Here is a 112,534-nt window from a genome sequence, read left to right as displayed (position 1 = left end):
CCGAGGTCATCTTCCTGCGCAGCGAACCCCTCGACACCGTCAACCCACTGCTCGACGAGTGGCCGACCGATTCGGTATTCCATTCGCTGCTGGTGCATTTCGACGACGAGGTGCCGATCCAAGTGGAGGACCGCTACGTCAACCCCGCGGCCGCACCCGGGTACCTCGACCAGAATTTCGCCGAGATCACCCCGAACCGCTACCTCAGCGAGGTGGCCCCGCTGGTACGCGGCGAACATGTCGTCGAGGCGGTGCAGGGCAGCCAGGAGGACTGCCGACTACTGCGCATCCGCCGCACCGAACCCTGCCTCCAGATCCGCCGCCGAACCTGGGCCGCCAGCGCGCTGGTCAGCGTGGCCCGCCTAGTCCACCCCGGCTCCCGCAGTCGCCTCGAAGGCGCATTCGGAGCTTGATCCGGCTGGGCGAGAACGGCTTCCGCGCATTGATTGGCCCGCGACGTACGTGCCCGCGCACCATTCCATGCGCGGTGTCAGGAAGTGGGCCGAGCGGAGGCTATGCGGTGCGCGGAGGGTGCGCGGCAATGCGGTCAGGTGCCGAAGTGGAGGGCGTGCGTCACGATCGCATCGAGACGCGCGTGATGCGCACCCTTCCAATAGGTTCGGCCGCAGGCGATGCACTGCGCGAACGCGTCGTAGGTGCGTGCGGTCTCGTTCGGGAGTTGTCCACGCAGGGTGTGCTTATCGGTCACGCGCAGGGGGCCGTTGCAGGCCGTGCAGCGGGTCCATGGCGCGAGGGGCGGTGCGAAACGCGATAGCACGTCGTCGAGTTGTTCGACCGGGCGGTGACTGTAAATGTATGCGCCAGCGAAGATTTCGCGTCGACGCAGCAGTCCGCGGTCACGGGAGAGCAGGATGCGATGTTCGGTCGCCGAGCGGGTGGCGAGCGCGGCATCGCCGATATCCGGATTCTCGTAGGCGGTGTCGACGCCGAGCAGCCGCAGCCGCCGCGCCAGGGTGCCGAGGTGGATATCCAGCAGGAAGCGCAGCGGTTCGTCGAATCGCTGCGGACGCACCACGGCGCGCACCGAGACCGCCTCGCCGTCGGTGGGCAGATGCGCCGGGCTCATCGACCGACCGTCGACCAGCAGCTCGCCCACCTCGGTGAGCGGCACGCCGAGCGATTCCACGACATGTCCGAGCGTCGACACGCTGTCGATCCGCACGGCCGAGCGACCGTCCCGCTGTGCGGCCGCGACGAACAGCCGCAATTCGGGCGCGAAATCTATCGTGATCTGCGCGGTGCCCACTCGGCCAGCATGCCAGGGCATGCGGTCCGGCGACCACCCGGTTTTACAATGCCCAGGGCTGGGCGCGGCGTCGGACCGGCGGTTCCGCGTTGGCCATGGCCTCGAGGTCCTCGAGGAATTTGTCGATGCTGTCGGCGGCCACGTGGGTGGCGCCGATCTCATAGCGCACCTTTTCCTCGGTGCTGTCCATGACCGTGGTGATCAGCTCATCCTTCAGATCGCGGATGAGCTGGGTGCGCATCTGGGCGATCTGGTCGCGGCCCTGGCTGCGGACCCGGGCGACCTCGGCGTCGGCGAATTCGCGCATCTTGGCGATGATGCGTTCGGCGTCGGCGCGCGCGTCCTCGCGGATGTGCTCGAGTTCGGCCTGGGCGTCGGTGACCGCGTTGTCGTAGGCCCGTTTGGCCTCGACCAGGCGGTCGGCCGCCTGCTGGTTCTCCTCGAGCTGTTTCTGAATATTGTTCTGTGCCTTGGCCATCAGCCGTCCCACCGGCGGTGCCACCCATTTGACGATGACGAAGATGATGACCGCGAAACCGAAGAGCTGGCTGAAGAAGATCGGCCAGTCGAAGGTGATGTGGAAGATGCCCGAGTCCTCGGACTCGGCCGCGTGGATGGCCCCTTCGGCAAGGATGCCGCTGTTGAGGTTCATTGGCTACGCTCGCTCTGACTGATGGCCGGCGCTGGAGCCGGCGTGCCGATCCTTGATGCCGAGCACGCGATCGGCCAATGTCTCGGCGAGCGGTTCGACAGCCTCACGCAACTCGGCGGCCACTTGGTCCGCCTTGGCCCGCAGTTCGGTCGCGGATTCCGCGACGATCCTGTCGGCCTCGTCCTGCGCCTCACTTCGCAACTGCTCGAGGATAATTCGGCCCTCGTGCCTCGCCTGGTTCCTGATCTCGACCGCTTCACTGCGCGCCTGCGCGACGGCCGCCTGATATTTCGCTTCGGCGTCGGCGAACAAGGCTTTGGCTTCCTTGTTGTCGACCGCGGTCTCGGCGACTCTCGCCTCGCGTTCCGCCAATACCTTGCGTATCGGCGGAACGACGAACAGCCACATGACCCCGAGCACGATCAGGAAGATCAACAGCTCGGCGAAGAATGTGCCGTTGGGAATCAGGAAGTTTCCCTCGGCCACAACATCCGTTCGCGGAGTCATACTGAATTACTTACCTGGAGTAGCGAATACGAAAAGCGCCATGAACGCTAGATTGATGAAGTACGCCGCCTCGACCAGACCGACGGTCAGGAAGAAGTTACCGCGGAGGCGACCCTCGGCTTCCGGCTGACGGGCAACGCCGTTGATCAACGCGGCGCCGGCGAGTCCGTCACCGATACCCGCGCCGATGGCGCCACCGCCCATAATGATGCCGCCGCCGATGAGCGCGCCCTGGACGATAGCCGCCGTTGTTGCGTCTGCCATTTTTCACTTCCTGTTCTTTACTGTGCTCGATCGGCGGCGCCGATCTGTCGTTGTTTAGAGCGACCCGAAAGCAGTCGCCGGGGCTAGTGTTCGTGCTCCAGCGACATCGACTGACTGAAGTAGAGGACGGTCAACAGCGAGAAGATGAATGCCTGGATGGCTCCGACGAAAAGATCGAAGAGTTTCCAGATGGCATTCGGCCCCCAGCTGATCCAGAACGGGAACAGTGCGATCACCGAGACCATCACGCCGCCCGCGAACATGTTGCCGAACAATCGCAGCGACAGCGAGAGCGGTTTGGCGACTTCCTCGATGACATTGATGAAAACCATCGGGCCCCATCCGGTGTGGCCCTTCAGCAACTGCTTGGCATGCCCACCGGGGCCACGCCGGTACACACCCGCACCCTGATACATGATGAAAACGAACAGGGCCAGCGCGTAGACGAAATTGACGTCCGACGCGGGCGGTGCGATCAATTCACCGTGTCCGTACTGGACCGGCAGCACCGACAACCAGTTCGACAACAGGATGTAGATGAACAGCGTGACGGCCAATGGCAGCGCGAACGGCGCGACCTTCATGCCGATAGCGCTTTCCACCTGGTTGCGCATCTGGACCGTGACGGTCTCGAAGAACAACTGCACGCCGTTGGGTACGCCCGAGGTCAGCTTCGCCCGCAGGTAGAACGCGAGGCCGAGCACGATCGCCGCCGCGATGGCGGTCGAGATGATCGTGTCGACATTGAAGTCCATACCCCACAGATGCGCGACCGCATGTTCGCCGACCTTGATTTTCGGCTCTTCGGCGGGCGCTTCCTGGGCGAGCACCGGAAGCGCCGACTGGGCGATGAAGGCGAGTTGATTCGTCATGATTGCTGGCGAAGCTCCTTCACTTCAGGCAAGACGGTGACCAACACCAGAATCACTTGAAAGGCGGCCAGACCGAAGAAGATTCCGATGCCGTGCGGCCTTGCCAGGAAACCCACTGCGAGCGAACCGCCGGTTATTGCGATCAGTCGGGTTGCCGAGGAGAGGTACAAGCCCTGTTTCCTCGGTTTCTCGGCGTCGGCGACACGGTTGACCGTCAAGCGGGTCAGTTGCGCATTAAGCCAACCGAGCCCGAGTCCGATGCAGATGAACAGACCGAGCAGCAGTCGGTCGAGCGGACCGGTAGCTGCCAGGACGAGCACGCCGACGCCGATAGCAAAGACAGTCGCACGGCGCATTCGGAGTGCGTTGACATCCACTGCGACACCGCCTTCGCCGGTCATCCCACCTCGTAGTGGGGTCTTAATTGATCGATAGCATACACATTAACAACCCTTTTGGAAGGCAACGTTTTTGATCTTTCTCGGGCGAGATTTCGGACGATGTCCATTGGGCGACAGTGTCACACGGGGGCCGACAAGATCAATCAGCGCTCTCGGACGTGTCGAGTTGAATCGGACAAAACGGTCACCGTTCCGACGTCCGCTATTGTCCGGTTTATTCGACCAGTGTGCATGATTTCGGTCATGTCTTTGTAAAGGAATTACAAAGAGGCTACCGATATCCCGAGCTGGAGTCGGTGCGCGGCATCGAATCGCGCGTTCGCCGCGATATCGTGATGCCGCAGCTGAACGGCAACTATTGATAGCTGGCGCGCTGCCGCTCCTGGCGTCGGTTCGGGTGTCATTCGGCGCTGCCGACCCAGGTGCTGAGTGCTTCGGTCAAACCTGCGGCGGTGGTTTCGCCGGTGGCCCATGCGACGTAGCCGTCGGGGCGCAGCAGGACCGCGGCGGGGGCTTGGATCGCCCCGTAACCGGGGATGGGCCAATGCTCGGCGTGGCCGACGGCGCTGATGATTTCGATCCGGTCGTGCCATTCCGGGACCGCCGGAACGTCGTTTCCGTTGAGTACCAACAGGACCGGGCGGCCCGCGCGCAGCAGTTCGTGGACCCGAGTTTCGCCGTCCGCGGTAGTGAGGTCGGCGTCCGGGACCCGGCGGCCGATGAGCGGGTGCTCGCCCTTGATGTCGTAGCGGATATCGAGGGCGGTGATCATCAGGCCGAGACGGTGGCGCACCTGGTCCATATCGATCAGATCGCTCATCATCTCGCGCAGCGCGTCGGTATGCGGGCCTGGACGTCCGAGGGCGGTCTGGGCGCGGGTGTTGTGCAGAACGCGGGCGGCGATGGGGTGGCGCTCGGACTCATAGGTGTCGAGTAGTTCGTCGGATGCGTTGCCGCGCAAGGTGGCGGCGAGCTTCCAGCCGAGATTCACCGCGTCCTGCAGTCCCAGGTTCTGGCCCTGTCCGCCCGCGGGATAGTGGATGTGCGCGGCGTCCCCGGCCAGGAAGACCCGGCCCACGCGGTAGCGGTCGGCCTGGCGGGCGGCATCGCCGTAGTGCGAGATCCAGCGCGGGCTGTGCATGCCGAAGTCGGTGCCCGCGATCTCGGTGAAGTTGGTGCGGAAGTCCTCGAAGCTCAGTTCGGCGCCACGGTCCAGGACGATGTCGTGGCGCTGCACGAGCAGTCGGTACCAGCCGGGCTCGAATTGGACTGCCGAGAAATCGCCCGCACCGGCGCGGTGTCCGAAGAAGGGCTGTGCGGGTGGATCGGCCAGTTCGACATCGGCGAGCATGCCCGTCACGGTCGCGTCGGTGCCGACGTAGTCGATGCCCGCCAGCTTGCGCACCGCGCTGCGGCCACCGTCGCAGCCGACCAGGTAGGCGGCGCGAATCCGGCGTGAATTCGAACCGCCGATTTCCACCTCGACGCCCGCCGCGTCTTGACCGAAGCCGACCACGGGCGAGCTCCACTGCACTGCCGCACCGAGTTCGGTTACGTGCCGGTCGAGTTCGCGTTCGATCACCGACTGCAGGACGGCGAGAGTGAAGGGGTGGCGGGTATCGAAGTCGCTGAAATCCAGCGGCAAGCCGCCGAAGTGCCCGGCCTGCATGACGCGGCCGAGCGGGAGCAACTCGTCCAGCAGACCGCGCTGATCGAGGATTTCCATGGTGCGAGCGTGGATGCCACCCGCCCGCGATTCGCCGGTGCGCGCCGGAAGTCCGTCGACGAGCGCGACATCCACACCTGCCAGGCGCAGTTCGTAGGCCAGCATCAACCCGGTCGGTCCGGCCCCGGCGATCACCACATCGGTCGTTTCCATGTCGGTCTCCTTAACAACGTTAAGCGATTTAACGTTGTTAAGGAGACCAGAACATTGTTAAGCTGTCAAGCGTCGGACAGCAGGAGGTGACAGTGAAGATCGATGCGACGGTGATCGCCGAGGCGGCGTTGGGTTTGCTCGACGAGGTCGGTCTCGACGGACTCACCATGCGGAAGGTGGCCGCGGCCCTGGACGTGCAGGCGCCCGCGCTCTATTGGCATATCAAGAACAAGCGCGAACTGCTCGATGCGATGGCCCGGCGGGTATTCGTCTCCGCTGTCGACGGGATCGAGGCGCCGCGGCAGGGCGAGAACTGGCAGGACTGGGTGGTGGCGGTGGCCGGGCGGTTGCGCCGGTCGATGCTGCGCTATCGGGACGGTGCGAAGGTGCTGGCCGGTACCTTTGTCAGCGATGAAGCCATGTGGCGCACCATGGAATTGACCTTGCGCACGCTCGAGGACGCGGGTTTCGCGCGGGTCGATGCCGAGCGAGTGTTCCCGCTCCTGCTGCACTACACGATCGGGTTCGTTATAGAGGAACAGGCGCAATCCGGCGCGGAGTACGCCGATGGCAATCCCTACGCTCCCGAGCGGATGGCGCAGACCGTCGATGCCGAGCGCTATCCGCGGACCGCTCGGATGGTGGCCGATCTGTTCGACGCCGATACCGATGTGGAATACGAGCGCGGGGTGCGGGTCATCCTGGCCGGAATCCGTGCCACCGTCTCCTCGTAATCACTCAGCGGCCGAAGCCCGCCAAGCCGTCGGCAAGGGTGCTGATATCCAGTGCGTCGAGCACCTTTTGCCGGACGTCCGGACATTCGGTGGTGGTGATCCGATCGACGATGGCGCGGTCCTTCAGGACGGTGTCGTTGAGGCCGCCGTTGCGGGCCGCCCAATCGTGCACCGTGCCGTTGAAGCCGAGCTTGCCGAGCTGCGCGCCCTCGGTGCGCCAACGGTCGACCTCCGGTTTCAGCATGTCGCACAGCTGCTTTGCCGCCGTCGGGGTGATCTCGTCCGGATTGGGCACCTGTGCGGTACTGCCAGGGGACGAGAAGGTGATGGTGATGTCGGGATGGGAGGTCGGCGTGGCTGGCACCGGGTCGAGGGGGCCGTTGCTGGCGCAGCCGACGAGCAGGCCCGCCGCCACGATCGCCGCGGCCAGGGCGGCGATGGATCCGATCGAGGGCATCGGTACTCCTTATTATTCTTTTGTTTCCGGCTTCAGCTCGTAGACGACGTAGGCGGTGCGCACCACCGGTTGGGCCACATTGCGCACCCGTATGCCGCCCGGCGTGGTGCCGCGTTCGATACCCGCATGCGCGTGCCCGTGGATCGCGAGGTCGGCGCGCTGGTCATCGATGGTTTCGCCGAGCAGGTAGGACCCGAGGAACGGGTAGATCTCGCGAGGTTCCCCGTGCAGGGTGTCGCTGATGGGGGAGTAATGGGTCAGCGCGATGGTGATATCGGTGTGCAGGCCCGCCAGCGCCTCGCGCAGCATCTCCGCGAGGTCGACGGAGTGCGCGGCGAATTCGCGCATCACGCGCTCGCCGAAGACGCTCGCGCATTTACCCGCGAAGCCACCGCCGAAGCCCTTCGTGCCCGCAATGCCGAGGGTATGTCCATCGACCGCGAATTTCGTCGCGGTGCCCTCCAATACGGTGATGCCGTGATCGGTGAGTTCGGCCGTGATCTCGTGCTGTGCGTCGCTGTGATGGTCGTGGTTACCGAGCACCGCGACGACCGGGACACCGAGATCGGCGAATTCCCTTGCCACGACGCGGCCTTCCGCGACAGTGCCGTGCCGGGTGAGGTCACCGGCCAGCAGCAGCACATCGGCGCGGTCGGACAGTTCCGCCAGTGCCGGGCGAAGTTCGCCGCCCGACTCGGCGCCGAGATGGACGTCACCGATTGCCGCGATCCGCATGTGCCGCCCTCCTTTCCGGTCTCAGTCCGCCAGCGCCTCGGCGGCCCCCGGCGCGCATGGCGGCGTGACGTGCACGTCGTTGTGGATGCGGGCGCGCGGAAGCTGTTCGCGCACCACCTTTTCCATCTGTAGCTTGCGTTCGATACTGCTCACCTCGCCGCCGAGGACGACGACATCGCCGCGGATCGTCACCTGCACACCGAGTTCGGCGGTGCGCGGATCCTCGGCCAGCGCCCGGCGCAGATGCGCGACCAGATATTGCGGTCGTTCCATTCACACCACCCGTTTCGGCTCGATTACTCCGAGATCGTCCAGTAGTCCCAGGAAGGCCCGGGCATACGGCGAAACATCGGTCTCCTTGCGCACCCGATCCCAATCCACCTGTTCGCGCAGATCGCGTGCGATCGTCAGCAGCGGGCTGAGGTCCAGTCGGTGCGCGTCGAAGACCAGTAATTTGTCGATCATCAGATCGCTCGCGCTGATCACCGGCGCCATCGTCGGTCCGATGCGCATCATGTCGGCGCGATCGAGTAGTTCGTCGGTGACGGCCCGGTTGTTCGGCCGGTAGATCAGGTCGATGAGGACGCCGCCGTCATAGACCTTGGTCAGCCAGTCCTCGGGCGGATCGGCGACCCGCAATCCGCCGCGGGCCAGCGCGCTGCGGGCGACTGACAGGTCGGCGGGTTTGATGAAGATGTCGACATCGTGCTCCGACGCGGGCCCGCCGCGTGCGTACACCGCGCAACCACCCGCGACCGCGAAGCGGATATCGGCATCCACCAGCGTATTCACCGCGCGGGTCAGCGCGTGCAGCAGTTGGTCGATGGTCGGGACCATATGTGCGCCATACCCGCGCTTCGGTCGGCTAATCGCTGCCGCGGCGGTGGAGTCGGGGTTTGCCGGCTATACCGCCGACCATCAGGCGCTCGACACCGCGCGGCTCTCCCGAAACGTTGCCCGAATCGCTCCGCAGCGGTTAATGCCTACGTAAACCGCTGGCCAACGTCTCCAGCCCGCGGCTCAACCATGCCTGCGTACTGCGCCGGTGCGCACGATCATCGAACTCGCCGTGCGCACCGAAGTCGTGTCCACCGGACCGGTCGACCGGCTCCCAGAGATTGTCGGCCCGAGTATCGGCGTCGGCGTCGGTCTGCTGCGAGTCGTAGCCGGTGCGGGCGAGATATCGGTCGAGCAGGCTGGGTGCGAGCCGTTGTGCGAGCAGGGTGCCCATGGTGCTCGCGCCGACCCAATACTCCTTGCGCTCAGGATGTTTCGCGGCGAAGGCGATCGAGCGGGCGATGATCTCGGGCTGGTAGATCGGCGGCACCGGCTGTGGCCGCTTCGGCAGTCGTGACAGCACCCAGGAGAATTGCGGCGTATTCACCGCCGGCGCCTGCACCAGTGTGATGTGCACATTGCTGCCCTCGTGCATCAGCTCGACCCGCACCGATTCGGTGAACCCGTTGATCGCGTGTTTGGCCGCGCAATACGCCGACTGCAGCGGAATGGAGCGGGCGCCGAGCGCCGAGCCGACCTGCACGACAGCGCCCCGATCGCGGGCCCGCATGCGCGACAGCGCGGCCATGGTGCCGTGCACGGTGCCGAGATAGGTGACTTCGGTGACCCGCCGGAACTCCGCGGCCGCGATCTGCTCGAACGGGGCGAATACCGAGGTGAAGGCCGAGTTCACCCAGACATCGATCGGCCCGAGCACCTCCTCGGCCCGCGTCGCCGCGGCCTCGACCGCCGGATAATCCGCGACATCGACCGGAATCGTCAGCGGCTCACCACCCGCGGCGCGCACATCATCGGCCGCGGCCGCGAGTCCGGCATCGCCGCGGGCGAGCAGCGCGACTTTGCAACCGCTCGAAGCGAATTCGCGCGCGGCCGCGCGGCCGATGCCGGCACTCGCCCCGGTGATCACGACTACTCGGGGTTCGAAACTCATCACAACTCCTTACTCGTGGTCGTCGCCGAATCGGGGGAGCAGGACCGAGGATTCGAACAGCATCGCGTGCACGAAGGCCTGCGGCATATTGCCGCGCAGCTGCCGCTGCCGGACATCGAATTCCTCGGCGAACAATCCGGGCGTACCGCAGGCCGCGCGATTGCGCTCGAAGTAGCGTGCCGCCGAAACCCGGTGTCCCAGTTGGGCCGCGGCGATCGCCATGATGAATCCGCAGAACAAAAATGCGCCCTCGTTCGTCTCCAGCGGCCGCTCGTCGTGGCGATAGCGATAAACGTAGTAATCCGTGCACAATTCGCGCTCGACCGCCCGATAGGTGGCCAGGCTGCGCGGATCGTCGGCGGGTACGCCGCCACGAATCGCGGGTAGTAGCAGGGCCGCGTCGACACCCGCCGCATCCGGTGCCTGCTGCCACGCGCCGCTGGGATGCACGCTGGTGCGGGCGGTTTCGGCCATGATGGTATCGGCCAGCGCGGTGCAGAACACCGGGTCGGCACCGGTCTGGGCAATCGCGGCGACCGCGCGCAGGCCGCTGACGCAGGCCAGCCGCGAATGCGTCCAGTGCCGGTTCTCGATCTCCCAGATGCCCGCATCCGGTCGACGCCAGCGTTCGGCAACCGCGGCAATCGCCACTGAAATCGCCTTGCGGCTGTCCTCGGTGAGCCGGTCGTGCCGCGCGCCCGCGGCGAACAGCAGCAGCGCCTCGCCGAATACGTCGAGCTGGGACTGGTCGCGCACCCGATTTCCGACCACGGTACGACCGCCCGGATAGCCGGGTAGGTCCAGATTGCTCGGCTCCGGGATGGGTTGCCCGGTGACCGTGCACGCGGGCAGCACCTCCGGCCCATCGGCGAGCAGTCGTTCGGACACGAACTGTAACGCATTGTCCAACAACGGATGTGGGCCCTCGGCCGCCACGGCCTGACCGGCGAAACATTGGTCGCGGATCCACACGTAGCGGTAGTCGTAGTTCTCGCCGAGGTCCGCGCGTTCGGGCAGGCTCGTGGTGGCAGCGGCGACCATGCCGTTGGTGGAACTGGTCATACCGCGCATGACCGCGTAGGCCTGAGCGGTGTCTCGGGACGCGGCGCAGGGGCCCAGTTTCGGCACCCCACGCTGCCAAGCGGATTCGGTCCGCGCCCATGCCGTATGCGGATCGGGCGGTTCGTCGGGCAGTGCGATATCGGACAATTCGAGGACGAGATCATGAATCTCGCCTTGCCGCAGCGTGATCCGATCAGTCCAGCCGCGCTCATCGCGGACCGATGCGGACGCGCCACCCGTCCAGCGCAGTGCGAGGTCACCGACTCGCGCGCGCCAAACCCCGTCATCGGTGCGGTGTAGGTCTCGTGCCTTCGCTTCACCGAATTGCCCCGCGGGCCGTAGCACCACGTCGACCTCGGCATCGCCGTGCACCGCGACGATCCGGCGCAGCACCACGACCCGATGCGGGTCACCGGGAAAGGCCAGCGCCTCCCGGCATTCGACCACCGACGAGCCGACCAGCCAGTGCGAATTCCAGATCAACGTGCCCGTCTGGTAGTACCCGCCCCACACGAAGCGTCCGGACGGCGTCACCGAATACGCGCCGTCCCCGCCGACCAGCCCGGCGAAAACCGCGTCGCTGTGCCAGCGCGGTGCGCACATCCAGGCGAAGTCACCGTGTGGACCGACCAGCACACCGCGCTCGCCGTCCGCGAGGAATGCGTATTCGCGCAGTACATGCGGCCGGGTGATATTTTCGGCCGTCACATCGGTCGTATACCACCGCAGACCGTTCGCAACCTTTTCAAGTCCGCGACGAATCCGGCGTAGGCCTCGTCACGATCGGGAGCGCGCAGCACCGACGACGGATGCACGGTCGCGATCACCGCGTAATCCGGCATCGTCACCACTTCCCCGCGCCGCTCGGAGACCCTGAACGAGGGACCGAGCACGGCCTTCGCGGCGATGGCACCGAGACAGACCACCAGTTGCGGTCCGATGACCCGCAACTCGGCGTCGAGCCAGGCCGAACAGGCGACGATTTCGGTGCGTCCGGGTTGTTTGTGGATGCGGCGCTTACCGCGCTCCTCGAATTTGAAATGCTTGACCGCGTTGGTCACATAGATCCGGTCGCGGTCGATTCCGACCTCGGCGATCGCACGGTCGAGCAGCCGCCCGGCGGGGCCGACGAACGGGTGTCCCCGCACGTCCTCCTGGTCGCCGGGCTGCTCACCGATCATGACCACGTCGGCGTCTTCCGGGCCTTCCCCGAAAACCGTCTGGGTGGCGTGCCGATAGAGATCGCAACCGTGGCAGCCGCACGAGGCCTGCCGCAACTCGGCCAGGTTCGCGTGCGGCGGCACGAATTCCGCGGCGCCCGGCACGGCCATATCGGCCTCAGTCCTTGCCGAGCGCTCGCGCGAGCTGCCGCTTGTTCATCTTCGAGCGGCCCTTGATATTGCGCTGTCTGGCCTCGTTGTACAGCTGGTCGCGGGTCGGGCCCTTCGGACCGCTGCGGCCAGAGCGCTGCCCGCCGCGCTGCTGTGGCGACTTGTCCTTGACCGAGGAACGGCTGGCGGTCTTCGACTGCCCGGATTGGGCGCGATTCTTGTTGACCGTCCGCGCGGCGATTTCCTTCGCCCGCTTCTGGCTCTCGCCCCGGTCCTCTGCCGAGTCCTTGATGTGCTCGTACTGCCGTTCCTGTTTATTGCTCCATTCCTTTGGCATCTCACACCTCCTGCTCGCCGAGTACCCCGGCTGGCAGCGCGAAACCAGGACCGAAGCGTGGGCTCGATCGGGGCGAGATCAGCGTCGATATGCTGGCCGGGTGAAGGTGGTTCCTGGCACGTTGGTGACCGTCGCCGATGATCTGGACGCGGTGACGACGGTCGGGCACGAGGACGATCCGGCCGATGCCGGGTTGACGAACGCGGATGTCGCGGCGCTGTGGGCATCGGTGCAGGCGTGGTACCGGATGGGGACGACGCCCGCGATTCAGACCTGTCTGCGGCGCAATGGGAAGATCGTGCTGAACCGGGCGATCGGGCACGGCTGGGGGAATGCGCCGAAAGACGGTCCGGATGCGGAGCGGGTGCTCGCGACGCCGGAGACGCTGTTCTGCGGGTTCTCCACCGCCAAGGGCGTGGCCGCGACGCTGATGTTCATGCTGATCGAACAGGGTGCGTTCGCGTTGAATGATCCGGTGTGCGAATACATTCCGGAGTTCACCGCGCACGGCAAGGATGCCATCACCATCGGCGATGTGCTGTCGCATTCGGCGGGTGTGCCGTTCATAACGCCGCCCTACAAGGGCGTCGACTTGGTGCTCGACGAGGAGTTGGCCGTGCAGGGCTTGGCCGATCTGGTGCCGAGCTGGCGGCCGGGTCGATTCCGCGTCTATCACGCATTGACCAGTGGCTTGATCCAGCGGCTGCTGGTACGGCGGGCCACCGGGAAGCGGATGCGCGAACATCTCGCCGAACAGGTGCTCGAACCATTGGGCTTCCGCTGGAACAACTTCGGGGTCCGTCCCGAGGATGTCGACAAGGTCGTGCCCAGTGTGAAGACCGGCCCGCCGCCGTCCCGGATGTCGATACTTTTGGCGCGCAAGGCCCTCGGCGGCCGGATGGACGGTGCGACCGCCCGATCCGCGAATCGGGATTTCCTGACCGCCGAACTGCCGTCGGGCAATATCGTCACCACGGCCTATGAACTGTCTCGTTTCTACGAAATCCTCACCCGCGGTGGTGAACTCGACGGCGTCCGGATCATCGAGTCCGATACCCTCCGCGAAGCGATCCGCCCCGCACCCCGGATGCCCGGCCTGGCCGGACGCGTGAGCCGCGCGGGCTTCGAACTCGGCGCTCGTCGCTCGAAGTTCGGGCGAAATACCCAGTCGCATTTCGGCCGTAGCGGCCTGACGACCCAATACGGCTGGGCCGACCCCACCCGCGGACTCTCCGGGGCGATCCTCACCAGCGGCAAGGCCACCACCGACACCGAACGCCCCTGGGCCCTGGTCGCCCAGATCTCCAACACCATCAGCCAACTCCCGCCCGCCGATCGGCTGTTCGACACCGACTGATTCACACGCGGCGCAGCGCCTCGGCGAGGACTTGTGCCGCGTGCCGAGGTCCGGCTTGTGGATCCAGGTGTTCGATTTGGGTTCGGCAGCTGAATCCGTCTGCCAGGACGAGTGTTTCGGGGTCTCGTTTGCGAATGGCCGGCATCAGTTTGTCCTCGGCGCAGGCCACCGAGACGTCGTAGTGGCCGCGTTCGAAGCCGAAGTTGCCGGCCAGACCGCAGCATCCGGCATCAAGTACCTCGACGTCGAGTCCGGTTGCGGTCAACAGCCTTTGGTCGGCCTCGTACTGCAGGATCGCGTGCTGGTGGCAGTGCGGCTGGACCATGGCGTGCGCGTCGATGCGCGGTGGTTCCCAGTCGTCGGCCTTTTCGGTGAGGATTTCGCCGAGGGTGCGGACCTGATTCGCCAGTCGGTGGGCATCTTCGTCGCCGGGAAGCAGTTCGGGCAGATCGGCGCGGAAGACGGCGGCGCAGCTGGGTTCGAGCACGACGATGGGGGTGCTCGAGCGCAGCTGGGGTTCGAGCTGGCGCAGGGTGCGACGGAGTACTCGTTTGGCGGTGGGAAGTTGGCCGGTGGAAATCCAGGTCAGTCCGCAACAGACTGTGCGCCTTGGTATTTCGATCTCGAATCCGGCGGCCTCCAGTACGGTCACCGCGGCTTCGGCTATTTCGGGGGCGAAGTTGTTGGTGAAGGTATCGGGCCACAGCAGCACTCGGCCGCGATGGCCGCGCTCGTCCGGTGCGCGGCGGGCGAACTTCTCGGTGAAGCGCTCGCGGGCGAAGCGCGGCAGTTCGCGGCGCGGGTCGACGCCACCCAGACGTTTGAGCAGCCCACCCGGGCCCCTGCTCTGCGCCAGTGCATTGGCCGGTGCGGATACGGCGGTGGCGAACCGGGCCCACAGCGGGATCCAGCCCATCGAGTAGTGCGCCATCGGCCGGACACGGTGTTCGTAGTGGTGGGACAGGAATTCGACCTTGTAGGTGGCCATATCGACATCGACCGGACAGTCGCTGCGGCAGCCCTTGCAGGCCAGGCACAGATCGAGGGCATCGCGCACCTCGGTGGAGCGCCAGCCATCGGTGATCACCTCACCCTGGAGCATTTCGAACAGGAGGCGGGCGCGACCGCGGGGGGAGTGTTCCTCCTCCCTGGTCGCCCGGTAGCTCGGGCACATCACACCGCCCTCGTGGCCGCGGCACTTGCCGACGCCGACACAGCGCGCGGCGGCCACGCTGAACCGGTGGTCGTCCTCCGGGAAAGTGAAGTGGGTCACCGGATTCCACGGTCGATAGTCCGCACCTTGGCGCAGGTCCTTATCCAGTGGACGGGGGTGTACCACCTTGCCGGGATTCATCCGATTGCGCGGATCGAACAGATGCTTGACCGCGCCGAATGCCTCGACGACCCGATCGCCGAACATGATCGGCAGCAGTTCGCCGCGTGACTGTCCGTCGCCGTGTTCACCGGACAGCGATCCGCCGTACCGCACTACCAGCTGTGCGCTCTGCTCGGCGAATCCGCGGTACTTCGCAATGCCTTCCGCGCTACGGAGATCGAACGGTATGCGGGTGTGTACGCAGCCGTGGCCGAAGTGGCCGTAGAGCGAGGACGACTGGTAATCGAAATCGCCGAGCAGACTTTCGAAGTCGCGCAGATAGTCGCCGAGCCGGTCGGGCGGCACCGCGGCATCCTCCCAACCCTCATGGGTTTCCGGACTGTCGGGTGGGAACGCGGTGGCACCAAGGCCCGCTTCCCTGGCCGTCCAGATCTCCGCCTCGCGCGCGGGGTCATCGATCATCGTCGAGGTCGCACCGGTTTTCGTGGTGACTTCCTCGACCATCGCCCGCGCCCTGCGGTCGGCTTCGTCCTGGTCGGCTCCCTCGAATTGTGCCATCAGCCAACCTTTTCCGTCAGGCAGCTGTGCGATGGCGGCCCCGGCCAGATGTTCGAGATGCTCCAGTTGGACCAGTCGGTGGTCCACGCCTTCCAGGGCGGTCGGACTGTGCTGCAAGACCATCGGCACCGCATCGGCGGCATCGTAGATATCGGGGTAACCGAGTACGGTCAGCGCCACCGCTTTCGGGCGCTGCACGAGTTCGATTTCGGCGCGCAATACCGTCACCAGCGTGGACTCACTGCCGACGAGCAGTTTCGCGAGATCGAAGCCGTGCTCCGGCAGTAGCGAATCGAGGTTGTAGCCCGACACCCGGCGCGGAATATCGGGATAGTGCGCGCGGATATCCGGCGCGTACTCATCGCGGATCCGCCGCAGGCCGTCCAACAGTTCGGGAAACTCATCCGGGGAGTCCGCGCCGACCCAACCGCGCAACCCGTCGTAGGTCAGGATTTCCAGCCGCCGCACCGAATCGACCATCTTTCCGTACGCCTGCGCTGTCGATCCGCAGGAGTTGTTGCCGATCATCCCGCCGATCGTGCAGCTGACATGTGTCGCGGGTTTCGGGCCGACCATCAGGTCGAAGCGCGCCAACTGCGCGTTGAGCGGGTCCAGCGCGATGCCCGGCTCCACGATCGCGGTGCGGGCCGCCGTATCGACCGAGATCAGCCGATCGCAGTACTTGCTCCAGTCGAGCACCACGGCGGCATTGCAGCATTGACCGGCCAGACTGGTGCCGCCGCCGCGCGAGAGCACCGGCATATCGTGCTCGCGGCACACCGCGATGGCGGCGGCCGCATCCTCGGGTGTGCGCGGCAGCACGACGCCGAGTGGCACCGCGCGGTAGTTCGAGGCATCAGTGGAGTACGTGGCCCTGGATCCGGGATCGAAGCGCACTTCCCCGGAAACCTGCTCGGTGAGTTCGGCCGCGAGTCGCGTCAGCGGGAGATCAATCATTCGGCACCCCTCCTGTCTCGGCACAGAGCGGCTACCCACTCCGGGGCCCGGCACACCCGCTGATTGCCTGCCCATTCGCTGGGTATCACCGGTCTGACCAACCCGGATACCGAACAGGAGTCCTCATGAAACAACAGGTTGGTGACTACGTCCTGCAACGACTACGGGAGTGGGGCGTCAACCAAGTCTTCGGATACCCCGGCGACGGCATCAACGGTCTGGTCGCCGCTTTCGGGCGCGCGGATAACAAACCACAATTCGTGCAGGCCAGGCACGAGGAAATGGCGGCCTTCCAAGCCACCGGTTTCGCCAAATTCAGCGGTACGGTCGGCGTCTGCACGGCCACCTCGGGGCCGGGGGCGATCCATCTGCTCAATGGTCTCTACGACGCCAAACTCGACCATGTCCCGGTCGTCGCGATCGTCGGTCAGACCGCGCGCAGCGCCATGGGCGGCAGCTATCAGCAAGAAGTCGATCTGCAGAGCCTGTTCAAGGATGTCGCCAGCGACTATCTGGTCGAGGTCAATGTGTCGAGTCAGTTGCCCAATGCGCTGGACCGGGCGTTCCGCACAGCGATGACTCGGCGTGCGCCCACCGCGGTGATCATTCCGGCCGATCTGCAGGAAGAGCCATACGAGCCACCGGAGCACGAGTTCAAGCAGGTGCCATCCAGCCCACCACATGCGTTGACCGCGACGGTGATCGCGCCGTACCCCGAGATCGAACGCGCCGCCGAGATCATCGACGCCGGATCCAAGGTCGCGGTGCTCGTCGGTCAGGGCGCCCGCTCGGCCGCGCGTGAGGTGGTCGAACTCGCCGAACTCACCGGTGCGGGCGTGGCCAAGGCGCTGCTCGGCAAGGATGTGCTGCCCGATGATCTGCCCTTCGTCACCGGGCCGATCGGATTGCTCGGCAGCAGGCCCAGCTTTGAAATGATGCGCGACTGCGACACCCTGGTCATCGTCGGGTCGAATTTCCCCTACACCCAGTTCATGCCGGAGTTCGGTCAGGCGCGCGCGGTGCAGATCGATATCGACGGCACCATGATCGGCATGCGCTATCCGACCGAGGTGAATTTGGTCGGTGATGCGAAAGCCACACTGGCCGAACTCATTCCGCTGCTGCGCCGCAAGGAGGATCGATCCTGGCGGGAAAAGATCGAGCAGAATGTGGCCCGCTGGTGGGAGACGGTCGAGCGGCAGGCGATGTTGCAGGCCAAGCCGGTCAACCCGATGCGCGTGGTTTGGGAACTGTCCCAACAGCTTCCGGAGAACGCGATCGTCACCGCGGACTCCGGCTCGTCCACCAACTGGTACGCCCGCTGCCTGCGCTTCCGCATCGGTACCCGCGGCTCACTGTCGGGCACCCTGGCGACCATGGGACCCGGTGTGCCCTATGCCATCGGCGCGAAGTTCGCGCATCCGGAGCGACCGGCGATCGCGCTGGTCGGTGACGGCGCCATGCAGATGAACGGGATGGCCGAACTGCTCACCATCGCACGCTATTACCGGCAGTGGAGTGATCCGCGGCTGGTCATCTGCGTCTTCCACAATAACGATCTGAACCAGGTCACCTGGGAGTTGCGCGCCATGGGCGGCGCGCCGAAATTCGAAGAGTCGCAGATACTTCCGGAGACCTCCTACGCGGATCTCGCGCGCTGTATGGGTCTGCCGTCGGTCGCGATCGACGATCCGGACCAGCTCGCCGACGCATGGAAACTGGCGCTGAGCGCGGATCGTCCGGTACTGATCGATGTGCGCTGTGATCCCGAGGTGCCGCCGATTCCGCCGCATGCGACCTATGAGCAGATGAAGGACACCGCGGAGGCGGTGATGCGCGGCGATCCGGATGGCTGGCATCTGATGTGGCAGGGCGTCAAGTCCAAGGTCCAGGAATTCGTGCCGCATCGGAATTCGTCGTCATGACCCTGCCAGCGACCGAGGACGTCGTCGATCCGGCGGGTTCGGTGCGGCTCGCCGAAGCGGTCGCGCCGACTCGGCCGCATCCGAAGACCAGCGAATCCGCGGTGGCGAATCTGTCGGCCGGACCGCCGCTGGCGATCTTCGACCAGGCGCGTGATGCGGTGCGGTACCGGCGTCGGGAAGACGGCGGATGAGGGCCCGCGTCGCGGCCGTGGCGGAAGTCCTCGGCTGGTGGGCGGTGCTGGTGTTGCTGTGGCTGGCGACGCTGACCACGTTCGGTCTCCAAGAGTTGGCCGCGGCCGCCGTCCTCGCCTTACCCGTTGCTTGGGCAGGGCGGGTGGGACGGCTTGCGGTGCAAGGCAATTGGCGGATGCCGGATAAGGTTCCGCGGCTATTGGCCGCGCTGCCCGGCGCGATCGTGCGCGACAGTTGGGCCGCCCTGTCGTCCGCCGCGCGTGGCAGGCCGGTCGGGCGGTTCGAGGCGGACGAACTCGACGCGGAAACCGATGCGCTGCGGCGAGCGGGCCGGGCGGCATTGATCACCGGCGTGCTCTCGGCTACGCCCGGCTCGGTGGTCATCGATGCCGATAACGACGACCTGCTGATGCATGTACTCGCGACATCCGCGACCCGACTGCGGCGGATGTTCGGGGGCTGATCGAAATGTCCACCGCGCCTTGGCTGCTCGCATCGGGTGTGCTGCTGGTCGGTGGGATCGGGCCCGCGCTGCTGCTGTCCGGTCGGGGGACGGCGGCGCATCGGCTCGTCGGGCTGCAACTGGTCGGCTCGCTGTTGATCCTCGTCTTGATATCGCTGAGTCTGGGACTCGGCAGGCCGGACTATCTGATCGTGCCGCTGGTGCTCGTCCTGCTGTCCTTCGCGGGCACGCTGGTTTTCACGCGCCTGCTGGGGGTCCGTGATGACTAGTTTCTTCGTCGACGCACTGCTCGCGATCGGCACCCTTGCCGCGGTGGCGGCATCGGTGGCCGCGCTCCGGCCGCGTTCGGTCTATGCGCGACTGCACTATTCGTCGGTTATCAGCTCGGTCGCCGGTCCGATCATCGCGCTCGCGGTGCTGATCGCGCAGGGGCCGGGACTGACCACGGCGATCGTCGCGGTGACCCTCCTACTGCTGGCGCTCACCGCTCCGGTGCTGAGCGCCGCTATCGGCAGGCTCAATGCCCGCACCGACGGCAGGATCGAGGCTCCGCAATGAGCGCCCTGATCGTGATCACGCTCGGGCTGGTCGCGGTGGCCGGCACGGTCGTCGTATTCACCACCGAGCCGCAGCGGCAGGCGGTGTCACTGGCGGTATTCGGTGCGCTGCTGGCACCCGCATTCCTCGTGCTCAGCGCGCCGGATGTGGCGTTGTCGCAGGTCGCGGTGGGGACCGCGGTGGTGCCGCTGATGGTATTGCTCGCTGTGCGTGCCGTGGAGCGGAGGCGACGATCGTGAGGCACGGTGCGCGACTGGTGATCTTCCTCGTCGGCGGGGCCGGACTTGTCGTATTGCTCGGGCTCGCGCTGTTCCGGATGCCAGGATTCGGCGGCACCGACCATCCGTATCGGGACGCGGCAGTCCAGGCGTCGCTGGAGCAGCACAGTCCGAATGCGGTTTCCTCGGTCAATTTCGATCAACGTGGCCTCGATACCTTCGGCGAGGAGGCCATTCTGGTGGCCGCGGTGCTCGGCGCGGCGACGCTATTGCGTCCGGAAGGGCAACGGACGCACCGGCAGTCCGAGGATGTCGGCCGTATCGTGCAGGCGACCCGGTTCTTGGGGTATGCCCTGTTGCCGGTGACCCTGATGATCGGCGCGGATGTGGTCGTGCACGGACATCTCACGCCGGGTGGCGGCTTCCAGGGTGGTGTGGTGCTGGCCACCGGTCTGCATCTGCTGTATGTGGCTGGCAATTATCGCGCGCTGCGGCGGGTGCGTCCGCTGGTCTGGTACGAGTTCGGCGAGGCCGCGGGCATGGGCACGGTGGTGGCGCTCGGACTGGCCGGAATCCTCAGTGGTGCTGGATATCTGGCGAATATTCTGCCGCTCGGGCAATTCGGCCGCCTGCTGTCGGCCGGTACGCTGCCGCTGTTCAGCGTGGCGGTCGGTCTAGCGGTCGGCAGTGGTGTCGTCGTACTGCTCGCGCAGTTCCTCGACGAGTATCTGACTACGGAGAGGCGGGCGTCGCGATGACGGTATTTCCCTATGTGATCGCCGGATGGCTCTTGCTGATCGGCATTTTCGGCGTGGTACGCAGCAGACATCTGGTGCACACCGTGGTGTGCGTATCCATCGGACAATCGGGAACCTACGTCCTGCTATTGGCCGTCGGCTACCAAAAGGGCGCGTCCGCACCGATTTTCGGCTCCGCCAATCCACCCGGCTCGCCCGCGGTGGACCCGGTGGTACAGGCCATGACATTGACCGACATTGTGGTCTCCGCGACGGTGACGGCGTTGCTGCTGGCGCTGGTCGTGCAGATCGCCAAGCGGCACGGCACCGTCGTGCCCGACGAACTGCACGCGCTGCGTGGCTGATGGTCCCCTTCGATCAGGCACTCCCGGCACTCCTGATCGCGCTGCCGGTCGCCGGTTCCTGTGTGCTGCTCGCCTTCGGTCGGATATTGCCCAGGTTGCTGATCGATGTGATCGGCACGGGTACCGCACTCGCCGGGACGATCCTGGCGGGATGGCTGCTGTACGCGACCGGCGCGGGCACGGTGGTGTCCTGGTCCGGTGGGTGGGAGCCGCGACCGGGGTCGACCGTCGGGATTGTGCTGGTCGCCGATCGGCTCGGTGCCGCAATGGCTTTGCTGATCGCATTGCTCACCACGACCGCGCTCCTGTTCGGCTGGCGGTACTTCGACAATCTGCATGCGCACTATCCGGCGCTGGTCCTGCTCTTCGCCACCGGTATGACCGGGTTCGCGTTGACCGGTGACATTTTCGACATGTTCGTCTTCTTCGAACTGATGGGCGTCGCGGCCTACGCGTTGACCGGACTGAAGATCGAGGAACCCGAATCCGTGCAGGCCGGACTGAATTTCGGGGTGATCAATTCGCTCGGCGCGTATCTCTGCCTGTTCGGAATCGGACTGCTGTATGCGCGGACCGGGCAACTCGGCCTGGCGCAGTTGGGAATTGCGGTCGAAGCACGGTCGGGTGATGCTGTTGTTTTGGCCGCGTTCGTGCTGATCGCCACCGGATGGCTGGTCAAGGCGGCGGCGGTGCCGTTCCATTTCTGGCTGGCCGATGCGCATGCCGTCGCACCGTCGCCGGTCTGTGTGCTGTTCTCCGGTGTGATGGCGCCGCTGGGTGTGTATGGGCTGGCGCGGGTGTATTGGACGGTGTTCGATACCGTGCTTCCCGCTCCGGGCGTGCGCCGAATGTTGTTGGTGTTGGGCATCTTTACCGCCGTACTCGGTGCGGTGATGTGTGTGCTGCAGCGGCATATCAAACGGCTGCTCGCATATTCGACGATCGCGCACATCGGTTTGTTCCTGCTCGGTCTCGCCGCTTTGTCACCGCTCGGTGTGGCCGCATCGGCGCTGTATCTCGGTGGTCATGCCGCGGTGAAGGGGGCGCTGTTCCTGCTGACCGGTGTGCTGCTGTCGCGGTATCGCAGTGTGGACGAGTTCAGTTTGCACGGCCGGGCACGTGGTCAACGGAGCATCGGTGTGCTGTTCGTACTTTCGGCGTTGATATTGGCGGGGTTGCCGCCGTTCGGTGCGGGTCTCGGCAAGGCCCTGCTCGAGGAATCCGACGCCTCGATTCTCCTTGTGACACTGGTGATCGTCGTATCGGCGTTGACCGGTGGGGCGGCGTTGCGTGCGGGGCTGCGGGTGTGTTTCGGTGTGGGCGAGGTGCCCGAGCGCAAGCTCGATCCCGAGGAGACCACCGGGGAACACGAGATCCCCGATGTCGCCGCGCCGCGCGACAGGACGCCGATCACGATGATGGCGGCGGTGCTTGCTTTATTGCTCGTCGCGCTATTACTCGGTCTGCCAACCGGACTCACGAGAGCTATCGGCCCCGCTGCCGCGACGTTCGTCGATCCCGAGGCTTACCGGGCAGCGGCGCTGCTCGGCAATACGACAGGCCACCCCGATGCGGCGCCGCGTATCGAATGGACCGGAGCAGGCTTGGCGTTCGGTCTGTTGTCGACCGTCCTGGCCGTGCTCATGGCAGTTGCCACGCTGCACTTCGAGACGTTGCGTACACGCGGACGGCCGCCGATCCGACCGATTACCGCGGCCGAGACCGCATTACACCGACTGCACAGCGGACATGTCGGTGACTACGCCGCTTGGCTGGTTTTCGGCGCGGCAGTCGTTGCCGGACTGGTTGCCACCGGCTGGTTGTATTGAGGCACGTGGTCAGCTTTCTCGAGCGCCGGGCAGTAGGCGCGGGAGGACGGTTGAGCCCGCGGTCGCCGCGGCGGCGGAGGTCGTGGCGATGGTCCAGCCGACGGGACCCAGTGGGGTGCAACCGAAATAGGCCGACAGTCCCGGAACCATGACCACCGCGCCGAGCACAACGCCGCTGGCCGCGGTGGTCACCCAGACCAGGGGACTGCGGTGGCCGGAGAGGAGTGTCTGTCCGAGTTGGGTGCCGATGAGGGCGACCAGTCCGATGGTGGCCGCGCGGCGCTGGGTTCCGGTGTAACGGCCGATCGTCCACGCCGTGCACGCACCCGCCGCGGTGGCTATGCCGCGCACCGCGATCGTGCGGGTGAGGTCGGGACCCAGGCTGGCAGGCGGAATTTCGGCCAATTGTCGCGCCCGCCGCTCGGTGCCGTGCTCCACATCGCGCGGGTCCGGGCTGTCGCGATCCGGTGAAAGGGCGAGGGCCAGTGCGGGAAACATATCGGTGAGCATGTTCACCAGCAGGAATTGCCTGGTGCCCAGTGGTGCCCGTCCGCCGACCACGGTGCCGTAGATGGTGAACGCGATCTCCCCGGCATTACCGCCGACCAGCACGCCCACCGCATCGGTGATGCGCTGCCACATGCCGCGTCCCTCCACCACCGCGTGCAGCAGTGCGAGCGGATTCGGATCGGTGAGCACCAGATCGGCCGCATTGCGAGCGGCTGCGGATCCCCGTGCCGCCAAACCGATTCCGATATCGGCGCTACGGATGGCGGCGGCGTCATTGCTGCCGTCGCCGGTCATGCCGACCACATGTCCATTGCGGCGCAGCGCGGCCACGATGCGCACCTTCTGCTCCGGATCGACCCTGGCGAAGACGGTGCTGCGTTCGATGAGCTCGGCCTGCTCGGAATCGTCGAGCCGATCCAGATCGGCGCCAGTGGTGACGGTACCCACCGCGATGCCGAGTTGGCGGGCCACCGCCGCGGCTGTGACCGGATGGTCGCCGGTGATCATGCGCACGCCGATATCGTTGTCCTGCAAGGCCGTCACCAGCGGCAGCGTTTGTGGGCGCGGGGTGTCGGCGATGCCGAGGAAGCCGAGCAGCGTGAGTTTGTCGACAGCGCCTTCGACGTCATCGGGTTCGTCGGAGAAATCGCGGCGGGCAACGACGAGTACACGTAAGCCTTGTTCGGCGAGGTCGTCGACGACCTCCTGCGCACGCTTGCGCACGTCGTCCGAGAACTGTTCTGCGGTAGGCGATTTGGTGCAGCGGGGTAGGACGACTTCCGGTGCGCCCTTGACGATCAGGCGCAGTCTGCGCGTCGTTTGGCCGAGCACCGCGGCATAGCCACGATTGGATTCGAACGGGATCTCCTCGATCGGATCCCACCGGTGCGCATCGTCGCCGAGGTTTTCGGCGGCATCCAGGACGGCGCGGTCGGTGGCGTGCAGCACCGGTCCATCGTCCGGATCCGGGCAGGCGCGGGCGGCGGCGCGCAGTAGTCGTCGCGCATCGTCGGACTCGTCATCGGGTGACCACTGGTTGTTCAGGTCGGCCAGCATGGTGAGCCGCAGCCGTCCCTCGGTGAGGGTGCCGGTCTTATCGAAGCACAGGGTGTCGACGCGGCCGAGCGCCTCGACGGTGCGGCTGGCGCGGACCAGCACGCCGTAGCGCGACAGTCGACGCGCGGCCGCCAGCTGCGCCACCGTGGCGACCAGGGGCAACCCCTCCGGCACCGCGGCCACCGCGACCGCGACACCGTCGGAGATCGCATCGCGCAGCATCCGCCCACGCAGGCCGCCGAGCGCGGTGACCAGGGCGCCACCCGAAAGGGTAAGCGGTAGAGCATTTTTGGTGAGCTGCCGCAGTTGGGCCTGTACTCCGCCCTTATCCGGCGGTACCGCGCCCGCGGCCGCGCGACCGGCCTGAGTATCGGAGCCTACGGCGACCACGACGGCCACGCCCGTCCCGTTCACAACGGTGCTGCCCGCGAAGATCATGCAGGCGCGTTCGCCGAGCGCCGCGCTGGGTGTGGCCGCGAGACTCTTCTCGACCGTCACCGATTCGCCGGTCAGACCGGATTCGTCCATTTCCAGTTCGTCGACGCGCAGCAGTCGCGCGTCGGCGGGCACCACATCGCCCGCGCGGACGACCAAGATGTCGCCGATGGCGAGAGCGTCGGCGGGCACGGATTCTTCGGTCTGTTCGGACTCGTCGATCGCGGCGCGGTCGATCAGGCGGCCGGTGAGTTGTTCGCCTTCGAGCAGGTCCTGCAATTCGCTCTCGGCGCGCTGCCGCTGAGCGGCCGATATCACCGCATTCACCGTCAGCACGGAGGCGAGAAGTATGGCATCGGACGGCTCACCGAGTATGGCGGTGGCGACGGCACCGACGCTGAGGATCGGTGTCAGCGGGTCATCCAGTTCGTGGCGCAGATGGCGGGCAAAGGAGGTCACCGGTGCGAGAGTTCTGGTGATCAAGCTCCGTTCGGCTCGGGCCGGGATTGCGCGCTCGTCGAGTGCCGGGGGTTGTGGTAGGCGTCCCAGTACTTCATTGGATTCCAATGCGTGCCAAGGTAATAGGGGCGCGATGGTGGTGGGTGGTGCGGATGTGGCCGCGCGAATCCCGTTGCGCGCTCCGGTCGTCAGCGCGGTCAGCTGTGCGGCGACCATCGGCGTTGTTCGAGCCTTCCTGGTCGGGGTGACGGCGAGCAGCAGCCCGCCGAGCGCGCACGCCGACAGCGCCAGGGTGCGCCCGCGCTCACTGACCTGCCGCGCGGGCGCGACCGTCGCGAGCACCCGCTGCACCTGGTCCAGATCCCGGCAGATGGCATCGGCGGCCCACGGTGGTTCGCAGTGATCGGCCCTGAACAATCCGAGCGCCACATCGGCTCGGGCCAACGCCTTATGCGCGCACGGGCTCAGCATCGCGACAACCTGACCGTCCTGTTGCAGCCGCTCGACCAGCTTGCTCATCGATCCCGTCGCGGAAACGAATTCATCAGCGAGCGAACGCAATTCATTCGCATCCTCGTGCGCGACGAGCACCACCCGTAACCCGGCCCGCCGCGCCGCGGTCAACACATCGTGCGCACTCGGATCGAGCTCCCGCCCGAGCAACACCCGCCCCACCGTCCGGTCACCGTCGCGCAGTTCCCTCCAGACCGGCCGGATGGTGGCCCCACGATCACGGGCCCCGCTCTTCGGATGCACCAGCCGCAGCGCCGCGTCCTTCGCTGCGGTCTCCCGTTCCGCCTCCGTTACGGCATGCTCATCGCCCTCGGTCGCGGCTGCCTCGTAGTCCACGGTGGCGGCCTGCTTGTCGCCATTCGGCGCGGCCCGCTTATTTCCGTCGGTCGCGGCGTGCTTGTTGCTCTCAGCCGCGGCCGCCTTGTTGCCGTCGGTGGTGGGTTCCCTGCTCCCGGCGTGCTTGTCGCCGACCGCCGCGGTCTTCTCGCCTGTCCCGGTCGCGTCCGGCTTGTGGCCGTTGGTGGCCGCTTTCTTGTTGCCGTCGATCGCAGTCGGCTTGTTGGTTTCGGCAGCCTTCCCCGCTGTCGCGGACTCCCAGTCCACGGGCGCGGTCTCCCCGCCCTCCGACGACCACAGCAATCGCTGCGCCGCGCTCCAGACCTTCCCGGTGGACCATTCGTCGTCGACCGACTCGACATCGAGCACCAATCGGCGTGCGGTGAGCAGCGCTTCGCCGTCGATCACCAGCGTGGTCAGCCGGTCCAAGCGGCGCCACGCGCCTCGATGCAATGTCAGCACGCCCGCTCGCGCCAGGACCATATTGACGCTGGCGGCGTAGGCCTCGCGGGAGGCCCGGGCGGCCTTCGGTGCGCCGAGGCCGAGAGCATCGGCGGCATCGCCCAAGCGGCCGAGGCCGACGAATGCCGCGGTGCCGATCATCGAGCCGGCCGCGGTTTCGTCGGCGACGCGTTCGATCGGGCCACCCGGCAGGTCCGTGGGGCGGGTGTAGGGCGGTAGTGGTTCGGTTACGTCGGGGTGTTCGCGGCACACCAGTTCGGACTCCCAGTTGCGCCACTCCAAACGCTGAGCGATGGCCTCGCCGAGTAGGAAGGTGCGCTGAGCCGTATCGGCCAGCAGATTCGAAAGTCCGTCGGCGGCGTCTTCGCCGAATGCGGTTCCGATCGCGGTGACGACGGTGAGGGCCATATCGGTGCGGGAGCGCCCGAATCGCGATTCGAGCATCGTGCGCAGTCGCGGTTGGGTGTCGACGAAGGTGGCCGCGGCCCGCACCGCGCGCGCCGGACCACCGAACGGCAGCCGCGCGCCGAACGTGGACACCGCAATGGCGAATACCTCGCTGGCCACCTGAATTCCGGCCGCCAGCAACGGTTCCCGGTCCTCCGGGTATTCGACGCTGCGACTCCAGTCCACTTCGGCGACATTGTTATCGGCCTCGATCCCCTCGATGGCCTCGAGCAGTTCCGGCAGTCCGGTCGCGCCGTCGCGCAGCGTGGCGACCACCCGACCGGTCACCGCATTGACCTGTGTCCACCGCACACCGCGCAACTTGCCGAGCCGCTCGTCCAATGTCCGCGCGAGGGCAGCGCCGCGCTCGGAGCTCAGTCCGCGCACCTCGATGGTCGCCTTGTCATCGCGCAGGGCTACCCGACGGTTGGCCCGCCGCTCATGCGGATCGACCAGATCGAGCAGGTCGTCGCCGAGCGGGCTCTCCGGTGTGGGAGTCATTTCGTCGACTCCGGCAGCGGCCGTGTCGATGATCGATGTCGCGGCATCGGCCACTGCTTCCGCCGCGTGTTCCGCCGCATGCAGCGGTGCTTCGACGAGTTGTACGCCCAATCCGACAGCCGTCGAAACGCCGGTGCGCACCACACCGGTTATCGCCGCCGTCGGCGCCTCGATCCACCACGGTGCCAAACCATCGCGCCTACCCATATTCGGCAACTACCCGGCATCGCCGGATGCAAACGGGTACCGAAAGTGGTTGTTGGCTGGGAGTTTAGCCACTGCGCCACGGCCTTCGGGGGCGCTGGATTGGCCGTCTCGTCAGCGGGTATGCGACGTACATGCCGACCTCAGGACAATGCAGGTCGACAAGCGACATGCGAGGCTGCCCGGCACCGTCAATGAGGACGAGGCCCCCGATGAAGCGGACCGAGCACGGCCAGCCACGCGACGCTCGACAACACCAGAAAGTGTCATGTGATGAGGCAGGTAACGGTGCTGTTCGCGGACGGGGGCGAGGGCGGCGGAGCCGCATTGGACCAGGTCGCGGTGCTGACCGGCACGGCGATCGCCATCGCGGCCGTGCTGGCCGTGGTCGGGTACCTGCACCGCACCCGCCGCATCACCTGGCTGCGAACCGCCGCCGATCGGCTCGGACGGCTCAGCAACCGGCCCGGCTGGGTCGCGCTGCCGCTCGCGCTGTTCATCGCCACCATTCTCACCGCGCTGTTCGGCTTCATCTGGGATGTGAGCCTGCATATCGGCAAGGGCCGCGACGAGGGCCCGCTGGCGAATCCGGCGCACTACTTCATCATGATCGGTCTGTTCTTCCTGTTCATGGCCGGAATGCTGGCCATCATCCTGCCGCTGGACGAGAAACCGGGTCCGGCGGCGATTCGGATCACCACAGACTGGTACGCCCCGGTCGGCGGCGTGCTGATGGCGGGCGCCGGACTGTACGCCCTCATCGGCTTTCCGCTCGACGACATCTGGCACCGGCTATTCGGACAAGACATCACCCTGTGGGGTCCGACGCACCTGATGCTGATCGGCGGTGCTGGTCTATCGCTGGTCGCCGTGCTGCTACTGGAATTCGAAGGCCGCCTCGACCGCCCCGATCCGGATCGCACCGACGGACCACTGCTGTGGCTGATCCGCACCTTCGCATTCGGCGGTCTGCTGATCGGCCTGTCGGTGTATCAGGTCGAATTCGATTTCGGCGTCGAACAATTCCGTCTCGTCTTCCAGCCGATGCTGATCGCGGCCGCGAGTACGATCGCGCTGATTTCGGCGCGGTACACGCTGGGGCGCGGTGGTGCGTTGGCGGCGGTTGTCTTCGCGATCTTCGTCCGCACCGTGGTGGCGGTCGTGGTCGGTCCGCTGCTCGGCGCACCGCACAACGTATTTCCGCTGTATCTCGGTATCGCGCTGATCGTGGAGCTGATGGCACTGTTGCCCACTTCCAGACCCGTTTGGTGGGGTGCGCTGACCGGACTGCTCGCGGCCACTCTCGGGCTCTGGCTCGAATCGCTCTGGGTAACAGGGATGTTCGTGGACTCCTGGCCGACCGGCATGTGGCCGGAGCTATTGGTCATGGCGGTGCCGGTGGGTATCGCGGGCGGTGCGGTCGGCGTACTGCTCGGCATGGTCCTGCGGGGCGAAGAGCTGCCGCGTGTCGCGATTCGCCGTGGCATCGTGATCGCGGCGGTGCTGATCACCGCAGCGGCCACCGCGAACGGCCTGCGCGTTGATGTTCCCGAAAATGCTTCCGCAACAGTCCAATTGCGTAATGCGGCACCGACAAACGACGGCCGGATGGTGAACGCCGATATCACCCTGGCACCGAAGGATTCGGTGGGCGCTGATCCCGAGTGGGTGCAGATTCTGGCCTGGCAAGGTGGCATCGGTTCCTCGAGCCCGGGTCGCGGATTGGTGATCGATCAGCTGCGCAGGGTCGGGGAGGGACACTATGTCAGCTCGAAACCGGTTCCGGCATACGGCACCTGGAAGACGATCTTGCGGGTGCACGACGGCCGAATGCTGACCGCACTACCGATCTACATGCCCCATGACCCCGGCATCGACGCCGCCGAAGTTCCGGCACTGGACCAGTTCACCCGCCCCTTCGTCCCGGAAATCACTGTGCTCCAACGTGAACGCTCATTCGACCGCCCCTCCTGGCTGATCAATGCGGCATCGCTGGTCGTACTCGTCTGCTCGTTGATTCTCATCTGGGCGCTGTCCTGGGGTGCGGCTCGGATCAACCTCGCCTATCGGCGCGATGTGCGCGCGGAATCGGCGACGTCCGTAGCACCGGGACGACGTTAGCCAGCCGCTGAACGTGGCCCACCCGGGCCGAACCGGGCTAGCCTCGGATTATGTGCCGAAATATCACCGCTCTGCGTGGGCTCGAGCCCGCGGCCACCACGGAAGAAGTGCATGCCGCGGCGTTGCAGTACGTCCGCAAGGTCGGCGGGCTGTCCAGTATTTCCGCAGCTACGCGCCCTGCGGTCGACGCTGCCGTTGCCGATATCGCGGCCGCGACCATGCGGCTGCTCGAACAATTGCCCGACCGGAAGGTACCGCCGAAGACCGTGCCGCCGCTGCGGCGGCCCGAGGTGCAGGCGCGCGTCCACGCGCATTCGCACGATTGACGCTGCTGTGAGCAGATCTGCTGAGGGCAGCGTGGCGAGATTTTTCCGGTAGGCGCGCGGCACGGTGGAGTCATGGCTCACGATGACAAGACACCGTTGTTCAGTTGGCGCGCCAGGGAGCAGCTGCTCAGCAGGCGGATTCTGGTGCTGGACGGACCCCTCGACGACGATAACGGGACGCTGCTGATGACGCAGTTGCTCACCTTGGCGGCCGAGGATCCCGACGCGGGGATCTCGTTGTGGATCCACTCCCCGGGTGGTTCGGTTCCGGCAATGCTCGCCATTCGCGACGTGATGCGACTGGTGCCGTGCGAGGTCTCCACCTTGGCGCTCGGATTGGCTTGCAGCGCAGGGCAATTCCTGTTGTCGGCGGGTACGCCGGGGCGGCGGTTCGCCTTGCCGCACGCCAGGGTGTTGATGCATCAGGGCTCGGCCGGAATCGGCGGCAGCGCCGTCGACGTCGAGGTCCAAGCCGATGACTTGCGATACACCGTGGAGACGGTGCTCGGCATCATCGCGGGGGATACCGGCCAGCCCTACGACCGTATCTACGAGGATTCGCTGCACGACCGCTGGTTCAGCGCGGCGCAGGCCAAGGAGTACGGCTTCATCGACCACATTGTCGGCTCGTTCGGGCAGATCGTGCCCCAGCGTCAGCGGATCGGAATTTCGGCATGACCTACACCATTCCCAATGTCATCGCCCAGCATCCGCGCGGCGGCGAGCGGATCACCGATATCTACTCGCACCTGCTCGCCGAGCGGATCGTCTACCTCGGCACTCCGATCGATTCCGGCGTCGCCAACGCGCTCATCGCACAGCTATTGCACCTCGAGTCGGAGAGTCCGGAGCAGGAGATCAACCTGTATATCAACTGCGAGGGCGGCGATCTGTCCGCCATGCTCGCGGTGTACGACACCATCCAGTTCATCAAAGCGCCGGTGGCGACCACTTGCGTCGGCCAGGCCATCGCGGTCGGCGCGGTCCTGCTGGCCGGTGGCGAACCCGGTCGCCGCTCCCTGCTGCCGCACGCCCGGGTGGTCCTGCACCAGCCCGCCGCCCGCGGTCAAGGCGCGATCCCCGACCTGATCCTGCAGGCCGACGAGCTGGTGCGGATGCGCGCCGAAATCGAGTCGATCCTGTCTCGACACACCGGTCAACCAGCCGAGCGACTGCGGCACGACACCGACCGCGACCGCGTCTTCACCGCACAAGCCGCCGTCGACTACGGACTGGTCGATAACGTGCTCGGTGCCCGCGCGGACTGATCAGCGTCTGCCCGCGTGCGTGGGGGTTGCGCCGAGCGAAGTCGAATGGTGGTTGGTTTCGAGCCGCCATTCGACTCGCCTCGACAACGCAGTGGTTGGGCGGCGAGCGTCCGGAGAGGCCGTGGCTCGGGGTGGCGAGCGTTCTGGGTCGCCGTGGCTCGGGTGACGAGTGTCGCGAGGAGCTGTGGCCTGGGGCGGAGTACCTCGAGGGGCAGCCTTGGCCCTAGGCCGCGAGTGCCATCAGGGTGGGGGTGGCGCTCGCGCGGGGGAGCGACTGCCGGGCGAAGGTGAGTCGACGATGAGCGCGCAATTCGTCGGCCACCTGCTCGGTGAGACCGAACAGGGTGGTGCCGAGCGCACCTGCCAGTGCCGCGATCATCTCGCTCGACGGTTCCTTGCGGCCGCGCTCCACCTCGGAAAGGTACTGCGGCGAAATGCCTGCGCGACCGGCGGTTTCGACGAGCGTCTCGCGCTGCTCCCGGCGCAGTGTGCGCAGCCGTTCGCCGAGCACCTCGCGCCACAGCGGTTCCTCGGTGTGCCGAGGTCGGTCGTCGCGTCCACCTTGGATCGAGTGCAGCTCGGTCATAGAAAGAGCCTAAGACCGCGGTCGCCGATCCGGCCGGGCATTACGCTGTGGGCGGACAAACCGACGAAGGCCCCATGTCCAACGGACACAGGGCCTTTCGCATCGAGTCGGGATCAGGGCAGCGGAATCCACTGGCCGAAGAACCAGAAGCCGTGGCTCTGCGGCTGCTGATCATGCCGCTGCTGGTCCTGGCGCTGATCCTGCCGCTGATCATGGCCCTGCTGTTGCTGGTCGATACCCGGACGCTGATCCTGCCCGGGATCGGCGCTCGCCACACCCGCACCAACGCCGAGCAGGCCGACCAGTACACCGCCCGCGATCGCACCCTTCGCCAGCCTCGACTTGATCTTCATGCACGTTCCTCCTGTTGTCCGGTCTCGGTCCGAGACCGTCGACCCGTCCGATCCGGACCGACAAGACAATCTTGAAATCGCAATATTTGCGCACCCTATCTGGTGGCTGTGAGTTAGCTGGGGCCGATCCGCGCTCACCGCGCGAGCTGTTCGCAGACGCGATAGGTGGTAAGGATGTTGAGGCGATGCAGGTTTCGGCACAGTTCGAGAAAGCCCTGCTCGGCCAGATCGAAGGGGATCTCGTATTCGCTCAGCGCAGTGGCGAATTCGGGGTCGAGGTCGGTGGCCCACGGATCGGTGCACAGCTCGTAGGTTTCATCGAGCGTGCGGCCCGCCTCGAATGCGGCCGATACCTCGTCGCGTAGACGTTCGAGATAGTCGATGAGCACGGTGATCGCGCGTCGACCGCGGCCCATCGGACCGTGACCAGGGACGATCGTCTCGAGGTCGGGCAGGGCCTGCTGCATGGCGCGCAGCGAGCCGATGTAGGGCTCGGGGCCGCCCTGCAGCAGCATGTGTGCGGATCCCGCGCCGGTCAGGAAGTTTCCGGTCCAGGCGGTGCGCTGTGACGGCACGTAGACGATGGTGTCGCCCGGACCGTTGCCGGGACCGAAGTGGTGCAATTCGACGGTGCGGCCGCCGAGATCGATCTCCATGGTCGCCTCGAACGTCAAATCCGGCAGCCGCCAGCGGGTGACCTCGCCGAACAGCTCCTCGTCGCCGTACATATTGCGCGAGCGGATGTCCTTCTCGTAGCCGAGGTCGTGCATATTGTCGCGGTTGGCGCGCGAGGTAATGACGGTGAGATCGTCGAAGGCGGTATTCCCGAAGGTGTGATCGCCGTGGTAGGTGGTGTTCACCAGGTAGCGCAGCGGTGCATCGGCGAGATCGGTTGCCAGACTTCGGATCTGGGTTCCGATGGTCGGCGTGATGCCGGCATCGATGACCAGTGCCGCCCGGTCGCCGAAGATGACGCCGTTATTGTCCTTCGGCGGCACATTGGCCATGAGCGCGACGACGCCCTCGCCGATCGGATGCGGTATCAACCGCAGGCCGGTCGGGCTCAGATTCGGTCCGGCATAACCGGCCGGACGTTCGGAAATCTCTTGGGACAGTAGATGTTTCGACATGAGCATGATCCTCACGATGGATGACTGCTTGTTGAGCGCTCGGATCGATAATAATCGATCGATCGATTATTAACCAGTGGTCGTCTAGTCTGAGCCCATGACCGTGACTCCGCCACGGCGCGTCGGCCGCCCGCGCAAGGACGAGGCGGGCGATACCCGTGCGCTGCTACTCGCCGCCGCACTGGATCTATTCGTCGAGCACGGCTACGCCGCCACCTCGGTCCGGATGATCGCGCGCGCCGCAGGTCTGTCCGACGGCGGTCTCTACGCTCACTTCGCCAACAAAGAGGCGATCTACCGGGAACTGACCGCCCAGGCCGGTGTCGGCGCGGTGGACACGGTGATCGCCGGGTTGCTTCCGGATCCCGATGCGGCGCCGGATGACCCGCGCGGCTTCCTGACCGAAACCGTCGATCGAATACTGGGCATCTTCGATACCGACGAATCCCGCAAGTTCACCAAACTCCTACTGCGCCAAGCGATTCCGAACGATCCGCGTTTGGTCACCGACATGCTCGGCAAGGGTGCGGCCGCGGTGGCTCCGTACTTTCCGATCTGGGCGCAGCGCGGACAGCTGACCGAAGTGGTAACCGCGGGCCTGCGCACGGGGGAGTCCACCGGTGAAGCCCTGATGTGGGAACTGCTCGCGCCGCTGGGTTTCGTGCGACTGGTCTACCTGCACGGACCGGCGGCGGCCCGCACCGAAGGACGCCGCCGCGCCCACGACCACCTGGCGTTCTTCCTCGCCGCGGTGGTGCGCGACCGACGATGATCTCCCTCGACCACACCGATGACATCCCGGGGCGGACCGTGCTCCGCGGAGTAAGGAGACAGCAATGACGATTCGCAAGGTGACCGTCCTCGGCACCGGAGTACTGGGATCGCAGATCGCGTTCCAGACCGCATTCCACGGATTCGATGTCACCGCCTACGACATCAGCGACGACGCCATCGCCGGTGCCCGCGAACGTTTCGCCAAGCTCGCGGCGACCTATCGCATCGAAGTGCCAGGCGGTGACACCAAGGCCGAGAAGACCGAGGCGGACATCGTCCTGACCACGGACCTCGCCGCTGCCGTGCAGGATGCCGACCTGGTGATCGAGGCGGTGCCGGAGGTGCTCAGCATCAAGGAGCAGACCTACCGGCAACTGGGTGAACTCGCGCCGGAGAAGACGATCTTCGCCACCAATTCGTCCACGCTGCTGCCCAGCGATATGAAGGGCTACACCGGCCGCCCCGACAAATTCCTCGCGCTGCACTTCGCGAATCTGGTGTGGCGGTACAACACCGCCGAGGTGATGGGCACACCCGAGACCGATCCGCAGGTCTTTCGGGCCGTGGTCGAGTTCGCCGCCGCGATCGGCATGGAGCCGATCGAACTGCACAAGGAAAAGGCGGGCTACGTCCTCAATTCGCTACTCGTGCCGCTGCTCAATGCGGCCATGGCCCTCGGCGCGGGCGGATTCGCCGAACCGGAGGCGGTCGACAAGACCTGGCGGATCGGCACGGGCGCACCGGTCGGGCCATTCCAGATGCTCGACGTCATCGGCCTGACCACCCCCTACAACATCCTGGTCAACAGCGAGGACGGCCAGGAACTAGCGGCCTGGCTCAAGACCAACTACATCGACAAGGGCAAGCTCGGCATCGCCACCGGAGAAGGCTTCTACAAGTACTCCGCATAGCTCCGATCACCTTCGGGCAGTCGCATCGCTGACGCAAAGCCGGTGAGTACCCCCGCATAGGCAATAGCCTATGCGGGACAGTCATTCGCTCTGCGACAGCTCCGGTTCGGGTTTTTCGGTGGGGAGGCGGGCGTCGAGGAGTACGCCTGCCAGTCCGAGCGCTATGCAGAGCGCGGAGACGGCGAGCATGGTGGGAGAGACGCGTCCGGTGAGTGCGTCGCCGAGGGCGACTACGGCGATCGTGCCGGGAAGCACGCCGACGGCGGTGGCGATCAGGAAGGGTACAAGCCGGATCGACGATACCCCCGCGCAGTAGTTGATCAGTGGAAAGGGAATCGGCGATATCAGTCGCAGTGATCCGACCGCGAGCCAACCGCGACGGGCGAGTCGGCGGTCGAGCGACGCGGCCGCCGGGTGGGTCAACCGGGCGGCGATCGCCTCGCGTCCGACCGCACGTGCTAGCAGAAATGCCAGCGCCGCGCTCACCGTGCTGGCGGCGATCGCGACAGCGACGCCCGTGACGGGTCCGAACAGCAGTCCGGCGCTGAGGGTGAACGGAATTCGCGGCAGGGCGACGGTTGCCAGTGCATGTGCGGCGAAGAACAGGATCGGGAACCACGGACCGGCCGATCGCGCCCAGTCGCGGATCTGTTCGGCGTCCGGGTGCGGGACCAAGGGCGCGAGCGCCAGCAATGCCGCGAGCAGCGCGATCGCGCCGACCAGTCTCGGGTCGCGCACGCTGCGGCGTACGACGCCGGTGAGCTGCATCAGCGGGGTGCGGGTTGGAACAGTTCGACGAGGTTGCCCGCCGGGTCTTGCAGCAGGACCTGCTGGCCGCCGGGACCGCTGATGATGTCGTTGCGGAAGGTGACACCGGCTGCTCGGAGCCGTTCGACTTCGGCGGCGACATCGTCGACGACGAGCTGGAGGCGGTTCCAGCCGCCCGGGGTCGGCACCTCGCCATCGGGCATCGGGCGCGCCGCTGAGCTCTTGGGTCCGGCCAGTAGCAGCTGGAGCGGTCCGCGCACGACCGCGGCGAAGGCGGGGGCGGCGTCGAAGTCGACGGTGAAGCCGAGGTGGGTGGTGTAGAAGTCGACAGCCGCCCGTACATCGTCGATGAGATAGCGAATGCGGGCGAGTTCGGTCGGTGCGGTCGTCGTCATGACGGATCTCCTTCTTGTTTCTACAGCGGCAGGAAGCCGATGCGGGTATCGAGTTCGGTTGCGACACTTCGGAATTCCGGATAGGTCGCACGATCGGTTGGCGCCGCGGCGGACGGATCGGGCAGGCTCCAATGCGTTTCGACGGCCGAGCCGTGGTCGCGCGGGACCTCGCGGATCTTGTCGCACAACGTGATCACGTAATCGAAGTGCCGCGCCGCGACGGCGTCGAGCGATTGCGGTAACCGGGGTTCGAGGTCGATGTCGTAGTCCTCGTGCAGGACTCGCACCGCATTCGGATGTAGCCGCGGTGCGGGATGGCTGCCCGCGCTCGCGACGTCGATGCCGTCGACGCGGCGGCGCAGCAGGGCCTCGGCGATCGGGGAACGTGCACTGTTTCCGGTGCACAGGAACAACACCGAGCTGCCCTTCGGCCATCGTCGGTGCGCTGGCGCCAGCGCAGGATGCAGGGCGGTCGCCGCCTCACCGAATGCGCTTGCGCAGCGGGACAAGTCGAGGTGGTAGTAGCTGTCGCGACCGTCGAAGTTGCTGCGTCGCACCGTCACCAGCCCGGCCGAGCGCAGCAGGCGCAGGTGGTAGGACACCAGATTCTGTGGCTCGTCGACGGCGGCGACCAACTCCCGCACCCGGCGATCACTCGCGGCCAACTCGGTCATCAGCGCCCAGCGCAGTGGATGCGCCGCCATGCGCATCAGCAGCGGAACCGGCACTCGATGGGAGGTCACGTAGGCGAGAATACATCAAACTGATTTGATGTGTTTTGCATTAGGCGCGGCAATTCGGCGATGCCCGCGGCAGCCTTACTCCGGTGCGGGCTCGGCCTCTTCGGATTCTTCGGGGGGTGCGGTGACGACGTCGATCTGTTCGCCCAGGTAGCGGACTATTACCGCGATCACCGCCGCTACCGGGACCGCGAGGAAGGCACCGACAATGCCGTAGAGCGAGCCGCCCGCGGTGATCGCGACCAGCACCACCACGGCATGCAATTGCATGCTGCGGCCCTGCAGAACCGGTTGCAGCACATTGCCTTCCAATTGCTGGACGGCGATGATGATGCCGAGCACGATCAGCGCCGTGGTGACACCATTGCCGACCAGTGCGACGAGCACCGCGAGCGCCCCGGCGACGAATGCGCCGACCATCGGCACGAAACCGCCCATGAAGGTGATCACCGCGAGCACGAATGCCAGTGGGACGTGCAGGATCACCAGTCCGGCGCCGATGAACACCGCATCGATCAGACTTACCAGCGCCTGGACGCGGATGAATCCGCCGAGGGTGGACCAGATCCGATTGAGCACCTCCTCGAGGTGCCTGCCGCCGCGACTGCCGAGTACGGCATGCAGCCACGGCAGCAGCCGTGGACCGTCCTTGACGAAGAAGAACGCCAGGACCAGCACCAGGAACAGCGTCACCAGCGTGGAGGTTGCGGTGGTCACGCCGGTGAAGACGCCGGAGGCGATCTGTTCCGAACTGGACTTCAGCCGCTGCGTGATCGCCTCCACCGCGGCTTGCAACTGCTCGTCGCGGATGCGCAGCGGCGGACCGTGCAGCCAATCGCGCACCTTGTTGACGCCCTCGGTGGATTTGTCGGCCAGTTCCGGTGCCTGGTCCACGACCGAGGGGACGATCAGTGCGATGACACCGGCGAGGACCCCGATGAATCCGAGCAGGGTGACCGCCGCCGCGAGACCCGGCCGAAAGCCGTGCGCGGTAAGCCAATGGGTGGGCGGCCACAGTATCGTCGCGACGATCAACGCCAGCGCGAGCGGCAGCAGCACCACCCACAACGCGGCGATGACGGTGCCGAGCACCCACGCGCCTGCCGCGATCGCCACAATGCACAGCGACCATTTGGCCAGCCAGATGAGTCCGGCGCCGATCGCGTCGCCGCGGTCGCGGGTCGGTGGGCGGGTCTTCTCGGTGCCGTCCTGCTCACTCACGCCGCCAGTCTGGCACGAAGACCCTCGCGCTGCCGGAGTTAGCGGCTCAGTACCTTTTCCGAGACGTCAGCGACCTTTTCCGTGAACCAGGTCTGGTAGAAGGTGAACGCCAGCGCGGCGAAGACGCCGAGAATCGCGACGCCGAACGGGAACGGGTAATTCGCCATCGACAGCGCGAGGAAACGTACGCAGAGCAGCACCCCCGCGAAGGTCGCGATGCCGAAGGCCACCACCCGCGCACGGGCGCGGTCCCAACCCCGGTCCGGATCGCGCAGCACGGATTCGACGGTCAAGCACAGTGCCGCGCCCGCGACGAGGTCGACACCGTAGTGGGCCCCGAGTCCCAGCGTCGCGACCAGAGTGCAGACCAGCCAGAACACACCACCCCAGCGCAACCAGAGCGGTCCGCGCCGAGAATGGATGAACAGCGACAGCGCCCACGCCGTATGCAGTGACGGCATGCAGTTACGCGGTGTGATGGTGTCGAACGGCATCGAATCGACCGAGGAGGGGAGTGCCGCAACGATATTCGGCCAGACGTCGGCGAGTTCGAACCCCTTCCCCTCCGGGCCGAATGCGAGCACCGGCCCGACCACCGGGAAGACCACATAGAACAGCGGACCGACCACGCCGAGCGTCAGGAATGTGCGCACCAGATAGTGCCGCGGCCACACACCCGCGGTCACCCCGCGCAGCTGCCATGCCGCGACCATGATGGCCGCGACAGGCAGTTCGAAATACACCCAGCGCACCACGCCCAGCGGCACCGGGCCGGCCGCGTCGAGCGCCTGTCCGATGAGCCACGACGGATTGCCGAGCGCGTGATCGGCCAGTTCCGCATAGGGATCGAGCACGGTCGGACAGGCCCATGCGGTGATGTCCAGCCAGATCTCGCCGACCTTCGTCGCCAGAATCAGCAGCGCACCGAGAGCGATTGTGCGCAGCGCGGTTTCGCGTCGCGCACCGGTCCAGCGCACGGCCGCGATCACCGCAAGCGCGGTGAGCACAATGGTCGGACCGTTTCCGACCGTGAACAACCGCCCCTCGATCGCCCGAATGATCACGAAGACCACATCGATGCCGACCGCGGCCGCCAGCGCGCGCACCCGCACATTCCGGGAGACGCCGATCAGCGCCAACAGAAATCCGGCCCACGGCGTAGTCGCCGATTTGGGCCGCCCGACATAATCCCAAGCAAGGCTGGTCAGCGGCCCGAGCGCATTGATATGCACCGCCATCAACTGCCCGGCGACCAACACCACAACCGCACCGACGACACTGCCCCAGATCAACCGAGATCGCCACGGACGCGCAGTCCCCGCTTCCTCCGGAGGTGCAACCGATCTCTCCTGCGCGCCCTCAATCAACATCCCGACATCGTAAACAGGATGTGAACATCACCGTGCGCCCCGATTAACGCAACCTGTGAACGCGCGCTTGCGGACCGGTCGGCGCCGAAGCACCACCCGGGCCGTCTGCGGTATCAGGGACGGGCGATGATGAGCGGGCAGTCGGTGGCGTGCAGGACGGCCTGGCTGACCGAGCCGAGCGTCATGCCCGCGAATCCGCCGCGGCCGCGGCTACCGAGGACGATCAGTTGGGCGTATTCGGCCTCGGCGAGAAGACATCTGGCCGGTCGATCCTCGACGACCACGCGCTCGACCTCCAGGTCCGGATACTGGTCCGCATAACCCACCAGGCTTTCGGACAGCAGCTCCTCGGCCTCTTTCTGCATAGCGTCGCGGGGGATGTAGCGGTTGAATTCGGACCAGGTGAGCACCGCCCGCACACCGACCTCGCGATGGGCGGCCTGGTCGAAGGCGACCTCGATGGCGCGGGTGGCGCTGGGGGAACCGTCGACACCGACGAGCACCGGTCCGAGCAGCCGATCGGCCTTGTAGTTCTCGGTCTCGGGAATGACGGCGACCGGGCAGTGCGCGTGCCGTGCGACCGCGGTGCTCACCGAGCCGAGCAGGCCACGGCGGAAGGCGCCGAGACCACGGGTGCCGACCACGAGCATGCGCGCATCCTTGGAGCGGTCGAGCAGCACCGGGATCGGCGGCGCATCGACCACGAAGGTGGTGATATCGAGGTCTCCGACGGGGGCGGCCGCCGCGGTCGCGTCGGCTCGGGCGGTGTCGACGGCGGCGGCACCGGCCGCTCGATAGACGTCGTAATCGATTTGGTCGAAGGCGATTCCGGGACCGAAGTCCATCGGGGCGCCGATGCCGTACACGATGTGCAGGGGTGCGCGGTGGCGGGCGGCATCGACAGCGGCCCAGCGCAGCGCCTCGGTGGCGGTCTCGGAGCCGTCGATGCCGACGAGTACGGGGGGATTGCGGTTGGTAGACATGGGATTTCGTGCCCTTCTAGGCTGCTGCGGGGTGAACGACCATTACCGGGCAGTGCGCGGTCTGCACCAGCGCATTGCTGGTGGAGCCGAGCAGCAGTCCGCGGAATCCACCGCGTCCTCGGCTACCGACTACCAGCAACTGCGCCGACCGCGACCATTCGCGCAGCGCTTGGCGCGGCCCCGACAGATACACCTTGCGGATGACCTGCACGTCCGGGTACTTCTCCTGCCACCCCGTGAGCTGTTCGGCCAGGATCGCCTGTCCGGCGGTTTCGGCGTCGTGATCGGAGACGGCGTAGGGGAGTCCGGCGAAGCGGTCGTAATACAGGTCGCTCCACGCGTGGACGGCGACGAGTCGGGTTCTGCGTTCGCTGGCTTCGGCGAATGCGGCCCCGACGGCGGCCGCACTGACCGGTCCGCCGTCGGCGCCGAGCACGACCGGGCCGACGCGTCGGGTCTGCTGTTCGGTGCCGGTATCGCGCACGACCACGATCGGACCGCGGCCATGGCTCGCGACCGCGAGCAGCGTCGATCCGAGATGGCTCAGGTAGCCGCCGGAACCCGCCGTGCCGATCGCGACCAGATGCGCCGCCTCGGACAGCTCGATCAACAGATGTGCCGGATCGGCTTCGGAGAGTTCGGTTTCCACGATCAGGCCCGGATCGACCTGATGGGCGAGTCGGCGCGCCGTGCGCATCAGGTCCGCGCCTTCGCGTCGGATCGCATCGATGACCGGCGGCATGATTACGTCGTACATCCCGTAGTCCGACCCCGCCGCGAGGTCGAGACCGTGCACGATGCGCAGGCGCCGACGCCGCTGGGCGGCGGTTTCGGCAGCCCATCGGACGGCGAGATCGGCCGCTTCGGAGCCGTCGGTTCCGACCACTATTTCCGCCGAGGCCAACCGGTGTGGATCATCATGGTGCTGGGTGGTCATGGGCGGGTCCCTTCGGGTTCCGATCGGTCGCTACCCGTAGGTTAGGAATCCGAGGCCTTCGCGCACGCCTGGCGTTGGTCACGAACCACAGGGTCCAAAGACCGCTCAGGGCAGCGGCGCCGACCAGCGCAACACCGTGCCACCGTCATCGCCCTGCGTGATGCTGAAGCTGCCGCCCGCTTGCTCGGCGCGGGTCGCCAGATTCGCCAATCCGCTCATGCGCTCGAAGTCGTCCGGAACGCCGACACCGTCGTCGATGATCTCGATGGTGACATCGTCGCGCACCCGGAGATGGACCGATACCGTCGTCGCCGACGCATGCCGCACCGCATTGCTCACCGCTTCGCGCAGCACCGCCTCGACATCCTCCGACAGTGGCGGCGCCAGCACCGAGACCGGTCCGGCCAGCCGAATCGTGGTGCGCAGCCCGCTTTCTCCGATCATGTCGGCGATGATGCCGTGCAAGCGTTTGCGCAGCGTCGGGGCATCCGCGGTGGTGCTGCTGTGCAGATCGAAGATCGAATGCCGGATTTCCTGCACGATCGACTGGATGTCCTGAATGGTCTCGGTGAGCCGAGATTTGACCTCGGGTAGCCGGGCCCGCTGGGCGGTGCTCTGCAGCGAGAGGCCGACCGCGAACAGGCGCTGGATCACGTGGTCGTGCAGGTCGCGCGCGATCCGGTCGCGGTCGGAGAGCACATCGAGTTCGCGCATCCGCCGCTGGATGGTCGCCTGCCGCAGGGCGAGCGCGGCCTGGTCGGAGAAGGCGGCCATCATCGACTGCCCGGCCTCGTCCAATGGCTGCGCACCCGGTGGTTGCACGGTGACGAGCACGCCGATGACGGTGTCCTCTGCGCATAGCGGCAGGACCAGCGCGGGCCCGAATTTCGATCGCTGGTAGAAGTCCGGTCGGAAGCGCAGTTCATCCACCGCGACGAGTTGGCCGAACCGGAAGGCTTCACCGGAATTCGATTCGCCCATCGGGATACGCTCGCCGATCAGCTCCTCGGCACCGACGCCCGCGGCGGCGACCACCACGAGCTCGGTGACATCCTCGGCGGGGATATCGGGGTCCTCGGGGAGTGCGAGGAAGGTGCACGCGGAGTGGGTCAGCGTCAGCGCCCGGTCGGCGACCAGTTCGAGTGCGGTGCCGGGTTCGCCGCCCGCGAGCAGTTCGGTGGCCACGTCACGGTTGGCTTCCAACCATTGCTGGCGGATCCGGGATTGTTCGTAGAGGCGAGCGTTGGCGATGGCGATGCCCGCGGCCGCGGCCAGCGCCCGCACCACGACCTCGTCGTCTTCGGTGAATTCCTGACCACCGGCCTTCTCGGTCAGGTACAGGTTGCCGAAGATCTCGTCGCGCACCTTCACCGGTACGCCGAGGAAGGTGCGCATCGGCGGGTGGTGGGCCGGGAAGCCGACCGATGAGGGATGCTTCGAAAGATTCGGCAGCCGAATGGGTTTCGGTTGTTCGAAGAGCAGACCGAGCACACCGTGACCACGCGGCAGGTCACCGATCATGACCCGGGTCCGGTCGTCGATGCCCTCGTACACGAATTCGGCTAGCTGGTTGCTGGTCTTATCGGATCCGCGCACGCCGAGCGCGCCGTACTCGGAGTCGACCAGTTCGATGGCGGTGTGCACGATCGAGCGCAGCGTGTTGTCGAGGTCCAATCCCGCGGTGACCACCAGCATCGCCTCGATCAGGCGGTCCATCTGGTCGCGGACGCCGACGATCTCGGCGATGCGATCTTGGACCTCGCCGAGCAGTTCACGCAGCCGCAGCTGGGACAAAGTTTCCGTAACCGGCGGCTGGCCGGACACGGTCGACTTGTCTTCCATACTGGGTATTCTGCCCCGAAACGGCAGGTGCGTTACTCCGGCTTCCGCGTCGGTGCTTTGAGTTTCGAGGCCAGCACCGCGGCCTGGGTGCGCCGTTCGACGCCGAGTTTGGTCAGCAGCCGGGAGACATAGTTCTTCACGGTTTTCTCCGCCAGGAACATCCGGCCCCCGATCTGCCGATTGGTCAGTCCCTCGCCCAGCAGATTCAGCAGGGTCCGTTCCTGTTCGGTGAGACCGGCCAGCGGCCCGGTCTTGGCCGCGGCCTCCTCACGCAGCTTCGCCATCAGCGCCGCCGCCGCCCGATTGTCCAGCAGCGACTTACCCGCGCCGACCTCGCGAATGGCCTCGATCAGCTCCATGGTGTCGATGTCCTTGACCACATATCCGCTGGCACCGGCCAGGATGGCATCGAGCATGGCCTGCTCGTCGGTGAACGAGGTGAGTATCAGACAGCGCAAGTCGGGATGCTGATCCAGCAGTTCACGGCACAGTTCGATGCCGTTGCCGTCGGGCAGGCGCACATCCAGCACCACGACCTGCGGCCGGATCGTGGGAATACGGGCCAAGGCCTGCGAAACCGTGCCCGCCTCGCCGACGACCTCCAGATCGGGCTCGGACTCGATCAGATCCTTCACCCCACGACGCACGATCTGATGGTCATCGACCAAGAAGACGGTGGTCATCACGAAACACCTCCCTCGATTGATTTTCACCCTACTGAGCGATCGGGTGCGGCGAGTCGGAGATCGACCCCGGTTTGGTGACGAAAGTCCCTTGCTCCCGTCGATACCGCCGAGGTGGCGGCACATTGAACGACCGGGAGCTGCCGCCATAGTGCTGCCGCGCGCTGCGGTCGAACGGCATGGCGGGGCGCCCGCTGGGACCAATGTCCCCTGATCCGGGGCATCCCGGCTCTGTCCACTCCCGTGCCCTCCGGGCACAGTTGGAATGGGAACCGGCCACCGGTGGTCGGGCAGCAGCGAGGCGGCACGAGCGGTCAACCGCGGGAACGGATCACGGGGGCGTTTCGACTCGCCGATGCCGTACAGGCAACGGACGAGTCGGGTGTGGCGATCGACGAACACACCCTGATCCGACCGACGAATTCGGCCGTCGCCGCCAACCGCTTCGCCGATGTCGCGGTGGCCGGTTCCATTTTCGTGCTCGCGGCGATCACTGCGCCCGGAGCACCATGATGCCCGGAGTCGTGCGCACGTAGTCGGCGAAGGGAGAGTCGACCACCTTGTTGTCGGCGGCGAGTGAGGATGCGTTGCGGAAGACCGGGCCGCTCGGTGTCATGACGAAGATGCCGACGTGGGTGACATCGAGTCCCGGCTGGTCGGCGTACGCGCCGATGTAGTCACCCGTGCGGAGTCCACCGATGACGCCCTCGTCCACAGCGGCACCGGGAATGAAGGCGATATCGCGATCGACCACCGGCAGGCCCGGAAGATACGTTCCGCCATCGCCTTTCGCGTTGAGGCGTTTGGTGACGGTCACCGCGGCCGGGCTCAGCGTGCCGGTGATATCGGTGGCCGCGATGCGCGCGGTATGCGACCAATCGCTGAAGAAGTGCTTGCGTTGCCCGAACTCGACGCGGCTGTCGGTGTAGCGGGTCGCGATCAGATTCGCCACGAACTGGTCCCGATCGGTGGACCTGCTGAGGGCTTCGACATAGTCGAGGTAGGTGAAGCAATCCACTCGCCGTAGGTCGATGACCAACTGTTCGGGCTGGTCCGCCGAGCCGATGAGCATATCCGCGCCATACGGCGTCCCGAGCAGACGAGCCGACAGACGTTCGATCAGCTCGCCCTTGCTCGCACCCGGCGCGGCGGCCCGCACCGCCAGCAACTCATCGATCTTCCCGGCGCTGACGTCATCGGTGATCGGTGCGCCGAACGCGGCGGGCACGGTCGGCATGGCAATGCCGACGAGCGCCGAGATGACGAGCAGTACCCGGGCGATGCCGCGCACAAGGCCTCCAGCAGGGTGAACGGTCATTGCTGCCACGGTAGTCCGAGTCCGGCGCGCTACGGTCGCTGAACCCGAAAACGACACGGCGGCTGCGTGATCCGCGGGGGATTTCGTCATGAGCCCTGGATGCCGAGTCGAACAGTTTGGACACGAGATGATCACGATGTTGCTGTTTCGTTATCCCGGAGTGCCACTTGTCGACACATATTGCCTGGTCAAGCGCGATTCGACCGGACTTACAGATGCAAGCGTGCCGCGGCGTCCCGGTAGTCGTCGGACTCGGCGCGACGATTCTCCGCGAGTGTGGCAGGCTCTGTAACCGAGGCCGGGGTGCAGAGGTTTCGACTCGCACAACGGTCGGCGTAACCACGGGAGACCCCAGCTACGGCTGGGGTCTTCGTGTGTCTGCGGCCTGCTTGTCGTCGAAACGGCGCGCGGCAATGTCGATTCCGCACCGATGTGAGCCCAGTAACGAAATCTGTTAAGCACCAGTTACCCACGTAAAAGTTCGTTACGTCCGACCTGCTGCGTTTGTGACGCCAGAACCGCCGTGTAACGATGCTTTCAATCGCGAACGAACAAATCATCCCGAAGTGTTCACCCACGGCAGATACGGTCACCATCGTCGCACCGGATTTGTCTCCTTCGGTGTGTTCGCATGCGGGTGGAATCGCCGGTTTTGGCTGTCTTGCGCATGTCTGCGCGAAAAATGAGGAATGGTGCACGTGAGTGAGTTCTGGAGTCCGAGTACGTCGGCAGCTTTGGTCAGCGTCGGCATCTCACTGTATGGCGTCGTCGCATATCTGATCGGAATCATGGACGGTGTCACGCGACCGCGGATGGCGTCTTGGGTGGCCTGGTGTACTGCCAATACCGTATTCGCGGTGGTCGCATATATGGCGGGTGCATATCTCGCCGCCGGTATCAATGTCGCGTCGGCGAGCATGAATGCCGCGGTTATAGCTCTCGGTCTGAGCCGCGGGGTGAGTTTGCGGCCCGGGGATAATATCGATTGGGCGTGTCTGCTCTCTTCCATTGCATGTGTGCTGGTCACGGTGGAAATTTCGGAGAAGACGTTCGGCGCGGTGGTGGCTATTTGTGCCAATCTCATAGCCACGATTCCGACGCTGCGGCACGCCTGGTCGAAGCCTCAGGAAGAAACCTGGCAAATGTTCGCAGCGAATGCCTTCGCTGGTGCGCTCGGCGTGCTGGGGGTGCTGCTGGCAAGTGGATACCAATTCGCAACCGTCGCGGGCCCGCTGATTACCGCCATCGGCAATATTGCCTTGGTTTCGCTCACCGTCGGTCGTGGCCGAATTGCGGAAGAAGCACCCGTGCCCGTGAGAGTTGGTTAGCCGAAAATGCGATCGATCATCTCCAATATCGGCGACTGTTTCACCGATCCCGGTGAATTGACCCCGGGGCAGGCGAGGCGTGCGATGGCCATCCACAATATCTGTTCGCCGAGCTGCCGTATTCTGCAGCAGGCCAAACTTACCCTCGGTGGCGCACTGGTATCTCCGGAAGAACCGACTCGACAATATTCCGCGGTGGAATTGATCGGATACGGCGAAGTCTCCACCGGATATCTACACTGAGTGCTCCAGCAATAATCCGGTTTCCGGGTCGTACCAGCGGCACGCCTGTGCTGGCAGGTGCAGGTTCAGCGCATCGCCCTGGTCGGCCCGGAAGCTGGGCCGCGTTTGAATCTTGACGGTCTGCCCGCTGACATCGGTGGTCAACAGGGTGGACGAGCCGAGCGGCTCCAGCACCTCGAGTTCGGCTCGCACCGAATCGGCGCCCGCCTCATCGTCGACGACAATGGCCTCGGGCCGGATGCCGAGGTTGAGCTTCTTACCGTTGAACGATGCGAGCGCGTCGGGCACCGGCAGGGACTGCCCGCCCAGATCGATATGCGGTCCGGCCTCGCCGATGTCGACGATTCCGGTGAGGAAATTCATCGGCGGGCTGCCCAGGAAGCCGCCGACGAATTCGGTCGCCGGACCGTCGTAAACCGCTGTCGGCGAACCACATTGGACGATCACCCCATCGCGCATGACCGCGACGCGATCGCCGAGCGAGAGCGCCTCGACCTGGTCATGGGTGACATAGATCGTGGTGGTGCCGAGCTCGCCGACCAGCTTCTTCAACTCGGCGCGAAACGACAGTCGCAGCAGCGCATCCAGATTGGACAGCGGCTCGTCCATGAGCAGCACATCGGCATCCATGACGATCGCGCGCGCCACCGCGACGCGCTGGCGCTGGCCGCCGGACAACTTCGCCGGGTACCGATCCAGGTACGGCGTGAGTTGCAGCAGATCAGCGGCCCACGCGACCTTGCGCCGGACCTCCGCTGCGGGCACACCGTGCACCCGCAATCCGAAGCCGATATTGTCGGCGACCTTCTTATTGGGGAAGACGGCATAGGACTGGAACACCATCGACAGGTTGCGCCGCCGTGGTTCGAGATAGGTGACGTCCTTGCCGCCGATCACGATCTGCCCCGAGTCTGGCAGTTCGAGCCCGGCGATCATGCGCAGCAACGTCGTCTTACCGCAGCCGGACGGCCCGAGTAGCACCATGAATTCGCCGTCGGTGACCTCGAGCGAAACCTGGTCGGTGGCGCGTGTCGCGCCGCCGGGATAGGTCTTCACCAGATCCCGCAGAATCACTTCGGCCATATGCCGTACACCTCTGTCATCCCAACCGTTGTCATCTCAGCGTCGTCCCCCACATATTCACCAGGTAGCGCCGCATCACGAAGATGAAGACCAGCGCCGGAATGATCAGCGCGAACCCGCCCGCGAACCGGTACGGCGTAGACGCCTCGCCGAGCGTGGTGAGCACCTGCGCGGGCAGTGTGCGATGTCCGAGCGTGACGATGGTCGCACCGAGGATCTCATTCCATGACAGCACGAACGTGAAGATCGATGACGCCGCCAGCCCGGGAAGCGCAAGCGGCACAACGACTTTGCGCGCCGCCTGCCAGCGTGTGCAGCCGAAGACGCGCGCCGCCTCCTCGAGGTCGGCGGGTACCGCGACGAAAATGCTCGCGGTAATGAGCACGGTGGTCGGCAGCGCGAGCGTGGTGTGCACGAGCGTCACGGCGAAGACGGTGTCGTAGACATCCAGTCGCAGAAACATCGTGGCCAGCGGCACCGAGAGCACCACGATCGGCAGTGCCCGCACGAACAGGATGAATATCTGGTAGGTGTCTTTTCCGCGGAAGGCATTGCGGGCCAACGCATATCCGGCGGGTGCGCCGATCACCAGCGACCAGAACACCGTGTAGAGCCCGACGAGTACCGAGTTGCCCAGTGCCGGAACGGTTCCGGTCGCGTGGAAGAACGACTGCAGCGTCTCGGTGGAGAATTCGCTGGGCAGCAATGGCTTCGGGAACTCGTTCAGCGCCGCGCGCGAGGACACCGCGGCGAGTCCGATCAGCACGATCGGCAGCGCCATGAACAGCGTCACCGCGATGCACGCCACCTGCACTCCGATGGCCCGCCAGCGACGTCGACGCAGCGGTGCGCGATCGATGGGCGGCAGCACGGTGGGCTCACTCATCGCGACCCCTCCGGCGCCCTGACGGTCCGCAGATAGAACACCGCGGTACCGAGCGAGATGGCCAGCACCACTAGGGATACGGCGCTCGCCACTGCCGGATTCTGCAGATTCGAATACCACTCATAGGTTTCGCCGACCAAGAGTGGAAAGTCGCGTCCGGTGAGTGCCTGCGCCACGGCGAAGGCCTGCAGCGCGAGGATGGTGCGCAGGATCAGCGCCACCTGGAGACTCGGCCCGAGCTGCGGCAGCGTCACATGGCGCAGCCGCTGCCAGAAGTTCGCCCCGAATACCTGCGCCGCTTCGTCGTAATCCCGTGGAATCAGCTGCACGCCCGCCACCACGATGACGAAGACCAGCGAAGTCGCCCGCCAGATCTCGGCGATCACCACCGCGAGCAGCATGGTGCCGGTGTGCTGATAGTTCAACCACTGCACACCGTCCTCGGACAGGCCGAGCCAGACCAGCAGTGAGTTCAGGTATCCGCGATTGCCGAAGATCGATAACCACACCAGTCCGGCGGCCAACTCGGAGATCGCCAGCGGCACGCACCACAGGTAGAAGTGACCGCTCGCGAACCGCGGCCGCGCCTGCATCAGCAGCGCCATACCGACCGCGAGCACCAACTGGATCGGCACAACGATCACGATCAACAACAGCGTATTGCGCAGCGCGGTAAGGAAATACGGGTCATCGAACAACCGCTTCCAGTGCGCGAGCGTGAAGCCGCCCTCGTCGCTGAACGCGTCGAAGACAGCTCGCACCAATGGCCAACCGAATAGCGCGGTCAGCAGCACGATCGAGGGCAGCAGCAGAATCCAGGGGGAACCGAGTCGGGCTCGCATACCTATCCCACCCCGCAGATGTCGGTGACGGGATCAGGTGCCCAGCACGGCACCTTCAGCTCGTCGAGAATGCCCTGCAGCACCCGGGCCTGCTGGTCGAGTGTCGCCCGGATATCGGCTCCATCCAACACAATCGAGCGGAAGCTGTCCTTGAACACCTTGCTGACCTCACCCTCGCGCTGACCGAGACCGACCGGCGGCAGCGACAGGATCGCGCCCTGCGCCTGCTGCTGCCGGTGCACCGCATCGGCCTCGAGTTTTACCGCCGGCGGCAGATCGTCCGGGATGACGGTATCGACCGACGGGAAGAAGCCGTTGGAGCGCAGCAGTTCGATCTGGGTTTCCGGTTTGGTCAGCGCGCTGATGGTGCGTTGGGCGAGTTCGGTATCGGTGCTGCCCTTGGGAATTGCGAGTCCCGCGACCACGGCCATATAGCCGAGGCCGTGTTTGCCACGCGGTGCGGGCAGCATGCGCCAGTCCTGCGGGTCGTGCTCGGGCGCGTGCACCAGGCGCACGACGTGATCCCAGGCCATGCGCACCTCGCCGCTGGCCAGCGGCTCCTGCATGAAGTCGTAATTCGTACTCGACTGTGCGCAGTTGGCCCATAGTTCGCGAAAGTACTGCCAGGCCGTCACGGCCTCGGCCGAGCGGAACGTGGTGATCTGACCACCCGTGAACGACGGCAGCAGATAACCCTGGGTGAAGCGATGCAGCAGTCCTTTCGGGCCGGCGGGTAGTCCGAGCATCGGTCGGTTGCCATTGGCGCGGCGCGCGGCGATCGCCCAGTCGAGGAACTGGTCGTAGGTCAGCGCCGTGGCGTCCGCGCCCGATGGCAGGTGTTGCAGCGCGTCGGCGTGCGCGGCGAGTACGTAACTCGCTGTGGCCCAAGGGATGTACCACGTCCGGTCGGTACCGGCCCGGGCCAGTTGCAGGTAGGCGGCGGGCCAGCCGCGGTTGCCGAGGTCGGCGAGCAGCCCGGTGAGATCCTCGAGATGGCCGTCGGCCAGCGGTGCGATATCGCCGTGCAACCCGCCCAGTAGACCGACCTGCGTCGAACCCGCCCCGACCTGGCTGCGCACCTGACTCGCGAACGGACTTTCCTCGATGGTCACATAGCTGACGCCCGGCGCCGTTTTGCCGAGCAGGTCGCGGAACCGCTCGGCCTCGTCGGCGGGGCGGAATTGCGTTGAGAGAAAGAGCATGCCGCCACTGCCCGTGGTGGCGAAGCCGGTGCATGCGGCGGTGAGCGCGAGGGTACCGATGCCCGCCGCGCCGAGGAACGACCGGCGCGTCAGGCCGGATGTCGGCATGTGTGGCTCCCGAGGCAGGAATGGGCCCGGGTGAGCCGACACCAATCCATCATGCCCAGATACAAACAGACGCGTGCGCACAGCCGAAGGCGCAACTTCCCGTGGGTGAGAACAAAACCCGAGTTGTCTTGCGGCACAAATAAAAAGGAAGTCGACCCTCTCAAAAAAGTTATGAAGATCTTTGGATAACGAATTCTTTACGCACTGCCCCGCCCGGTCGCCGCGCCCCCTATGCTCGGGGCTTTCACGAGTGATCGACGTTGCGATAGAAGAAGAAACGGGTAGCTCTATGACCGCCAGGACCGACCTAGAACACGAACTACGCGGGCCGCTGGCGGCAACCGGGCTGATCACCGAACAGGAGGCCGCCGAATTGCTCGAAATGTTCCGCGCGGCCAAACAACTCGAGACGGCGGCGCTCATCGAGGCCATCGATGAGATGGTCGGCGCGCTGCCCCGGCCGTTCCGGGCGGTGACGAAGAAGATCATGTTCGGGAGCCGGCTCGGCTGATGAGTGATCTGGTAACCGGTGCCCAGATCGTCCTACTGTCACGGACTTTGCATGCCCCCGTGGAGCGACTCGCGCATCTGGAGCGGTTGGGCAGTGAGAATCTGCACGAACTCCAGGAACGGCTGGCGGGACTGATCTTCGACCAGCACAACGAGACGTTCGAGCGGATCAGCAAACTGGTGCCGATCATTCCGCTGCGCATCTCGATGCCGCTGGTGCAGCGCATCGTCCCGCCGATGATGACGGGCCGGGCCGCGGGCGCGGTCGGTGTCGATCACCCGAAGAAGGCGGCCGAGACGGTCGCCATGCTCGCGCCCGGGTATGTGGCGGACTGTGCGCCGTATATGGATCCGCGCACGGTCGGCCAACTCGCCGAAGTGGCGCCGCCGGAACCCATCGTGCGGATTCTCAACGAAATGTTGGCCCGCAAGGACTACATCACGGCCGGTCCGTTCCTGGACGCCTTCGCCACACCGACCCTGGTCGCGGCCTTCGAGCAGGGCGTACTCGATGACGAGGGACTGATCTTCTCCGCCGCCTACGCCTATTCCGTCGCGGGTGTGAGCGCCATCTTCCGGCAACTGCTGGCCGGGCCGCGGCAGCGGATGCCGCGGATGTTGCACACCGTGCTCATCGGGTCGACGGGGCTGCAGTTGGCCGCGCTGTCGACGTTCGCGCGCTGTGAGGCCGATCTGACCGCGTCGATCGGCGATGTCCTGCTCAGCGTCGGCTCCACCGAAATGATCGGCAACCTCATCGCGACCTACCTCCGGGCCGGTGCGGCACCGGAGTTGCTGACATTCATCGGACGGCTGAGTAAATGGGCACTGGGGGCCCTGGCCGCGAATCCGATCATCGCCAATGACGCGGCGCTGGCCGGACTCGTCGGCAGCCTGGAGGGTCGCATCGAATCCGACCTGTGGCGTGGACTTTTCAGCCTGATGGCACACGCCGACGCCGGAATCCAGCGCCGGATGATAGCCCTGCTCGCGCAGATGAACGATGCGATGGTGTCCGCACTGCCCGGCATCGCCACCGACGCCCACGACTGGCCGCTGCTGCTCGACCTGATCGCCGCCGCCGATGCCCCGGTCCGCGGCCGCTTCGAAACGATGTGGTCCAACCTGCCGCCGGAGCGTCGCATCGATCTGGAGCACCGCATCAGGGAACTCGGCCTCAATATCCGCCTGGCACCGGTGACCACCACGACGCTCTCGGTAGACGAGGTGTTCTACCGCCGCCGCCAGATGCGCCGCCGCTACGACGCCGCGCCGAGTTGGGACTGAGCGCTCACTGCTTGGCGTAGTCGGCGACACCCTGCCAGTCGAGCATGACGCAGGGTTCATCGCCGACCACCCAGGCATCGTGTCCGGGCGGGACGATCATGAAGTCGCCGGGGCCGTATTCCTGTTGTTCGCCGTCATTCATGGCCACCATCAGGCGGCCCGAGAGGCAGTAGCCCATATGGGCCGCTTCGCAGCTGTCGGTCTGGGCGATCGGCTTGACGTGCTGTGACCACCGCCAACCGGGTTCGAAAACCGCCCGGCCGACTGGGCCGCCGTCGAGATTGACCAGATCGAGTTTGCCCTTGCCCTCCTCGAACAAGCGGGTCTCTTCGGGCTTGTCGAAGCTCTTCTGCACCAGTCCGGACATGGTTGTTCTCCTCGGTATCGCTGCCCCGACCCTCGATGGGGCACCACACCACCCGCGGTGCCGCGCACACCGATCAGGTGTGACGCCTGTCACAGCTTAACCCGTAGTCCTAGCTGAAAGGTAGCTCGCGCCGAGGCGGCCGGAACGCCGGTGAGTGCCGATTGGATCAGGGACTGACGAAATCTGCTGTCTATCTGACCGATCCGGTCGGGGCTACCGACAACAGCGCGATTCCGGCGTTCAATTCGAGCACATCGCGCGCATCGCGACCTTTCGAAAACGCCTGGAAGGTAAGACAAATGACCGAGTTCGTGACATTCGAGGAGGGGCGGATCGCCTGCGATGTCGTCGGGGACGGACCGCTGGTGCTGCTCTCGCACGGCATCGGAACTTCCCGGCACGACTATCGCCATCTCCTACCGCGACTGACCGCCGCGGGCTACCGAGTGGTCAATGCCGACCTGCGCGGGCACGGCGAATCCAGCCCCGGCTGGCCGTCGGTGACCGGGAAGGCGGCCATCAGCCGAACCGATGTCGCGGGCGATCTGCTCAGTGTGATCCGGCATTTCGGCGGTCCGGCGGTAATCGTCGGCCACTCGCTGTCCGGCGGTGCGGCGACCATCGCCGCGGCCGAGGCGCCCGAACTGGTCAGAGCCATAGTCGAGATCAACCCGTTCACCAGGCGGCAGCGACTGGATATCCGTGCCTTGTGGGCGGTGCCGCGGTACCGGCGCGGGCTGGTGCGGTTGCTCGGTACGCTGCTGCTGGGGTCGCCGCGGCTGTGGCGCAGGTACCTCGATATCGCGTATCCGACCAAGCCCGAGGATTTTCCGGACTACCTCAACGGCGTGTTCACGACCCTGCGCGAACCCGGCCGGTGGCGCGAGTTCCGCAAGACCGGTAAGACCACTTCGGCCGATGCCGAGGCGGCGCTGCCGCAGGTGCACCGGCCGACGCTGGTGATCATGGGCGCCATGGACCCCGATTTCCCAGACCCGAAGGCCGAAGCCATGGCCATCGTCGCGGCCATGCCGATGGGCATCGGCAAGGTGGCCGTCATCGAGAACGGCGGGCACTATCCGCACGCGCAGTTCGGTGACCGCGTCGCCGAATTGATCATTCCCTTCCTCGGGCGGCATGCCGCCGGTGTAGCCGCACCGGTCCGGCACGCGGGGTGATACCGCACATTGCCGTGACAGTCCTGGGGGCGTCCGGCGATGATGGGGACGTGTCGACGCCTCGCACGGTTGTCCTCGTGGTCTACGACGGCATCCAGCTGATCGAATTGGCCGGTCCCATGGACATTTTCGGTGCGGCGAACGCCATTGTCGGCGCACCGGCCTACCGCTTGCTGACCGCGTCGCCGCGCGCGGGCACCGTCATGGTGGAGGGTGGTCTGACGATGAATGTCGAACATTCCCTGCCGGAGATCGCCGCCGGTGACGACGAGATCGACACCATGATCGTGATCGGCGGCAACGGCGCCTTCGTCCCATCGGTATCCGCCGAGGTGGTGCGTGAGCTGCCCGCCGTGGCCCGGCGATCGCGGCGGGTGGCCTCGGTATGCGCCGGTTCACTCCTGCTGGCCGGTGCCGGATTGCTCGACGGTTATCGTGCGACAACGCATTGGGGCGCGTGCGCGGTAATGGCCGAGCGTTTCCCGCGGGTCTTGGTCGAACCGGACCGGATCTACGTCAACGACGGCAACCGGTGGACCTCGGCGGGGGTCACCGCGAGTATCGATCTCGCGCTCGCCTTGGTCGAGGCCGATCACGGCACCGAGGTGGCGCAGTTGATTGCCCGGTGGTTCGTCGTCTTCACCCGAAGGCCAGGCGGCCAAGCGCAATTCAGCGCTCAACTACGTGCGCAACCGGCGCGCACCCCGGCGATCCGGGCAGTACAGCAATGGCTGCCCGACCATTTGGACGAAGATCTCAGTGTCGCCGCGCTGGCGGTGCGGGCGGGATTGAGCGAGCGTGCCTTCGCCCGCGCCTTCCGTGCCGAAACCGGCAGTACACCAGCGGCTTTCGTAGAGAACCTGCGGGTCGAGGCGGCCCGGCGACTGCTGGAGACGACAGATCTGACAGTGGTCGCGATCGCCAAGGCGGTCGGCTACCGACACGGCGAGACCCTGCACCGGGTCTTCTCCCGGCAGCTGGCCACCACACCCGACCGTTACCGGCAGCATTTCGCGATCACCGGTTCCGGTTCGGGCACAGACGATTTCAGCTTCCGGGAAAGCCGGGCGGCAGCGGTTGGAAATCCGCCTTGAACTTCGGTCCGGGCGGCAGGCCGCGCAGCACCGCGCTGGTCCAGACCACCGCGGGCGGCCAGCCGGTGACCGCATTGACGATGTGTTCGGGAACGGGAACGGTATAGAAGCGCAGATTCGCGCCACGCTCCCAATAGCTTTGGACGGTCGGCAGGACGACCGAGGGTGGAATCAGTTCATCCCACAGACCGTGCCACCACAGGATCGGCGTATCCGGAAGGTATTTGCCCAAGCTGTTGTCCTGCAGAACCCGAAGGATCTCCGGGGACGATTCCAGCGACTTGCCCGGCTGGTAGTAGGCACTGATGGGGCGATAGATACCGGTCAGCGCAATGGTTGCGTAGCAACGACTTTGCACATCCCTGATGATCTGCTGCCCCTCGGCGGTCAGCAGATCGGCGGGATCGAAGACGTCCGGATACTCCCTGGCCAGACTCGCGAAACCGAGCCACATGGTGAAGTTGCTCGTACCGGTGAGTCCGGGTTCGGCTCGGGTCGCATACCCGGCCTCAGCCACCAGGTCACCAGGCGTGCCGCCGATGGTGGTGCCGAGCAGCCGCACATCGGGTGCGTAGCTCGCGCGCAACTCGGCCGCGCGAAGGGAACCCGAACCGCCGCCGGAATATCCGTACAGCGCGATGCCGGAATCGGTGAGCCCGAGTGCGGGATCGTTCTTCACAGCGCGCAGACTGTCGAGGACCATCTTGCCCTCGGCGTAGGTGTTGAAGGTATTGAACTTTCCGTCGAAGTCCGGCACGTTGATCGCGAAACCCTGTGCCAGCCAATAGATCACCAGCGCCGATTCCTTCATGGTGCCGGTCTGCAAGGTGTACGAAGGATTGCAGGCCGAATCGGTGGAGTCGATCGCCTCTTGGAAGGACAGCACCGGCCGCGGGCTGCCCTGCCACGGAATGCCGGGCACCACAACGGTTGTCGCGGTGACGACCGGATTGTCGTGCACATCGTTCGAGCGGAACAGCAACTGCTCGGTGTACACCGGGAAGGGGATGCCGAGCACCCGCGTCTGCACTTCGCGACTGCGCACGATCTGGCCCGGCTGATACGACGCGAGATCCGCGGGATCGTCGTACCACGGGTCCTGATCCGGTGCCGGGATCGGCAACAGATCGTAGATCTGCGGCTCGGTCGGCAATTGCGGCAGCTGATTCTGGTCCGGCGGAAAATTCGGCGGGAATGTCGGATCGGCGGCCGCCATCCCGGCTCTGCCCATCGCCAGACCCGCCGCAACCGCCAGACCTGCCGCCACCGCGAGCACCGCGAGCCGCCGCCGAGATCGCTTCACCACATCCTCCGAATCTGCATCGATCCGCCAGCCCGATCATGGGTTCGGCGTGCTGCTCCAGCTCACCGCAATTGACGGCGCGGGGCTATTGGCATGATGCAGAGCCTCGATCTCGGGTCTTGTGCAGCTGCACAAATCCGGTCGGCCAGGAGTCCCGGACATGACCGGGCACGTGGGAGTACCCGTTGAAGCTTCAAATAAACCCATTGAATGTACCGCTAAATAACGGTACATTCTTCCGCGACATGACTTCCCGCTCTGGAAGGCCTGGTCGTGATCGCAGTTCGGGGACCAGTTGAGTTATCGGCGCTCGCAGAAGCGCTGCATGCCGAGGATGTCGGTTATCGCAGATCGCTGCGCGCGCGCCAAGTGCAGATGATCGCGATCGGCGGGGTGATCGGCACCGGGCTATTTCTCGGTGCCGGTGGCCGGTTGGCCAGCGCCGGACCGGGATTGTTCCTGGTGTATGCGGTGTGTGGCGTATTCGTTTTCTTCATCCTGCGCGCGCTCGGCGAACTGGTGCTGCATCGGCCCTCCGCCGGATCGTTCGTCTCCTATGCGCGCGAGTTCTATGGGGAGAAGCTGGCTTTCGCGGTCGGGTGGACCTACTTCTTCCACTGGTGCATGACCGGGATCGTCGATATCACCGCCATCGCCAGCTATGCGCACTATTGGGGAGCGCTCGATGTCGTCCCGCACTGGGTGATCGCGCTCATCGCCTTGATCGCGGTGGTGAGTACCAACCTCATCTCGGTGCGCTGGTTCGGCGAACTGGAGTTCTGGGTAGCGCTGATCAAAGTCATTGCGCTGGCCGGCTTTATGATCATCGGCACGATCTTCCTGTTCGGCCGCTTCAAGATTCAGGGTGCCTCGACCGGTGCCGGGGTGATCACCCATCACGGCGGATTGTTCCCGACCGGACTGCTCCCGCTGATCACGGTCACCACCGGCGTCGTATTCGCCTATGCCGCAGTGGAACTGGTCGGCATCGCCGCCGGTGAGGCCGAGCATCCGGAGACGATCATGCCGCGGTCGATCAACTCCGTCATCGCCCGCATCGGACTGTTCTATGTCGGATCCCTTGTGCTGCTCGGATTGCTGTTGCCCTATACGGTCTTTCGGGCCGGTGAGAGTCCGTTCGTCACGTTCTTCGCGAAAATCGGTGTGCCAGCGGCCGGTTCGATCATGAATCTGATCGTGCTCACCGCCGCCTTTTCCAGTCTCAATGCCGGGCTGTACTCGACCGGCCGGATTCTGCGTTCGATGTCGATGAACGGCAGCGCACCCGGCGCGGCGTCGCGCATGTCACGGACGGGCGTACCCTACGTCGGCATTCTCGCCACCGGCGCGATCGCCCTGATCGGTGTCGGACTCGATGCGGTGGTGCCGGACAAGGCCTTCGAGATCGTGCTGAACGTATCCGCCCTCGGCACCATTGTGTCGTGGACCGCGGTCGTGCTCTGTCACCTGCGACTCTGGCGTGAGTGGCGTCGGGGCCTTGCCTGGCGTCCGGCCTCGCGACTACCCGGCGCTCCCTATACCGATGTGGCGACTCTGGTCTTCCTCGCCACGGTGGTGATCCTGATGGCCTGCAGCGGCGATATGGTCCAGCGCACCGCCGTACTCGCCATGCTGGTAATCATGGGCCCGGCTCTGATCGGGGGCTGGTATCTGGCCCGCGGAAAAGTATTGCGAATAGCCCGCATCCGCCAACATCACACCGGTCAATTCGAGGTAGTTGCCGAGCGCCCGCCGCTCGGCCCCTCCGCCGAACCGCAAGTGATCGTCGAGGCCCCGAAATCCCGCTACACCGAACCGGATCCGTTCTAGGGCCGGTATACATCGGGAGATCCGATGATTTTCCTGTCGGCACGTACTCGCGGTCACAGCGATGGGCGGGCAATCGTCACGATTCCTGGAGCGGGCTAGTGGTCCGCACCGAGACGGACCGGTAGGTTTGATCGCTATTGCTGGAAAATACTGGGCTCCACCCACTTTCGAGGACGATCAGCGCTCGATCGAGCATGACCATAGGCGTCTTTACGGTGGAATCCACGCCCGATGAGGTGCCGGGCGACGCGAATGTTCCGCGACCGGGCGGGGCGAACAAACGGTGAACGGCTGCGGTCGCGATGAAGACGAAAAGCCAACGGGCTCCGATGGTTTCGCAGTGCTCTGTTCACTGATCCGAGGGTGGCAGTTCACGGCGCGTGGTTAGCGTTTGAAGTTGTCGTTTCCGGAGACTGTTGAGCAGCTCCGAGGGTTCGTCCGCTTCGATGCTCGTCTTACCATGCCGTGCCTGCGTTTGGGGTGCGCGGAAACGAATCAGGTTGTGGTAGTGAACAACTCGAGATCGGATTGCTGGGATCCGGATCGCTGGCAGTTGCCCGCGGTGCTGCGGCGGTGTCGTACATGGATACGCGCGACGCGGCGGCGGCGCTGGACGTTCGCCGTGCTGCTCACAGTCTTCGTTCTGGTCGTCTTCCCGGGCCTGCTCGGTGCCACGGCCTCGGCCACCGCCGAAAGCGGCACCCGCTCCGCGGGATCATCGGTCGGCAGTGCGCTCGGCTGGACCCATGTCGCGGATTCCTCAGGAGTCGAGGCCGCCAGTTATGTTTTCGCCACCGACCACGGTGGCGTACTGAATCCGGGAGATACCGCGATATCCCTGGTCATCGGCCTGGAGTTCGCGGGCTGGAAAATCATTGTGATCACCGCGATCTGGCTGATCGGTTACGCCCTGAGTTTCGAGTGGCTGAATCTCTTCTCGAAGGCACTGCTCGGAGTGGCGCACAGCCTGACCGGGCAGATCGCGACGCCGATCATGTTGGTGACCGCGGCGACGATCGGCGCATTCTTCGTCGCGTGGTTCGTCGTGCGTGGTCTCTACTCCAAGGCCACCCTGCAAGTGGTGACCATGATCATGGTCGGATTGCTGGGGCCGATTTTCCTGGCCGAGCCACTTGCCGATGTGCTGTCCTCGGACGGTCTGCTGGCGAAGGGCCGTGATCTCGGCATCTCGGTGGCGGCCGGATTGAACGGCAATAACAACGTCGATCCGTCCCGCATGGTGGCGACGATGCAGGGCACGCTGACCGACAACTTCGCCCGCCGTCCACTGCAGGTCTGGAACTTCGGGCATGTGGTCGACGAACAGGCATCATGCCGGGCCGCGTGGTCGGCCGGTGTCACGGCGCGCAGCGAAGATCGGGTGAAAAAGGGCATCGGCGCCTGCGGGGACAGCGTGGCCAAGGAATCGATGGAGAATCCGAACTTCGAACAGATCGGCACCGGCCTATTGCTGCTGGTGGCCGGGGCGATCCTGCTCGCCTTCGGGGGCGTGCTCGCGATCAAGGTGATCCGGGCCGCACTCGACACCATCTACCACGGATTGATGTCGATCTTCGGGTTCGCCGCAGGCGGTTTCGTTTACGGACCCACGCAGACGTTCCTGATCCGCAATATCGTCGACGGCTTTGTCGCCGCGGCACGCATGACCGCCTACACCATCTTTCTCGGCGTGTATGTGCTGATCCTGGGGGACCTGTTCAAGCTGGCCGGTGATCAGGTCATGGTGGTGTTCATCATCGGCGCGATCTTCGAAATCGTGGCGATACTTCAGCTCAAACGCCTCAGCAAAAGTCTGGACCGCGGCAACGAGTGGATCGCGAATCGGTTCGCACTGGCCGTGCAGGGCAGCGGTGGTGGCGCGCGCGGTTCGGGTGGCGGCACGACCGCCCTCGGCATGGGAGCGGCCGGTGCGGCGCACTCCATGCGCATGGGCATACTGCCCGCCCTTGCCGCCTTCAGCACGGTCAGCAATTCGCCTGCGACCGAATGGCTGTGGGGCCGGACCCGTTCACCGCTGCGGCCCTTCGCGCGCACGGAGCGTGCGGCGCAATTGGGGCAATGGGGATTCTGGGGCGCGCCGGGAATGGGTGGGCCCGATGGCTACTACGCCCAGGCCTATGTGCATCGGCCAGTGTTCGGCAGGGCTGCCAGGGAGGCCGCGATCGCCGCACCGGGTGGCGGCATCAATACCGTTCGTGGCGCGGCAGCGGCGCTACAGGGCTTGGAGGATATCGGCGGAAAGATCAGCGATGCACCGGCCGCGCTGCTCGCCGCCGGATTCACCGACGAGGACATCGTGTTCAACGCCATACGCTCGTGGTCGATCGTCGATGGCAATTCCAAGGACTGGACGATGGCCAACAACCATCTCGGTCACGTGGTCGCCGCGGTCCAACGCGTCCAGGACTCCTCGCTACGCCTCATCGCGGGTGGGAGCGACCCAGGCGAAGTCGCGGCGGATCTGGCCACCTTGCAGGCCGCGGCATTCCGATATCGGCGCTCGGTCCCCGCTGGCGTCACGCTCGATCAGGGCGTAGCCAACGGCGCGGAGGAACAATTCGTCAGTGCGTACCTCAACGCACCCACCTCGGAATTGGCCCAAGACCTCCAACGAGTGGCCAATGGCGGCACCGCCTCCGGTCCGTTGGCCGGTACCCCATTCGAACAGGACCAACTCGCCGCCCAGCGGATGATGGGGGCGATCGGAAGTCGACAGGCGGACCGGGTGCTGGAGAGCGTCAACGACGCATTGCGCGATCCGACGAACCAACAGTTGCTCCGGGCGGCCCGTGGCCACATCTCCGATGCGACGCTTACCGACCAAGCATTGAGCGGTGCCAAGCGGACAGCGACGAACACACCGACGCCCCCCGCACCCAACAGTCCGCCACGGCCCGGCTGGGCACCGCCCATGGCCAGGGTCGGTGCTCGCCTGAACTGAGCTGGTGCGTTACCTGGTCAGCGCGTCGCGGATCATCGGCCACGACTTGTGCAGGTCTTCCTGCCAATAGCCCCACGAGTGGGTGCCGGTGGGGCGCAGGTCGAAGGTGGCGGGGATGTCCAGTTGCCGGAGTCGCTCATGCAATGCGTGCGCGCATTGGTTGGTGATGGCCTCCAGCACACCGCCGTTGACGAGCTGACCGACGAGTTTGCCCCCATTGCCTCGGATACCGTGACCGTCGAGGGTATCGAGGGACCCGGGGATACCGGTTCCGGTCGAGACGTAAATCGCTGTGCCGCGCAACATTTCGGCATGCACAGCGGGGTCGTTGGCGGCCCAGGCCGGATCGTTCGGGGGACCCCACATATTGATCGGATTGCCGCGCCAGCGCAGCACGACCGCGTCGATCATGGCTTGGCCCAGCGGATCACTGGTCTGTACGCAACCGCTGTAGGAGCCGATGGCCCGGTAGCGCCCGGGTGCGGCGAGTGCGAGCTGGAATACCGATGTCGCGGCCATGGAGATCCCCGCGATCGCATCGGCACCGCTGCCGTTGAAGGCCGAGTCGATGATCGGCGGCAGTTCCGCAGTCAGGAAGGTCGTCCAGCGTTGGCGGCCCAGGACCGGATCGTCGTTGCGCCAATCGGTGAAGTAGCTGCCATTGCCGCCCATCGGGGTGACGACCGTGACCTGGTCGTGGCGGAAGAAGTCGACGATATCGGTCTGCTCGGGCCAACTACTGGCATCCGCACCGCCGCTGGCGCCGTTGAGTAGGTACAGCGTGGGTGCCGGTAGCGAACTATCCGGTGCCCGAAGTACTTTGACGAGAAGATCGGTGTCCATTGCGGCCGAGTGGACGCGCAGGTCGAGCATGCCGTCCGGATTCTCGACCATGCCGATGAGGGTGGAGCCGTCGGCGGCCGGGCGCGCGGCGGTGGTGGCCGCGGCGACCGTGATCGGGCCGCTGGGTTCCGAGCGGGCGGTCACCGGCACGGCGGCCAGACTCAATGCGGAGATGAGCGTCATGAGCCCTGTCGCAGTTCGCACTCACTCGTCCTTCCCACGACCTATTGCCGTGGTCACGATAATCGGCGATTACCATGACGGGTAAGGCCATTTGGATGATCTTTCGGCGAAATCCATTGGTTCTGGGGAACATCACAAAGTTCGAGCTCGACCATGGTCGACCGGCAATGCATCACGTTGACTGAGATTCTCCCGGCTTCACGAATCGAGGGCATCCATTGGTCAATTTCGGTTTTTTCGATGAATGGCATCCCGAAGGCGGTCGGCTCACCGCATGGACGGCGTCACCGAGTTCGCGGGCGGCGGTGCGGACGGCTCCGCTACATCCGATAAGCCCCTCTTACCAGCAGGAGGCGTATCTGCGGACCGCGTATCGCAATGCCGATGCGGAAGTTCGCGCATCACGATTGTGCATGATCGCCTTCGATATTCCCGGCGCTCCGGTCCACGATGCGCTGACCCGTGCATTCAACGCGTTCCTGCGTCGGCACGACACGTTTTCGAGCTGGTTTTCGTTTACCGCCGACGGCCGGATCGTGCGCCATGTGGCGCGGCCGGAGGACATCGAATTCGTTGCTACCGACCATGGTGAATTCACCGACAGCGATGCGATTCGCGAGCGGGTACAGGCCGAAACACCGGGTCCGTTCGAATGGGATTGCTTCAGTTTCGGCGTCATCGATCACGGTGATTCATTTACGGTGTATGCGGCCGTGGATCACCTGCATACCGACGGGGTCGCGCAGGCGTTGTCATGCGTCGATCTGCTGACCCTGTACGGCAACGAATTGTCCGGCGGCCGAGTGCCTTCCGCACCGGTCGACGGCCACCTCGCATACTGTGCGCGCGAACGTGCGCTCAATGAACAGCTCACGCTCGAGTCACCGCAGATCCGGCATTGGATCGAGCTGCTACAGCTCAATGACGGTGACATGCCGTCGTTCCCACTGGATCTCGGACGGACCGACGGTGGCATCCGCGGTGCGCAGGTGACGCTTCCGCTGATGAGCGAGGCCGATGCATTGCGATTCGAACAGGTCTGCCAGGACCACGGTGGCCGGTTCATCGGCGGACTGTTCACCGCGCTGGCCATGGCGGAGCTCGAATTGACCGGTCGCGATTGGTATTTCGGACTCACCCCCGCCAATACCCGCGCGACTCCCGGCGAGGCGACCTCGGTGGGCTGGTACACCAACCTCATTCCGGTCAACGCCGCGATCCGGCCGGATGACACCTTCACCTCGCTCGTGGCCTCGGTCCAGGATGCCGCCGAACGCGCCAAGGATCTGACCGATATTTCGCCACATCGGGTGCTCGAGCTGGTCACTCCGGAACTGGGCATTCGGACCGAGCCGGGCTGGGCCGCGCCGATGCTGTCGTATGTCGATGTCCGCAGGATGGCCGGTGCGGAAATGTTCGATCGGATCAACGGCGGACTGTACGGCAACCGGGCCAGCGCGAGCGAGGTCTACCTCTGGATCAACCGGTTCAACGATGTGACCACCTCGAGCCTGATGTTTCCCGACACCCCGCAGGCGCACGTGTCGATCGACCGGTACGCGAAGGCGCTGACCGCGGTCATTACCGGGGTGGTCGCGGACGGTGACTACGCCGTGCGGGTCGACGTCTTGTCATGACCGTCCGGGTGGCCTTCGCCTGTGTGCGTCATCGGAACCGAACGGGGAAATGCCATGACGGTCACGAATGATTCGATCGAGCCGAATTACCTGGCATTGTCGCGCAGGATCGTGAGCCGTCTCGAAAGCACATCGGTCGAGGGTCTCGATGGTGCCGTCCATGGCGAGCTGATCACGGTCGCGCGCTGCGGTTTGGAAGGCCTTACCGCCACGATGCGCACGGGCAGACCGGTGCCGGAGCGAACCGTCGCCCGGCTCGAGTCCATCGCGGCCAGAATGGCGGATCGGGAGTTGTCCATCGCGCTTATCCAGCACGTCATGCACGCCGGTATCAAAGCCGGTTTCGAACTCGTCGCCGCCGATCGGCCGCGGTCGGTCCGGCAGGAGCTCTACACCGACGGCGCGCGGCTGATCCAAGCGACACAGCAGCTTTCGACCGCGGTATTGCGCGGGTACGTCGGCGAAGTGCGTGCCATGACCGGTGATCGCAGAGTCGCCGGGCAGACGATGGCATCGGCGCTGCTGGCCGGAAAAGCGGATGCGACGATGGCGCACCGATGCGGCACCGAACTTTCGCCGTCCTACTTCGTGATCGCGATCGCGCTGGGGCCGCACCCCGACGAAAACGATGCTCGGCTCGATTCCCGGGTGGTCGCGCGCCGCAAGCTGCGACGTGTCCAAGCCGAATTGGCGACAATCCGCGAATGCCGAGTGCTATCGATACTCAGCGTCGACGGCGGAACCATCCTCATCCCAACGGAATTCGCGGCCGAGACCGAAGAATGGCTGGCCGACCTGGTCGCCCGGCTGACCCGCGCCGCTGCCGCCCCGATAACCGCGACATTCGCCGTGTCGCCGCGTGGCCGCATTCCGTCCGCGGCCGAGTGCGTGCACCAACTGCTCGATCTCGCCCTGCGCCTCGATCGCGGACCCGGCGTGCACCGGTTCGAAGATCTGGCACATGAGTACCAACTGATCCGACCCGGTCCCGGCTACCGGCATCTGCGAGCGATCCTCGATCCGCTGCGGACCGAGCCAGGACTTCTCGATACCCTGCGCATCTACCTCGCCGCACAGGGCAAACGCGCGCCGACCGCCCGCCGACTCGGCGTCTCGACCAGCGCTGTGCGCCGCCGCCTGATCAGAATCGCCGAATTGACTGGACTCGATCCCGAAAACGCCGCCGACGCTTGGTATCTCAGGTCGAGCCTGGTCGCATGCACCTTCGCCGAATCTCCATCGAGACAAGCACCGGGCACGGCGCTATGCCTGGTCGGGTCCTGAGTCGTCGGTGTCCGGCGGCGCGGCTGGCAATCCCTCGCTCGCCCGCAATTTCTCCGCCATGGTGGCCAGCAGATTCTGCGATTCCTCGGAAAGGTCGAAGGCTCTGCTCGATAGTCGGCGCAGGTGATAGCCCTGAAGCTGAGACAGCAGTTCCAGATCGTGGTCGATTTTGGCGGCGTAGACGTCGTTGAAGAAGTAGTCCGGTTTGACCTTGAAGAATTTGGCGAGGGCGGCCATGGTCTCGTTGGACGGGTTGGCGCGCTGCCCTGACCGTAGTTGCGACAGATAGGGTTTCGAGATCGGGTGGCCGGAGTTCGTCAACGCGTCCGCGACCTCCGCATTGGTATGCGAGCGGCGGCCCGGGGGATGCACGGTTTCGAATAGCTTGTTCAACCGCTCGGCGAAATCAGCCATCTGGGGTGCCCATCTTCTTCGATCGAAACATCGGCCTCGCAGGTTACCGTGCCCGCTCGCGGACCACTCGGGCGACGTCGATGCGTTGCACGAGTCGGCCAGCTGGCAGTTGCGACAGTGCGGCGGCGGCGACGACCGCGGCGACCGCCAGCAATGGTGGTATCGCGCCGATGGCGAGGTCGATATCGAACATATCGCTGGTGAACGAGCGAAGGAAGGCACAGGCGGCGGCAATGCCCGCCGCAAGTCCGAGTGGCACCGCGAGCAATGTGGCGGTGAGGTTTTCGATGGCCAGCGCCGCGGTCAGCCGGCGTGCCGAGACGCCCGCGGCGCGCAGGGTGGCCAGTTCGGTGGTCCGTTCGGCGAGATTGACGGTCATGGTCACGTAGATGACGGTGAAGGCCAGCGTCGCGCCGAGGATGAGCATCACCGCGATGAATATCCAGAGCAGTCCGAGGAACTTCTCGACCTGGTCTTGCAGCGCGTGGGTGTCGGTGTAGGCGATGACGCCGGGCAGTTCGGTCATGGTGGCGCGCAAGGTATTTCGGTCGACTCCAGGGGCGAACCGGAGCAGGTAGCCGTTCGTGCCGAGCCCGCCGATCGTGTGGGCGGTGGCGTCGGTCGCGTAGAGAACAGTGCCGAGTGGTTCGTCGACGAATCCGGCGAGGCGCTGTTGCCGCGGCGCACCGAAAGCGGGTGTCACGGTGAGGATATCGCCGATACCGACGCCGAGTTTCGCGGCCAGTGGCGCGCCCGCCAATACACCGTCGACGGGCAGCTGCCGGGTGCCGCCGTCGGGATCGCGGAATCCGTGCATGGTGGTCTGCGCGGGCAGACCGGTCAGCGTCGTCGAGTAGGAGTCCCCGTTCGCGGCGACCGTAACGGGTGTCATCGTGGTCGGCTCCACGGCGGCGACGCCGGGGACAGAGCGCAGCCGGGGCTGCAGATCAGTGGTTCCCGGTGCGACGAGCACGGTCGCGTCTTCCTGCTGGACCGTACCGAATTGGACGTTCAGCATGGCGCGCATGCTGGTGAGCATCCCGACCGAGGCGAGAATCAGTACCAGTGCGAGCACGGTTCCGGTCATGGTCGCGAGGGTCCGCCGTCGGCCTCTTGTCAACGAGCGCAATGCCATTCGTGCGACTACGGGTAAACGTTGCCAGCGTGCCGTCCGGCGAGCGAACCGTCCGGCGGGTGCCGGACGGTCACCGTCACCACGCATGGCGGCCGCCGGTGCGATACGGGCCGCGCCGATCGCGGGGACCATGGCGGCGATGACTCCGGTGAGCAGCCCGAGCGCGAAACCGATGACAGCCGTGGCCATCCGGTGCTCGACAACGGTATCGGGAATGCCGATCTGCCGGGTGTAGGCGGCGGTCACCGCGGAGGTGACGACGAATCCGCCGAGTACGCCGAACAGCGCGCCGAGCCCGGTAATGGCGATGCCGTAACCGACATAGTGACCGATCACCGCCCGGCGTCGGGCGCCCACGGCTAGCAGGGTGCCGATGATCGGGCGTTCGGCCTGCACCAGGCGGGTGATCAGCACGTATTCCGCGATGGCGGCCGCGATGAGGAACAGGGCGGGGAATCCGACCGCGATTTTGGAGAATCCGCCGAGGTCTTCGTGCAGTGCGGCATTCGACGGCTGCTCGCGTTGCGGTTCGACTGCCGCCGCACCGGCCGACCGCAGCCGATCGACGACTCGATCGCGCTCCGATGTCGTCGCGGTGGGCGACATTTCGATCAGGGTCTGATTCGGACCGGGTTGTGCGGCTAACGACACCGCAACGGCCTGCGGTGCGAAGACGACCGCGAACGCATGTGGATCACCGACGATGTCCTGGCGGCTGCGTGCGGGCCACAGATATTCCGCGGAGCGGGCCACGCCGCTGACGGTCACCTGCCGCCATTCGGTCCCGTCGAAGATCCGCAATCGGCTGCCGACGGTCAGGCCGAAGGTCTGGGCGGCATGGTGTTCCACGACTACCTGGTCGCGGTGCGCCGGATCGGGCAAATTGCCTGCGGTCAGGTCGATTTCGTCGATACCGGCGGTCTCGGAGCCGGTGATCCGGCCGACCAGCTTGGTCGCGCCGATCGACATCGGCACATCGGCCTGGGTGCGCGTCGCGACGCGCAGCACACCGGCGGAATCTCGGACAGCGGCGGCGATGGCCAGCGGATCGCCACCGCGCGTAGTGAAGTCGGCCAAGTGCAACCGTTCGTAGGTTTGCCGATAAGAGGTTTCGAGATTGCGGAACGAGTCGTAGCTAGCGACGAACAGCAACAACCCGAGTAGCACGGTCACCGCGATCGCTGCCATCTGCGCCGCGCGTCGGCGCAGGTCGCGCCCTGTCTTGCGAACCAGAACCCGATTCGATGGCACCAACATCGGCCCTCACCACCTAATGGTCGCCGCGTCGGCGGGCTCGGTATTGATATCGCTGGCGACGATCCGGCCGTCGCGCATGCGCACTACTCGGTCGGCGATCGCCGCGGCCACCTCGTTGTGCGTGACCATGATGACCCCGCGCCCGGCCCGGCTGGTCTGCTGTAGCAATTCGAGTACGCCACGGCCGGTGGCGACATCGAGCGCGCCGGTCGGTTCGTCGGCGAGCAGCAGGTCCGGGTCGGTCGCCAGGGCCCGCGCGATCGAGACCCGCTGTTGCTGGCCGCCGGACAGCTGGGCCGGGAAGTGCTCGGCGCGGTCGGACAGTCCGACCGCCGCCAGTAGTTTCGGCACCTCGCGGCGGTCGCCGCGGCCGGTCAATTCCATGATGACTTCCACGTTCTCGCGAGCGGTGAGGCTGGGTATGAGATTGAAGAATTGGAATACGAATCCGACATGCGCCCGCCGGAAGCCGCCGAGCGCGGCCGGGTGGGTTCGCGAAATATCTTGACCGGCAACGACTATCGAGCCCCGGTCAAGGCTTTCGATGCCGCCGATGACGTTCAGCAGGGTGGTCTTGCCCGACCCGCTGGCGCCGAGCACCGCTACCAACTCGCCCGGTTCGATATCGAGGTCGATATCGCTGAGCGCGTGTACGGCCGCTTCGCCCGCGCCGTAGGTCTTGTGCACGCCGCGCAGGGTGGCTCCGCCGCGGGGCCGGTCAGTCCTGGTTTCGCTCGCCTTTGGCTGGATGGTCACTGGAGTTCCCTTCGCTCGCAATGGGTTCGGTCAACCCGGCCGCGCGCAGCAGTGGGCCGGTCACATCGATCGATCCCAGGCTGGGGTCGATCAGTCGGTGCAGGATCAGGCCATCGATCAGGGCCAGCACCACGGCCGCCGTCGCCGCCGGATCGGCCACCACCTGTTGTTCGCGGAACCATTCGGTCAGCGCGGCTCTGGCCTCGGCGATGAACCGGCCGAGTTCGCGGCGCAGGCGTTCGTGCCGGGTGGCGGCGAGCATCATCTCGCTCATGGCAACCGTTGCCGGATCGGTCGAGGTGCTCAGCCGCTGTGACCACCGCAGATCCTCTCGTCGATTCGATTGGACAATCGCCTTGGGCGTATGCCCAATCTAGCTCCGATAGTGGCACTATGCAATAGTTGCCATAAGCAAGATTGGGTCAGCGGGTAAGGTCCTGACGTCGCACCGACGGAGGAGGATGATGGCGACGTCAGGCCGCTCGACACCATCGGACTCGGTCGACGAGGTCACCGACGCATTGCTGACCGCGTCCCGCCTTCTCATGGCCATCTCGGCCCGCTCGATCGCGCACGTCGACGACACGATCACGTTGCCGCAGTTCCGCACCCTGGTAATCCTGGCGACCCAGGGGCCGAGCAATCTGGCTACCTTGGCCCAGCAACTGGATGTGCAGCCATCGACCGCGACCAGGATGGTCGAGCGGCTGGTATCCGCGGAATTGCTTACCCGCCAGCCCAATCCGCAGTCCCGGCGCGAGCAGATCGTCGATCTCACCGAGCACGGGCGCCGCATAGTCACCGAGGTGACCGCGCGCCGTCGCGCCGAAATCGCTCGCGTCGTGCAGACCATGCCCGCCACGCAGCGCCAAGGGCTGGTGCGAGCACTGACCGCCTTCGCAACGGCGGGGGAGGAGTGCGGAGCCGCCAAGGGACTGCAGGCGTATCCGCTGTAGGAGCCCTATCGGGCGGCTACCAGTTCCGCTTCGCGCTCGGGTTCGCCGGGCACCGACACCGCGGGCGGCGACGTCCGGGAGTCGACGCCTGGGCCGGATGTGAGCCCACTGCAATGCGAGCAGCCCGGCGAGTCCGGCAAGGGGGGCCGCAATGCTGGGCAGCGGCTGGATGAAGCCCCACCATCCGGTGAATGCTGGCACGGTGCTCGGCAGGCTGGGGTCACGAAATCCCGTCCCCAGAGTCGTCAGATCGCCCGAAACCGCTCTGCCCGCAAGTCCGGGGTTCGGGTCCGCTCAGCGGAATAGTCCGGCCGAAACCGGCGGTTGTAGAAATATGGAGATCACCGAGTTCCCCGGATACGAGTGGGCCACCGTCGCGGATTCACCTGTGCGAGAGCTGTTTCCGGGCATTCGCTCGCGGGCGCTGTGGAGCGGGGCGAACGGCGCGAAAGCGTATGTGCTGGAAATGGATCCGGGCACCGCATGGGAGGGCATTGATCTGCACGAGCCGGGGCCGGAGGAAGTTTTCGTAGTATCCGGCACATTCAACGACGGATTCCGTGACTATCCGGCCGGATCGTTCATCCACGCTCCGGCCGGATCGTCACATATCCCGCAGTCGACCACCGGCTGCACACTGTTCGTCTTCTACCCCGAGGGCTGATACCGCAGGAACCTACTCCCGGTTGAACCGCTCCCGCACCGCGTCCATGCGCGCACGCAACTCCTCCGGGACGATCAATCCACGATCCATCAGCGTGTGCGCCGTCACGACCACCGATCGGGTGTGTACCGGAAAGTCGTGGTATGTCGTCTCACCGAGCGCATCCTCGGCATGGCGGCGCTCCAGGTTGTCCAATGCGCCACGCCAGGACAGGCATTCGCACGTCGCCTGCATGCTCGATTCCCATGGTTCGGGCTTGCGATCGAGTTCGGGAAGCGTGCTCTCCCGTCGTGACTCGGGATCCAGGGTGCGCAGCAGAACGTCGTAGGGACCGCTTGTCACTGCCGACTCCTTCCCGAGGCGGACTCGACCTGGTCCGGCGGCGCCTGCGCGGTCCAGTCGACCTGCGGCACGGCAACGCCGATCATCGTGTCCCGGGTGACAATTGCCGCCAGCTGCTCCTCCGTCCAACCCTCGGTGCCCGCCGGGCGCATCGGCATCACCATGAACCGGGACTTCTGGTTCGAATCGTGCACCCGGACCTCGACCTCGGGCGGAATGTGCAGGCCGAATTCGGCAAGCACCTCGCGGGGCCAACGCACCAGGCGCCGACGGTAATTGGGGGTGCGGTACCAGTCCGGCGACATGCCGAGAACCGGGCGCGGGTAGCACGAACACAGCGTGCAGACGATCACGTTGTGCACCTCGGGCGTGTTCTCCAGCACGTAGAAGTAGGTGTAGTCGCTCGGCGTACCGGACCCGGTCGGGTCACGCCAGTCGATGCCGACTTCCTTGCACGTCTCGGTGCCGTCGGCGAGCAGGCGCGCCTTGAAATCGGGATCCGTCCACGCCTTCGCGACCAGTTTCGATCCGCCGTGCGGACCGACCGATTCCGCCCATTCGGCGAACCGTCGATGGTCTTCTCGGGAGAAGAGGCCCTTTTCGATGGCGAGCTCGCGGACCGCCGTCTCCAGAATCTCGAACTCGCTGATCTGCGAGCTCGTCTGAATCGGCGCGTGCGCACCGTGATCGTGGGTCTGACTCACTTGGCATCCTCCTCTGCGGGCTCGAGCCAGCGCTCGGAGACCTCGGTCTCCAAGGTGTCGACGTCGAAGCCGGTGTATTTGGGCCAAAGGTCTATCTGGCGGAACCGCACGACGTAGAACGGTTCGAAGCGACCGTCCTCGCGTCCCCACGCCTCGTCTTCCGGAATCACCCATTCCGGCCGGTATTCGACGACGACGCCCGTTCGACCACGGGTGTAGGCCTGGGTGCGAGTGTGGAACATCGACGTCGCGTTTCGCACCCTGACGCGATCGCCGATCTCGTACTTCCTGGTCATTGCCGCGCCTCCAACCGTGCGCGTACCTCGTCCAATTTCGCGGACAGTTCGTCCGGGGTGATCAACCCCTTATTGATCAGCACCTTCGCCGCGACGGTCGCCCAGCGCGCGTAATAGGGCAGGCCGAAGTACAGCGTCGCGCCGAGATCGTTCTCGGCTCGCCTGCGTTCCTCGGAATTCCACACGCCACGCCAGCCGAGGCATTCGCAGGTGACGTAGGTATTCATTTCCCAGGTTTCTTCGACCTTTTCCCGGTACTCGATCGGCACGTCCGGCTGTCCGCCCACGTCGTGCAGGACGTGTCGGAGTGCGGCAAACAATTCGTTCGAGATTTCGTACGGCGAGTCCAGCGGTTTGCGGAATACGGGAGCGAGATCTGCTACGCGAGTTTGAACTTCGTCGAATCGATTCGGTGAACTCATGAGGTCTCCGTAGTGACGGATCCGATGTTCCCCCGGCAGAGTGATCGCATACGGCGCACACCCGGCGACGGGGCTGCGAGCCCCTATCCAAATTGCATTGATCCGACTGACAAGAGTACACGTCAAGATCGTTCGATTGAAGGTACAGCCGCCCGCGATCCGGCCCCACCAGGCACTCGCCGATCTGACTCCGACAATGGTCTACGTCGGTCCGCGACCAGCAGAAGTGAGTGGCAATTCAGGCCTTCCGGCAGAGGGCAGAGTTGCTCAGGCCGGTCGTCGTTGCACGGCGTCGGAGATGACCGCTGTCACGAATTTGTCGACCGCCGCTGTGGTCGGCGGGCCGGCATCGCGGTCTGTGAACAACAGATGCCCGCCGCCGACGAGGGAGAGAGTGAGCGAGTCGATGTCGGCGTCGGCGGCGATGCGGCCCAGTTCGCGCTCGTCGGTCAGATAAGTGGAGATCGCGGTCGTCGCCTCGGCGAGGATCGCTATGCCGCCGCCGGTTCGGGCTCGCCGTAGTCGGGCGCGCACCTCGTCACGGAAGGTGATCAGCGGGATGATCGCCACCGGAACCGGTCCGAACAGAACGGTCAGCGCACCCGTCAGATTGGCGGCCACCGTGCCGGTGCCGGCAGCGGCGCGCAACGCACTCGTCTGTGCCTCGAGCTGCGCGGCCCGGTCGAGCACGAGGTCGGTGAGGAAGGCGTCGAAGTCGGTGAAGTGCCGGTGCAGAACGCCTTTGGCGCAGCCTGCCTCGTCGGTGACGGCCCGGCTGGTCAGTCCGTTCGGCCCGTCGCGCAGCAGTACGCGTTCGGCGGCGTCGAACAGTTGCTGCCGCGCGTCGTGAAGGTGCACCCCGGTTGGCACTCGCAGATCCTTTCGTGCGTCGATCCACCGCAATCGTTGCGTAGTGGGCGTGCGCCCATTAAGGTGGGCGCATGCCCATCGTACCGCGAGAGAAACCAGAACCGCCCGCAGCGCATCCAGGGGAGTCCCAGCGGATGGCCACCTCGTTCGGCATCGACGCACAGCGCTATGACCAGGCCAGACCCGACTACCCCGACGCATTGGTTGCGCGGATTCTCGCCGGGAGCCCCGGGTCGGACGTGCTCGATGTCGGCTGCGGTACCGGCATCGCGGCCCGCCAGTTCCAGGCCGCAGCGTGCACGGTGCTCGGCGTCGAACCCGATGCGCGAATGGCCGAGTTCGCGCGAGCCCGCGGCCTGCGGGTCGAGGTGGCAACGTTCGAGGCGTGGGAGCCGGGCGACCGGATGTTCGATGCGGTCATCGCCGCCCAGTCGTGGCATTGGGTGGATCCGGTTGCCGGTGCCGCGAAGGCGGCGCGCGTGCTGCGGCCAAGGGGACGACTGGCGATCTTCGGTCACGTGTACGAGCCACCCGCCGAGGTGGCGGAACCGTTCGCCGCCGCCTACCTGCGGGTGGCGCCGGACTCCCCACTCAGCGGCCAACCAGCTCGACGTCCCGTGGAACTCTACGAAGCGGGATACCAGAAATTCGCCGACCGGATCCGCGAGACCGAACTATTCGGAGATCCCGAACAGTGGCGATTCGACTGGCAGCAGTCCTATACGCGCGACCAATGGCTGGAGCTGCTCCCCACTACAGGCGGTCTCACCCGGCTCCGTCCCGATCAGCTGGCCGAGATACTGGACGCGACCGGCAATGCCATCGACTCCCTGGGCGGATCCTTCACGATGGACTACACCACGCTGGCCGCGACCGCCGTACGCGCGGGCACCTGCTGACAATCGCGCTCGGTCTCGCCTCCGCGCGCGGCCGGAATCGGCCTCCCCGCCGCCGGACCCGGTGACCAGACGACTCGACCGGCGCACTCGACCGCGCAGTGACCGGCTGCGCCAACCGGCTCAAATGGCAATCGAGACCACGTTGGGAAACACCCGCCAGGCGGCATCATCGCGGGTTCGGATGGCTTTCGACCGCTTCGACCGCGTGCCGGAGCAGGCAGAATTCGTTTCCCTCCGGGTCGGCCAGCACGTGCCACGGTACGGCGTCGCCCTGGCCGATGTCGGCCGTCCGTGCACCAGCGGCGAGCAGCCGCTCCAGTTCTGCGTCCTGGTCGCGATCGGTGGGGTTCACGTCGAAGTGCAGCGGCAGCTTTCCGCGCTTCGGCTCGGTGCTGGGGATGAACATCAGTGTGGGCTGCGGGCCGCCGAATCCGATTCCGGGCGGGCCGATCTCCAGGGCGCCGTCCTCCCAGCCGAGTTCGACGTAGCCGAGGACTTCGCACCAGAAGTCCCCCAGCCTTTGTGGGTCGGCACAGTCGATGAGGAGTTGGGTGATTCTGCAAGCCATGCGCGCGACGGTACATGTGCGGGACTTTTCCGGTGCAGCCATTTCTTCTCGGGCGACGTCAGTGGAGATCGGCGTAGTTCAATTCGATTCCGGCCCAATGGCTTCCAATTCCGCTGCAGCGCTGACGATTTCGGCTGGCTCGGCGATCAGACGGGCGCGAGCCGCCGCCACTTCCGGATCGGTCGCTGTCCAGGACTCGACGACGCCGGGCTCTGACACCTATCGGAGGTTGCTGACCATTGCAGCGTTTATGAGGAAATCGTCAGTTGATGTGATATCGTACCGGTGCTGTGAGTGATCGCTCTGCTGACGTGTCAATTGGTGTCTCGGTGGGAGGACCCGTATGTCCCGGTATCTGTTCGCCCTCGGCAAGGTCGTAGCACGGCGCCGCTGGTGGGTGCTGGCACTGTGGATCGTCGTGCTGGTCGGCGCGATCGGTTTCGCGGCCGGAACCGGCGGTAAGACCAACGACAATTTCACCGTCCCGGGCACCGAGTCTCAGGATGCGGTGTCATTGCTGCAACAGCGAATGCCCGCGTTCAGTGGTGCGCAGATGCAGGTTGTTTTCCAAACCCCCGGCATGGCCAAGGTGACCGACCAGCAGGTGAGCGCCGAGATCGAAAAGGTTATGGCCGGGTTGAAGGGACTGCCGCAGGTCGCGGCGGTCGTCGACCCGTTCCAGGCGCAGGTGGTATCGCCGAATCAGCGCGTGGCACTGGGCAGTGTGCAGTTCTCGGTACCGGCCGGGGACGTCGGCGAGGGCACCCTCGACGAGGTGAATCACATCGCCGACTCGGCCCGCGATACCGGTCTCACGGTGGAATTCTCCGGTGCGGTCTATCCTGGCTTCGCGGCCGAGATCCCGCATACCCCAGAGCTTCTCGGCATCGTCGCGGCATTCATCGTGCTGTTGATCACCTTCGGCGCGGTGGTCGCGGCCGGACTGCCCATCATCACGGCATTGGTGGGTGTGGGTATCGGGCTCACCGGGATTCTGGGCGTGGCCGCCTTCGTCGATGTCGCCTCGGCGGCCACGTCGCTGGCGCTGATGCTCGGTCTGTCCTGTGGCATCGACTACGCGCTGTTCATCCTGTCGCGGCATCGACACCAGATCGTGCTGGGAATGGCCGCGGCCGAGTCGATTCCGCTGGCGGTCGGAACCGCGGGAAGTTCGGTGGTGTTCGCGGCGATAACCGTGATCATCGCACTGTGCGGTCTCGCGGTCGCGGGCATTCCCTTCCTCACCGTCATGGGGCTGACGGCGGCGGGTGCGGTGCTGGTCGCCATGCTGGTCGCACTCACGTTGCTGCCCGCGCTCCTCGGCTTCGCCGGTGACATGGTCGCCAAGTTCATCTCGCCGCCGCTGCATCCGGGCAAGGCCGAAGAGGTCGCGCGCATCGCCGCCTACGAGCCCGAGCGCACATTCGGGCACGCATGGGGCCGGTTCGTCACCCGATTCCGGATCCCGATGCTGGTTCTCGGTATCGCGATGCTCGCCGTCCTGGCCGTCCCGGCAACCCGCATGGACCTCGGATTGCCCAGTGGTGCAACGCAATCGGAGTCGAGCACGGCCCGGAAGGCCTACCGCATCGTCAGCGATTCATTCGGTCCCGGTTTCAACGGACCGCTGCTGGTTGTGACCGACCTGTCGGCCGCGACCAGCCCGGACGCCGGACAAACACTGATGGGCCGACTGCGGCAGGAGCCCGACGTCGCCGCCGTCCAGCCCGCGGGCTCCGACAACGGATTGCTGCTGATCCAAGTGATCCCGAAGACCGGTCCCAACGATTCCGCGACGACCGATCTGGTGAACCGGCTGCGCGACGACCGTGATCGCATCGAAAGTGGCGCCGGCGCAACATATCTGGTCGGTGGTACCACTGCCGCCAACATCGACACCTCGAACCAGTTGGCCAAGGCACTGCCCGTCTTCCTCGCGGTCGTCGTGGGTCTGGCGCTGGTATTGCTCACGATCGCGTTCCGCACGATCCTCGTGCCGTTGTCCTCGATCGTCGGGTTCATCCTGTCGGTCTTCGCCGCCCTCGGCGCACAGGTCGCGGTATTCCAATGGGGCTGGGGTGCAAGTATTTTCGATGTCACCAAGGCGCAGACACTGAGCTTCCTGCCGATTATCACGCTGGCCATCATCTTCGGCCTGTCCAGTGACTATCAGATCTTCGTCGTGTCCCGGATCAAGGAGGAACACACGCGCACCGGTGAGGCGATCAGTTCGGTGCAGAACGGCGTCGCCCACTCCGCGCGCGTCGTGACCGCGGCGGCGCTGATCATGTTCGCGGTGTTCGTCGCCTTCACCACTGCGGACAACCCGATCGTCAAACCCTTGGCGTTCAGCCTCGCGGTCGGTGTCCTGCTCGATGCCTTCATCGTCCGGCTGACCCTGGTGCCCGCGGTCATGGCCATCATCGGAAACCGCATGTGGTACCACCCGCGCTGGTTCGCGCGCTACGTCCCCGACCTCGATATCGAGGGCGTCGAACTCGAACGCCGATTCGGCGAGCACGCCGAAGCCGAAGTGCCGCAGGGCATTACCGGGTAATCGTCAACCGCGTCGGTCATACCGTGAAAGTCCCGGGTGTGGGTAGCCGATAGTCGCGCTCGAGATCCCGCAGGAGCATGGGCCGCCGCTGACCGCCGCCGTGCGGCTCGACTTCGGCGTACGGAACCGGACTGCGCCTGATCGCCTTGACCTCGACGGGTGCGGCCTGCTCGGCCGTCCTGGCGGGTACGAGCAGTGTTCCTGGACAGATCCTCATGCTTCACGCCTTTCAGGCTGAACGCACTCTGGCTGGGTGGATCGGTCGTACCCGGCGTCGGCACGGGCAAACCGCCGCTATTGATCTTCCGAGGTCGCGGTCGGGTCCGAGTGATTATCGGATGGACGCATCGGGCAACGCGCTGTCGTTTTGTCGGGTGTGGCGGATGCCGCGCCAGCCCAGTGGGAGCTGGACGCGGCCTTCCCGGATATCGCTGATCAGGTGCGCGTAGCCGTCACGGACCTCGCTGAGATGGACCCATGCCGAGTGCCGAAGCTCCTCGCAGTCGCTGTGCAGCACGGTCCACCACGCCTCGGCGTAGGTCTTCGCGACATGACTGATCACTTCACCGAAGGTGTGGGTATGGCGGCGGGCGCACCGGCTGTGGCGGACGTAGGACGCCGCCCAAGAGTTGATCTTGTCGATGACCTTCGCGATGTCCGAGTGCAGGGCTGTCTCGGTGACCTCGGGTGGGTGCCGCTGCGGATTCAGAACCGCCGAAATCAGGGCAGCATGCAGATCGCCGAGTTCTCGCGCCCACGTGATCAGCGGGAACGGCTCGGTGAGACGTCCGGCGATCGCGGCCAATAGTTGCTCCGGCGAAAGCACAGATGCCGCATCTATCGCTCTGTCACCCTCCGCTGCCGCTATACCCGCGTCCAGGGGAATCACATGTCCTTCCGGCAGCGAGCGCTCACGGCGCCACGTACCGCCGTCTGCGGTCGGTGCTGACATAGCCCGGTCATGTGACGTGTTCAGAGGCTCGTCGATCGACGGCCTCGGCGGGATGGGCGTGCTGATTCATAGGTCGTGCTCGACTACTTCGAGATCAATGGTTGGTACGGAGAGTGCGGCACTGCGACTCGGCGCATAATGCTAATGCTGACTGCGCACTCAGTCAACGACTGGTTGAGCAGTCAGCGGGTGCTAGAGTTTCCGGAAATTTGGCCGAGGAGGGGTGGGACAGTGAGTGGGCGTGCGACGGGACCGGGCAAGTCGGGCGCGATTCTCGACATTTTCACGCGCCACGTCGCCGAGAAGGGCTACGACGGAACCAGTTTCAGTGGGGTAGCCAGCGAGCTTGGCATCTCACAGGGCTTGATCGTGCACCACTACGGCACCAAGGCGCGGTTGTTGGAAGCTCTGCATGTTTCCTACATGCGGCGCCGGATCGACGAGGCCCGGCGAATCGTGTCGGAGTTCGATACACCGCCCGAGCAGCTTGCCGGGCTACTGCACGCGGCCATGCTCTACCAGGTGCACGATCGAAATCGCACCGTCGCATTCCAGCGGGAGGTCGCGCGGCTCGCGCAGGAGGATGAGGAGTCCGAGGGGCGCAAGCTACGCAGGAATTACATCGGAATCCTGCACGGCGTGGTCGACGCGGGCATTGCCGCGGGTGAGTTCCGCCCTGTCGATACTAGTATCCGGAGCCTGCTCATCTTCGGCGCCGCACAGTGGGCGTGGACGTGGTTCGAGCCGGAGGGGCGCAGATCCGCCGCGCAGGTCGGCGCTGAACTGGTAGATCTCACTCTTGGCTCGCTATTGGTGAATCGGAGATCGCTGCCGCGCCTGCGCGATCCCGACGGCCGACTGGTCGCGACGGTGATCAAGATCATCACCGCTGGACCGGAGGAGCCGACCGCAGCGCCGGAGGGATGACCACGCTCCCGGAGTTGCGTACCCTACCCATTGGGGATCGCTCAGTTGAAACGAATCGGTGAGACGATGCCTTGGCAGGATTGGTCTTTCGGCGATCGAGGATGAAGGTGTGGCAGCGCCCGGTGCGGGTACGACCGAGGTGTTGACGACCGACCGCATCCGGGTTGCGCGGGTGAGTGAGTGAGATGAAGACGAGATCGCCGGAGACGGTGAAATGCCGGGGCTGCCGGTCCTGGTGGCCACTGAGCGCGCACAATGTGTGCCACTGTTCCCAGTGTCATCAGACGTTCACCGGTGAAAAGGCGGCGACTCGGCATCTGGTTGTGGATTATCGCCACAAACCGCACGTCATCTGCCGGACACCGCAAAGCGTCGGCCTTGTCGATGCGGGCCGCGACTATCCCTGCTGGGGATTCCCGCAGGATTAGCGCCCGATCCGGACTACTGCCCGGTGCCGCTTTGGTCCTGCTGGGCGAGGACGAAGGTGCCCTGGCCGTTCGGGTCGAGTTCGGTGTCGAGGATCTTGTCGTCCAAGAAGGCGGCGGCCTGCTCGTCCAGGAAGATCCGCGACCCCTCGGCGGTCAAGACCTGGTCCTGCTCGGCCGGTCCCGCGGTGATCGCCAGCGACATCGTCTCGGCGCCATCCGCCGTGGAGATCCGCAGCCCGGCATCCGTCGGTATGCCCTCTGCTGAGGTGATGGTGCGAACTGCCTCGATGGCGCTAGGGGTAAGCATCAACATCTGTCTGGTTCCTTCCGCTGTCGTCACAGTCGGCCGAGGTGACCGGACTGCATGTCCCGCGGGCCAGTCTCCAGCCCCGATAGTCAGCCGATGGCCCCATCGGCACCGGCATCCACCTAGCAGTAGCCACGAACAGACTCGCGCAAACCACCTCATTCGCCGACCCGTCGCGTCGGCGATGTCGTCGCGGTCGTCCACCTCGAGCGCGGATCGGCGTGCTTTCGGCCCGCTGACCGGGAGGCTGATTCGACACGCCTCAGGTCGGGGCCTGCAGGGTGTGCAGGACCCAGTGCCCCTTTTCATTGGTTTTCGCGTAATAGAGGCTGGCGTCGGCGGCGTCGAGCAGGGATTCGGCATTGGCGCCGGCGATCGGTGTGATCACCGCACCGATGCTGGCCGCTATTCGCATTTGCTGGCCGCCGACGGTGATGGGGTCGGGGAATACCGACAATAGTCGGTCCGCGATGGCCGTTATCTGGTCAGTGGTGGCTGGCGGCGGGATCAGGACGACGAACTCGTCGCCGCCGAGCCGGGAAATGAGGCAGTCGTACCCAGAAAGTTTGTCGCGCAAGCGGGTGGCCACCGCGACCAGGACTTTATCGCCGGTGCCGTGGCCGAAGCGGTCGTTGACATATTTGAAGTGATCGAGATCGGCGAAACATAGTCCGGCCCGGTCACTTTCGTCGGCGGTCGCGACGAGTTCTTCGATCCGCTCGAGTAGGTAGCGTCGGTTCGGAAGGCCGGTGAGCGGATCATGTCGGGCCTGCCTGCGAAGTTCCAGCTGGAGTCGGTGTTCTTCGGTGCTGTCGGCACCGATGGCCAGCAGGTAGTCGGGCTTTCCGTCGCTTCCTTTGACATAGGAGATGGCGAATGACATCCACCCGACGCTGCCGTCGGCACGCACCAGTCGACGCTCGAGTCGGACCGTGCCTGCCCCGGTAGGGACCAGCTGCTCGTAGAGCAGGGCACGGATATCGTCTCGGTCGTCGGGATGGGCGAAGTCGTAGACCGATATCCCGCGCAACGCCTCGACCGGTACCCCGATCATGTCGGCCAAGCCCCGATTGGCTTCCAGCAGTGTGCCATTGGTGTCGCCGATGGCGATCGCGACGGCCGTATTGTCGAACAGGATGCGATATCTCGCATCCTGTTCGTCGTGCTCGGTTGTGTACCGCTGTGCACGAGACTGATCGCGGTGTGCCTGATGGCCTTGTCCCAGGGCGGCCAGCAGTCCGGCGAGGCGCTGTCGGGCGTCGGGCCGATCGGAGTAGTCGGCCAGCCGATACAACACCTGGGCCGACACCGTCGGCACCAGCTCCTCGGCCAAGTGGGCGGCCGATAGGGCCGCTCCGACTCGGCTGCCTACGGTGACATCGAAGGGGTCGGCCGCGAGGGCTGCTGAAAGCTCATCGATCAGGCCGGATAACTGTTGGTATCCGAAGTCATCGGGCATACGCATGCCGTCGGCGGCGGCAAGTGTTTGCCACCAGGTTCGAGCCAGTGCCGCACACTGGGAGTCGTCCACCACAACCCTTCGATACCTTGCGCCGCTCAACCCCTGACCGAGAGCGGCGTTGCGTTCAACCGAACGATAGACCGTGCAGACCGTTTCGTGTGGAAATTTCCGGGTTGGGCAACATTCACGAGAGGCGGTTTTCGTCGAAGATCGACGCCCCCTTATATCTGAGGGTTGTGTTCTGCCATACCCAGGTGGCCTGCACGCAGCCGAGCAGGTCCTCGATATGGGCCGATACCGAATCAGCGATGGTGTTGTCGGTGATCTCCTCGCACCCCCGCTCGATCTCGGCGCGAATCCTGCGGAATTCGGTCAGCCGGTCGCGCACGAGTCGTGCGGCATCGTGCACAGCGTCGGCAAGGGTGGCACCCGGGTTGTTCAGCAGGCAGACCGGGATCAGGTTGAAATCGGCGCGGTCGTGGATGCATTCCTTTTCGAAGGAGAACATGTCGTTCATCAGCGCGCCGATCTCTACGGTCGAGCGCCGTAGCTGCCGCAGATCGGCGTCGAGACCGACGGCACGAATCCGATCCCACGGCAGATATTCGTCGCGGCCGAACTCGCACAGCGCGATCGCGGGATACATGCCCGACACCTGCGCGCGCAGGTCGATGTAATCCGCTACGGTGAGCAATTCGCCGCGAGCGCGGGCATTCTGATCCCGGATTGCCGGACGCAGATGGTCGATGGTCGAATCGAGGAACCGTGTCAGCCAGTCCGGGTCCGCCCAAGCCGCCACCCGCTCCAGGAACTCGCCGGTCGCGGCCGCCACCGGAGTGGGATTCGTTGCGGGACAACGGGTATCGAGCAGTCGGCAGAGGTGTTCCACCGTCGCGCGGGCCCGCTGTGTTTCGGTATCTGTCAGGTGGGCGAACTTCTCGCGGCCGACAGTGTCGTTGAGCCAGAACAGGATCGCGTTATAGATCCCGATAATCGTCATCCGCTCGGCGGTGACAGCATGCGGATGCAGATACGGAGTCATGCTGTTGTAGTGCGCGCCCCCCGCGTCCAGCCAAATCCCGTACCGCCGGCAGAATTGTTCCACCTCCGCACATGCCAACGCCCCGAACCGATTCGGCGCGAAGCCCTGACAGAAGTCGACGATGTCGCAGTCGGGAGTACTGAACAGCTCCCGCAGCGACCACCCCCGCGACCGAACCAATGCCTCATGCTCTGCCCGCATCGTGGCGAGCCGCGCCTCGATCAACGGCGTGTACTCGCCAACCACCAGAGTCCCTCCCGACCAGCGCCGCACCGCGGCAGAGCGTCGGACCGAATCCGGCACACTGGCCGCAGCCGGTCATTCAATGATAAACGACCGTAAGCCAGATGGCTCGATTCGGTTTTCTGGTGAAAGGTCTTGTCGGAGAACGGGCGTGCGCGAGGTTCAGCTCAGGGCGTTGGCCGATCGGTGGCCCGTGTCGTCAGTCGGCGAACGCGTCGACCGCGTTGTCAGCGCGCACCGCACGTCCCGGTCGGGGTGTACTGACAGGGGTTCTCGGTACGGCCCCGGTACTGATCGTGGCCGTCGCTATTGGAACGCACTCCGGCGCCGTAGCCGCTGTTGCGCTGACTGTGGTCGTTGCTGTTAGGGCGCGTTCCCGATCCGTAGCCGTGGCTGCCCCCGGGGCTGTGCGAATCCCGAGGTCCGGCCGAGGCCTCGAACAGGTGCGGGGAGGCGATCGTCAGCAGCACCAGCGCGATGCTGATCAGCGTCGCGACCACCACGCGACGCACTGTCCAGAACTTCGTTGCGATCTCCATTGCACTATCTTTCCGTCAATTAACGTACCGCTATATAACGACACATTAATCGATGGTGCGTCGCAATGGAAGGCGCTTTCGGGTTCGCGCATCCCACATGCCACGGCGACGCGGCCGCCGTTCGCGGTCGAGCCCATCCGGACTCGTCGGCGATACGCTGGGCTTTGGCGAAAGGTGAGTGCATGTTGCCTGGTGTTCGGAGACATTGCGGATCACCACCCAGCCGGTGCTCGACCCCCGGGATAGCGGTATCCCCGACGATGTGTCGGCGGTGGTGGAAGCCGTGATGAGCCGCAACAGTGCTGGCAGTCTGCCGCTCGAGCTGACCAGTTTCGTCGGTCGGCGCACCGAGTTGTCGGAGGTGAAGAAGCTTCTCTCGGTGTCCCGGCTGGTCACATTGACGGGGATCGGGGGCGTCGGCAAGACGCGGCTGGCGCTGCGGGCCGGGGCGCAGGCACAGCGGGATTTCGCCGATGGGGTGTGGTTGGTCGAACTGGCCGAGGTCTCCGATGTCGCGCTATTGGTCGATATCGTGGCTGCCGCTCTTGGTGTGCGGGACGCGGCGCCGAGTCCGTTACTCGAGGTTCTGATCAAGTTTCTGGCCTCGCGGGAAACCCTGCTCGTGCTGGACAACTGCGAGCACATGGTGGAAGCCGTGGCGAAGTTGACCGAGACATTGCTGCGAACATGCTCGGACCTGCGGATTCTCGCTACCAGCCGAGAACCGCTGAATATCGCGGGGGAGGCGGTGCTGCGGGTGTCGCCGCTGACGGTCCCGGATCAGGATCGGGAGCCGACGCTGCTCGGTCTGCCCCGTTTCGACGCGGTGACGCTGTTCGCCGACCGTGCGGCGGCGGCCGTGCCGGGTTTCGAACTGGACAAGGACAACATGTCTGCCGTCACCCGGATTTGTGCCCGGCTCGATGGATTGCCGCTGGCGATCGAGTTGGCCGCGGCCCGGATGCGCATGATGTCACCGGTGCAGATTCTGCAACGTCTCGATGATCGGTACACGCTGCTCACCCGTGGCAGTCGTACCGCTCCGACCCGGCAGCAGGCGCTGCGGTGGTGTGTCGACTGGAGTTACGAGTTGTGCACTCCGGCCGAACAGCGGCTGTGGGCCCGGTTGTCGGTATTCGCCGGGAGCTGCGAACTCGACGCCGTCGAACAGGTATGTGGTGTCGGCCTGGCGCCGCACAGCCCGCTCGACGTGCTGTCCTCTCTGGTGGACAAGTCGATTCTGATCCGGGAGGAATCGCACACCGTCGTACGTTTCCGGATGCTGGAGACGCTGCGTGACTATGGTCGGCAGAGGTTGCGGGAGTCCGGCGAAGCCGCCGAGATGCGTCGACGGCACCGCGATTGGTACCAACGAATGGTGCTGGACGCCGAAGCCGGGTGGATCAGCGACCGGCAACCGTACTGGATCGCCCGCCTCGAACGCGAGCTGCCCAATGTGCGTGACGCGCTCGAATCCTGCTTTTCCGAGGACACCGACGAGGCCGCGGGAGCCGGGCTGCGCACCGCCGCCGCGCTGCACCAATTCTGGAGCCTTCGCGGTCTGTACGGGGAAGGCCGAACCTGGATCGACCGCGTTCTCGCCCACCCGGGCGCGCAATCGATACCCGACCGCATCAGCGGGCTACGCGCCGCCTGCGAGGTTGCCGCGCCGCAGGGGGATTTCCAGGCTGCCGCAGCCCTTTTGGAAGAAGGGCGAGTGCTCGCCGCACAAGAACCCACCCCCGCCATCCAGGGGCAGCTCGCCTACGCATCCGGCATCGTCGCACTCGCTGGTGGCGCAGCGGCCGACGCATCCTCCTCCCTCGAACGCGCTGTCGCGATGCTCAGTTCGAACCAGACCGGCGAGCTCTACATCACTGCTCTGACCATCCTGGCGTGGTCATACGAACTGCGCGGCCAGCTGACCCGAGCGACCGAGCACTACCGTCGAGTGCTGTCCATCACCGAAGCGCAGGGTGAACTGATCTATCGTTCGGCCGCGTTGCGCGGCTTGGGCGTTGCCGCATGGCTGGAAGGCGAGCGGGGCCGTGCCCAACGGTTGTTCGAGGGGGCATTGCGAGTCAATCGGCGGTCGAATAGTCCGGTGTTCACCGCGTTCACGCTGGAGGCGATGGCCTGGACTGCCGCCGACCGAGGTGACGCCGACCGCGCGGCCGTGCTGCTGGGAGCAGCCCAGGGGAACTGGCTGGCGGGCAGCGGCGTGCGGGCGGTGCTGCGGAGCATGTCGCGCTTTCACGCGGAATGCGAGCGGACGACCCGTAATACCCTCGGCGCTCGCAGATTCGACGCGGCCTTTCGACATGGCCGAGGACTCGAGATGGATGCGGCTGTGGCCTACGCGCTCGGGGAAAAGCCCGCCGAGGCGACGCGCGCGCCCGCGAAATTGACCAAGCGTGAGCGACAGGTCGCCGATCTGGTAGCCCAGGGGCTCAGCAACAGACAGATCGCCGCCAAGTTGGTGATCTCGCAACGCACGGCCCAAGGCCATGTCGAACACATCCTGAGCAAGCTCGGATTCAACTCACGCGCTCAGATCGCCGCCTGGATCGTGGACGAAACCAAACAGTCTTGAGAAAACATACGGTCGACCGTATTCTCTTCTGCATGAACCGACACGTCTTCACCGAGGCGACCGACCCGTTCTGCCTTGACCAAGCGGATGCCGCGGCATTGCTGACCGGGGCCCCATGGGGGAGGTATGCCGTTATCGGCGACAGCCTTTCGGCGGGAACCGGCGATCCCACCCCGGGCTACCAGGATCAGGGCTGGTCAGACCGGGTTGCTGGGATCTTGCGGTCGGTCCGGCCGGATCTGGATTACCTCAATGTCTCCGAGATCGGGGCAACCACCGCCCAGACACTCGAGAACCAGGCGGACCGCATGGTCGAGTTCCGTCCGGACCTGCTGCACGTGCCATGCGGGGCCAATGACATCGTGCGGCGCAGGCCGGACTTCGGTGCGATAGAGCGAACGCTTCGGCAGATGTACGACCTGGCGAAGGGGACCGGCGCCGTGCTGACCACTTTCACGCTCGGCAGGGCGTATGTCGTCCCGGTCTTCCCCGACTGGCCCGAGCGGATCGCCGCGATCAACGAGATCGTGCGCGGGCTGGCTTCCGAGTACGACGCCATCGTGGTCGACATGTGGGATCACCCGGTCAACGACCGCGCCGATCTGCTCAGTGCGGATCGGATCCACTTCTCCACCTCGGGTCAGGCCGTTATGGCGGCCGAGGTAGTGAAGAAGCTGGCTAGTTCCCTGAGCCGCAGCACACCGGCGTAATCCTCGGCCCCAAGGCCTGAGTGCCGCGCGGCGAAACGCTTCCCGGGCTCATGCATTGCCGGACCCCGACCAATAAAAGAGGTCTCTTAATCGTGGCAAATATTCGATCAGCTGATCAGCCGGTAGTCGCCGCGGAAGCCGATGGCATTCCGTGGATGACGATGTCGGTTGTTTTGACCGCCCTGTTCATGGCGGTCCTCGACTCGTTCATCGTCGTGGTCGCCGACCCCTCGATCGTGGCGGACCTCCGTGCCTCCGCCAGCGATGTGCAGTGGGTGCTGGCGGGCTATCAGCTCAGTTACGCGGTCTTCATCATCACCGCTACGCGCCTGGCCGACCTGTACGGCGGCAAGCGGATTTTCCTTCTCGGAGTGGCTCTGTTCACGCTGTCATCAGTCGCTTGCGCGCTATCACCGAACGCGGGCTGCCTAATCGCCGCGCGGGTCATCCAGGGCCTCGGCGCCGCCCTGATGGTTCCTCAGGTCTTCGCGTACGTCACGGTGCTGGTGCCTGCGGCGAAGCGGCATACCGTCTACGGTGTGCTCGGCATCGTCATGGGTATGGCCACCATCGGCGGACAGGTCATCGGCGGACTGCTGATCGGCGCCGATCTGTTCGACTCCGGCTGGCGCCTGGTGTTCTGGGTGAATGTGCCGATCGGAATCGCCATGTTCCTGCTCGCCGTCCGATACGTGCCGGAGACGCGCTCAGCCGCCACCCGCAAGCTGGACATGCCCGGCGTCCTGATGCTCAGCGCGGCCCTCTTCCTTTGGGTGCTCCCGCTGATCCAGGGGCAGCAGGCGGGCTGGCCGTGGTGGGTCTGGGCGTGCTTCGCGGGCAGCGCGGTCGCGTTCGGATTTTTCGTGGCGATCGAGCGGGGCCTGGAACGGCGGGGCGGGGATCCGCTGGTACCGCTGACGCTGTTCGGGCAGCGCTCGTTCTCGCTCGGGATCATTCTCGTCCTGGCCCTGTACGCGCTGATCTACTCGTATTACCTGGCCTTGTCGGTAACGATGCAGCAAGGCCTCGATATGTCGGCGCTCGGCGCGGGCTTGGTCTATACACCGGCAGCCACCGCATTCTTCGTGTTCAGCATGGTGGCGAGCCGGATCATCCCGAAATATGGACGACGAGTCCTCGAGGTCGGGGCGATCATATTGGCGAGCGGGTACCTGGCGACCGGCCTGCTGCTGGTGTCCGGCCCGCGAATCACGCCGCTGCTGGTGATCCCCACCCTCATTCTGCAGAGCGTCGGTGGCGGGCTGGTCATCACGCCAGCGCTCAACACGGTGCTCAGCCGCGTCAGGCCGGAGTCGGCCGGTGTCGCGTCAGGGGCGTTGTCCACTGCTCAGCAGTGTGGCGGAGCGCTGGGCGTTGCCGTTATCGGAGCGGTCTACTTCAGCTCGTTCCATCCCGAGGCAGTCGGCACAGTTGCCGCCGCCGGGCACGCCTTTGCCGTCGCGTCCTTCGGTACGTTCGTCATCGCTGTCATCGCGGGCATTGTCGTGTTCCTGCTGCCGAAGCGGCCAGCGGACCAGGCCTGACGAACGAGGATCATGGCCGCCTCACGCTGGCCGCGGGAGATCGGGAATCGCGGTGGCGTAATGGTTTTCGAGTTCGCCGAAGGCATCTTCGAGGTATCGGCCCAGTAGTTCGACATGAGGGAACGCGGTGCGGCATGCGGTGAAGCCGACGAGGATGGTCAATTTGTGTAACTGGCTGGCTCGGCCTACCGGTGCTCCCGCGTCGAGCTGATCGCTCCCGCCCACTAACCGAGCAGCACGTGCTCGGTGGTCAGGAAGTACGAGCACCGCGGCAGGTCGAGGAAGTTCTTCTCGTCCTCGGTGAGGCGCTGGTTGGCCTCGATCCCGGCTACTGTGGCCAGCGCCGCGAGCACGGCTTGCTGGGAGGGGAACCAGACTTCGGTGAGTCCGTCGAAGGCTTCGCCGGTGCCCTTTGTGGTGGCGAGCAGCAGGTTCTGGCTTGCATCGGTGATATGGCTCTGGACGTAGCGGTCACCACCGAGCAGCTTGATCTGTTCGGTGGCCAGGGGGCCGTGGCGGTTCGACCAGTAGTCCTCGAACTGTTCGGGCGACAGGTCCGCTCGACGTCGCAGCGCACACACCATTTTGATCCGATCGGATTCGGGGTCCGCGACCGCGTTCGGCAGCTGGGACGCGAGAATGGCGGCGAGGCCCGCCGTGGTTGCGCCGGTGAGGAACCCGCGCCGCGGGCCCGCACCGTCGTGGGTGTTGTTGATCGACATCTTTGTCCTTTACTTGTTTTGCGCAGATCGGGTGAGGGCGAGCATGACCTCACGCTTTCCACGGATTTCGTCGTTGTAGCAGTCGATTCGCGAGCCACTGAATCGCGCGATGCACCCGTTGCAGTAGCCGCAGACCGGATGTCCGGGGGTGGGTTCGACGGTGAGGTTGCGGTAGAGGTGTGGGTCGGCGATGAAGGCTCGCGCGGCCGAGACGGCGTCGACGCTGCCGCTGGCCAGCGCGTTGTCCATGCCCGCGCGAGTGTGGAAGCCGCCGACGGCGATTACGGGGACGTCGAGTGCCTCGGTGAAGCGGCGAGCATAGGGCAGGTTGAACCCTTCCTGCGGTGGGCGCAGTCGTTCGGCTATGCGCTCGATGACCGGCGCGATGGCGCGTATCGCGAGTTTGCGCCCCTTCGACGAGTGCATCCCCGGGCCGACACTGACACTGGCCCTGAGGAATCCGCGATAGTTGCCCTGCACCATGCCCGGCCACGACTCGTAGTGCCCGCGCGAGATTTCGATGGCGTTCGCGCCCGCGTCCTGAAGCCAGCGCCCGACGCGCAGTAGTTCGTCGGTCGTGGCGCCATGGCGGAACGGCAGATCGTCGGTGCCGTTCATCTTCACCAGTACCGGATAATCGTCGCCGTGTCGGGCGCGGATCGCGTCCATCACCTCGAGCAGCAGTCGGGCGCGCCGCTCGAGCGGCCCACCGTATTCGTCGGTGCGGCGGTTGGTGTGCGGGGTCAGGAACTGTCCGAGCAGATAGCCGTGTGCGGCGTGGATCTGCACGCCGTCGAAACCGGCCTCACGTGCACGGACGCTCGCGGCCACGAAACTGTCGACAACGCCGGGGATTTCGTCCCGACGCAACGGCGATGGCTTGGTCCCATACAGCGGTTCGCGCACGTTCGACGCCGACACGATGCGGTCCGCACCGGGGGCGAGCTCAGCGATCTGACGTCCGCCGTGATTGAGCTGAGCCACGAGCTTGGCACCACCGGCATGCGCGACCCCGACCCACTCACGCAAACCCGCGATCTTGTCGTCCTGGTCGATGCCCGCCTGCCGCCCCGCCGATTTGCCCTGCAGGGAGACGTAAAGGTTCCCGGTGACGATCATCGGCGTGCCTGCCTGGGCCATCGGCTCGTAGAACGCGAGCAGATCATCGGTGACGAATCCGTCCTCGCTGGCCCGGGTTTCGCTGGTGGCCGACTTGAAGAGGCGGCCATCGACTCGCATCGCCCCGATGTCGAGCGGTCTGCGCAGCAAACTGTCGACCATCCATCCTCCTGATCATTTCATCATGTGTGATCGAGAACTCAGTGAACCTCAGAAGGGGAGAGCCGTCAAGCAGCGAGGTGAGGGTCGGTCGGCCTCAGCCCAAATTTGATGATTTCATCAGTTTTGCTTGACAGAATATATGATCGCAACTGATGATTTAATCAATAACCCAATGGAGGTACCTGTGACAAGCATCGACAAGGGTGTCGGCACCGGGCGGACAGTTCGGGTCGGCAACCACGACCTCTTCTACAGCGAGGCCGGATCCGGTCCGGCGGTGGTGTTGTTGCACGGTGGTGGGCCGGGCGCGAACGGGCTGTCGAACTATGTGCGCAACGTCGAGACGCTGGCCAAGCGGTTTCGGGTGATCGTGCCGGATCTGCCCGGTTACGGGCAGTCGTCGAAGTTCGTCGACCAGTCCGATCCATTCGGATATCTGGCCCGCATGGTCGGCGGCCTGCTGGATGAGCTGGGCATCGCATCGGCGCACCTGGTCGGTAACTCCTACGGTGGTGCGGCGGCGCTGCGGCTGGCGATCGAGCGGCCGGAGAAGGTAGGTCGGCTGGTGCTGATGGGTCCGGGTGGTATCGGCACCACTCGCGCGCTGCCGACGGACGGTCTCAACGAGCTGCTGAACTATTACCGGGGAAGCGGACCGAGCCGGGAGAAGATCATCCGGTTCATTCGCGAGTATCTGGTGTTCGACGGAAGTGCTGTGTCCGACGAGCTGATCGAGCAGCGCTTCCGAGCCAGCATCGACCCGCAGGTGGTGGCGGAGCCGCCGCTGCGTCGCCCGTCTGGACCACTGGCCTTGCGCACTCTGTGGCGGATGGATTTCACCCGGGACTCGCTGTTGCGCGAGGTGACCCATCCGACGCTGGTCATCTGGGGTACCGCGGACAAGGTCAACCGGCCCCAGGGCGCCCGCATGCTCGCCGAGGCCATGCCCAACTGCGATGTCTATCTGGCGGCCAATACCGGTCACTGGGTGCAGTGGGAGCGCCCGGACCTGTTCAACACCCTCACGACCGCATTCCTCGAGGCGACGTCATGAGTGAGTACCTGCGACCGAACACCGACTCGGTGTTCGGCGCGGTGCATCTGGGATATGTTGTGGTGCAGTCGAATCGGCTGACCGATTGGCGGCGGTTCGGTGCCGAAGCGATCGGCGTGCACGTGGACGAGCCGGACCGTGACCGGCTGCGGTTCCGGCTCGACGATCGCACCTGTCGATTCCTGATCCAGCGGGGACCTGCCGAAGATGTCACCGCGCTGGGCTGGCACATCGACGACCACGAAACCTTCGACCGCATCGTCGCGCGAGTGACCGACCGTGGCGTGCCGATCGCCGATGGCACCGCCGAAGAGGCGGCGGCGCGGGGTGTGCAGCGGCTGTGGCGCTTTCCGGGCCCGAAGGGCATCGTGCAGGAGATCTTCACGGTCCCGGTGACCACGCCGGAGCCGCTGCGGATGATCAGCTCCGGATGGGTGACCGGAGAAGCCGGACTGGGACACGTGGCGATCATTTCCCGTGAACCCGAATCGATGCGCGGCTACTACCAGACCGTTTTCGACTGCCGACTCAGCGACTACATCGACGAGAACATCTCCGGTTTGAAGATGAAGGCCCGATTCCTGCGGGTCAACGAACGACACCATTCGATCGCCATCGCCAACATCCGCGGGATCAAGATCGACCCGATCCGAACCTCCGTGCAGCACATCAATATTCAGTCCGAAACGCTGGACGACATGCTCGCATCGTTCGAGCGGGTGCGCGAACTCGGTTTCCGCATGGCGTGGTCGGTCGGTCAGCACACCAACGACCGCGAACTGTCCTATTACTGCGTGACGCCCTCCGGATTCGAACTCGAGGTCGGCTGGAATCCGATCGCGATCGGTCCCGAGCTCGAATCCACCTGGGAACCAACCACTTACCAGGGCATCAGTATCTGGGGTCACAAACCCGTCGGCGAGACGGTGTTGGGCAAGTTCGCCCAATTCCGGCAGGCCGTTCGGAGCACGACCACGCCGGAGATCACTGTCCCGGAACTCGCGGGAGGACTGTCGCGATGAACTACACCACCGACTACGACGTCGTGGTTGTAGGCCTGGGCCCTACCGGTCTTACCTTGGCCAACCTGTTGGGGCGGCGCGGAGTGAGCGTGCTCGTGCTCGAACGGGAACCGGAGTACTACGGGCTCGCGCGTGCGGTCTACACCGACGATGAAGGCATGCGGATCTTCCAAACCGCCGGTGCGGCAGAGGAACTCTCGGCCGACATGAACCTCGACTCCACGGTGCAATGGGTGCGGAAGGATGGTTCGCTGCTGGCGCAGTTCCATCAAATCGAACGCCCGCTGGGCTGGCCGGTGGTGAACCACCTGTACCAGCCGTACCTGGAGAATTCTCTGGAGCGCGCCCTCGACCGCTACCCGCACGTCACGGTGCGACGGGGTCGGCAGGTGGTCGAATTCGACCAGAACGCGGACAGCGTGAGCGTGGAGCATACCGAATGCCAAGGCACCGACTACGGCAAGCGCACTGCCGAATCCGACCCTCGCACCGCCGAAAGGGTCCGCGCGAAGTTCCTGGTGGGTTGCGATGGTGGCCGCAGCATCGTGCGCACCAACCTCGGCATCGATATGACGGGCACCAGCTTTCCCGAGCGGTGGCTGGTGGTGGACCTGAAAGCCAAGGACGGGGTCGACGCGTTCCGCCATCTGCCGTACTTCAACTTCGTCTGCGATCCCGAACTGCCGAGCGTGTCATGCCCGCAGCCGGGCGGCCATCACCGCTTCGAGTTCATGTTGCACGACGCGCAGACGAAAGAGGAGATGGAGGATCCGGAGACGGTACGCCGCCACATCTCCCGCTACGTCGACCCCGACGAGGTCGAGGTGCTCCGCAAGCTCGTCTACACCTTCAACGCGGTCGTCGCGGACCGCTGGCGCGTCGGTCGCATCCTGATCGCCGGGGATGCCGCGCACATGACACCGCAATTCATCGGGCAGGGCATGAACTCCGGTGTACGTGACGCGGACAACCTGTCGTGGAAGCTGACGGCGATCATCAAACACGGTGCAAGCCAAAGCATTCTGGACAGCTACGAGACCGAGCGACGCCCGCATGCCAAGGCGATGATCGATCTGTCGGTGTTCATGAAGAGCTTCGTCTCGCTCCGCAATCCTTTCGCCGCCTCGGCTCGCAATATCGCGATCACCACCGCGCTGCGGATACCGGGGTTGGGGGGTTGGATTCGCAGCGCGAAGGTGAAGCCTGCGCCGCGTTTCCGACGCGACGCGTTCCTCGGCTTGCCGAGGCGACGCTGGTGGGGCCTGGAGGGCACGCTCGCTCCGCAACCCGACGTGCGTACCTATAACGGTCGACACCAACGTTTCGACGACGCACTTGGTCTCGGTTTTTCGGTGCTCGGCTATGGGGTCGACCCACGGAGCGTGCTCGATGACGACGATCAGCTGTTCCTTCGGACGCTCGGCGCGCGTTTCGTCACCGTCTACCCGCTCGGCGGCCGCCCGCAGGGCGAGCCGGGTGAGTTTCGCACGAGCGGCGACGACTACATCGATATCGAGGATCACACCGGCGCGCTGTGCCAGTGGCTCGCCAAGGCAGGCGTGGGTGTCGGCGGCGTCGCAGTCCTGCGCCCCGACCGGTATCTGTTCGGCACGGCCACCGGGCCCGGCGCGGGTGTCCTGATCGGGGAACTCGTTCGTCAACTGAATCTGCCGACCATACGACCGGTACCGGATATCCGATCAGACGGCAACAGCGACGAATCGGTCGCTGCGGCGCCGGACCACCTCGAGGAGGCTCGATGAGCTCTGGATCACGTAGCGATTCGGTGAGGGCCGGTGCCCGGATGCCGCGCGAGCCCGTGACCGATTCCACCGCGGTACGTGCAGCGGCTGAGCGACTGGCCATCGCCGCGACCACCGGTGCGCCGAGCGCCGCGGTGCGTCACCTGATCGGTCCTGACGATGTCGAGTCGGCGTATGCGGTGCAGCGCATCGGCGTTCGGACCCGCCTGGCCGCGGGTGCTCGGATCGTGGGACGCAAGATCGGACTGACATCACCGGCGGTCCAGCAGCAGCTCGGGGTGAAGCTGGCGTGGCTGGCCCGCACCACGCGTGACTTCGGCGCCCCACTGCGCGCGGGCGAGATCGTGCTCTCCGGCGCGCTCGGCCCGATGGCCGCACTGCGCCCCGGTGCCCGGGTTCGGTCCGAATTATTCAGTGGCACACAGACACTCGGTGCCGTCGACTTCACGCTGGAGGAACAATGACCCGCACCAAGGTCGCCGTCATCGGCTCGGGCAATATCGGCACCGATCTGATGATCAAGGTGCTGCGCCTGCTGGATCTCGTCGGTGGACGGGTCGGTCACTGACTCCTGTGCGCAGTCATCCAGCCGATCGCTGAAGCCGTTGGCCTGTAGGCAGTTCGATGAGGAGTTGCGGACCGTTCACAATTCGACTTCGTGCACTGCGGCACCGGCGCGCACTTCGAGGACCGCCAAAAGGACCATCCGGCAGACCGACATATCCGACATGTGTCCACGCGGGGTTATCACTGCGTGTGCCTCGGCTCGCCGGCATTCCTGGACGAGATCGACGAACGCCGGGGGCAGTGTCGCGTTCTGTGGTGGGGGCTCGCAGAACACGGCGCCCAGCTCGTAGCCGAGTGACCTGGCAGTGTCGCGCAGTCTGTCTTCGCTCGAATTCCGGTCGCGGTCACGGAGCAAATCGTCGCGCAGGTATCCGTATGCAAGAGGTAGTAGTGCAGTTGTCATGGATGGTTTGTTTTCCGGTCGGTTGGCCACGAGAGATGGATTTGTCATCGCAGGGCGGCAATACGCACCTGTTCGCCGTCGACTCGGCAATGAAGTCAGTTCGGCCGTCGCAACATTGTGTGGTTGAAGGTCTTATGACGGCGTCACGCAGACCTTCGTCTTCTGCACGGCAACAAGCATGGCCGGTAGGTACAGACCCCGCATCGGTAGTGGACGTGGTTTATACCTAAGGAAAGGCACCGGCGGGGCTCGCGAACACAGGTACCACTGGGGTGCGCGGGAGTCTGACCTCGAAGAATGCTGATATGTCAGGGGAGCCGGGTCGTTCAGAACACCGCCCGTCCACTACCTAGACGTCGAACATACCTTCGCCGACATAGCCTCCGGGAATGACACCACACGCCGTTGGCTGGACGAGCCGATTGCGTACGTCAGCGCGGTCGTCGGGCGATTTCGCCGCGGACCTGGTCGGTAAATCTACTGGGGATGTGCTCGGATATGTCCGCACGTGAAGTGATGGCCAGTTTATTGAAGATCGCCGCGATTTGGGCGTCGACAGTTCGGGACGACTTTCCACGGCGGAAGGCAATGTCGATATTGGTCCACCCGGCCGCGGCCAGGATCGCGACCTGTTGTTCGGTCCGGGTCAATTCGTACCAGTGCGATGTGTCGACCGTATCCGCTGGAGTATCGATGGTCAGTGTGCCCAGTGCCAGCCGTAGCACTTCGTTTCGTTCCGGACGCAGACGCATGCCTCGGGCTTCTGCCGCAGCGTAGGCGTCGGGCCCGAGCACTCGGCGGGCGACAGCGATAGCTTTTTCGGATTCGTCGAGCAGGGGGCCCGACGCCTTGATGTCGATGCCGAGCTTGGCTCGTAGAGTTGTGGTGCCGCCGGCCAAGTGGGCGATTTCGGTGGCGAGGGCGATCAGTTTCTTGCGGTCGGGTTTTCCGGCGGCAATCGAGTCGGTGATGATGTGCGCCAATGACCAGGTCCGGTACTGCACCAACCACACCGCGGCCCATTGCTCGTCGGTCGCGAGGTGATATGCCAGCGAGGATCGTTCGAGGGCCAGTGCTTCGGTGGGGTTGCCGTGTCGGGTCAAGGCTGTCGACCTGGTGAGTTCGGCGCAAGCCTTTTCCCATGGAATTCCGGAGCGGGTCGCGCGATCGAGGTAACGCTGCGTGATCTCGTGGGCCTGCTGCGCGGTTCCCAGCATGCCCGCGGCCAGGGCGGCGAACAGCTCGCTCATCGAGGCAGCGCCGTGGTCGCCATAGGTTTCGAACTTATCCCGGGCTCGGATCAGGACGGTGATGGCGCGGTCGTCACGGCGCGCGAATATCAGCTCCGCCCCCCACGCGAATTCGACTGGAGCGGGCAGGCCGATATCGGTCTCGGCGGTATCTCGCCAGTTCCGCCTGGTGTCCGGGTCGGGGATGCAGGCGGCGACGCAGTCCTCGAGCAACTGTTCGGCGTCCTCGATGGTGCCTTGAAGCGTGGCGAGCCATGCGATGGTGGCCATGGCCCCGATCTGGAGTTCGGTGGGCTGCGGGGTCGCTCCCCGGGTGGCGTCCAGGCATCGTAGGGTCCATTGGCGTATTTCTCGTACCGAGCCGCTGGTGAAGCACACCTGCAGGGTGATCAGCCCGAGACAGATCTCCAGACCGTCTCCGGCTCGGCCCGGGGTGCTGATGCTGGTTTCGATCGCGGTGAGGGTGTTGGCCCAGACCGTCCGGGCCCAGTCCACCAGGGCTTGCCCATCGGGACTGAACCAGTTGGCCGCGGCGTAGGCGATCCTGTCGTGGTAGTAGCGGCAGTGCCGCTGGGCCAGCCGGGCGGGTTCGTCCACCGCGGCGGTGGAGCGCTGGCGCAGTCGCTGCTGGGCGAATACCCGCAGGCTCTCCACCAGGGAATACCGCACCGTGGTCGCCGTCCTGTGCGTCGTGACCAACGATTGATCGACAAGGCGCTCGAGCAGACCCGCGATCTCCGGCCGGGTCAGCGGCACTTGGGTATCACTGGTTTCGTCGTCGCAGCAGATTGCCTCGATGGCGTCCAGCTCGGCGCCCACATCCGGTGCAGCCTCTGTGGTGTCGTCGGGATTGGTGTCGTAACCGGCGGCGAACACCGACAGGCGGTCGAAGAGCAGACGTTCCTTGTCGCTGCACAGCTCGTAGGACCAGGAGATGACGTCGACGACTCCTCGGTGGCGAGCGTCGGCGCCCGCGCGGGGGCCATGCGACCAACTCAGTCGAGTGTCATCGGCGTGGCCGGTGAGTCCGTGCAGGATGGCGGCCAACGGTTGGCGAAGCAGGCGTGCGGCAGCCAACTGGATGTAGAGGGGATGGTTGTGGACGTGGCGGCAGATCTCGGCGGCGGTAGTGGTCTGGTCCGTGCCGGTGACGGGATGTTCGGTGAGCTCGGCGCGTTGCCGAAATAGGGCCACGGCCTCGCGCTGCGATAGCGGCGGAACGGTGATCAGGTGTTCGTCGATCCAGCCGATGGGTTCGCGGCTGGTGGCCACGATGCTCAGCCCCGGCACCGTCTCGATGAGGTCGGCGATCAGGGGCCCGACACCGGAGAGCACGTGCTCGCAGTTGTCGAGCACCAGCACGGTGTGCGGGGCACGTCCGGTGGTGTCGGTTGGGGTGAGGGTGTCGACCAAGGCGTCCCACGCCGATCGCCCGGAGAAATCCGCCTTGACCACCGCGTGCGCGACTTCTTCCGCGACCGCGGTCGAATCCGAATCCGGAGTCAATCGAGCCAATCGCACCCAGTGCGCTCGTGTTTTCCTTGCTTCGGATCTACCGCAACGGCGCAACGCTTCGACGGCCAGACGAGTCTTCCCGATGCCACCGGGGCCGATGAGGGTGATCAACCGTGCTGGGCCGAGTAATAGGGTGCTGATCTTCTCCAGCTCGCGGTCTCGACCGACAAAGCTGTGGGTAACAGCGGGTGGGCTGCCTGCACCTTCCCGGCGCCTGACATCCATATCGCACAATTATAGGCCCCGCACCCCGGGCTGAATCCCGCGTTATCAGCGCCGCCTGACTGCGCGAAAGCACCGCCAGTCATGGGACTGTCGGGAATCCGACACTCCGCCACAATGGGCACGGATCGACGACATCCTGATCACCGTCGTATGGCTGGGCGACTGGTGCGGATGAGCCCGTTGATGCTGGCTCAGGCGGTGAGACCGTCGGCCCAGGTGTCCCCGAACAGCGTCGCGACCCGGGAAAGTGTGCCGCCGTCGGCCGCGGGAATCACCACGCCGGACATGTACTGTGCCGCGCCACCGTTTTCGCGGATCTGCACGGCCATGTCCGTCGCGCGCTCGCCCCGAGCGCCATCAGCCGCCAACTGCACCTGTTGGAGGCCTGGCCACGATCGAAGCACCGCTCAGCAGCATCATTCCGGACGCGATAGCCGCACTGACGATTGCGGCTTGGCGGACCTCTGAGATACGCGGGTCGCACTGCCGAGCAAGTCGCTCGGTATTGGCAATTGTTGGCTTCCTCGTCCTGGTGATCATCGGGGGTCCGGTCGGGTCCAGGATTGGGGCGTGTAGCGACATTCGACGTCGCGGGGATGGCGCTGTACGCGCTGGCCGCACTGGCGAGGCCATTCAGAGCCCGACGAGGTCTGCTTGCCCGGCCGCGCACCCTCGGTGATGGCTTTACCCGCAGTTGTCTACGACCGCTCGATAAGCGGCAATACAGCGCGTTCTGAAGTCGCGAGAATTTCTGGTTATTCGGGATCGTGGGCTGTCGGCCGGGATGGCGCGGGCGCCACCGGCGGTGACTCTGCTCGTTGTTGGCGTGCGCTGTTATGAGGGCAGGAAGATCGCGGTCGCTTCGTGAGAGAGTCCCGTAGGACGCGGGGAGTCTTCATCGGTTTGTGCCAGGTGTAGCAGGCCGAGGATGGCCGCGTAGGCGATCCGCGCCCGATGTGCCGCCCGCTCTGGCGGCAGGCCGAGCTCGCGGTAAGTGCGGGTCATGAGTTCCAGCCGGGCACCGTTCACCCGGCCGACCGCATCCCTGACCCTGGGATCGTTGCGGTCGCCGAGCAGGCTCAGATGCACCGACGGCGCGAGCGGCTGGACGGCCTGCACGACCGTGATGAGCAGCTCGCGCAGCCGCCGTTCGGGATCGGCGATCGCCGCGAATTCGGCGAGCCCCCCTTCGCCGTGACTGCGCACCCACTCCGCGAGCGCTGCCTCGATCAGCTCGTCTCGGTTGCGGTAGTGCGCGTAGAAACTGCCCTTGGTCACGCCGAGTGTGCGCGCCAGCGGTTCGACCGCGACTGCGGCCAGCCCGCCGTCGGCGATCGCCTTGAGCGCGGCCAGCGCCCAGTCCTGGGCAGATAGCCGGGTCGTCTGGTTCACCACGGGGAAGAGAATACGCCGGGGTATTGACGGGCCCGCGCTCGAAGGATACGGTAGCGTATTAATACGCAACCGTATCAATACGCAACCGTATTAAGGATGATCGGATGGAATCGATAAAGGTTCGGCGAGTGGTCACCGGGCACGACTGCGAGGGCAAGGCTCGCGTGGTCGACGACAGTCATGTCGAGCCCATCACCACCGCGGTGATGCCCGGCTTTGCCGCCTACCGCCTGTGGGGCCGCGACGAACGGCCCACGTTCCCCGACGACGGCTCGCCGCGTGCCGCCGAGGCGTGGTACCCGCCCCGGGACGGATCGCGCTTCATGATCAACACGATCCCGCCGGGCGAGCAGGTCCTGCCCACGGACCTTGATGCAGCCTCGGCGCTGGAAGAGGTGGAGCGGCAGATGCCGGGCGCGATGGCCGTCGTGGAGCCTGATGCCCCGGGGATGCATACCACCGACAGCATCGACTACGTCCTGGTCGTCTCGGGCGAGGTCACACTCGAACTCGACGACGGCGAGCAAACAGTGCTGCGGGCAGGCGATGTGGTCATCCAGAACGGCACCCGGCACGCCTGGCGCAACCACGGCACCGAGACCTGCACGATCGTCGGCGTCGCCATCGGCGCGGACCGCGTCCGGCTCTCATAGACCAGGGTGGCGCATTGCGAACCGGGCCGAATTAAGCTCTGCCAGTTGATCTTCGGTGGTCCGAATGCCTGCTCTGCTGCATCCGAGCTCAACCGGCCGCGCGTTCGGACACGGCTCGGGATGCCCCAGCCAGCAGCGGCGAACACCACATAATCGGCAATAGAGTGCACTCGAACGGCCCGAGATGATCTCGGGCCGTTGATCTTCCGGTGCTCTCCTGGCCGGCCAGGTCCGCGACATGAGCGTTCACTCGCTCTGATCGCAGTCGGCGCGCTGTTGCTGTTCTCGTATTTTTTGCAGTCGGAAATGCATCGGCGTGGGATCGGGGCCCAGAGGTCCGACCCGGCGACCGATCGTAATCAGGGTGAACGGCGGTGTGTATTCATTCGTCGCTGACGCGGATGATTGTCTTGCCGGGGCTGTACTTGCCGGGTTTGAAGGCGTCGGGTGCTTCGGCGAGGGGGCGGACAGCACCGACGGCTGGCTTGATGCGGCCGTCGCGCAGGCGCGTGGCGAGCTCGGTGAGTTGGGACCGGTCAGGTTCGACGACGAAGAAGACGGCGCGTCCGTTGTCGGGCTGGATCGTGGGTGGCGTGGCGATGGTGACCAGGGTTCCGCCGGTGCGTACCAGGGTGATCGAGCGATCCAGGATGTCTCCGCCGATTACGTCGAATACCACATCGACTTCGCCGACCTGCTCCAGCGGCTCGGTGTCCAGGGCCAGGAAGGTGTGCGCGCCGAACGTGAGCGCGCGGTCGCGGTCGCGGGCCCGGCCGGTGCCGATGACTCGGGCCCCGGCCTCACGGGCGAGTTGCACCGCGATCGAGCCGACACCGCCGGCGGCGCCGTGGATCAGGACGGTCTGACCGGTGGTGAGGCGGGCGTGGTCGAATAGGCCCTGCCAGGCGGTCAGCCCCGAGATCGGCAGCGCGGCGGCCACGGTGTGGTCGATATCTGCGGGCAGGGGAGCGAGGTTGCGGGCTTCCACCGCGGCGTATTCGGCCAGTGTGCCGTTGCGGGTCCAGTCGGCCAGACCGAAGACCCGCTGGCCGACGGTCAAACCCGTGGTGCCATACCCCAGCTCGACGATCACTCCAGACAACTCGTGGCCGGGCACGCTCGGGGTCCGGTCCCGGCTGGCGCGGTCGGTCCAAGTGCCGGGCCAGTCCAGCTCGCCACGGGTGAACCCGGCGGCGTGTACTTTCACGATCACGTCGTTCTCGGCGGCGTGGGGGTAAGGCAGGTCGTGAGTCAGGGTCATCCCGGCGACGCCGGCGTCACGATTCCCAACGATGATGGCTTGCATGCTCGGTCCTCCGTTGTCGTGTATTGCCGACAGGCAGACGAAGCAGCACCGTCGGATGTCACGGTTCGAACGCACCCACGCTCATCAGGATCAACGGCTTTACTGTAAGCGATGATGTTCCTCGCACTCGTCGGGCGTGCACGGAAATCGGCAAGAGCGTGCGTTGAAAAGTATTGCCAGCCAACGGATCTGGACGACCGACGAACGCCAACGCGGCGGCATTTCTGGATGTATCCCGAAAGATTGGTGATGCTCGATACGGCTGGTGAACAGTGGTGTCGGTTAGAGGCGTGTCGCGGTGTGGACGAGGTCGGCAACGGCTTTGGATCTGCTGTGTGGTGGCCAAGCGATGACGGTCGTAACGGCCGGCGCGTCCGGCACGGGCACGACGGCATGATCGTCGCGTAGCTGGGTTCGCAGCGACTCGGGCACGACCGCGCAAGCCAGTCCGAGCGCGATCAGTTGGAATAGTTGGGTATGGTCGCGCACCTGCGGGCCAGGGCCGTCCGGATAGCTGCCATCCCGTCCGGGCCAGCGCGGCAGGGGCAGGTCCGCCTGGGCGTTGACCTCGGCAATCGACACCTGCGCCCGGTTGGCGAGAGGATGACCCGCAGGCAAGACCACGACCTGCTGTTCGGTGTGCAGATCCTCGGTGTCGAATCCGGCTGTCGTGTCGTAAGGCCGGTGGAGCAGAGCAACGTCGGCACGCCCGTTGCGCAGCAGACTTTCCGGCTGGCCTGGCCCGCACAGCATCACCTCGACTGCCACAGCGCCCGGTTCGGCGGCGTAGGCGTGCAGCAGCTTCGACAACAGTTCGCTGGACGCTCCGGCCTTGGTGGCCAGCACCACACCGGGCTGGTCGGCCGCGGCACGGCGGGTTCGCCGCTCTGCGGCTTCGACCGCGTCGAGCGCGGTCCGGGCCTCTCGCAGCAGCACCGCCCCGGCCTCGGTCAAAGCGATGGCCCGGGCGGTGCGGTGCAGCAGAACGACTCCGAGCCGCCGTTCGAGCTGCTGGATGGCTCGCGATAGCGGTGGTTGCGCCATCGTGAGCCGTTGTGCCGCCCGCCCGAAGTGCAACTCCTCGGCGACGGCGACGAAGTATCGCAACTCCCGCGTCTCCACCAGGTCATGGTATCCGGCGATGACCACGACCAATACCCGTGCGGTATCGCCGCCCACCCGACCGGTCTTGGACGCTGCACCCGGAGCCGCAGCAGGATCAGCGGTGTGAGTGAACAGACGATCGCGCTGGTGACCGGCGCGAATAAGGGAATCGGATACGAGATCGCCGCAGGCCTGGGCGCGCTCGGCTGGCGAATCGGTGTGGGCGCACGCGATCGGCAACGCCGCGACACCGCGGTGGAGAAGCTGCGCGCGGCCGGGACCGATGCGTTCGGTGTGCCGCTCGACGTGACCGACGACGCAAGTGTGGCCGCGGCGGCCGAATTGATCGCCGACCAGGCCGGAGGGCTCGATGTGCTGGTCAACAACGCCGCGATCACCGGCGGTATGCCGCAGACACCGACCACGGTCGATCCCGCGACCGTGCGAACTGTCGTGGAAACCAACGTGATCGGGGTCATCCGGGTCACCAACGCGATGCTGCCGATGCTGCGCGCCTCGGCCTCACCGCGAATCGTCAACATGTCCAGCAGCGTCGGCTCGCTCGCCCTGCAAACCACACCCGGCATCGACATGGGCCCGGTTCCCGCCGCCTACTTGGCCTCGAAGACCTTCCTCAACGCCCTCACTATCCAATACGTCAAGGAACTGAGCGACACCAAAATCCTGATCAACTCAGGCTGCCCCGGTTTCACCGCCACCGACCTCAACGGCTTTCGCGGCGTTCGCACACCACAACAGGGCGCGGCCATCGCGATTCACCTCGCGACCCTGCCCGACGACGGACCGACCGGCGGATTCTTCGACGACGCCGGAACAGTGCCCTGGTGACGGGCGCGCCGGTGCCCACCATTCCCGTTCTCGAAGTCAGCCTCGCGTCGTGCATCGGAGGAGAAGCAAGACAATGACAAAGGCAGTCAGATACGACGAGTTCGGCGGAATCGAGGTCTTGCGGGTCGACGAGGTCGACCGCCCCGTGCCTGACGACGGGCAGGTCCTGGTTCGGGTAAAGGCGGCAGGCATCAACCCCGGTGAGGCGGCCATTCGAACCGGCGCGATGGCGGATATCTTCCCCTCGGCGTTTCCGTCCGGGCAAGGCAGCGATCTCGCCGGGGTTGTCGCCGAGGTCGGCGCCGGAGTCGACCGATTCTCGGTCGGCGACGAGGTGATCGGATTCTCCGAGAAGCGGGCCGCCCAAGCCGAGTTGGTCCTGGTCGACGTCGACAACCTCACACCCAAACCGAACGGCGTCCCTTGGGAGGTGGCCGGCGGCCTGTACGTCGCCGGGGTAACTGCCTGGGGGGCAGTACATTCCGTGCAACTCGACAAGGGGGAGACCGTTGTCGTCTCCGCAGCAGCCGGAGGAGTCGGCTCGCTCGCCGTTCAGCTCGCTCCCCGTGCCGGAGCCACGGTCATCGGCCTGGCGAGCCAGCACAACCACGAGTGGTTGCAAAGCCATGGCGTGATCCCGGTCGCATACGGAGACGGCGTCGCCGACCGGATCAAGGCCGCCGCACCGGGCGGCATCGATGCCTTCATCGACACCCACGGCGGTGGGTACGTCGAACTGGCCCTTGCCCTCGGCGTCGCGGTCGAGCGGATCGACACCATCGCCGATTTCGCAGCGGCCGCGAAGTACGGAGTCAAGACCGAACCCGGAACCGACGCCAGGCCGGGCGCCGAGGTACTCGCCGAATTGGCCGCCCTGATCGCCGAGGGACACCTCGAAGTCCCGATCGCGAACGTCTACCCGCTGACCCAGGTCCGCCGGGCCTACACCGAACTCGAACGCCGACACACCCACGGCAAAATCGTGCTCGAGCCTTAACCCGCACCAACACAATGCAGCCCGCTCCACCAACCGTTCAGCGACAGATGTGCTCCCGAAATGGTCAGCGGCCTGCTCGGTGGGGCGGACGAGTTCTGCGATCCAGATGTGCAAAGGATCTTTGCAAACTATCTTGGCATGTATTACGGTCTGGGGTATGGCCGGTCAGCCTCCTCCTCGGACGATCACCGACGTCGCTGTTTTGCGTCTGCTCGCGCATCCGCTGCGCCGCCGGATCGAGGAACAGTTGCGTCATGGGCCGGTGAACGCGACCTCGTTGGCGCAGGCGCTGGGCGAGAGCACCGGGCTTACCAGCTACCACCTGCGGCAGTTGGCCAAGCACGGCTTCATCGAGGAGGTCCCGGAACTGGCCAACGGCAAGGAACGGTGGTGGCGTGCCGTCCCTGGCGACCGCCGCTATCCGGCCTATACCGAGCAGACCGACGAGATGCGCGCGGCCACTGCGGAAATGACCCGGCACAACCTTGCCGAGCTGGTCGAACTGTACGACACCTACGAACGGGAGGCTCCTGGCCTCGGTGCGTGGGCCGATGCGTTCCTGTTCTCCCGCGCCACGATTCGCGTCGACCCGACGCTGCTACGGGAGTTCTTCGAGGAGTACATCCAGCTCGTCCAACGCTACGGCACGACCGACGAGACCGGTGACGACCGGAAGCCGGTGCTGCTGCGCCTGTTCGGGTTCCCCGAAATCTGAATCCCGAGCGCAGAGAGACCACCCCATGTATCAGACCCACTCGCGGTCGTGCGGCCGATTCGCCATTACATGCCTGCTCCTGCTGGCCATGTCGATCCTGCCGACCGGTAGCGCCAGTGCCGCAACCGCTTTCGACTGCACCGGCCTCACCTGCACCGACGTCAGCTTCACCGGTGGTGGCGGGCTCATCCTGCACGGCACCGTGATCGGCTCGACCACACCGCACGCCCAGACGCCCGGGATCGTCCTGGTGGCCGGCGCTGGTGCGGGACCGCGCACGGAATACCAGTCCGAAGCCCGCGCCTTCGCTGCGGCGGGCATCACGACGCTGGTCTACGACAAACGCACGACCGATTACTCGTTCGCTCATCGCGACATCTCACTGCTCGCCGACGATGCCCTGGCCGCCGTCGAGACCCTGCGCCGCACCGCGGGGGTGCGCGCGGATCAGGTCGGGCTGTGGGGATTCAGCGAGGGAGCCTGGGCCGCACCGCTGGCGGCATCCCGCAGTCGCAGTGTTGCATTCCTGGTCACGCTCGGCGCGTCCGGTTTCAGCCCGTTGCGCTCACAAACCTGGAGCCTCGCCACGACACTGCGTCACCGCGGAGTCACCGGGTCGCTCGCCGAGACGATTGCTGGTCCCACGGCCCGTCTGCTCGGTGAGACGGGCGCGTTTCCCGAGGCGGACTTCGATCCGTTGCCCGCCCTGCGCGCCCTGCGCATTCCCGTCCTCGCCCTATGGGGACAGCATGACGTGCGGGTTCCGCCCGCGGAAAGCGCTGCGGTACTGCGGAACACACTGACGGCCTCGCCCGCGGTCACCATCGGTTTCCTGCGCGGTGGCGCACACAACGGCCGCTCGACCAGTGACGGATTCGACCGTCTCGGAGCCCCGCCGTATGCGGGCGCGCCGCGTGGAGCGTTCGTGTCCGGCTATTTCGACACTATGACCGGCTGGGTGCAGCAGATAGCGGCCGGCAACCCGCCGATCTCGTCCGCCGATGCCCCGCCACCGGAGACGATGGTCAGCGTCGATCCCGGGCGCGGCTGTTGGACCTCGGCGCGGACGCAACTGACTGTGCTGGCCGCCCTCATCCTCGGCTTCGCTGGCTATCTGCTGTGGTCATTCACCGGTCACCGTTTCCGCGCCACCCGAACCATGAGCCGACTCGCGCGCCCGCTGGCCTGCTCCGGTCTCATGTCGGTGTTCGCGACGGTCTTGTACGTGGTGTCGATCCTTGCCTTCGACGCGCGGACCGTCGGCCCGATCGTCGCGGCCCGGTCGCTGACATGGCTGGGCCTGCAATTGCTCGCCCTGCTCACCACCGCACTACTGGCCGGCACCGCGATCGCGACGGTCCGTGCCCATGCCGGCCCGCTCCTGCGGCACCGGATCGCGCTGGGCATCCTGCTGCTCATCGGATGCCTCTGGCTCGCATGGGCAACCACGTGGGGTTTGCTCTCCGCCTGAAAACTGCCGTCGCACCTACACTCCAGCCATCCGCTCACCGGCATGTCAGTGCGTGCACGTGGCTGAGGCGATCTCGCCGCGTCAACCTTTTTGGCCCTACAGCGACAGTTCGAGCCGCGCCTCGAGCGCGAACAGAACCACTACCTCATCGGCTATGGCGACCGGCCGCCTCCACCCCGGCTGAGCCGGGTTCAGCGAATCGGACCGCAGACACCTTTAGATCCAGTGTCACGATCTTGGAGTCGGTCGGTTCGCTCGACCTTTAAGTTCCCGCTTTCGTGGCTGTTGTGGATTCTGCGGCCGGCCGACACCCGGTAACCCCAGAAGGGGTGACGTTGCTGCGTACACGACATCCGTTACACGTTCGACCTGCGGAAATGCATTGCCGCTGAGGTTGTCTCACGAACGAAGGTCTCTGGACACCGTCCGGGGCAGACTCGCGTTCGACGCGACTTTCTCGCATCTGACGCGAACATCGTCGACTGCTGTGCGTGTGTCCTGATCAGGTCATACGCCGAACATCGTTGGATTTTCGGCGAGTTCCGTTGAAGTACCAACTGGACGAGTACGGCTCCCGCGAGCACGAAGACCACGGCCATCAAGAGCCGGCAGGCCTACCGAACTGCGCGTAATCCACGATCGATGAAGTCGATCATCCAGTCGAAGCTGACCTCTGGGTCACCGGTCCATTGGAATCCACGCGAGGCTTGCAGGGAGGCGAACCCGTGGAACGCACAGCGCAGTGCGCGCAGCGCGTGGTCCATCTCGGCCTCGGGGATGTGGTATCCGCGCAGTACTGCCGCCATCGAATCCACCAGGCGGGCACTGGGTTCCAGCAACGGATCGTCGGCGCCGACGAACTCGGCGCCGATGGTGGCGGCATACCGCCCGGGATGCGCGACCACGTAGGCGCGGAATGCGCGGGCGAAGGCCGCCAAGGCGTCGGCGCCGGAGAGTCCGTGCATGGCATCGCGGATGTCGCGGTCGAGTTCGGTCAAGGCCAGGACGGCGATGCCGCGCTGCAGGTCGGCCAGGTTGGCGACGTGCTTGTAGAGGGAAGGTGTTCGAACACCCAGCCTTTCGGCCAGCGGCGCCATTGCGAGCTTGCCGTAGCCGACGTCGTCGGCGAGCTCCGCGCCCGCCCGAACGACGTCGGCCTTGGTGAGCCCGACTCTAGGCATGAGCATGCTCTCGAAGGAAGGCCAAGGCGAGGTCGGCGACCCGATCGGGCGCGTCCGCGTGCGGGTAATGTCCGGAGCCCTCGGACAATTCGACACGGCCCAGGCCCGCGGGCATGAGCGCCACGATGGCATCGCCTTCGGCCTTGGGGTCCGGGAAGTCGGGATCTTCGGTGCCCATGATGATCAGTGCGGGGGTGCTCAGGTTGGGCAGTTGCGCTTCGGCGTCGGCCGGGGTGGACTTGCCAGTCTTCATGAAGTCGGCGAATCGGCCGGGTTCGCGCAGCTTCTCGCTCAGCTCGGCCATGTACTGGTCGTAGTCGGCCGGCTTGATCGGGTAGGCGACATTCAGGTAGCTGATCCACAGCCGGAGGCTCTTGAAGATCATCGCGCCCATCAGCCGAGTCATACCCTTGCGGTAGCGCGCGACGGTGAATACCGCACCCGCGTCGAACTGCTGGGTCTTGGTGAACGGGTTGAGTTCGATGATGCCGCTGACGAGTTCGGGCGATTGCGCGGCCGCGATGGTGGCGGCGCCACCGGAGATGGAGTGACCGATGATGACCGCGGGTCCACCCAGGTGGCGGATCAGCGCGAGCAGGTCGCCCGCGACATCGGTCCGTGAGATGGCCTCGCTGCCGTCATGGGACTTCCAGTTAATGCTGGATTCACCATGTCCGCGCAGGTCGGCGGCCGCGACCCGGTAGCCCTCCGCAACCAGCTTCGGACCCAGGAACCGATAGGACTGCCGATGGTCACCGATCCCGTGCGACAGCACCACCAGCGGGCCGGAACCGGCCACTTCATAGGCGATCTGTCCACCATCGATGGTCAGGTACTCGGTCATGTCGAACTCCCGAAGAGCTAGTAGCTAATGCTGATAGCCTTAAAGCTAATCCAATTAGCCAAGAGTGTCAACAGGTAGCTTTGCGGGCCCGCGGACAGGGGTTGCGGTAGAACTCGCCGGAATTCCAACGATGTTCGGCGTATGACCTGATCAGGACACACGCACAGCAGTCGACGATGTTCGCGTCAGATGCGAGAAAGTCGCGTCGAACGCGAGTCTGCCCCGGACGGTGTCCAGAGACCTTCGTTCGTGAGACAACCTCAGCGGCAATGCATTTCCGCAGGTCGAACGTGTAACGGATGTCGTGTACGCAGCAACGTCACCCCTTCTGGGGTTAGTGCGACACCGCCGCTGGCCAGAACCAACGTCCATATCCGTTGTTTCGGCGATTACTACGGGGACCCCGGACTGCGTCTCCTGCATGGCAGAGCGTTAGGTCGGTCTTCTGCTGGTCTATTGGCGCAGGTCAGAGTTTCGATGCCCTATGGTGGGTCTATTCGCTCGAGCTTGGTCCAGCCGTTCCAGCCGCGCTTCGTCAGTAGCTCGGTCAGTCGACGGGCCGGCGGCCAGGTGTCGAACGCCAGCGTGTCCAGCATTTTGACCAACGGTGGTTCGATGTCGGGATCATTGAGATAGTCCTCGCCCTGTTCGTCGGCTATCTGCGTGATATATGAGGCCATCTTGTCGGCCAACTCGGCAAGGTTTCGGTCGTCGGTGTGATCCAGGGCCTGGCTCAGCGTGAGATAGAAGTCGATGAGCTGCGGGTCTGCGATCTGTTTCCGCTTGCGTGTGATCCACTCTGGGACGCGTTCCGGCGAACGCGCGACCAGCGGGATCCAGCCGTCGCGTTCGACCTGGACGATCCTTTCGTCGACTCCGAGTGCCCGCAGTTGGTCGAGAAACTCGATCAGCTCCGGAGGCAGCGCCAGATTGTCCCCGGCAGTGAGGCGGGTGATCCGCTTGCGCAGTTGCTGCCGCTGCCGAATTTCTGCCCGCAGTTGCTTGTCGATGTCTGCGACCGCCGCCGCGAACTCCTGTGTGTCTGCCTGTAGGAGCTTCCGCACGCGCGCCAACGGAACCCCGGCCTCGGCGAGCGTCCGGATCCTGATCAGCTCGACCACAGTAGCTGCGTCGTACCTGCGGTAACCGGAGTGGTCGCGCTCGGGCTCCGGCAGCAGTCCGATGGCGTGGTAGTGCCGCACCGCTCGTACCGTCACTCTGGCATACGAGGCGACCTCGCTGATGGTCAGCATCAGACCAGTCTGCTTGAGCTGGAAGCTGTTACGAAGTTGCCTGGCAGGCTGGACCGTGTGTGTCCTGGATGATCCGGGCGATCTCCTGGGCGTGGGTGACGAGCAGCCCGTGACCGGCGTCGAGCCACGTTGTGGAGATGTGCGGCTGGTCGCGGACCAGCCGCTCGATACCGGACCGCCAGTTTTTATTGCGCCATGGTGCACGCCCTTCGCCGCTGTCGCCAGCCATCGAAGTCGACATGATCATGCTGATCGGACAGTCGATCTTCCGATACCGGTCGAGGATTGCAGACCGCACCGCATCCACCTCGAGATTCAGGTCGAGTATTTCCTGTGCGGTGAGCATCACCTGACGCGGGATCCCCTCGACACCCTCGGTCCCTGTCGCGAGGCCGTCGAACATCGCACGGAACTCCGGCAGGTCGGCCTCGGTGATGAATGGTTCGGGCACCGGGTTCGCCCCGTCGATGAGAACCATCTGCGCGGCGGTGCCGGGATACTCGCAGGCATAGTGCACGACCAGGTCCGCGCCCAGCGAGTGGCCCACGAGCACGGGCGCCGAGGACAGGACGAGGTGTCCCACCTCCGCCATCACAGCGACGAAATCGCCCAGGAACGCCTCGAAGGAGTATCGATCGGCGGCCGAGGACAGGCCATGCCCTCGCAGATCAAAGGTCACCACGTCATGATCGCGCCGCAGCAGCTCGGTCAGCTCGTGCAGATCAGCCTGCGTCGTGAGGAGCCCGGGGCATAGGACCACCGGTTGTCCCCGACCACCGCGGGACGCCGCGATCGTGACGCCGTCGTGGTGGACCATGAAGTGATCGGTTTTCGCAGTCATGCCGACCATGCTGCGGGATTGCCCCTGCGTCAGGGTCAACTGCCGAAGCGTGGAACCCGGCCGCGCGGATGCGGCGCTCGGAGCGGCGGCGGGCGCGGTCGTCGCACTCGGGCGCCATCACTGCTGGCCAGACGCAGAGCCAAAGGCGACGGCGGCATGGAAGCACTACGGATCCTCAAACGCCGACTCTCCGACGTCGTCTACCGCGCCATGATCGCCGACCTGAACCCACCAGCCCAGCGGACCCTCAACTACTGCTTGACAGAGGAGCAATCCACCGTCCCGCACCGAGGCTCGGCCTCAACCTGCCGCCGCCCTCCATGCCCTTTCTGGCACGTGAGCGGGCCCGCGGAGCGGCGTATTCGATTCGCCGACGCGCCTCGGAGGCACTGATCCGCAGCAGATCACTCAATAGCTCCACTGTGTCCCGGTAGCCGGTGTCGGCGGCCAGACCACGGCGCTCGGCCTCGGCGACGGCCGCGACCATGGCCGCACCCAAACGACGCTGGCGGCGTTCGGTTTCGACGAGGGTGCGCAGCAAGTCGACATCGGCCAGTTCCGACCATCCTCGTGCCGGAGCACCCGGTGCCAATGCAGTCGAATGTGTGTTCACCCGAACTAGCCTACCTCATTCTCGAACATTTGTTCGATAATCGGTTTGGCTGGGCATGCCATTTTCGGGCAAGTCGCGGGTCAGCCGGCGATACCTGTGGTCTCAGAACGCACCGTCAGGCAGCTCCATCAGCGTCGTTGTCACAGAGGTTACGAATCGTCTCGCGGAGGACAGATCCGGCAGGACGGTCCGAGCGAAGAAGTCGGCGACGGCTACTTTGCCCTCGTAGAACTCGCAATCCGTCTTCGACGGTCGGTCGCTGAGGGCGGCGAGGGCGATTTCGGCTTGCTCGAGCAGCCTCCATCCGATCATGAGGTCCCCGAACGCCATCAAGTACCGCACCGAGGCAAGTCCGATCTTGTACAGCTCGCTCGGCCGTTCCTGGGCGGCCATCAAATAGCCGAACAAGGCTTGTGTCATCGCCTGTACATCACCGAGCGCCGTGCCCAGCGCAGCACGTAGATCGGTCAGGCGTGTGTCACTGTTCGCGCGTTCGAGGAAGGCCGAAATCTGGCTCTGCAGGTGCCTCAGGGCGACGCCTTGGTCGCGGGCGATCTTGCGGAAGAAGAAGTCCAGGGACTGGATGGCCGTGGTGCCCTCGTAGAGCGAGTCGATCTTCGCGTCGCGGATGTACTGCTCGATCGGGTAGTCCTGCAGGAAGCCGGAGCCGCCGAAGGTCTGCAGCGAGTCGGTCAGATGCTGGTAGGCGCGTTCGGAGCCGACACCCTTGACGATTGGAAGCAGCAGGTCGTTCACCCGGCGAGCGAGGTCGGCATCTGCCCCGGACACCTGCTGGGCACTGGCTGGATCTTGATGTGCGGCCGCATACATGTACACAGCGCGTAGTCCCTCGGCGTAGGCCTTCTGCATCATCAGGCTGCGGCGCACGTCGGGATGGCGAAGGATGGTCACGCGTGGTGCGGTCTTGTCCGCCATCTGGGTCAAGTCAGGGCCTTGCACCCGGGTCTTCGCGTACTCGAGCGCGTTGAGGTAGCCGGTCGACAGGGTAGCGATCGCCTTCGTACCCACCGACATTCGGGCGTTCTCGATCACTTTGAACATCTGAGCGATCCCGTCATGGCGGTCACCGACCAGCCAGCCGCGGGCCGGAACGCCGTGGCCGCCGAAGGTGAGTTCGCATGTGGCGGAAGCTTTCAAGCCCA

114 protein-coding genes and 1 pseudogene (2 of these 115 cut by a window edge) are annotated in these 112,534 nt (G+C 65.4%); 48 read left to right on the top strand and 67 right to left on the bottom strand.

Features of this window, described 5'->3' with window-relative positions; all coding sequences use genetic code 11:
• Positions 1-413, top strand: partial view of a histidine utilization repressor gene (gene hutC, locus ACQP1T_RS32555; protein ID WP_433756852.1) — the 3' portion only. Its footprint begins 343 nt before the window's first position; the window shows 413 of its 756 coding nt (coding positions 344-756); the start codon falls outside the window, past its left edge; it ends in the stop codon at positions 411-413.
• 134 nt (positions 414-547) lie between these two features.
• Here hutC and ACQP1T_RS32550 read toward each other — a convergent pair whose 3' ends face one another.
• The 6 genes from ACQP1T_RS32550 to ACQP1T_RS32525 all read right to left on the bottom strand — a co-directional run bounded on the left by ACQP1T_RS32550 (position 548) and on the right by ACQP1T_RS32525 (position 3,963).
• The gene (locus tag ACQP1T_RS32550; protein ID WP_433756851.1) at positions 548-1,267 is read right to left on the bottom strand and encodes a Mut7-C RNAse domain-containing protein; all 720 of its coding nucleotides are present in this window, start codon (positions 1,265-1,267) and stop codon (positions 548-550) included.
• Between the two features lie 43 nt (positions 1,268-1,310).
• On the bottom strand, positions 1,311-1,919 hold the full coding sequence (locus ACQP1T_RS32545; protein ID WP_433756850.1) for a hypothetical protein: 609 nt from the start codon (positions 1,917-1,919) through the stop codon (positions 1,311-1,313).
• A gap of 3 nt (positions 1,920-1,922) precedes the next feature.
• Positions 1,923-2,426, bottom strand: a complete 504-nt coding sequence (locus ACQP1T_RS32540) for a F0F1 ATP synthase subunit B (RefSeq protein WP_433756849.1) — start codon at positions 2,424-2,426, stop codon at positions 1,923-1,925.
• Positions 2,427-2,432: 6 nt separating this feature from the next.
• Positions 2,433-2,690 carry a F0F1 ATP synthase subunit C gene (locus tag ACQP1T_RS32535; RefSeq protein ID WP_040687366.1) on the bottom strand — a complete coding sequence of 86 codons (258 nt, stop codon included), beginning with the start codon at positions 2,688-2,690 and terminating at the stop codon, positions 2,433-2,435.
• Positions 2,691-2,773: 83 nt separating this feature from the next.
• Positions 2,774-3,562, bottom strand: a complete 789-nt coding sequence (atpB, locus tag ACQP1T_RS32530) for a F0F1 ATP synthase subunit A (RefSeq protein WP_433756848.1) — start codon at positions 3,560-3,562, stop codon at positions 2,774-2,776.
• Positions 3,559-3,963: a hypothetical protein gene (locus ACQP1T_RS32525; protein ID WP_433756847.1), complete on the bottom strand. Its 405-nt coding sequence runs from the start codon at positions 3,961-3,963 to the stop codon at positions 3,559-3,561. The genes atpB and ACQP1T_RS32525 overlap by 4 nt, the downstream gene beginning before the upstream one ends.
• A gap of 227 nt (positions 3,964-4,190) precedes the next feature.
• Here ACQP1T_RS32525 and ACQP1T_RS32520 point away from each other — a divergent pair, with 227 nt between their 5' ends.
• Positions 4,191-4,325 (top strand): hypothetical protein, encoded by a 135-nt coding sequence (locus tag ACQP1T_RS32520; protein WP_433756846.1) that lies wholly within the window; start codon positions 4,191-4,193, stop codon positions 4,323-4,325.
• Between the two features lie 38 nt (positions 4,326-4,363).
• On the opposite strand, the gene ACQP1T_RS32515 is transcribed toward ACQP1T_RS32520, so the two are convergent.
• Positions 4,364-5,842: an FAD-dependent monooxygenase gene (locus ACQP1T_RS32515; protein WP_433756845.1), complete on the bottom strand. Its 1,479-nt coding sequence runs from the start codon at positions 5,840-5,842 to the stop codon at positions 4,364-4,366.
• Between the two features lie 92 nt (positions 5,843-5,934).
• On the opposite strand from ACQP1T_RS32515, the gene ACQP1T_RS32510 reads away from it, so the two are divergent.
• On the top strand, positions 5,935-6,576 hold the full coding sequence (locus ACQP1T_RS32510) for a TetR/AcrR family transcriptional regulator C-terminal domain-containing protein (protein WP_433756844.1): 642 nt from the start codon (positions 5,935-5,937) through the stop codon (positions 6,574-6,576).
• Positions 6,577-6,580: 4 nt separating this feature from the next.
• On the opposite strand, the gene ACQP1T_RS32505 is transcribed toward ACQP1T_RS32510, so the two are convergent.
• The 8 genes from ACQP1T_RS32505 to ACQP1T_RS32470 all read right to left on the bottom strand — a co-directional run bounded on the left by ACQP1T_RS32505 (position 6,581) and on the right by ACQP1T_RS32470 (position 12,446).
• Positions 6,581-7,033 (bottom strand): hypothetical protein, encoded by a 453-nt coding sequence (locus ACQP1T_RS32505; protein WP_433756843.1) that lies wholly within the window; start codon positions 7,031-7,033, stop codon positions 6,581-6,583.
• A 12-nt stretch (positions 7,034-7,045) separates the two neighbouring features.
• Positions 7,046-7,768, bottom strand: a complete 723-nt coding sequence (locus tag ACQP1T_RS32500) for a metallophosphoesterase family protein (protein WP_433756842.1) — start codon at positions 7,766-7,768, stop codon at positions 7,046-7,048.
• A 21-nt stretch (positions 7,769-7,789) separates the two neighbouring features.
• Entirely contained in the window at positions 7,790-8,041 is a 252-nt protein-coding gene (locus tag ACQP1T_RS32495) for a BON domain-containing protein (protein ID WP_433756841.1), read from the bottom strand.
• On the bottom strand, positions 8,042-8,605 hold the full coding sequence (locus ACQP1T_RS32490) for a nucleotidyltransferase family protein (protein ID WP_433756840.1): 564 nt from the start codon (positions 8,603-8,605) through the stop codon (positions 8,042-8,044).
• 139 nt (positions 8,606-8,744) lie between these two features.
• Positions 8,745-9,716, bottom strand: coding sequence for an SDR family oxidoreductase (locus ACQP1T_RS32485; protein ID WP_433756839.1), 972 nt, complete (start codon positions 9,714-9,716; stop codon positions 8,745-8,747).
• 9 nt (positions 9,717-9,725) lie between these two features.
• A complete protein-coding gene (locus ACQP1T_RS32480) occupies positions 9,726-11,486 on the bottom strand; it encodes a glycoside hydrolase family 15 protein (RefSeq protein WP_433756838.1) in 1,761 nt (586 codons plus the stop codon).
• Entirely contained in the window at positions 11,483-12,109 is a 627-nt protein-coding gene (locus ACQP1T_RS32475; RefSeq protein ID WP_433756837.1) for a UdgX family uracil-DNA binding protein, read from the bottom strand. Before ACQP1T_RS32475 ends, ACQP1T_RS32480 begins: the two co-directional genes overlap by 4 nt.
• A gap of 7 nt (positions 12,110-12,116) precedes the next feature.
• Positions 12,117-12,446, bottom strand: a complete 330-nt coding sequence (locus ACQP1T_RS32470; protein WP_433756836.1) for a plasmid stabilization protein — start codon at positions 12,444-12,446, stop codon at positions 12,117-12,119.
• 100 nt (positions 12,447-12,546) lie between these two features.
• Between ACQP1T_RS32470 and ACQP1T_RS32465 the strand changes: the two genes are divergently transcribed.
• Positions 12,547-13,803, top strand: coding sequence for a serine hydrolase domain-containing protein (locus tag ACQP1T_RS32465; protein ID WP_433756835.1), 1,257 nt, complete (start codon positions 12,547-12,549; stop codon positions 13,801-13,803).
• A 1-nt stretch (position 13,804) separates the two neighbouring features.
• On the opposite strand, the gene ACQP1T_RS32460 is transcribed toward ACQP1T_RS32465, so the two are convergent.
• The gene (locus ACQP1T_RS32460; protein WP_433756834.1) at positions 13,805-16,654 is read right to left on the bottom strand and encodes an FAD-binding and (Fe-S)-binding domain-containing protein; all 2,850 of its coding nucleotides are present in this window, start codon (positions 16,652-16,654) and stop codon (positions 13,805-13,807) included.
• A 125-nt stretch (positions 16,655-16,779) separates the two neighbouring features.
• On the opposite strand from ACQP1T_RS32460, the gene ACQP1T_RS32455 reads away from it, so the two are divergent.
• From ACQP1T_RS32455 to ACQP1T_RS32415, 9 genes are read left to right on the top strand one after another with little or no spacing between them, the layout of a single operon-like run.
• Positions 16,780-18,579, top strand: a complete 1,800-nt coding sequence (locus ACQP1T_RS32455; protein ID WP_433756833.1) for a thiamine pyrophosphate-requiring protein — start codon at positions 16,780-16,782, stop codon at positions 18,577-18,579.
• A complete protein-coding gene (locus tag ACQP1T_RS32450) occupies positions 18,576-18,770 on the top strand; it encodes a hypothetical protein (protein ID WP_433756832.1) in 195 nt (64 codons plus the stop codon). Before ACQP1T_RS32455 ends, ACQP1T_RS32450 begins: the two co-directional genes overlap by 4 nt.
• Entirely contained in the window at positions 18,767-19,234 is a 468-nt protein-coding gene (locus ACQP1T_RS32445) for a Na+/H+ antiporter subunit E (protein WP_433756831.1), read from the top strand. Before ACQP1T_RS32450 ends, ACQP1T_RS32445 begins: the two co-directional genes overlap by 4 nt.
• A gap of 5 nt (positions 19,235-19,239) precedes the next feature.
• On the top strand, positions 19,240-19,503 hold the full coding sequence (locus ACQP1T_RS32440; protein ID WP_433756830.1) for a monovalent cation/H+ antiporter complex subunit F: 264 nt from the start codon (positions 19,240-19,242) through the stop codon (positions 19,501-19,503).
• Positions 19,496-19,792 (top strand): monovalent cation/H(+) antiporter subunit G, encoded by a 297-nt coding sequence (locus ACQP1T_RS32435; protein ID WP_433756829.1) that lies wholly within the window; start codon positions 19,496-19,498, stop codon positions 19,790-19,792. Before ACQP1T_RS32440 ends, ACQP1T_RS32435 begins: the two co-directional genes overlap by 8 nt.
• The gene (locus ACQP1T_RS32430; protein ID WP_433756828.1) at positions 19,789-20,031 is read left to right on the top strand and encodes a hydrogenase subunit MbhD domain-containing protein; all 243 of its coding nucleotides are present in this window, start codon (positions 19,789-19,791) and stop codon (positions 20,029-20,031) included. Before ACQP1T_RS32435 ends, ACQP1T_RS32430 begins: the two co-directional genes overlap by 4 nt.
• Complete coding sequence (locus ACQP1T_RS32425) at positions 20,028-20,768, top strand: MnhB domain-containing protein (protein ID WP_433756827.1); 741 nt, start codon at positions 20,028-20,030, stop codon at positions 20,766-20,768. The genes ACQP1T_RS32430 and ACQP1T_RS32425 overlap by 4 nt, the downstream gene beginning before the upstream one ends.
• Complete coding sequence (locus ACQP1T_RS32420; protein ID WP_433756826.1) at positions 20,765-21,112, top strand: sodium:proton antiporter; 348 nt, start codon at positions 20,765-20,767, stop codon at positions 21,110-21,112. Before ACQP1T_RS32425 ends, ACQP1T_RS32420 begins: the two co-directional genes overlap by 4 nt.
• Positions 21,112-22,941: a complex I subunit 5 family protein gene (locus ACQP1T_RS32415; protein ID WP_433756825.1), complete on the top strand. Its 1,830-nt coding sequence runs from the start codon at positions 21,112-21,114 to the stop codon at positions 22,939-22,941. The genes ACQP1T_RS32420 and ACQP1T_RS32415 overlap by 1 nt, the downstream gene beginning before the upstream one ends.
• Before the next feature lie 9 nt (positions 22,942-22,950).
• Here ACQP1T_RS32415 and ACQP1T_RS32410 read toward each other — a convergent pair whose 3' ends face one another.
• The gene (locus ACQP1T_RS32410) at positions 22,951-27,867 is read right to left on the bottom strand and encodes an HAD-IC family P-type ATPase (RefSeq protein WP_433756824.1); all 4,917 of its coding nucleotides are present in this window, start codon (positions 27,865-27,867) and stop codon (positions 22,951-22,953) included.
• 270 nt (positions 27,868-28,137) lie between these two features.
• On the opposite strand from ACQP1T_RS32410, the gene ACQP1T_RS32405 reads away from it, so the two are divergent.
• The 4 genes from ACQP1T_RS32405 to ACQP1T_RS32390 all read left to right on the top strand — a co-directional run bounded on the left by ACQP1T_RS32405 (position 28,138) and on the right by ACQP1T_RS32390 (position 31,579).
• Positions 28,138-29,985, top strand: coding sequence for a hypothetical protein (locus tag ACQP1T_RS32405; RefSeq protein WP_433756823.1), 1,848 nt, complete (start codon positions 28,138-28,140; stop codon positions 29,983-29,985).
• A gap of 50 nt (positions 29,986-30,035) precedes the next feature.
• Complete coding sequence (locus ACQP1T_RS32400) at positions 30,036-30,311, top strand: DUF2277 domain-containing protein (protein WP_433756822.1); 276 nt, start codon at positions 30,036-30,038, stop codon at positions 30,309-30,311.
• A gap of 72 nt (positions 30,312-30,383) precedes the next feature.
• A complete protein-coding gene (locus ACQP1T_RS32395) occupies positions 30,384-30,989 on the top strand; it encodes a ClpP family protease (protein WP_062987809.1) in 606 nt (201 codons plus the stop codon).
• Positions 30,986-31,579, top strand: coding sequence for a ClpP family protease (locus tag ACQP1T_RS32390; protein ID WP_433756821.1), 594 nt, complete (start codon positions 30,986-30,988; stop codon positions 31,577-31,579). The genes ACQP1T_RS32395 and ACQP1T_RS32390 overlap by 4 nt, the downstream gene beginning before the upstream one ends.
• A gap of 223 nt (positions 31,580-31,802) precedes the next feature.
• On the opposite strand, the gene ACQP1T_RS32385 is transcribed toward ACQP1T_RS32390, so the two are convergent.
• The 3 genes from ACQP1T_RS32385 to ACQP1T_RS32375 form a co-directional block, all read right to left on the bottom strand.
• A complete protein-coding gene (locus ACQP1T_RS32385; protein WP_433756820.1) occupies positions 31,803-32,165 on the bottom strand; it encodes a helix-turn-helix domain-containing protein in 363 nt (120 codons plus the stop codon).
• A gap of 113 nt (positions 32,166-32,278) precedes the next feature.
• Positions 32,279-32,518 (bottom strand): hypothetical protein, encoded by a 240-nt coding sequence (locus ACQP1T_RS32380; RefSeq protein ID WP_433756819.1) that lies wholly within the window; start codon positions 32,516-32,518, stop codon positions 32,279-32,281.
• A 134-nt stretch (positions 32,519-32,652) separates the two neighbouring features.
• Positions 32,653-33,648, bottom strand: coding sequence for an MBL fold metallo-hydrolase (locus tag ACQP1T_RS32375; RefSeq protein WP_433756818.1), 996 nt, complete (start codon positions 33,646-33,648; stop codon positions 32,653-32,655).
• Between the two features lie 97 nt (positions 33,649-33,745).
• Here ACQP1T_RS32375 and ACQP1T_RS32370 point away from each other — a divergent pair, with 97 nt between their 5' ends.
• Both ACQP1T_RS32370 and ACQP1T_RS32365 read left to right on the top strand, forming a co-directional pair.
• A complete protein-coding gene (locus ACQP1T_RS32370; RefSeq protein WP_433756817.1) occupies positions 33,746-34,420 on the top strand; it encodes a helix-turn-helix domain-containing protein in 675 nt (224 codons plus the stop codon).
• A gap of 64 nt (positions 34,421-34,484) precedes the next feature.
• The gene (locus ACQP1T_RS32365; RefSeq protein ID WP_433756816.1) at positions 34,485-35,333 is read left to right on the top strand and encodes a 3-hydroxyacyl-CoA dehydrogenase; all 849 of its coding nucleotides are present in this window, start codon (positions 34,485-34,487) and stop codon (positions 35,331-35,333) included.
• Positions 35,334-35,414: 81 nt separating this feature from the next.
• On the opposite strand, the gene ACQP1T_RS32360 is transcribed toward ACQP1T_RS32365, so the two are convergent.
• The 9 genes from ACQP1T_RS32360 to ACQP1T_RS32320 form a co-directional block, all read right to left on the bottom strand.
• A complete protein-coding gene (locus ACQP1T_RS32360) occupies positions 35,415-36,101 on the bottom strand; it encodes a TVP38/TMEM64 family protein (protein WP_433756815.1) in 687 nt (228 codons plus the stop codon).
• Positions 36,101-36,496 carry a VOC family protein gene (locus tag ACQP1T_RS32355; protein WP_433756814.1) on the bottom strand — a complete coding sequence of 132 codons (396 nt, stop codon included), beginning with the start codon at positions 36,494-36,496 and terminating at the stop codon, positions 36,101-36,103. Before ACQP1T_RS32355 ends, ACQP1T_RS32360 begins: the two co-directional genes overlap by 1 nt.
• Before the next feature lie 20 nt (positions 36,497-36,516).
• Positions 36,517-37,239, bottom strand: coding sequence for an ArsR family transcriptional regulator (locus tag ACQP1T_RS32350; RefSeq protein WP_433756813.1), 723 nt, complete (start codon positions 37,237-37,239; stop codon positions 36,517-36,519).
• Between the two features lie 75 nt (positions 37,240-37,314).
• Positions 37,315-38,457: an AI-2E family transporter gene (locus ACQP1T_RS32345; RefSeq protein WP_433756812.1), complete on the bottom strand. Its 1,143-nt coding sequence runs from the start codon at positions 38,455-38,457 to the stop codon at positions 37,315-37,317.
• A gap of 38 nt (positions 38,458-38,495) precedes the next feature.
• A complete protein-coding gene (locus tag ACQP1T_RS32340; protein ID WP_433756811.1) occupies positions 38,496-39,827 on the bottom strand; it encodes a DUF5933 domain-containing protein in 1,332 nt (443 codons plus the stop codon).
• Between the two features lie 113 nt (positions 39,828-39,940).
• Entirely contained in the window at positions 39,941-40,810 is an 870-nt protein-coding gene (locus tag ACQP1T_RS32335) for a universal stress protein (RefSeq protein ID WP_433756810.1), read from the bottom strand.
• 16 nt (positions 40,811-40,826) lie between these two features.
• Positions 40,827-41,747, bottom strand: a complete 921-nt coding sequence (locus ACQP1T_RS32330; protein WP_433756809.1) for a universal stress protein — start codon at positions 41,745-41,747, stop codon at positions 40,827-40,829.
• A gap of 105 nt (positions 41,748-41,852) precedes the next feature.
• Positions 41,853-43,589 carry a GAF domain-containing protein gene (locus tag ACQP1T_RS32325; protein ID WP_433756808.1) on the bottom strand — a complete coding sequence of 579 codons (1,737 nt, stop codon included), beginning with the start codon at positions 43,587-43,589 and terminating at the stop codon, positions 41,853-41,855.
• A gap of 32 nt (positions 43,590-43,621) precedes the next feature.
• Positions 43,622-44,272: a response regulator gene (locus tag ACQP1T_RS32320; protein WP_433756807.1), complete on the bottom strand. Its 651-nt coding sequence runs from the start codon at positions 44,270-44,272 to the stop codon at positions 43,622-43,624.
• Between the two features lie 384 nt (positions 44,273-44,656).
• Here ACQP1T_RS32320 and ACQP1T_RS32315 point away from each other — a divergent pair, with 384 nt between their 5' ends.
• Positions 44,657-44,785, top strand: a complete 129-nt coding sequence (locus ACQP1T_RS32315) for a hypothetical protein (protein ID WP_433756806.1) — start codon at positions 44,657-44,659, stop codon at positions 44,783-44,785.
• Here the strand turns inward: ACQP1T_RS32315 and ACQP1T_RS32310 are convergent.
• Entirely contained in the window at positions 44,763-45,590 is an 828-nt protein-coding gene (locus tag ACQP1T_RS32310) for a DUF1460 domain-containing protein (RefSeq protein ID WP_433756805.1), read from the bottom strand. The genes ACQP1T_RS32315 and ACQP1T_RS32310 overlap by 23 nt on opposite strands.
• 698 nt (positions 45,591-46,288) lie before the next feature.
• Here ACQP1T_RS32310 and ACQP1T_RS32305 point away from each other — a divergent pair.
• Positions 46,289-46,918: a hypothetical protein gene (locus ACQP1T_RS32305; RefSeq protein ID WP_433756804.1), complete on the top strand. Its 630-nt coding sequence runs from the start codon at positions 46,289-46,291 to the stop codon at positions 46,916-46,918.
• Between the two features lie 6 nt (positions 46,919-46,924).
• Positions 46,925-47,161 (top strand): hypothetical protein, encoded by a 237-nt coding sequence (locus tag ACQP1T_RS32300; protein WP_433756803.1) that lies wholly within the window; start codon positions 46,925-46,927, stop codon positions 47,159-47,161.
• Here the strand turns inward: ACQP1T_RS32300 and ACQP1T_RS32295 are convergent.
• The 4 genes from ACQP1T_RS32295 to ACQP1T_RS32280 are packed head-to-tail and all read right to left on the bottom strand — an operon-like array spanning position 47,153 to position 51,282.
• Entirely contained in the window at positions 47,153-48,244 is a 1,092-nt protein-coding gene (locus ACQP1T_RS32295) for an ABC transporter ATP-binding protein (RefSeq protein WP_433756802.1), read from the bottom strand. The two genes, ACQP1T_RS32300 and ACQP1T_RS32295, sit on opposite strands and share 9 nt — an antisense overlap.
• 31 nt (positions 48,245-48,275) lie before the next feature.
• Positions 48,276-49,130 carry a carbohydrate ABC transporter permease gene (locus tag ACQP1T_RS32290; protein WP_433756801.1) on the bottom strand — a complete coding sequence of 285 codons (855 nt, stop codon included), beginning with the start codon at positions 49,128-49,130 and terminating at the stop codon, positions 48,276-48,278.
• The gene (locus tag ACQP1T_RS32285) at positions 49,127-49,972 is read right to left on the bottom strand and encodes a carbohydrate ABC transporter permease (protein ID WP_433756800.1); all 846 of its coding nucleotides are present in this window, start codon (positions 49,970-49,972) and stop codon (positions 49,127-49,129) included. The genes ACQP1T_RS32290 and ACQP1T_RS32285 overlap by 4 nt, the downstream gene beginning before the upstream one ends.
• Positions 49,973-49,974: 2 nt before the next feature.
• Positions 49,975-51,282, bottom strand: coding sequence for an ABC transporter substrate-binding protein (locus ACQP1T_RS32280; protein WP_433756799.1), 1,308 nt, complete (start codon positions 51,280-51,282; stop codon positions 49,975-49,977).
• Between the two features lie 289 nt (positions 51,283-51,571).
• Between ACQP1T_RS32280 and ACQP1T_RS32275 the strand changes: the two genes are divergently transcribed.
• Both ACQP1T_RS32275 and ACQP1T_RS32270 read left to right on the top strand, forming a co-directional pair.
• Positions 51,572-51,793, top strand: coding sequence for a hypothetical protein (locus ACQP1T_RS32275; protein ID WP_063043105.1), 222 nt, complete (start codon positions 51,572-51,574; stop codon positions 51,791-51,793).
• A complete protein-coding gene (locus tag ACQP1T_RS32270) occupies positions 51,793-53,079 on the top strand; it encodes a hypothetical protein (RefSeq protein WP_433756798.1) in 1,287 nt (428 codons plus the stop codon). The genes ACQP1T_RS32275 and ACQP1T_RS32270 overlap by 1 nt, the downstream gene beginning before the upstream one ends.
• Before the next feature lie 4 nt (positions 53,080-53,083).
• On the opposite strand, the gene ACQP1T_RS32265 is transcribed toward ACQP1T_RS32270, so the two are convergent.
• Positions 53,084-53,446 carry a cupin domain-containing protein gene (locus tag ACQP1T_RS32265; RefSeq protein ID WP_433756797.1) on the bottom strand — a complete coding sequence of 121 codons (363 nt, stop codon included), beginning with the start codon at positions 53,444-53,446 and terminating at the stop codon, positions 53,084-53,086.
• 299 nt (positions 53,447-53,745) lie between these two features.
• On the opposite strand from ACQP1T_RS32265, the gene ACQP1T_RS32260 reads away from it, so the two are divergent.
• Both ACQP1T_RS32260 and ACQP1T_RS32255 read left to right on the top strand, forming a co-directional pair.
• Positions 53,746-54,624, top strand: a complete 879-nt coding sequence (locus ACQP1T_RS32260; protein WP_433756796.1) for an alpha/beta fold hydrolase — start codon at positions 53,746-53,748, stop codon at positions 54,622-54,624.
• A gap of 50 nt (positions 54,625-54,674) precedes the next feature.
• Positions 54,675-55,718, top strand: a complete 1,044-nt coding sequence (locus tag ACQP1T_RS32255; protein ID WP_433756795.1) for a GlxA family transcriptional regulator — start codon at positions 54,675-54,677, stop codon at positions 55,716-55,718.
• On the opposite strand, the gene ACQP1T_RS32250 is transcribed toward ACQP1T_RS32255, so the two are convergent.
• Entirely contained in the window at positions 55,672-56,949 is a 1,278-nt protein-coding gene (locus ACQP1T_RS32250; protein WP_433762447.1) for a lipase family protein, read from the bottom strand. The genes ACQP1T_RS32255 and ACQP1T_RS32250 overlap by 47 nt on opposite strands.
• 345 nt (positions 56,950-57,294) lie before the next feature.
• Here ACQP1T_RS32250 and ACQP1T_RS32245 point away from each other — a divergent pair, with 345 nt between their 5' ends.
• Entirely contained in the window at positions 57,295-58,851 is a 1,557-nt protein-coding gene (locus ACQP1T_RS32245) for an amino acid permease (protein WP_433756794.1), read from the top strand.
• A 508-nt stretch (positions 58,852-59,359) separates the two neighbouring features.
• Positions 59,360-61,813 carry a hypothetical protein gene (locus ACQP1T_RS32240; protein WP_433756793.1) on the top strand — a complete coding sequence of 818 codons (2,454 nt, stop codon included), beginning with the start codon at positions 59,360-59,362 and terminating at the stop codon, positions 61,811-61,813.
• Positions 61,814-61,822: 9 nt separating this feature from the next.
• Here ACQP1T_RS32240 and ACQP1T_RS32235 read toward each other — a convergent pair whose 3' ends face one another.
• Complete coding sequence (locus tag ACQP1T_RS32235; protein WP_433762446.1) at positions 61,823-62,839, bottom strand: alpha/beta hydrolase; 1,017 nt, start codon at positions 62,837-62,839, stop codon at positions 61,823-61,825.
• Between the two features lie 218 nt (positions 62,840-63,057).
• Here ACQP1T_RS32235 and ACQP1T_RS32230 point away from each other — a divergent pair, with 218 nt between their 5' ends.
• Entirely contained in the window at positions 63,058-64,476 is a 1,419-nt protein-coding gene (locus ACQP1T_RS32230) for a condensation domain-containing protein (protein ID WP_433756792.1), read from the top strand.
• 54 nt (positions 64,477-64,530) lie between these two features.
• Positions 64,531-65,760, top strand: coding sequence for a PucR family transcriptional regulator (locus ACQP1T_RS32225; protein ID WP_433756791.1), 1,230 nt, complete (start codon positions 64,531-64,533; stop codon positions 65,758-65,760).
• On the opposite strand, the gene ACQP1T_RS32220 is transcribed toward ACQP1T_RS32225, so the two are convergent.
• From ACQP1T_RS32220 to ACQP1T_RS32205, 4 genes are read right to left on the bottom strand one after another with little or no spacing between them, the layout of a single operon-like run.
• The gene (locus tag ACQP1T_RS32220) at positions 65,740-66,174 is read right to left on the bottom strand and encodes a helix-turn-helix domain-containing protein (protein ID WP_327095978.1); all 435 of its coding nucleotides are present in this window, start codon (positions 66,172-66,174) and stop codon (positions 65,740-65,742) included. The two genes, ACQP1T_RS32225 and ACQP1T_RS32220, sit on opposite strands and share 21 nt — an antisense overlap.
• Before the next feature lie 43 nt (positions 66,175-66,217).
• Positions 66,218-68,566, bottom strand: a complete 2,349-nt coding sequence (locus ACQP1T_RS32215; RefSeq protein WP_433756790.1) for an FtsX-like permease family protein — start codon at positions 68,564-68,566, stop codon at positions 66,218-66,220.
• A 6-nt stretch (positions 68,567-68,572) separates the two neighbouring features.
• Positions 68,573-69,322, bottom strand: coding sequence for an ABC transporter ATP-binding protein (locus ACQP1T_RS32210; protein WP_433756789.1), 750 nt, complete (start codon positions 69,320-69,322; stop codon positions 68,573-68,575).
• Positions 69,285-69,629 (bottom strand): TetR family transcriptional regulator C-terminal domain-containing protein, encoded by a 345-nt coding sequence (locus tag ACQP1T_RS32205; RefSeq protein ID WP_433762445.1) that lies wholly within the window; start codon positions 69,627-69,629, stop codon positions 69,285-69,287. Before ACQP1T_RS32205 ends, ACQP1T_RS32210 begins: the two co-directional genes overlap by 38 nt.
• Positions 69,630-69,783: 154 nt before the next feature.
• Here ACQP1T_RS32205 and ACQP1T_RS32200 point away from each other — a divergent pair, with 154 nt between their 5' ends.
• Together ACQP1T_RS32200 and ACQP1T_RS32195 are read left to right on the top strand one after the other, a co-directional pair.
• Positions 69,784-70,278 (top strand): MarR family winged helix-turn-helix transcriptional regulator, encoded by a 495-nt coding sequence (locus ACQP1T_RS32200; RefSeq protein ID WP_433756788.1) that lies wholly within the window; start codon positions 69,784-69,786, stop codon positions 70,276-70,278.
• 334 nt (positions 70,279-70,612) lie between these two features.
• Complete coding sequence (locus ACQP1T_RS32195; RefSeq protein WP_433756787.1) at positions 70,613-70,942, top strand: cupin domain-containing protein; 330 nt, start codon at positions 70,613-70,615, stop codon at positions 70,940-70,942.
• 12 nt (positions 70,943-70,954) lie between these two features.
• Here the strand turns inward: ACQP1T_RS32195 and ACQP1T_RS32190 are convergent, their stop codons facing one another.
• The 5 genes from ACQP1T_RS32190 to ACQP1T_RS32170 all read right to left on the bottom strand — a co-directional run bounded on the left by ACQP1T_RS32190 (position 70,955) and on the right by ACQP1T_RS32170 (position 73,576).
• Positions 70,955-71,284 (bottom strand): ScnB, encoded by a 330-nt coding sequence (locus ACQP1T_RS32190; protein WP_433756785.1) that lies wholly within the window; start codon positions 71,282-71,284, stop codon positions 70,955-70,957.
• Positions 71,281-71,988 carry a thiocyanate hydrolase subunit gamma gene (scnC, locus tag ACQP1T_RS32185; RefSeq protein WP_433756783.1) on the bottom strand — a complete coding sequence of 236 codons (708 nt, stop codon included), beginning with the start codon at positions 71,986-71,988 and terminating at the stop codon, positions 71,281-71,283. Before scnC ends, ACQP1T_RS32190 begins: the two co-directional genes overlap by 4 nt.
• Positions 71,985-72,284, bottom strand: a complete 300-nt coding sequence (locus tag ACQP1T_RS32180; RefSeq protein WP_433756782.1) for an SH3-like domain-containing protein — start codon at positions 72,282-72,284, stop codon at positions 71,985-71,987. The genes scnC and ACQP1T_RS32180 overlap by 4 nt, the downstream gene beginning before the upstream one ends.
• A complete protein-coding gene (locus ACQP1T_RS32175; RefSeq protein WP_433756781.1) occupies positions 72,281-72,706 on the bottom strand; it encodes a hypothetical protein in 426 nt (141 codons plus the stop codon). The genes ACQP1T_RS32180 and ACQP1T_RS32175 overlap by 4 nt, the downstream gene beginning before the upstream one ends.
• Positions 72,707-72,973: 267 nt before the next feature.
• Positions 72,974-73,576, bottom strand: coding sequence for a TetR/AcrR family transcriptional regulator (locus ACQP1T_RS32170; RefSeq protein ID WP_433756780.1), 603 nt, complete (start codon positions 73,574-73,576; stop codon positions 72,974-72,976).
• Between the two features lie 71 nt (positions 73,577-73,647).
• Between ACQP1T_RS32170 and ACQP1T_RS32165 the strand changes: the two genes are divergently transcribed.
• The gene (locus ACQP1T_RS32165; protein WP_433756779.1) at positions 73,648-74,475 is read left to right on the top strand and encodes a class I SAM-dependent methyltransferase; all 828 of its coding nucleotides are present in this window, start codon (positions 73,648-73,650) and stop codon (positions 74,473-74,475) included.
• 166 nt (positions 74,476-74,641) lie between these two features.
• Here ACQP1T_RS32165 and ACQP1T_RS32160 read toward each other — a convergent pair whose 3' ends face one another.
• Entirely contained in the window at positions 74,642-75,043 is a 402-nt protein-coding gene (locus ACQP1T_RS32160) for a VOC family protein (RefSeq protein WP_433756778.1), read from the bottom strand.
• 78 nt (positions 75,044-75,121) lie between these two features.
• Entirely contained in the window at positions 75,122-75,262 is a 141-nt protein-coding gene (locus ACQP1T_RS32155) for a hypothetical protein (protein WP_433756777.1), read from the bottom strand.
• A 124-nt stretch (positions 75,263-75,386) separates the two neighbouring features.
• Here ACQP1T_RS32155 and ACQP1T_RS32150 point away from each other — a divergent pair, with 124 nt between their 5' ends.
• A complete protein-coding gene (locus tag ACQP1T_RS32150; protein ID WP_433756776.1) occupies positions 75,387-77,600 on the top strand; it encodes an MMPL family transporter in 2,214 nt (737 codons plus the stop codon).
• Positions 77,601-77,616: 16 nt separating this feature from the next.
• Here ACQP1T_RS32150 and ACQP1T_RS32145 read toward each other — a convergent pair whose 3' ends face one another.
• Both ACQP1T_RS32145 and ACQP1T_RS32140 read right to left on the bottom strand, forming a co-directional pair.
• Complete coding sequence (locus ACQP1T_RS32145; protein WP_433756775.1) at positions 77,617-77,817, bottom strand: hypothetical protein; 201 nt, start codon at positions 77,815-77,817, stop codon at positions 77,617-77,619.
• 114 nt (positions 77,818-77,931) lie between these two features.
• On the bottom strand, positions 77,932-78,552 hold the full coding sequence (locus ACQP1T_RS32140; protein WP_433756774.1) for a hypothetical protein: 621 nt from the start codon (positions 78,550-78,552) through the stop codon (positions 77,932-77,934).
• A 231-nt stretch (positions 78,553-78,783) separates the two neighbouring features.
• Between ACQP1T_RS32140 and ACQP1T_RS32135 the strand changes: the two genes are divergently transcribed.
• Complete coding sequence (locus ACQP1T_RS32135) at positions 78,784-79,479, top strand: TetR/AcrR family transcriptional regulator (protein WP_433756773.1); 696 nt, start codon at positions 78,784-78,786, stop codon at positions 79,477-79,479.
• Between the two features lie 185 nt (positions 79,480-79,664).
• Positions 79,665-79,907: a hypothetical protein gene (locus ACQP1T_RS32130; protein WP_433756772.1), complete on the top strand. Its 243-nt coding sequence runs from the start codon at positions 79,665-79,667 to the stop codon at positions 79,905-79,907.
• Between the two features lie 13 nt (positions 79,908-79,920).
• Here the strand turns inward: ACQP1T_RS32130 and ACQP1T_RS32125 are convergent, their stop codons facing one another.
• The 4 genes from ACQP1T_RS32125 to ACQP1T_RS32110 all read right to left on the bottom strand — a co-directional run bounded on the left by ACQP1T_RS32125 (position 79,921) and on the right by ACQP1T_RS32110 (position 83,500).
• Positions 79,921-80,220 carry a hypothetical protein gene (locus ACQP1T_RS32125; RefSeq protein WP_433756771.1) on the bottom strand — a complete coding sequence of 100 codons (300 nt, stop codon included), beginning with the start codon at positions 80,218-80,220 and terminating at the stop codon, positions 79,921-79,923.
• Positions 80,221-80,476: 256 nt separating this feature from the next.
• Positions 80,477-81,745 (bottom strand): diguanylate cyclase domain-containing protein, encoded by a 1,269-nt coding sequence (locus ACQP1T_RS32120; protein WP_433756770.1) that lies wholly within the window; start codon positions 81,743-81,745, stop codon positions 80,477-80,479.
• A 115-nt stretch (positions 81,746-81,860) separates the two neighbouring features.
• On the bottom strand, positions 81,861-82,964 hold the full coding sequence (locus tag ACQP1T_RS32115) for a terpene synthase family protein (RefSeq protein ID WP_433756769.1): 1,104 nt from the start codon (positions 82,962-82,964) through the stop codon (positions 81,861-81,863).
• Positions 82,965-83,188: 224 nt separating this feature from the next.
• Positions 83,189-83,500: a hypothetical protein gene (locus ACQP1T_RS32110; protein WP_433756768.1), complete on the bottom strand. Its 312-nt coding sequence runs from the start codon at positions 83,498-83,500 to the stop codon at positions 83,189-83,191.
• Between the two features lie 196 nt (positions 83,501-83,696).
• Here ACQP1T_RS32110 and ACQP1T_RS32105 point away from each other — a divergent pair.
• The 3 genes and pseudogenes from ACQP1T_RS32105 to ACQP1T_RS32095 all read left to right on the top strand — a co-directional run.
• Positions 83,697-86,093, top strand: a pseudogene (locus ACQP1T_RS32105) (LuxR C-terminal-related transcriptional regulator); the annotation flags it as partial.
• 32 nt (positions 86,094-86,125) lie between these two features.
• Entirely contained in the window at positions 86,126-86,803 is a 678-nt protein-coding gene (locus ACQP1T_RS32100; protein ID WP_433756767.1) for an SGNH/GDSL hydrolase family protein, read from the top strand.
• Positions 86,804-86,964: 161 nt separating this feature from the next.
• Positions 86,965-88,347, top strand: a complete 1,383-nt coding sequence (locus ACQP1T_RS32095; RefSeq protein ID WP_433756766.1) for an MFS transporter — start codon at positions 86,965-86,967, stop codon at positions 88,345-88,347.
• A 224-nt stretch (positions 88,348-88,571) separates the two neighbouring features.
• Here ACQP1T_RS32095 and ACQP1T_RS32090 read toward each other — a convergent pair whose 3' ends face one another.
• A complete protein-coding gene (locus ACQP1T_RS32090; RefSeq protein WP_433756765.1) occupies positions 88,572-89,069 on the bottom strand; it encodes an EthD domain-containing protein in 498 nt (165 codons plus the stop codon).
• A 9-nt stretch (positions 89,070-89,078) separates the two neighbouring features.
• Complete coding sequence (locus ACQP1T_RS32085; RefSeq protein WP_433756764.1) at positions 89,079-90,350, bottom strand: NADH:flavin oxidoreductase; 1,272 nt, start codon at positions 90,348-90,350, stop codon at positions 89,079-89,081.
• Between the two features lie 193 nt (positions 90,351-90,543).
• Here ACQP1T_RS32085 and ACQP1T_RS32080 point away from each other — a divergent pair, with 193 nt between their 5' ends.
• From ACQP1T_RS32080 to ACQP1T_RS32065, 4 genes are read left to right on the top strand one after another with little or no spacing between them, the layout of a single operon-like run.
• Complete coding sequence (locus ACQP1T_RS32080; protein ID WP_433762444.1) at positions 90,544-91,404, top strand: alpha/beta fold hydrolase; 861 nt, start codon at positions 90,544-90,546, stop codon at positions 91,402-91,404.
• Entirely contained in the window at positions 91,401-92,426 is a 1,026-nt protein-coding gene (locus ACQP1T_RS32075) for a VOC family protein (RefSeq protein WP_433756763.1), read from the top strand. The genes ACQP1T_RS32080 and ACQP1T_RS32075 overlap by 4 nt, the downstream gene beginning before the upstream one ends.
• Positions 92,423-94,189 (top strand): bifunctional 3-(3-hydroxy-phenyl)propionate/3-hydroxycinnamic acid hydroxylase, encoded by a 1,767-nt coding sequence (locus tag ACQP1T_RS32070; RefSeq protein ID WP_433756762.1) that lies wholly within the window; start codon positions 92,423-92,425, stop codon positions 94,187-94,189. The genes ACQP1T_RS32075 and ACQP1T_RS32070 overlap by 4 nt, the downstream gene beginning before the upstream one ends.
• Complete coding sequence (locus tag ACQP1T_RS32065; protein ID WP_433756761.1) at positions 94,186-94,653, top strand: hypothetical protein; 468 nt, start codon at positions 94,186-94,188, stop codon at positions 94,651-94,653. Before ACQP1T_RS32070 ends, ACQP1T_RS32065 begins: the two co-directional genes overlap by 4 nt.
• Before the next feature lie 937 nt (positions 94,654-95,590).
• Here the strand turns inward: ACQP1T_RS32065 and ACQP1T_RS32060 are convergent.
• The 3 genes from ACQP1T_RS32060 to ACQP1T_RS32050 all read right to left on the bottom strand — a co-directional run bounded on the left by ACQP1T_RS32060 (position 95,591) and on the right by ACQP1T_RS32050 (position 99,544).
• Positions 95,591-98,149: an ATP-binding protein gene (locus ACQP1T_RS32060; RefSeq protein ID WP_433756760.1), complete on the bottom strand. Its 2,559-nt coding sequence runs from the start codon at positions 98,147-98,149 to the stop codon at positions 95,591-95,593.
• Between the two features lie 191 nt (positions 98,150-98,340).
• Positions 98,341-98,472, bottom strand: coding sequence for a hypothetical protein (locus ACQP1T_RS32055; RefSeq protein ID WP_433756759.1), 132 nt, complete (start codon positions 98,470-98,472; stop codon positions 98,341-98,343).
• Between the two features lie 511 nt (positions 98,473-98,983).
• On the bottom strand, positions 98,984-99,544 hold the full coding sequence (locus ACQP1T_RS32050) for a TetR/AcrR family transcriptional regulator (protein WP_433756758.1): 561 nt from the start codon (positions 99,542-99,544) through the stop codon (positions 98,984-98,986).
• Positions 99,545-99,672: 128 nt separating this feature from the next.
• On the opposite strand from ACQP1T_RS32050, the gene ACQP1T_RS32045 reads away from it, so the two are divergent.
• A complete protein-coding gene (locus ACQP1T_RS32045) occupies positions 99,673-100,197 on the top strand; it encodes a cupin domain-containing protein (protein WP_433756757.1) in 525 nt (174 codons plus the stop codon).
• Between the two features lie 382 nt (positions 100,198-100,579).
• Here the strand turns inward: ACQP1T_RS32045 and ACQP1T_RS32040 are convergent, their stop codons facing one another.
• Positions 100,580-101,503: an NADP-dependent oxidoreductase gene (locus ACQP1T_RS32040; protein WP_433756756.1), complete on the bottom strand. Its 924-nt coding sequence runs from the start codon at positions 101,501-101,503 to the stop codon at positions 100,580-100,582.
• 282 nt (positions 101,504-101,785) lie between these two features.
• Positions 101,786-102,682 carry a LysR family transcriptional regulator gene (locus ACQP1T_RS32035; protein ID WP_433756755.1) on the bottom strand — a complete coding sequence of 299 codons (897 nt, stop codon included), beginning with the start codon at positions 102,680-102,682 and terminating at the stop codon, positions 101,786-101,788.
• A gap of 48 nt (positions 102,683-102,730) precedes the next feature.
• Between ACQP1T_RS32035 and ACQP1T_RS32030 the strand changes: the two genes are divergently transcribed.
• From ACQP1T_RS32030 to ACQP1T_RS32015, 4 genes are all read left to right on the top strand, one after another.
• Positions 102,731-103,456, top strand: coding sequence for an SDR family oxidoreductase (locus tag ACQP1T_RS32030; protein ID WP_433756754.1), 726 nt, complete (start codon positions 102,731-102,733; stop codon positions 103,454-103,456).
• 73 nt (positions 103,457-103,529) lie between these two features.
• Complete coding sequence (locus tag ACQP1T_RS32025; protein WP_433756753.1) at positions 103,530-104,453, top strand: NADP-dependent oxidoreductase; 924 nt, start codon at positions 103,530-103,532, stop codon at positions 104,451-104,453.
• Positions 104,454-104,610: 157 nt separating this feature from the next.
• Positions 104,611-105,168: an ArsR/SmtB family transcription factor gene (locus tag ACQP1T_RS32020; RefSeq protein ID WP_433756752.1), complete on the top strand. Its 558-nt coding sequence runs from the start codon at positions 104,611-104,613 to the stop codon at positions 105,166-105,168.
• Between the two features lie 88 nt (positions 105,169-105,256).
• Positions 105,257-106,639 (top strand): alpha/beta hydrolase family protein, encoded by a 1,383-nt coding sequence (locus ACQP1T_RS32015; RefSeq protein ID WP_433756751.1) that lies wholly within the window; start codon positions 105,257-105,259, stop codon positions 106,637-106,639.
• A gap of 614 nt (positions 106,640-107,253) precedes the next feature.
• Here ACQP1T_RS32015 and ACQP1T_RS32010 read toward each other — a convergent pair.
• The 6 genes from ACQP1T_RS32010 to ACQP1T_RS31985 form a co-directional block, all read right to left on the bottom strand.
• Positions 107,254-107,826 (bottom strand): TetR/AcrR family transcriptional regulator, encoded by a 573-nt coding sequence (locus tag ACQP1T_RS32010; protein WP_433756750.1) that lies wholly within the window; start codon positions 107,824-107,826, stop codon positions 107,254-107,256.
• The gene (locus ACQP1T_RS32005) at positions 107,813-108,664 is read right to left on the bottom strand and encodes an alpha/beta fold hydrolase (RefSeq protein ID WP_433756749.1); all 852 of its coding nucleotides are present in this window, start codon (positions 108,662-108,664) and stop codon (positions 107,813-107,815) included. Before ACQP1T_RS32005 ends, ACQP1T_RS32010 begins: the two co-directional genes overlap by 14 nt.
• Before the next feature lie 482 nt (positions 108,665-109,146).
• Positions 109,147-109,917: a MerR family transcriptional regulator gene (locus tag ACQP1T_RS32000; RefSeq protein ID WP_433756748.1), complete on the bottom strand. Its 771-nt coding sequence runs from the start codon at positions 109,915-109,917 to the stop codon at positions 109,147-109,149.
• 28 nt (positions 109,918-109,945) lie between these two features.
• Positions 109,946-110,758, bottom strand: coding sequence for an alpha/beta fold hydrolase (locus ACQP1T_RS31995; protein ID WP_433756747.1), 813 nt, complete (start codon positions 110,756-110,758; stop codon positions 109,946-109,948).
• A gap of 247 nt (positions 110,759-111,005) precedes the next feature.
• On the bottom strand, positions 111,006-111,371 hold the full coding sequence (locus ACQP1T_RS31990) for a DUF222 domain-containing protein (RefSeq protein ID WP_433756746.1): 366 nt from the start codon (positions 111,369-111,371) through the stop codon (positions 111,006-111,008).
• A 102-nt stretch (positions 111,372-111,473) separates the two neighbouring features.
• Positions 111,474-112,534, bottom strand: the 3' portion of a protein-coding gene (locus ACQP1T_RS31985; protein WP_433756745.1) for an acyl-CoA dehydrogenase. 775 nt of this gene lie beyond the right edge of the window; only the last 1,061 of its 1,836 coding nucleotides appear in the window; its start codon lies beyond the right edge, outside the window; it ends in the stop codon at positions 111,474-111,476.

Origin of the sequence: Nocardia sp. CA-135398, from assembly GCF_050955845.1 — a bacterium.
Lineage (GTDB): Bacteria > Actinomycetota > Actinomycetes > Mycobacteriales > Mycobacteriaceae > Nocardia.
The sequence above is the reverse complement of the archived record's forward strand: the minus strand, read 5'-3'. Positions and strand labels throughout refer to the sequence as shown.

Coding starts and splice junctions, on each gene's coding strand:
- ACQP1T_RS32495 (WP_433756841.1), bottom strand. CDS start 8,041: ATGGAACGACCGCAATATCTGGTCGCGCATCTGCGCCGGGCGCTGGCC.
- ACQP1T_RS32545 (WP_433756850.1), bottom strand. CDS start 1,919: ATGAACCTCAACAGCGGCATCCTTGCCGAAGGGGCCATCCACGCGGCC.
- ACQP1T_RS32235 (WP_433762446.1), bottom strand. CDS start 62,839: ATGACGCTCATCTCCGCATTGAGTCTGGCCGCCGTGCCGGTGACCGCC.
- ACQP1T_RS32455 (WP_433756833.1), top strand. CDS start 16,780: ATGAAACAACAGGTTGGTGACTACGTCCTGCAACGACTACGGGAGTGG.
- ACQP1T_RS32015 (WP_433756751.1), top strand. CDS start 105,257: ATGTCGATCCTGCCGACCGGTAGCGCCAGTGCCGCAACCGCTTTCGAC.
- ACQP1T_RS32365 (WP_433756816.1), top strand. CDS start 34,485: ATGACGATTCGCAAGGTGACCGTCCTCGGCACCGGAGTACTGGGATCG.
- ACQP1T_RS32335 (WP_433756810.1), bottom strand. CDS start 40,810: ATGTCTACCAACCGCAATCCCCCCGTACTCGTCGGCATCGACGGCTCC.
- ACQP1T_RS32535 (WP_040687366.1), bottom strand. CDS start 2,690: ATGGCAGACGCAACAACGGCGGCTATCGTCCAGGGCGCGCTCATCGGC.
- ACQP1T_RS32150 (WP_433756776.1), top strand. CDS start 75,387: ATGTCCCGGTATCTGTTCGCCCTCGGCAAGGTCGTAGCACGGCGCCGC.
- ACQP1T_RS32265 (WP_433756797.1), bottom strand. CDS start 53,446: ATGTCCGGACTGGTGCAGAAGAGCTTCGACAAGCCCGAAGAGACCCGC.
- ACQP1T_RS32445 (WP_433756831.1), top strand. CDS start 18,767: ATGAGGGCCCGCGTCGCGGCCGTGGCGGAAGTCCTCGGCTGGTGGGCG.
- ACQP1T_RS32140 (WP_433756774.1), bottom strand. CDS start 78,552: ATGTCAGCACCGACCGCAGACGGCGGTACGTGGCGCCGTGAGCGCTCG.
- ACQP1T_RS32320 (WP_433756807.1), bottom strand. CDS start 44,272: ATGACCACCGTCTTCTTGGTCGATGACCATCAGATCGTGCGTCGTGGG.
- ACQP1T_RS32400 (WP_433756822.1), top strand. CDS start 30,036: ATGTGCCGAAATATCACCGCTCTGCGTGGGCTCGAGCCCGCGGCCACC.
- ACQP1T_RS32395 (WP_062987809.1), top strand. CDS start 30,384: ATGGCTCACGATGACAAGACACCGTTGTTCAGTTGGCGCGCCAGGGAG.
- ACQP1T_RS32200 (WP_433756788.1), top strand. CDS start 69,784: ATGATGGCGACGTCAGGCCGCTCGACACCATCGGACTCGGTCGACGAG.
- ACQP1T_RS32380 (WP_433756819.1), bottom strand. CDS start 32,518: ATGAAGATCAAGTCGAGGCTGGCGAAGGGTGCGATCGCGGGCGGTGTA.
- ACQP1T_RS32355 (WP_433756814.1), bottom strand. CDS start 36,496: ATGACGACGACCGCACCGACCGAACTCGCCCGCATTCGCTATCTCATC.
- ACQP1T_RS32000 (WP_433756748.1), bottom strand. CDS start 109,917: ATGCTGACCATCAGCGAGGTCGCCTCGTATGCCAGAGTGACGGTACGA.
- ACQP1T_RS32310 (WP_433756805.1), bottom strand. CDS start 45,590: ATGACCGTTCACCCTGCTGGAGGCCTTGTGCGCGGCATCGCCCGGGTA.
- ACQP1T_RS32340 (WP_433756811.1), bottom strand. CDS start 39,827: ATGTTGATTGAGGGCGCGCAGGAGAGATCGGTTGCACCTCCGGAGGAA.
- ACQP1T_RS32440 (WP_433756830.1), top strand. CDS start 19,240: ATGTCCACCGCGCCTTGGCTGCTCGCATCGGGTGTGCTGCTGGTCGGT.
- ACQP1T_RS32100 (WP_433756767.1), top strand. CDS start 86,126: ATGAACCGACACGTCTTCACCGAGGCGACCGACCCGTTCTGCCTTGAC.
- ACQP1T_RS32390 (WP_433756821.1), top strand. CDS start 30,986: ATGACCTACACCATTCCCAATGTCATCGCCCAGCATCCGCGCGGCGGC.
- ACQP1T_RS32280 (WP_433756799.1), bottom strand. CDS start 51,282: ATGCCGACATCCGGCCTGACGCGCCGGTCGTTCCTCGGCGCGGCGGGC.
- ACQP1T_RS32275 (WP_063043105.1), top strand. CDS start 51,572: ATGACCGCCAGGACCGACCTAGAACACGAACTACGCGGGCCGCTGGCG.
- ACQP1T_RS32410 (WP_433756824.1), bottom strand. CDS start 27,867: ATGGGTAGGCGCGATGGTTTGGCACCGTGGTGGATCGAGGCGCCGACG.
- ACQP1T_RS32175 (WP_433756781.1), bottom strand. CDS start 72,706: ATGAGTTCACCGAATCGATTCGACGAAGTTCAAACTCGCGTAGCAGAT.
- ACQP1T_RS32090 (WP_433756765.1), bottom strand. CDS start 89,069: ATGTCGATCAACAACACCCACGACGGTGCGGGCCCGCGGCGCGGGTTC.
- ACQP1T_RS32270 (WP_433756798.1), top strand. CDS start 51,793: ATGAGTGATCTGGTAACCGGTGCCCAGATCGTCCTACTGTCACGGACT.
- ACQP1T_RS32290 (WP_433756801.1), bottom strand. CDS start 49,130: ATGAGTGAGCCCACCGTGCTGCCGCCCATCGATCGCGCACCGCTGCGT.
- ACQP1T_RS32020 (WP_433756752.1), top strand. CDS start 104,611: ATGGCCGGTCAGCCTCCTCCTCGGACGATCACCGACGTCGCTGTTTTG.
- ACQP1T_RS32220 (WP_327095978.1), bottom strand. CDS start 66,174: ATGGCTGATTTCGCCGAGCGGTTGAACAAGCTATTCGAAACCGTGCAT.
- ACQP1T_RS32085 (WP_433756764.1), bottom strand. CDS start 90,350: ATGGTCGACAGTTTGCTGCGCAGACCGCTCGACATCGGGGCGATGCGA.
- atpB (WP_433756848.1), bottom strand. CDS start 3,562: ATGACGAATCAACTCGCCTTCATCGCCCAGTCGGCGCTTCCGGTGCTC.
- ACQP1T_RS32110 (WP_433756768.1), bottom strand. CDS start 83,500: ATGGAGATCGCAACGAAGTTCTGGACAGTGCGTCGCGTGGTGGTCGCG.
- ACQP1T_RS32490 (WP_433756840.1), bottom strand. CDS start 8,605: ATGGTCCCGACCATCGACCAACTGCTGCACGCGCTGACCCGCGCGGTG.
- ACQP1T_RS32165 (WP_433756779.1), top strand. CDS start 73,648: ATGCCCATCGTACCGCGAGAGAAACCAGAACCGCCCGCAGCGCATCCA.
- ACQP1T_RS32095 (WP_433756766.1), top strand. CDS start 86,965: ATGTCGGTTGTTTTGACCGCCCTGTTCATGGCGGTCCTCGACTCGTTC.
- ACQP1T_RS32435 (WP_433756829.1), top strand. CDS start 19,496: ATGACTAGTTTCTTCGTCGACGCACTGCTCGCGATCGGCACCCTTGCC.
- ACQP1T_RS32325 (WP_433756808.1), bottom strand. CDS start 43,589: ATGGAAGACAAGTCGACCGTGTCCGGCCAGCCGCCGGTTACGGAAACT.
- ACQP1T_RS32460 (WP_433756834.1), bottom strand. CDS start 16,654: ATGATTGATCTCCCGCTGACGCGACTCGCGGCCGAACTCACCGAGCAG.
- ACQP1T_RS32405 (WP_433756823.1), top strand. CDS start 28,138: ATGAGGCAGGTAACGGTGCTGTTCGCGGACGGGGGCGAGGGCGGCGGA.
- ACQP1T_RS32010 (WP_433756750.1), bottom strand. CDS start 107,826: ATGCTCATGCCTAGAGTCGGGCTCACCAAGGCCGACGTCGTTCGGGCG.
- ACQP1T_RS32025 (WP_433756753.1), top strand. CDS start 103,530: ATGACAAAGGCAGTCAGATACGACGAGTTCGGCGGAATCGAGGTCTTG.
- ACQP1T_RS32040 (WP_433756756.1), bottom strand. CDS start 101,503: ATGCAAGCCATCATCGTTGGGAATCGTGACGCCGGCGTCGCCGGGATG.
- ACQP1T_RS32385 (WP_433756820.1), bottom strand. CDS start 32,165: ATGACCGAGCTGCACTCGATCCAAGGTGGACGCGACGACCGACCTCGG.
- ACQP1T_RS32370 (WP_433756817.1), top strand. CDS start 33,746: ATGACCGTGACTCCGCCACGGCGCGTCGGCCGCCCGCGCAAGGACGAG.
- ACQP1T_RS32125 (WP_433756771.1), bottom strand. CDS start 80,220: ATGTTGATGCTTACCCCTAGCGCCATCGAGGCAGTTCGCACCATCACC.
- ACQP1T_RS32145 (WP_433756775.1), bottom strand. CDS start 77,817: ATGAGGATCTGTCCAGGAACACTGCTCGTACCCGCCAGGACGGCCGAG.
- ACQP1T_RS32360 (WP_433756815.1), bottom strand. CDS start 36,101: ATGCAGCTCACCGGCGTCGTACGCCGCAGCGTGCGCGACCCGAGACTG.
- ACQP1T_RS32285 (WP_433756800.1), bottom strand. CDS start 49,972: ATGCGAGCCCGACTCGGTTCCCCCTGGATTCTGCTGCTGCCCTCGATC.
- ACQP1T_RS32070 (WP_433756762.1), top strand. CDS start 92,423: ATGAACTACACCACCGACTACGACGTCGTGGTTGTAGGCCTGGGCCCT.
- ACQP1T_RS32525 (WP_433756847.1), bottom strand. CDS start 3,963: ATGACCGGCGAAGGCGGTGTCGCAGTGGATGTCAACGCACTCCGAATG.
- ACQP1T_RS32180 (WP_433756782.1), bottom strand. CDS start 72,284: ATGACCAGGAAGTACGAGATCGGCGATCGCGTCAGGGTGCGAAACGCG.
- ACQP1T_RS32075 (WP_433756763.1), top strand. CDS start 91,401: ATGAGTGAGTACCTGCGACCGAACACCGACTCGGTGTTCGGCGCGGTG.
- ACQP1T_RS32295 (WP_433756802.1), bottom strand. CDS start 48,244: ATGGCCGAAGTGATTCTGCGGGATCTGGTGAAGACCTATCCCGGCGGC.
- ACQP1T_RS32420 (WP_433756826.1), top strand. CDS start 20,765: ATGACGGTATTTCCCTATGTGATCGCCGGATGGCTCTTGCTGATCGGC.
- ACQP1T_RS32500 (WP_433756842.1), bottom strand. CDS start 7,768: ATGCGGATCGCGGCAATCGGTGACGTCCATCTCGGCGCCGAGTCGGGC.
- ACQP1T_RS32515 (WP_433756845.1), bottom strand. CDS start 5,842: ATGGAAACGACCGATGTGGTGATCGCCGGGGCCGGACCGACCGGGTTG.
- ACQP1T_RS32260 (WP_433756796.1), top strand. CDS start 53,746: ATGACCGAGTTCGTGACATTCGAGGAGGGGCGGATCGCCTGCGATGTC.
- ACQP1T_RS32450 (WP_433756832.1), top strand. CDS start 18,576: ATGACCCTGCCAGCGACCGAGGACGTCGTCGATCCGGCGGGTTCGGTG.
- ACQP1T_RS32250 (WP_433762447.1), bottom strand. CDS start 56,949: ATGGGCAGAGCCGGGATGGCGGCCGCCGATCCGACATTCCCGCCGAAT.
- ACQP1T_RS32215 (WP_433756790.1), bottom strand. CDS start 68,566: ATGTTGGTGCCATCGAATCGGGTTCTGGTTCGCAAGACAGGGCGCGAC.
- ACQP1T_RS32505 (WP_433756843.1), bottom strand. CDS start 7,033: ATGCCCTCGATCGGATCCATCGCCGCCCTGGCCGCGGCGATCGTGGCG.
- ACQP1T_RS32430 (WP_433756828.1), top strand. CDS start 19,789: ATGAGCGCCCTGATCGTGATCACGCTCGGGCTGGTCGCGGTGGCCGGC.
- ACQP1T_RS32005 (WP_433756749.1), bottom strand. CDS start 108,664: ATGACCGAGTACCTGACCATCGATGGTGGACAGATCGCCTATGAAGTG.
- ACQP1T_RS32330 (WP_433756809.1), bottom strand. CDS start 41,747: ATGACCACCCAGCACCATGATGATCCACACCGGTTGGCCTCGGCGGAA.
- ACQP1T_RS32485 (WP_433756839.1), bottom strand. CDS start 9,716: ATGAGTTTCGAACCCCGAGTAGTCGTGATCACCGGGGCGAGTGCCGGC.
- ACQP1T_RS32415 (WP_433756825.1), top strand. CDS start 21,112: ATGGTCCCCTTCGATCAGGCACTCCCGGCACTCCTGATCGCGCTGCCG.
- ACQP1T_RS31995 (WP_433756747.1), bottom strand. CDS start 110,758: ATGACTGCGAAAACCGATCACTTCATGGTCCACCACGACGGCGTCACG.
- ACQP1T_RS32300 (WP_433756803.1), top strand. CDS start 46,925: ATGCGATCGATCATCTCCAATATCGGCGACTGTTTCACCGATCCCGGT.
- ACQP1T_RS32060 (WP_433756760.1), bottom strand. CDS start 98,149: ATGGATGTCAGGCGCCGGGAAGGTGCAGGCAGCCCACCCGCTGTTACC.
- ACQP1T_RS32065 (WP_433756761.1), top strand. CDS start 94,186: ATGAGCTCTGGATCACGTAGCGATTCGGTGAGGGCCGGTGCCCGGATG.
- ACQP1T_RS32195 (WP_433756787.1), top strand. CDS start 70,613: ATGGAGATCACCGAGTTCCCCGGATACGAGTGGGCCACCGTCGCGGAT.
- ACQP1T_RS32130 (WP_433756772.1), top strand. CDS start 79,665: ATGAAGACGAGATCGCCGGAGACGGTGAAATGCCGGGGCTGCCGGTCC.
- ACQP1T_RS32470 (WP_433756836.1), bottom strand. CDS start 12,446: ATGCCAAAGGAATGGAGCAATAAACAGGAACGGCAGTACGAGCACATC.
- ACQP1T_RS32475 (WP_433756837.1), bottom strand. CDS start 12,109: ATGGCCGTGCCGGGCGCCGCGGAATTCGTGCCGCCGCACGCGAACCTG.
- ACQP1T_RS32540 (WP_433756849.1), bottom strand. CDS start 2,426: ATGACTCCGCGAACGGATGTTGTGGCCGAGGGAAACTTCCTGATTCCC.
- ACQP1T_RS32375 (WP_433756818.1), bottom strand. CDS start 33,648: ATGTCGAAACATCTACTGTCCCAAGAGATTTCCGAACGTCCGGCCGGT.
- ACQP1T_RS32160 (WP_433756778.1), bottom strand. CDS start 75,043: ATGGCTTGCAGAATCACCCAACTCCTCATCGACTGTGCCGACCCACAA.
- ACQP1T_RS32225 (WP_433756791.1), top strand. CDS start 64,531: ATGACGGTCACGAATGATTCGATCGAGCCGAATTACCTGGCATTGTCG.